The sequence below is a fragment of the Anaerovibrio lipolyticus genome (genome assembly GCF_021531495.1).
Taxonomy (GTDB): domain Bacteria; phylum Bacillota; class Negativicutes; order Selenomonadales; family Selenomonadaceae; genus Anaerovibrio.
In genome coordinates this window covers 230,686-338,836 of sequence record NZ_JADYTY010000001.1, presented here as the reverse complement: position 1 = coordinate 338,836, position 108,151 = coordinate 230,686, and the positions used below count along the sequence as shown (strand labels likewise).

The window sequence follows — 108,151 nt, the reverse complement described above, 5'->3', positions numbered from 1 at the left end:
ACGCTTATTGCAAGCTAATTGAGAAATTTATCTTTTGAAATATACAGTTTTCAAGGAGCCGTGAGGATTTTCTGTGTGGGAAGTTTGAGTATTTTTATTTTACCATAAAAGGATTTCTTTTGTATTTGCTTGTTGGGTGAATATAAAATTAAAATATATAGATATTTGGTCTATTTTGCCGCACAGTGGTACAAGGTGTGGTAGGCAGAACGAAATTTTTTGGCTGTATATAATACAACATGCTATAATAATAATTAAGATTATTTTTGAGGTGATGTAATGATTACAGGTGAGTTGAAAAACAAAATAGATAAAATTTGGGAAACCTTTTGGACTGGTGGCATTACCAATCCATTGGATGTTATTGAGCAGTTTACTTATCTTATGTTTATCAAGCAACTGGATGAGGTGGAAACTCGTCGTGAAGCTGATGCTATGATTTTGGGCTTTGAGCCAGATAGAATTTTTTCAGAAGATGAACAGGAATATCGCTGGAGCAGATTCAAGAATCTGGGGGATGCTGATATAGTATATAAGCTGATTCAGGAAAAGGTATTTCCGTTTATCAAGGGACTTCATAGCGATAAGGATTCCGCTTATGCCAGGTATATGGGGGATGCTATCTTCAAAATTCCTACGCCGGGACTGCTTAGCAAAATTATTGATGGTATAGATGGGTTGAATATTCAGGAAGCTGCCGAGGGAGGAGATAGCAAGGGAGATTTGTATGAGTACCTTCTCTCCAAGGTGGCTACTGCAGGTACAAATGGACAGTTCCGTACGCCAAGGCATATTATCAAAATGATGGTGGAAATGGTTAAGCCAAATCCAAGTGATACTATTATAGATCCGGCTATGGGTTCTGCCGGATTCCTGTGTGAGGCTCAGTTGTATTTACGGGAGCACCATAAGGACATGCTGTTGGATGCTGAGCTGCGGAATCATTTTAACAATGAGATGTTCTATGGCAATGATATGGATACTACCATGCTCCGTATTGGTGCCATGAATATGATGCTTCATGGGGTAGAAAACCCAAATATTAGTTATAGAGATAGCCTTTCTGAACAAAATTCAGATGAGGAAAAGTATTCCTTGGTTTTGGCTAATCCTCCTTTTAAGGGGAGCTTAGATGCAGAAAGCGTATCTGCTAGCCTGCTAAAGGTCACTAAAACCAAGAAAACGGAGCTTCTTTTCCTAGCTTTGTTTTTGCGTATTTTGCAGAAAGGCGGCAGGGCAGCAGTTATCGTACCAGATGGCGTATTGTTTGGCAGCAGCAAGGCTCATAAGCAGATTAGGCAGGAACTGGTGGACAATAACAAATTGCAGGCAGTAATATCTATGCCAAGCGGTGTGTTCAAGCCTTATGCTGGTGTATCTACTGCAATTTTGTTCTTTACAAAAACTGGTGCTGGTGGTACAGACAAGGTATGGTTTTATGATATGAAGGCAGATGGCCTTAGTCTTGATGATAAAAGACAGGCTGTGGAGGCAAATGATATACCTGATATTATTAGCCGATATGAAAATCTATCTGCTGAGGAAAATCGTCAACGGACAGAGCAAAGCTTTATGGTTCCTGTGGAAGAAATTCGGGACAATGGCTATGATTTGTCTATTAATAAATATAAGGAAATTGTCTACGAAAAAGTGGAATATGAACCAACATCTGTGATTTTGGGAAAAATTAATGCTTTGGAGGCAGAGATTCAGCAGGAATTGGCTGAACTGCAGAAAATGCTGAAGGAATAAAAGCTTTGTTGGTATAGTTTGATGTTGGTTGGAGGATGCTGGTACAAAGGGAGTTTGTATCAGTATGCAAAAAAGAATAGTTACCGTATTGAATGAAATGTCAGAATATCTTTCTTTGACACAGATGAAGAAGCTACAGGAAGTAATGCTTAGGGAGCTGGGCGGCAACAGGCCTGATATTGAGAATTTGTCAAATGAAGATTATTTGACAAAATTTTTGGAGGCAAAGAGGGTTGAGGGCTGTTCAGGTCGAACTATAAAATATTATCAAGCTACAGTGGAGCATTTGCTAAAGGATATGGCCAAGTTTTCTATTCGCAAAATGACCACAGAGGATATTCGGACATATCTTATGGAATATCAAAAAATTAATGGCTGTAGTAATGTGACAATCGACAATGTTCGTCGCAATCTATCTAGTTTCTTTAATTGGCTGGAGGAAGAGGACTATATATTGAAAAGTCCTATGCGACGGATTCACAAAATACGCACGAAAAAGGCTGTCAAAACCACTATATCTGACGAGAGTATGGAAAAATTGCGGGATGGTTGTGACAATCTTCGGGATTTGGCTATGATAGACTTTCTGTATGCTACTGGGATTCGCGTAGGAGAGCTGGTAAATCTGAATATTGATGATGTGGATTTTGATGGTCGGGAGTGTGTGGTATATGGTAAGGGAGACAAGGAGAGGAGAGTTTATTTTGATGCCAAGGCCAAGGTGCATCTAAAAAAATATTTGAAATCTCGCAAAGATGGTAATAATGCTTTGTTTGTAACTCTGGATGCGCCATATGATAGGCTAAAAATTAGCGGGGTGGAAATAAGGTTGCGGCAAATGGGGCGCAAATTGAATTTGGATAGAATCCATCCTCATAAATTTAGACGAACTATGGCTACCAGAGCTATTGATAAGGGGATGCCTATTGAACAGGTGCAGAAAATATTGGGACATTCTCAGATTGATACTACGATGCAATATGCTATGGTTAATCAAAGTAATGTTAAGGCTGCCCATAGAAGGTTTATGGCTTAGAATTGTTCTTTTAATACAGCCTGCGGTCATAACGACTTTTGCTTTGTCGGTTAAATGCCCCTGCCTGATGATGTATTCTAACGCACTAATACCGCTTATCGCTGAGCCAATTCACATAGGCCGTAATGATAGAGAGTGCAACTGGGGCCACTTTTGCTGCGCAAAAGCGGGAAGCCTCCTAACGCAAAAGTGTCATGCCCCTCCGGCTGTTGACGAATCATATTGCCTTATCGGTATATATGACCAGAAATACGACCTTGCAAATCTGTCAATTCGGATTTGCGAGGAAAATGCATATGAATTACATTATGTTGAAAGATATATGTGCTATTAATATGGGACAGTCACCAGATTCCAATAGTTATAACGATGAAGGATATGGACTTCCTTTTTTTCAAGGAAATGCCGATTTTGGAGAACGATATCCCATAGCTAAAAAATGGTGCTCAGCTCCACAAAAAATAGCAAAGCCAGAAGATATCCTCATTTCTGTTAGAGCACCGATTGGTGCAGTGAATTACGCGAAAGAAAAATGTTGCATAGGACGAGGTTTAGCTGCAATTACACTAGATAAATCAAAGGTTTCAAAAGAATTTATATTTTGGCTTTTGAAGAGCAAAAATCAGGAACTAAATAATAAAGGAGTGGGAAGTACATTTAAATCAATAGGGCGAAAAGTATTAGAAGAAACATTGGTGCCAGACCTAACAAAGGAAAAGCAGATGCGATATTCTGAGATTTTAGAAAAATTATATTTTATCATTCAATCTCGAATGCTACAGCAAAAGGAATTGGATGAGTTAGTAAAAGCCCGATTTGTCGAGATGTTTGGTGATCCTGTTATTAATTCAAAGAATCTAGAGACAAAAGAACTTAAAAATGTGATGACATTGAAAGCTGGTGACTTTACAGCTGCATCTGATATTTTAGATGAACCATCAGAATCTAATCCATATCCTTGTTATGGTGGAAATGGGGTTAGAGGGTATGTTGCGGAATATAACCAAGAGGGCGAATATTCTCTTATAGGTAGGCAAGGGGCATTAAGTGGGAATGTGCAATATGTGAATGGAAAGTTTAAGAATACTGAACATGCTTTATTAGTTACGCCCTTGGTGGAAATAAACAGTATTTGGTTGAATCAATTACTGTTAAATCTTGATTTGAAAAGATATCAGACAGGTGCGGCACAGCCAGGTATATCTGTTAAAAATTTGCAAGAGATACCGATTGTTTGTGTTTCTATTGACGAACAGAATCAATTTGCAGATTTTGTAAGGCAAATCGCTAAATCAAAATTGCAAGTGTATCAAAACATTGTGATAAATCATAGGGTTGCATAGAAAAAGCAGAATGATTCGGCAACAGCCGGAGGGGCATAACACTTTTGCATCGGGAGACTCTTGCTTTTGCGCAGCAAAAGTGGCCCCGACAGCACTCTTTATCATTACGGCCACTGTGAATTGGCTCAGCGACAAGCGGTATTACTGCGTAAGACTAAGCCATCAGGAAGGGCCATTAAGTCGGACAGAGCAAAAGTCGTTATGACCGTAGGCTGTATCGCGAAAAATATGATGTTCTTTATCAAGCATAAAATATAGATATAGGTATTGTTAAATTATAGAATGTAGGTTAGTATTTTAGTATAGAAAAAATTCGGATTTGTGGGGAGAAAAAATATGAAGGTAAAGCTTGAGGATGTTTGTAAGAGAATATATGCAGGTGGAGATGTACCAAAGAATAGATTTTCTGAGAGTAAAACAAAAAAATATTCAGTCCCTATATATGCGAATGCAGAAAAAAATAATGGATTATATGGATATACCGATTTAGCTAAAGAAGATGAACTGAGTATCACCATTGCAGCTAGGGGAACTATAGGATTTGTAGCTATACGAACTGAGCCTTTTTTGCCAGTAGTTCGCTTGATTACGCTTGTTCCAAATTTATCAAAGATTTCTGCACGTTATTTGTATTATGTTCTTAGAAATTTAAAACCTAAATGCAGTGGTACATCAATACCACAACTTACAGTACCTGATATAAAGAAAAATGGCATTAAATTGTATGCCATATCGAAGCAAGAAGAAATGGCAGATCAATTAGAAATATTAGATAACATTATTAAAATTCGCAGTCAAGAAATAAAAAAGCTGGAAGATCTTATCAAAGCCCGATTTATCGAGGTGTTTGGCGAATCAGATAAAAACACAAAACAATTTCCTGTAAGAAAACTTAATGAAATATCTTCTTATTGGAATGGTCTAACATACAAGCCTGTTGATACAGTAGAAGATGGTAACGGAACTCTAGTGTTACGGTCTAGTAATATCCAAAACGGTGTATTAGCATTTGATGATAATGTATATGTGAGTTGCGATATTAAAGAAAAGTTGCTGGTTCAGGATAATGATATTTTGATGTGTTCAAGGAATGGTAGTGCAGCTCTTGTAGGTAAAACAGCATTAATAAAAGGGCTTGTAGAACCTACAACTTTTGGCGCTTTTATGATGATTATACGAAGTGAGTATTATTCATATCTAAAAACATATTTTGAAATGCCATTTTTTAGAAGTCAGATATCTACAGGGACTTCAACGATTAACCAGATAACTGGGAAAATGTTAAATGAAATATCACTTCCCGTTCCTGATATTGGCACAGTTAAGGTGTTTGAGGAGTTTGTTAATCGGATCGCTAAATCAAAATCTGTTATAGAAAAGAGCCTAAAAGAATTGGAAACCTTGCAGGCCTCTCTGATGCAGAAGTATTTTTCCTAAGGGGTGTGGTAATATGTTTGGTATATCTACCTCACAATGGAAAATAATCTTCCGTATTTTTCAGGAATATCAGAATGGTATTCAATGGATTAAGCTCTTTGGTTCCAGGGCGCGGGGGGATGCCAAGAAAACTTCCGATGTTGACTTGGCAGTATTGGGCACAGAAGGTGCCATTAGAAAATTAGCAATTGCCTTGGAGGATAGCAATGTACCCTATACCTTTGATGTAATTGACTACGAGCGGCAGGTTAATGAAAATTTGCAAAAAGCCATTGACAATGAGGGAAAATTGCTTTTTGCAACAGCAGGAGGAAAGTATTCCATGACAATAGCACAGCTACAGATGAAATGGGAGGACTATCACAAGGCTATGAAACGACTGCGGATAGCTGCCAATAGCCAAGCAGATGCAGATGGTCTTTATCTGGATGCCACGATTCAGCGCTTTGAATTTTGTTTTGAATTAGCTTGGAAGCTGATGAAGGCCATGCTGGATTATGAAGGCATTGAGGCTAGTAGTCCCCGCAGTTCTATTCGTGAGGGGTGGAAGCAAGCCATGATTGACAGTGCTGAGGATTGGCTGCAAATGCAGGAGCAACGCAATCTTTCCTCCCACACCTATAATGAAAGTACAGCACAGGATATATACGAGAAAATTTGCAGTAAATACATTGGTTTATTAACAGCCTTTGAGCAGGAAGCCGCTGAGAGAATAAATCCCCATAGCTAACGGGGAATAGGCTGGAGAGATGGAGTGGTACAGATGGCATCTAATTTTGCCTATTTGTTGGATAAAAAGGGATATTCGGAATTTGCTCAGGCAGCCGTGGAGGCAGAAAAGGCACTGGCTATTTCGCCTGCCAGCGTGGCTATTCACGCTCGCAAGGCCTTGGAGCTGGGAGTTAAATTTATTTATTCTGTGGAGCCAAGCCTGACTATTCCCTACAAGGATAATCTATCAGCCTTAATACACAATTATTGCTTCAAGGATATGATAGGACTGAATTTATTCCACCTTATCAAATTTATTGTGCGACTGGGAAATGTGGCGGTACATTCAGGTAGTCCGGTACAGGCAGAGGATGCCATTTTGTCTCTCCGTAATCTCCATAGCTTTTGTGATTGGATTGATTATTCCTATTCTGAGGATTATCAGCAGGTAGAATTTGATGTAAATATTTTGCCTAAGCCAGCTTCGGAAAGTCAAAATAAACAACAGTTACAAAAAATGGCCGATGCTTTGGACAAGAAGTCTCAATCTCTGGAGGAACTAAAAAAATTAAATGAGGCCTTAATGAATCAGCTGCAGGAGTTAAAGCAAGTCAATATCCAGCAGAGGGTTTTTCAGGTGGACGAAATCAGCGAGGCAGAAACCAGAAATCGCTATATAGATTTGGCCTTGATGGAGGCTGGCTGGCGGATTGCTGGTGCTCAGGTAAAGCTTCCTAATTGCTATACCGAGGTGCCGGTGGCAGGAATGCCTAATAATAGCGGCAATGGCTATGTGGATTATGTGCTTTATGGTCAAGACCAGATGCCTTTGGCGGTGGTGGAGGCCAAGAAAACATCTGTAGATGCTATGGCAGGTAGTTATCAGGCCAAGCTTTATGCAGATTGCCTAGGGAAGCAGTATGGTCGTAGACCTTTGATTTTTACCACCAATGGTTTTGAGATTTTTTATACAAATGATTTTCGACAGGAAGCAAGACGGCAGATTTCTGGTTTTTTGACTCAGGATGAACTGCAGCTAGAAATGGAACGCCGGAGAACTAGAAAGCCTCTATACCATATTGAAATTGATGGAAATATTACCAATCGTCCTTACCAGAAAGAAGCGGTTATTACTGCTTGTGAAGAAATAGAAAACCATCATCGCAAGCTGTTGATTGTACAGGCTACCGGTACAGGGAAAACTCGCGTCAGCATTAGCTTGGTGGATGTATTGCTAAAGCATAATTATGTGAAGAACATTTTGTTTTTGGCAGATAGAACAGCATTAGTAAGGCAGGCCATGAGAAACTATGTGGATTTGCTGCCAAATCTTACCTGCTGTAATTTGACAGAAAACAAGGAGGATCCTCAGCAGTGTAGAATGATTTTTTCTACCTATCCTACCATTATGAATGCCATAGATAGCAATCGGCTAAAGGATGGTAGACGGTTGTTTACGCCAGGGCATTTTGACCTGATTATATTGGATGAGGCTCATCGCTCTGTTTACAACAAATATCAGGATATTTTTCAATATTTTGATGGTATGCTGTTGGGGCTTACGGCTACTCCAAAAAGCGAGATTGACAAGGATACCTATGGCGTATTTGATTTGGAAAAGGGCAATCCTACCTTTGCCTATGAATTGGAGCAGGCGGTAGAGGAAGGTTATTTGGTAAATTATACAACCTTGGAATATAAGGATGCCATTATGGAAAATGGTGTTCATTATGATGAGCTGTCAGAGGAGGATAAAAAGCATTTTGAGGACACCTTTGCTGAAGATCCTACGATAAGTGTTACTAAAAAGGTGCCTAATACGGCGGTTAATAAATGGCTCTTTAATCAGGATACCATTGACAATATGCTAAAGGAATTGATGGATAAGGGACTAAAGGTGTCAGGAGGAGATGTTCTTGGCAAAACCATCATCTTTGCCCGCAGCAGCCTCCATGCCAAAGCTATAGTGGAACGGTTTAATAAGCTGTTTCCTGAATATGGGGGGAATTTATCAAGCAGATTGATTACAGTATCAAATATGCTGATGTGCTATTGGATGATTTTGGTACAAGGGATAAATATCCGCAAATTGCTGTATCTGTGGATATGTTGGATACAGGTATTGATGTGCCAGAAATCCTTAATCTGGTATTTTATAAAAAGGTAAAGAGCTATGCCAAATTCTGGCAGATGATTGGCCGGGGGACTCGGTTGTGCAAGAATCTGTTGGGGAAAGGGCAGGATAAAGATAAGTTCCTGATTCTGGATTTTTGTGGGAATTTTGACTATTTCCGTGTTAATACCAATGGTCAGGATAATGGTAAACAGGTCGGCTTGACAGAAAGAATTTTTAACACCCAGGTGGAGATTTGCAGATGTTTGCAGGCTGGAGAATATAATCAGCAAAAGGAGTATGTTGATTTCCGGCAGAATTTGGTAGAAATGCTGTGTCACGAGGTAATTTGTCTGAACGATGATAGCTTCCGTGTTAAACTGCGTAGAAAATATGTGGATATTTATCGGCAGATAGAAAACTGGCAGGATTTGGACACCAGTAAAATTGCTGATATAAAACAAAATATTGCTCCCATTGTTCCTGTGACAGACAAGGATGAGCTGGCAAGGCGTTTTGATTATACTATGTACAGTATTATATTAGGCACTTTGAATCAGACTAATATCAATAGGTTTGCTGTTATGGTAACTACCAGTTGCCAAAAGCTGGCAGGAAAATATACAATTCCACAGGTTGCAGCTCAGCGACAGCTTATTGATAGGATAATTCAGGATGGGTATTGGGCTGAGGCAGATATTTTTGCTTTTGATCAAGCCAGAGAGGCACTACGGGAGTTAATGCAGTTCTTGGATAGTGAGATTCAGTCTATTTATTATACTCATTTTGATGATGAGCTGGTGAATATTAGTGTAGGAGAGCCTTTGGGTGGCGGTTTTGGACTGAAGCCCTATAGGGAAAGAGTAAAGAGCTATCTCCATGAACACGAGGATACCTTGGCGGTGTATAAGCTGCGGAATAATAAGCAGATGACTACCACTGATTTGGCAGTGCTGGAGAAAATTTTGTGGCAGGATTTGGGTTCCAAGGAGGATTATGTTAAGACCTATGGGGAGAAGCCGGTAGGGATGCTGGTGAGAGAGCTGCTGGGTATGGATCAGCAGGCTGTAAATGAGGCCTTTAGTGAATTTATTACGGATAGCAGCTTGAACAGCAGGCAGATTGATTTTGTTAAAATGATTATTAGCTATATTGTGAAAAATGGCAATATAGTAGATGTAAAATCCACTTTTAGTCAACAGCCTTTTACAGAATTTGCTGGAGGTATAGGCAATTTGTTTAGGGATAATATGTTAGTGGTGCAAAGAATTATGGGAAAGGTATCTGATATTAGAAAAAATTCCCAGGAAATTATCTAAAGATGAAGAAGCTTTGATTTACCTTGTATATTTCTTGAGAATATGATGATTATTAATTGCATATATCCACAAGGAAATATGGACATTTGGTCTATTTTGATGTACAATAGTACAAAATTGACAATATAGGAGAGTTGCAATATGAGATCAGATGTTGTAAAAAAAGGCGCTACTAGATGTGCTCATCGTTCTTTGTTTAATGCTATGGGATTTGGCCCTGAGGATTTGCAGAAGCCGTTGATTGGTATCTGTAATTCCTTCAACGAGGTTATTCCTGGTCATATACATTTGAGAGAGATTACTGAGGCGGCTAAGTTAGGTGTTGCTGCTGCTGGTGGTACTCCTATGGAGTTCCCTGCTATTGGTGTTTGTGATGGTATTGCTATGGGCCATACCGGCATGAAGTTTTCTTTGGCCAGCCGTGAGCTGATTGCAGATTCCATTGAGGCTGTAGCTACTGCTACTGGCTTTGATGCTTTGGTGCTTATTCCAAACTGCGATAAGGTTGTACCAGGTATGCTGATGGCTGCTGCCCGTCTGAACATTCCATGTGTGGTTGTCAGCGGCGGCCCTATGCTGCCAGGCCGTTATCAGGGACATGATATCAGCGTTAGCCAGTCCTTTGAGGCTGCTGGTGAATTTGCTGCTGGCAAGATTACCGAGGCTGATATGACCTCCATTGAGGCTGCTGCCTGCCCTGGCTGCGGCTCCTGCGCTGGTCTCTTTACTGCCAACACCATGAACTGCCTGACTGAGGCTCTGGGTATGGGCCTGCCTGGCAATGGTACTATACCGGCTGCTTATACTGGTGCTCGTCGTCAGCTGGCTAAGCGGGCTGGTCATGTAGTTATGGAGCTTTTGAAGAAGGATATTAAGCCAAGAGATATTCTTACGGAAAAGGCCTTTGAGAATGCCATTACTGTAGATATGGGTATTGGCGGCTCTACCAACACTGTTCTTCATCTGACTGCTATTGCTCATGAGGCTGGTATTGAGCTGCCAGCAGCTAGATTTGATGAAATCAGCCGTAAGACTCCTTATATTGCTAAGCTGAGTCCTGCTGGCACTCACCACATGATTGATTTGAATGAGGCCGGTGGTATCAATGCTATTATGAAGGAGTTGTCCAAGAAGGGCGTTATTCATACTGATGCTATGACTGTTGTAGGCACTGTGGCTGAGAAGATTGCCAATGCCAAGATCCTCCGTCCTGATGTTATCAAGACTGTGGAGGAGCCTTATCGCAAGGAAGGTGGATTGGCTATTCTCTCCGGTAATCTGTGCCCTGAGAATGCAGTTGTCAAGGCGTCTGCTGTGGCTGAGGATATGCTGGTATACACTGGCAAGGCAAAGTGCTTTAGCTCTGAGGAGTCTGCTGTTAATGCTATCATGGATGGCAAGATTGTTGAGGGTGATGTGGTAGTTATTCGCTATGAGGGACCAAAGGGTGGCCCAGGTATGCAGGAAATGCTGAATCCTACTGCAGTTATTTCTGGCCGTGGTTTGAAGGTTGCTCTGATTACCGATGGTCGCTTCTCCGGTGCCAGCCGTGGTGCCTGCATTGGCCATATTTCTCCAGAGGCTATGGCCGGCGGCCCTATTGCCTTTATTGAGGACGGGGACCTGATTGATATTGATATTCCAAATCGTAAGCTGGAGCTGCGGGTTAGCGATGAGGAGCTGGCCAAGAGAAAGGCTGCCTGGGTAAAGCCTGAGCCAAAGATTAAGACTGGCTATCTGTCCCGTTATGCCAAGCTGACTACTTCTGCTTCCCGTGGTGCTGTAGTTACTGCTGACTAAGGAGTCTGTCTATGCATATTGTATTGATAGAGCCGGAGATACCGGGAAATACTGGTAATATTGCCAGATTGTGTGCTGCTACAGGTATTGAACTGCATCTGGTAAAGCCACTGGGGTTTTCCATTGATGATAAGCACCTCAAGAGGGCAGGCTTGGACTATTGGCATTTGGTGAAGGTTCATGTTCATGAGAATTTTGCTGAGGTACAGGAGAAGTATCAGGGGCACAAATTCCATTTTTGCAGTACCAAGGCACCAAGAGCCCATTCTGAGACTACTTTCGGTATGGATGATTTGCTGGTATTTGGCAAGGAAACTGCTGGTATTCCAGAGGATATTTTGAAAGCAAATTGGGAGGACTGCATCCGCATTCCTATGATTGAGGGCGCCCGCTCTCTCAATCTGTCCAATTCTGCGGCTATTGTAGCCTATGAGGCTATGCGGCAGTTGGATTATGCTAACCTGCAACAGGTTGGTCCCGGCACAAGAACTTGATATAAACATAAATTTGAATTGATTTATAGGAGGAATTGTTTTGAGTAAGGTATTTATTACAGGTCACAAGAACCCTGATACTGATTCTATTTGTTCCGCATTGAGCTATGCTGCTTTGAAGCAGGCTCAGGGTGTAGAGGCTGTTGCTGTACGTCTGGGCGAGGTAGGCAAGGAAGCTCAGTATGCCTTGGATTATTTCCAGGTAGAGGCTCCTGAGCTGATTGCCTCCGTAGAGGAGAAGCAGGCTGTTATGCTGGTAGACCACAATGAGCCAGCTCAGTCTGTTGATGGTTTGGACAAGGCAGAGCTTCTGGAGATTGTGGATCATCATCGTCTGGGTGGCCTGAACACTGCTAATCCTATTTTTGTTCATATTGAGCCAGTAGGCTGTACTGCTACTATTATTACCAAGATGTTTGACTGCCAGAAGGTAGAGCTGCCAAAGAAAATTGCTGGTCTTTTGCTGTCTGCTATTGTATCTGATACTGTTCTCTTCAAGTCTCCAACCTGCACTGAGCAGGACAAGGCTGCTGCTGAGAAGCTGGCTGTTATTGCTGGTGTAAATCTGAAGGAATATGGTATGGCTATGCTGAAGGCTGGCGCTGACCTGGGAGATTTGACTCCTGCTCAGATTGCCAAGACTGATTCCAAGCCTTTCTCCTTTGGTAAGTACAAGGCTATTGTGGCTCAGATTTCTGTTATGGATACTGCTGATATTCTGGCCAAGAAGGCTGAGCTGGTTGCTGCTATGCAGGAGCTGTGCCAGAATGAGGGCTATGATATGTCCCTGCTGATGGTTACTGATATTATGGAGGAGTCCACTGAACTGGTATTTGTAGGTGAGCCAAAGCAGTTGATTGCTGATGCTTTCGGCAAGGATGCCAGCGGTGATTCCATCTATCTGCCTGGGGTTATGTCCCGTAAGAAGCAGATTGTACCTCAGCTGACTGAGGCTGCAGCAAAGCTGTAAATAGTATTATTCAAGGGCTGCTGATGTATGACAGTAAAACACATCGGCAGCTCTTTTTGAGTTTGTGGGGGAATGAGTCTTGGATATTTTTTCTGGTTTGAATCCGGCCCAGCAGGAAGCGGTGGCCTGTCTGGAAGGCCCTTTGCTGATTATGGCTGGAGCTGGCTCTGGCAAGACAAGGGTACTGACACATCGTATTGCCAATCTTTTGGAGCATGGAGCAGCTCCCTATAGCATTTTGGCTATTACCTTTACCAACAAAGCAGCGGCAGAAATGCGGGAACGTGTGGAGAATATGATTGGTCCTATGGCCAAGGATATCTGGCTTAGCACCTTCCATTCCTTTTGTGCCCGCTTTTTGCGCCGGGAAATCGAAAGCACCGGTATGTACAAGAGCAATTTTGTTATTTATGATTCCGGGGATTCTCAGACCGTAGTAAAGAAGGTTATTCGGGAGCTGAATCTGGACGAAAAGCAGTATAATCCCGGTGGTATCCGCAATGCTATTTCTAATGCCAAGAATCAAATGCTGGGGCCTATGGCCTTTGAGGCTCAGGCTAGTGATTTTTATCAAAAAAAGGTGGCCGAGGTTTACAAGGGGTATCAGAAGCTGCTGAGGGAGAACAATGCTCTGGATTTTGATGATCTGCTGTTGGTAACGGTTTCCTTGTTATCTGAAAATGAGGAAATCCGCAGTCGGTATCAGCGTCGCTTCCGTTATATTCTGGTGGATGAGTATCAGGATACCAATGGGGCTCAGTATCAGCTGACAACTTTGTTGGCTGGGGGCTATCGCAATCTTTGCGTAGTAGGTGATGCGGATCAGTCCATCTATGGTTGGCGTGGTGCTGATATTAGCAATATTATGGATTTTGAGCAGGATTATCCTGATGCCAAAACCATTATGCTGGAACAGAATTATCGCTCTACCAAAACCATTTTGGCGGCGGCTAATGCAGTTATCGAAAATAACACTCATCGTAAAAAGAAGAATCTCTGGACAGATAATGTGCAGGGAGATAAAATCACTACCTATATGGCCAGTGATGAGCGGGATGAGGCTAGATTTATTACGGAGAGCATCAGCAAGCAGCATGATATCTACAAAACCTCCTATGGTGATATAGCTATTCTCTATAGAACCAATGCCCAGTCCCGTGTGCTGGAGGATGCCTTTATGCGGGTAGGTCTGCCTTATACAATGGTGGGGGGATTGAAATTCTACGACCGTCTGGAAATCAAGGATATTACTGCCTACCTCCGGGTGCTGTACAATCCTATGGATTCGGTGAGCCTCATGCGGATTATCAATGTGCCTAAGAGAGGCTTGGGCCAGAGTACCATTGAAAAGCTAATGGTCTATGGTGTGGAAAACAATCTCAGCCTTTTTGAGGTAATTGCCAATGAGGAGCTTTTGGAGCAGGTGCCTGGCTTAACCGCCCGGAGCAAAAATCCTTTGAAGAAATTTGCGGAGCTTTTGTTTACGCTTATGGAGCGCATGGACAAGCTGGCTGTTTCGGATCTGATTCAGGAGGTTATGGATACTACAGGCTATCTTGAAGCCTTGAAAAATGACAAGGCGGAGAAAAAGCTGGAAAATGAATCCCGAATTGAAAACCTGCAGGAGTTTGTAGGAGTAGCCAAGGATTTTGAGAAGGAAGAGGAGGAAGAACCAAATCTGGAGAACTTCCTTAGCAAAATGGCTTTGCTGTCAGATATTGATAATTCTGATTTGGAGGAGGAGAGGGTTACTCTCATGACGCTTCACTCTGCCAAAGGTTTGGAGTTCCCTGTGGTATTTATGACTGGTATGGAGGAGGGAATGTTCCCTCACAGCCGTACCCTGATGGAGCCAGAGGAGCTGGAGGAGGAGCGCCGTACCTGTTATGTAGGTATTACCAGAGCTCAGCGCAAGCTGTATATGACCTATGCTTCCATACGCACCATCTTTGGTCGCACTGAGGCTCATGAGCCATCCCGCTTCCTGTATGAGTTCCCAGAGGAGCTAAAGGAGGAGCTGGCTTTCCGTCGCAAAAGAGAGGACAGCTTTATTGGCTTTGGCGGTAACTATGATGGCTGGGGCAGTATTGGCGGTGGCGGTATTGGCAGAAACATGAGGCCTAATATGTCTACAGCTAGGCCGACTCCTAAAGGACAGCCTATGTCTGGCTTAGAGGCTCTTAATGCCCTGCGCAGTGCCAACCCATCCTTGGCAGGCTCTGTGAAAATGGGCACCAAGAGTCTGAATCGGCCGGATATGTCTATTCAGTGGAAGGTGGGAGATAAGGCTTCCCATTCCAAATGGGGCACTGGCACTGTGGTGAAGGTGGCAGGCAGCGGTGAGGAAACGGAAATTCAGATTAATTTCCCAGGTATTGGCCTAAAAAAGCTGATGCAGAGATATGCGCCTCTAAAAAAGGTGTAATTGGAGGATAAAGATGGACATAAAAGAGGTAAAAAAGGAGCTGAATCGGCTCCGGAAGGAAATCCGTCATCATAACAATTGCTATTACAATAATGATGAGCCGGAAATCTCTGATTATGAATATGACCAGCTTATGTTACAACTGAAAAAGCTGGAAGCAGATTATCCTGAGCTGGTTACCAAAAATTCCCCTACCCAGATGGTAGGGGGCAATGCCCGTCGTGAGGCTGGTGTGCTGGTGGCTCATGATGTGCCTATGCTTTCCCTGCAGGATGTTTTTTCGCGTCAGGAGGTAGAGGAGTTTGTGACCTCGGCCATAGAACAGTTGGATAATCCGGAGTTTGTGGTAGAGGAAAAAATTGATGGTCTGTCCTTAGCTTTGCGTTATCGGGATGGTATTCTTGTTCAGGCTATTACCAGAGGTGATGGCATTATTCAGGGTGAGGATGTTACAGATAATGCCAAGGTTATTAAGGATATTAAGGAAAAGCTTAAGGAGCCATTGCCTTATTTTGAAATTCGGGGCGAGGTTTATATGAGTCGGGAGGCCTTTGCCAAGGTTAATGCTCGTCAGGAGCTGTTGGGGCTGAAGCAGTTTGCCAATCCTCGGAACTGCGCGGCAGGAACCCTGCGGCAGCTGAATAGCAAGGTGGTTAAGGACCGGCAGTTGTCCATGTTTGTCTTTAACCTGCAAAGGGTTGAGGGCAGGGAGTTTGCCAGTCATACTGAGGCCTATGAATTTATGAAGAAGCAGGGCATCAAGGTAATTCACAATTATCAGGTGTGCCACACTGCCAGCGAGGTTATGGGGGCTATTGACAGGATTGGCGCTTCCAGAGGAGAACTGCCCTATGATATTGATGGAGCAGTGGTAAAGCTGAATAGCTTTGCTCAACGGCAGGCTTTGGGTGAAACCTCCAAGGTGCCTAGATGGGCGGTGGCCTACAAATACCCTCCTGAAGAAAAGGAAACCAAATTGCTGAATATTGAGCTGTCTGTGGGCCGTACTGGGCGGATTACCCCAACGGCGGTATTTGAGCCTGTACAGCTTTGCGGTACCAAGGTAGAGAGAGCAACCCTCCACAATCAGGATTTTATTGATGGCTTGGATATTCGCATTGGTGATACTATCAAGGTATTCAAATCTGGAGAGATTATTCCCAAGGTGCGGTCTGTGTGCCATGAAAAGCGTCCTGTAGGCACAGTGCCTTTCCTGATAGGTGATACCTGTCCTGTCTGTGGTCACAAGGCAGTGCGGGAGGTAGATACAGCAGATATCAAATGTACCAATCCTTCCTGTCCTGCTCAGCTGGAAAATCATATTATTAATTTTGTCAGCAGGGATGCTATGGATATCAAGGGTATGGGAGAACAGAATATTCATGCCTTGATTGAAGGAGAATATATTCACGATATTGCGGATATCTTTAACCTTGCGGTGCACCGGGATGAATTGATTGCCAAGGGTGTTATTGGCAAGGAAAAGAATACCGACAAGCTGTTGGCGGCTATCGAAAAGGCTAAGGAAAATGAGCCACAGCGTCTGGTAACTGGCTTGGGCATTGCTGGTATAGGCAAGGCAGCAGCCAGAGAGCTGATGCTTCACTATGGCTCTATAGATGCCTTGGCAGAGGCTGATGTGGAAAGTATTCAGCAGGTGCGGGATATTGGCAGTATTGGCAGTCAGGCTATCTATGAATATTTCCGGGATGATGTGAATAGGGATATTCTTAGAAGATTGAGGGAATATGGTGTTAATATGGAGCTGCAGGATACTGGTATTGTGGATGATGTCCTGGCAGGTAAAACAGTGGTGGTAACCGGCACCTTGCCAACTCTGAGCCGTAATGATGCCAAGAATATGATTGAGGCTCATGGTGGCAAGGCGGCAGGCTCTGTGTCCAAAAAGACGGATTATGTTCTGGCGGGAGAGGCGGCAGGCAGTAAGCTGGTCAAGGCTCAGGAGCTGGGCATCACCATAATTGACGAGGCTGAATTTTTACAGCTGATTGGCGCCAATTGAATCTAAGGCTGGCAGGCTATAAAGGCATAGTCTGTTAATACAGGAAGGAAGTAGTAAAAATGAGCAAAATACTGGTAATGCATGGTCCAAATCTGAATATGCTGGGTACCAGAGAACCAGAGATTTATGGCAGTACGACTTTGCAGGATATTAACGAAATGCTGGCTCAGCAGGCGGCGGAGCAGGGCGTGGAGACAGAATTTTATCAGTCCAATTATGAGGGCGGTCTGATAGATATGATTCAGCAGGCCCCGGCCAAGGGAGTGGATTTTATCATTCTCAATGCGGGAGCCTTTACTCATTACAGTATTGCTCTGCGGGATGCCATTGCTTCTGTTAATGTACCAGTTATTGAGGTGCATATTTCCAATGTACATACCCGGGAGGAGTTCCGCCACAAATCTGTGATTGCCCCTGTGGTTATGGGGCAGATTTTGGGCTTTGGTACAGACAGCTATAGTGCAGCTATGTATGTAGCCATGAAGAAAATCAAGGCACAGAGGTAAATGCTATGGATATGTATAAAAATCGTTTGAATCACCTGAGAGAATTTTTGCGGGACAAAGGCTTGGATGGAGTTGTTATTAGCAAGCTGGAAAATCTTCATTATTTTAGCGGTTTTACCGGGGATGATTCCATGCTGGTTATCGGCATGAATAGCGCCCAGCTTATAACGGATTTCCGCTATATTGAGCAGGCGGAAAAGGAATCCCCGGATTTTCAGATTCGCAAGCAGGAAAAGGGCTTACTCCGGCGGGTAGGTGAGCTGATCAATGAGGAAGGCTTGCAAAAGGTTGGTTTTGAGGGCAGTAATCTGTGCTTTGATTGGCATGGCAAAATTGCCCAGCTTTTGCATGACGCGGATTTCACTACCTCTGTAAGTCTGGATTCTCTGCGCCAAATAAAGTCTGCTGAGGAGCTGGCCTGCATTCGCAAGGCTATGGCCATAGGGGATGAAGCCTTTGCTTATATCCTTACCTACATCCGGCCAGGTATTAGTGAAAATGATGTGGCAGCAGCCTTGGAAAATGTAATGAGAGCCAAGGGCTCCCAGTGTCCATCCTTTACCACCATTGTAGCTTCCGGCAAAAGAGGCAGTCTCCCTCACGGAACTGCTACAGAAAAGTTGATAAATTTTGGAGAATTTGTTACAATGGACTATGGTGCTGTATATAGGGGCTATCATTCTGATATGACTCGTACCATTTGTGTAGGTTCTCCTGATGAAAAACAGAGAAAAATATACAATCTGGTTCTGCAGGGACAAAAGCTGGGGGTAAGCCTGGTAAAGCCTGGAGCATCTGGCAAGTCTGTAGACGCTGCAGTTCGTCAGCTGTTCAGGGAGGCTGGCTATGATAAGTATTTTGGTCATGGTCTGGGCCACAGTGTTGGTCTGGAAATCCATGAGGAGCCAAGACTTTCACCAGCTAGTACCTGTGAAGCGTTGGAAGAAAATATGCTGGTTACAGTTGAGCCTGGCATCTATATTCCTGATTGGGGTGGTGTCCGCATTGAGGATACAGTTGCTGTTACCCCGGATGGCTGTGAGATTCTTACTCATAGCAATAAGGAATTAATTGAACTATGTATTTGATACATAGAAATTAAATTGTAAATTATTTTTTGGAGGTTTTTATTTATGATTACAAGTACCGATTTCCGCACTGGCCTGACTATTGAGATTGATGGTGGCGTTTGGCAGGTTGTTGAATTCCAGCACGTAAAGCCAGGTAAGGGTGCAGCTTTTGTTCGTACCAAGATTAAGAATGTTGAGACTGGCGCTGTAGTAGAGCGTACTTTCAACCCTAACGAGAAGATGCCTGCTGCACATCTGGAGACTGCCCGCATGGCATTCCTCTATGAGGCTGATGGCATGTACACTTTCATGGATAATGAGACTTATGAGCAGACTGAGCTGAACAAGGAGCAGCTGGGTGATGCTCTGAACTACCTGAAGGAGAATATGGAAGTTGCTATTCAGTCCTTCAAGGGCCGTGTTATCGGTATTACCCTGCCAAACTCTGTAGATTTGACTGTTACTGAGTGTGAGCCAGGTGTTAAGGGCAACACTGCTACTGGTGCTACCAAGATGGCTACCTTGGAGACTGGCTATGCAGTACGCGTTCCTCTGTTCATCAACGAGGGAGATGTACTGAGAATTGATACTCGTACCGGCAACTACATTGAGCGTGCCTAATCTGGAACATTGATAAATTAATACTGCACAAAAAGGGAGACTGTTTTTGGGGCAGTGTCCCTTTTTTTTATACAATTTTGCAAAAAAACTTGTATAAAGTCTATATGTTTGGTAAAATAATATATGAAGGATTGCATAAGCAGTCCCTGTAGTGGGCAAATATACATGGTTTCCCAATGGAGATGGATATATGTGTATTAAACCCTGGTTAAAATTGCAAGGGAGGTTTTTCTATGGCAAACGAAAACATTAAACTTGATGAGGGCATTGGTTCTGTACGTATTGCTGATGAAGTTGTTAGCATTATTGCAGGTATGGCTGCTACTGAGGTAGATGGCATTGCAGGCATGAGCGGCGGCTTGGTAGGCGGTATTGCCGAGATTCTTGGGAAAAAGAATCTGGCCAAGGGCGTCAAGGTAGAGGTTGGTGAAACCGAAGCTGCGGTGGATTTGTATATCATCGTTAAGTTTGGCGTGCGGATTCCTGATGTGGCTTTGAATGTTCAGGAGAAGGTTAAGAATGCCATTGAATCCATGACTGGCCTCTCTGTTGTAGAGGTTAACGTTCATGTTCAGGGTGTGGGCTTCCCTGAAACCGAGGCCAAAGAGGAAGAAGTTCGTGTGCGTTAAGCAAAAGGGTGCAGTATAATGGGGATTTTTAACAGAGGCCTGTTATTTATCTATACCCTGTTAGTTGGAGCTTTTTGTGCAGGCATAGTGACCCTATGCCTGCATGTTGTTCCTGACAGGGTGCTTTTGAATGAATACGAATATTTTGTCAATCAGTGGCAGACAGCAGCGGCAGCAGGAGTAGGTATCCTGCTGAGTTTACATTTGCTTTTGTGCAGCTTTGACCGCAGTAACAAACAGGTTAATGCCAAGGATCTTTTGCTGATTAACGGCGGAACAGGACAGATTAGTGTTAGTCTGGCTGCTATCCGCAATATGGCAGAGTCTATGGCTATGAAGATTCGTGGCGTACAGCAGGCCAAGGTCAAGAGCAGAGTGGAGCATCGCAAGGAGCAGGGAGATTTTTTGAAGCTGGAACTTTCCTTGGAGGTTAGTCAGGAGCGGAATATCCCGGAGCTTAGCGACGAGCTGCGGCAGCAGCTTGCCAAATATCTGGTAGAGGTTGCTGGCATTGATGATGTTGATATAAAGATTTCAGTGCAAAGCATTGCCAGTGGCGTTACTGTGAAGAAGCGCCGGATTAAGTAACAGGCGGTGATTTGAGTGTTAAAGGATAGCATTGCAGCCTTTGGCCAGCATTTATGGGAAAGGCATCCCGGCAAATGTGTCTGCGGTACAGCAGGAATATTGCTGGGAATATGTATTCTGATATTTGGGTTTTGGAATATGCTCTTCATTTTTTTTATGGGGGCAGTGGGCCTTTTTGTAGGTATGAATGTGGATCGGGAAGGAAATACCTGGCAGAATATTAAGGATTGTATTCCCCGGGATATTCATCGATTGAGATAGTTTTATAGATTTGAGAAAGAGGAATAATATATATGAGTAGACGACAGGCTCGTGAATTGGCTTTACAGGCCTTGTTTCAGTTGGATTTTAATTCGGATGCAGAGACAATAGCCAGCCGTGAGGCCCAGGAAAAGGCTATTGAGGCAGCAGTTGCTGAGCTGGAGAATGGGAATATAACTGCCAGAGATAGAGGCTTCATTGAAAAGCTGGTTTTTGGCACCATGACTTTCCGTGAGGATATTGATGCCATGATTAACGGTGCTGCCAAGGATTGGAAGGTATCCCGCATGGCTGGTGTGGATCGTAATATTGCCCGTATGGCGGTTTATGAGCTGAAATTTGATGAGGAAAAGACTGATGTGGGTGTAGTTGTCAATGAGGCTATAGAGCTGGCCAAGAAGTATGGCACTGATGACTCCAGCCGCTTTATTAATGGTGTTTTGGCTGGTGTAAATAGCAAGGGCTGAAAAAGCTGGGGAGAAGGCAGGTGACAATGTGTCTAAGGTTGTAGCTGTGGGAGAGCTGACCAGATATTTGGCTAATTTAATATCTGGGGACAGGGCTCTGCGGAATTTGGCCGTTAAGGGCGAAATATCTAATTTTAAGCAATATGCTTCGGGACATTGTTACTTTAACCTTAAGGATGCCCAGGGGATTATTCCTTGTGTCATGTTTAGAAGCAGTGCTTCCCGACTGCGCTTTAGGCCGGAGGATGGCATGGCGGTAATAGCTGCTGGCTCTGTTAATGTCTACGTAGAGGGCGGTCGTTATCAGCTTTATGTAAATAATATGCTGCCTGATGGGGTGGGAGATCTGGCTATGGCCTTTGAACAGCTTAAGGCCAGATTGTCTCAAGAGGGCTTGTTTGACCAGGAGCACAAAAAGCCACTGCCAATCTATCCTGCTACTATAGGTATTGTAACATCTTCCTCAGGAGCGGTTCTGCGAGATATTTATCGCGTTTCCAAGAGGCGCTTTCCCGGTATTCGCTTGGTGCTAAAGCCGGTACAGGTTCAGGGCGCCGGAGCAGCGGAGCAGATTGCTCAGGCGGTGGATTTTTTTAATGCTCATTATCCGGTGGATGTATTAATCGTAGGCCGAGGCGGTGGCTCCTTGGAGGATTTGTGGGCCTTCAATGAAGAAGTAGTGGTAAGAGCCATATATAATTCTGCGATTCCAGTTATATCTGCCGTTGGTCATGAAACGGATTTTACCTTGGCAGATTTTGTGGCAGATGAAAGAGCGGCTACTCCATCTCAGGCTGCGGAAATGGCCGTAAGGGATGGCCAGGAGATAGCGGCTCAGCTTCTAAGTCTGCAAACCAGACTTAGGAATAGTGCTGTCCAGCAGCTGGATATTCGTCGCAAGGGTATTGAGCATCTCTTAACCCGGCCTGTGATGGAAAATCCCCATCTGATGCTGGAACAGCGTATGGAGAGGCTGGATAATCTAGCAGCTAGACTGGGCCAAAGCGGCAGCCAGCAGTTAAAACAGCAGGTACAGCATTTGACACATTTAATGGACAAGTTGGAATTGATGAATCCTATGAATACTCTAAGGCGGGGCTATGGCATGGTGCGGAGCAGGGACAACCGGGTTATTGCCACCATACAGGAAGTTCAGGCGGGAGATAGGATTCAGGTAGAGCTGCAGGACGGTATTATTCATGCTCAGGCTGTAGCATTGGAGGAGGTATAATATGCCAAGAAAGAAGCAGGCTTCCTTTGAGGAGAATCTTCAGGAGCTGGAAAATATTGTTATTCGTCTGGAAAAGGGCCAGTCGCCCTTGGCGGATATTGTGGCGGATTATACCAAGGGTATGGAATTGTCTGCCAAATGTATGGATGCCTTGAAGCAGGCAGAAAAGAAAATGGATATTGTGCTGCAGGAATCCTCTAAGGGAGAGATTGTGGAAAAGCAGCTAATCATAGAGGGGGAGCAGTAATGGATAAAAAGCAGTGGAATGAGCGTATCAAGCTGGTTGAGGAAGCTTTGGTAAAGGAGCTGGGCAAGGATAAGGCACTGGTGCCTGAGCTGGCAGCTTCTATGGAATACAGCCTTACTGCTGGAGGCAAGAGATTGCGTCCTATTCTATTAATGGCGGCAGCAGATGCTGTAGGAGCCAAGGGAACTGATTTTGTTCAGGCTGCCTGTGGTATAGAGATGATTCATACCTATTCCTTGATTCATGATGATTTGCCAGCTATGGATAACGATGATTATCGTCGTGGCAAGCTGACCAACCATAAGGTTTATGGTGAGGCCATGGCCATTTTGGCGGGGGATGCCCTGCTGACACAGGCTTTTGAGGTTATCCTTCGTCAGCCCCATGTATCTGCGGAGCTTTTGCTGCAGGTTGTGAAGGAAATGAGTATTGCTGCCGGCCCTAATGGCATGGTAGGGGGACAGGTTATTGATATGCTGTCCGAAGGAAAACGAATTTCCATGGAGGAACTGCGGAAAATGCATATGGGCAAAACAGGTGCATTGTTCAGAGCGGCTATCCGCAGTGGTGCTATTATGGCTCAGGCTGACGAGAAGCAGCTGGAGGCCTTGACTACCTATGCTGATTGCTTTGGTTTGGCGTTCCAGATTACCGATGATATTTTGGATGTGGTAGGGGATGAAGCTGTTATTGGCAAGCCGGTAGGCAGTGATGAGCGCAATGACAAGTCTACCTATGTAACCCTGACCTCCTTGGAGGAGGCTCGTCGTCTGGCTGCTGATACTGTGGCTCAGGCAGTGGAGGCCTTGGAAGTATTTGGGGACAAGGCATCTTTCCTGAAAGAGCTGGTAGAGATGCTTTTGGAGCGTAATAAATAAAAAAGGGGAGAGCTTTTTGGAGCAGATACTGGATGGGATAAAGTGTCCCGGAGATATACAAAGATTGTCTCTGTCCCAGCTAAAGAATCTGTCAGGTGAGCTGCGACGGATGATTATAGATACCTGTGCCGATAATGGGGGGCATTTGGCACCAAGTCTGGGAACAGTGGATTTGACACTGGCATTGTACAGTGTATTTAACCCTCAACAGGATAAGATTATCTGGGATGTGGGGCATCAAGCCTATTCCCATAAGATATTGACTGGTCGTAAGGATAGATTTCATACCCTGCGCCAGCTTCATGGTATAACTGGTTTTCCTAAGCGGAAGGAATCCGATTGTGATGCTTTTGGTGTTGGTCATGCCAGCACCTCTATTTCTGCTGCCGTAGGTATGTCCATTGTCAGGGATCTGGAAGGCAAGGACTACAATGTTATTGCCATTATTGGGGATGGGGCTTTAACTGGCGGTGAGGCCTATGAGGGACTTAATTCTGCTGGTGCTTCTGGTCGTCGTCTGGTGGTAATCCTTAATGACAACGAGATGTCCATAGACAAAAATGTAGGGGCCCTGTCAGAATACCTATCCAGAATCAAGCTGGCTCCTCAGTATGCCAAGGCGAAAAAGGATATTGAGGGATTTTTGCGGAATATCCCTCGCATAGGGGAGACTGTTTTCAAAACAGCAGAATGCCTGAAGGATGGCGTGAAAGCAGCTATCAGCTCTGGCAGCTGGTTTGAGGAATTGGGTTTTAACTATATTGGGCCTTTGGATGGTCATAATATTCAGGCTATGCAGGATGTTTTCCGCCAGCTTCCCCAGGTGGAGGGACCGGTGCTGGTTCATGTCCGCACTCATAAGGGTAAGGGCTATTTGCCAGCTGAGGAAAATCCTAATAAATTTCATGGTATCAGCCGATTCAACAAGGCTAATGGCCAGGTAATTAAAAAGCAGGATGCTCCGCCATCCTATACGGATATATTTAGCCAGACCATGATCGAGCTGGGCTGGCAGAACCATGATATTGTGGCGATTACGGCGGCAATGCCTTCAGGAACAGGTTTAAAGGCCTTTGCCCAGCAGTTCCCAGAAAGGTTTTTTGATGTGGGTATTGCTGAAGAAAATGCAGTAACCATGGCAGCTGGGATGGCTGCAGCAGGCGCCCATCCTATGGTGGCCCTGTATTCTACCTTTGCTCAGAGAGCCTATGATCAGGTGGTTCATGATATTTGCCTGCAGGAGCTGCCAGTAACCCTGTGTCTGGACAGAGCAGGTCTGGTAGGAGCAGATGGGCCTACCCATCATGGGGTATTTGATTATTCCTATTTGCGGCATATACCTCATATGGTGATTATGGCTCCTAAGGATGAAAACGAGCTGCGGCATATGCTGTATACAGCCTCTCAATATGAGGGGCCATCGGCAGTGCGTTATCCAAGAGGCAGTGCTACTGGTACTCCTTTGGAGGAAGAGCTGGAGAAGCTGCCTATTGGCAAGGGAGAAATCCTTTCTGGAGATGGCAGCGGGGTAGTGCTGTTGGCTGTGGGAAGTATGGTGCTAAAGGCCGTGCAGGCAGCAGAGATCCTTAATATGGCTAATATCAAAACCACTGTAGTAAATATGCGGTTTGTTAAGCCATTGGATAGGGAGCTGTTGGAGCAGGTTTTGGCCAAGAAACCAAAGCTGTTGGTAACTCTGGAGGAAAATGCTTTGGCAGGTGGTTTTGGTTCTGCTGTGCTGGAGTATTTGGCAGATACTAATCATATGCTGCCTACTCTGCGTTTTGGTATTCCAGATGAATTTGTGGAACAGGGTTCCTGCCCTGAGCTTTTGGAGCTGTGTGGTTTGTTGCCACAGCAGCTGGCAGATAGAATTGTAGAAAAAATTGGTGGTATAGATTGATGGCTAAGGAAAGACTGGATGTGCTGCTGGTCAAGAGAAATCTTGTCCAGAGCAGAGAGCGGGCAAAAACCACCATCATGGCTGGTTTGGTGCTGGTGGATGGTCAGAAAATAGATAAGGCAGGCACTATGGTTAAGCCGGAGGCAGAGATTCGCCTTTTGGGTAATGACCTGCCTTATGTAAGCCGAGGCGGCCTGAAGCTGGAAAAGGCCATTAAGGAATTTGGTGTATCCCTGCAAGGCAAGGTGGCAGCAGATATTGGAGCCTCTACAGGGGGATTTACTGACTGTATGTTGCAAAATGGTGCTATCAAGGTTTTCGCCATTGATGTAGGCTATGGACAGCTGGCCTGGAGTCTTCGTACTGATGAACGGGTGGTTAATATGGAGCGCACCAATGTGCGCAATGTTACCCCTGAACAATTGGGCCAGCCAGTGGATTTGGCATCCATAGATGTGGCATTTATTTCTTTGGAGAAGGTATTGCCAGCGGTGAAGGCTATGCTGCAGCCTGCTGGTGAAATTGTAGCTTTGATTAAGCCTCAGTTTGAGGCTGGCCGGGAAAAGGTTGGCAAAAAGGGCGTTGTAAGGGATGCCAAGGTACATGAGGAGGTTATTTTCCGGATTGTATCACTGGTGCGCCAGATGGAGCTGGTGCCTAAGGCCTTGACCTTTTCACCTGTGAAAGGCCCTGAGGGCAATATTGAGTATCTAATCTGGCTAAGCAAGGATGCTGCCGCGGTAGATGGTGTTACCGATGAGTTAGTATTGTCTACAGTGCAGGCAGCTCATGGAGCATTGGATAAATGAAAACAATAGCTGTTTTTCCAAATACAGAAAAAATAGAATCTGCTGGCGTGTTAGAGCGTATTAAGGATTTTTTTGCTGATAAGGATGTTCGGCTGGTTATGCTGAGGGAGCCAGCAGAAAAATTTGGCTATCCGGAACTGGCAGTTAAAAATAAGGATATCCAGAATGCGGATATTGGTTTAAGCATAGGGGGGGACGGCACTCTGTTAGGAGTCTGCCGTCAGCTTTATGCCAAGGATATTCCCTGCTGTGGTATTAATATTGGCAATGTGGGTTTTTTGGCGGATATTGAGGTGCCAGAGCTGGAAAGCAGGCTGCAAAAACTGCTGGATAATCAGTACTATATAGAAGAACGCACGGTTATTTCCAGCGCTCAGTATAGTCGTGGGGAAAAGAAATTTTTGGGACATGCCCTGAACGATATTGTTATTGGCAAGGGTGGTGTGTCCAGAATGCTGCATCTAGGTGTTAGCGTGAATGGCTGCCGCATGACGGATTATAAGGCAGATGGAGTTATTGTTTCCACGGCAACAGGCTCCACAGCTTATTCCTTATCTGCTGGTGGTCCGGTAATCAATCCTGCCGTGAAGGCACTGCTGATTACGCCTATCTGTCCTCATACTTTGGAGGTGCGTCCTATGGTTATCTCCGATGAGGACTATGTACGGATACATATTGCTGCTGTACATCAGGATATTCAGATTACTCTGGATGGGCAGGAGAGCTATCCCTTGATGCCAGGGGATGAGATAACTGTTCGCAAAGCAAAAAATGCCGCCAAAATTATTAAGTTTGAGGATCGAAATTATTATTACACCTTGAAGAATAAATTGTGGCGCAGCTTATGATTAGAGGATAGTAAGATTATATAAAAGAATGTAAATGAGCCGTAAGGCAAAATGTGGTTTGACGGGGTGAGAGCAGTGAAAAATTACCGACAAGCAAAAATCAAGGCGATTGTAGAGGCCCAGAGCATTGAAACGCAGGAGGAGCTGGCAGCTATTCTGCGGGAACAGAAAATAGATGTTACCCAGGCTACTGTATCCAGAGATATTAAGGAGCTGCATTTGGTAAAGGTGCCATATGGACGGGGCAAATACAGATATGCTTTTCCAAAAGATTTGCAAAGAGCTCATTCTGAGGTGAAGATGAAGAAAATTTTTCAGGATGTGGTAACCCATATAGAGTCCAGTGGCAATTTGATTGTTATAAAGACTCATCCTGGTGCAGGTGGGACAGTGGCTTTTGCCTTGGATAATGCTCATTGGCCAGAACTGATTGGCACTGTGGCAGGAGATGATACAATTTTGGTAATCGTAAAGCAGGGTGTGTCTGCCCAGGATGTGGCTGAGCATATGAGAAATATGATTACCAGCGAGTGAGCCAGAGTAGGGGACTTTTATGCTTAATACATTGACTGTTTGGAATTTTGCTCTGCTGGAGCATGTCCAGATTGAATTTGATAAGGGATTGAATATTCTTACGGGTGAAACAGGCGCTGGTAAATCCATTCTTATAGATGCTTTGGGGGCTATGCTGGGCCGAAGGCTGACTACGGATATGATTCGCACCGGTTGTGAATGGATGCGGGTGGAGGCTGTTTTTAGCTTGGAACAGCAGCCGGCAGTAAAGGAATATCTTCATCAGCAATTGATAAATACTGATGGGGATGAGCTGATTATTACCCGACAGATAACCGCTGCTGGCCGAGGCAGTATTCTCATTAATGGCAGTCATACTACCTTGGCTGTTTTGAAAAAGCTGGGAACGCTGCTGGTGGATATTCATGGTCAGAATGAAAACCTGTCTCTGTTAAAGCAGGAGAATCAGCTGGATTTGGTGGATGGCAGTAACCAGGAGCTGATGAAGGCTTTAGGGGAATATAAAAAGCGTTATGCCGCTTATCGGGAGGCTAATCAGGCTTTGGAGGACAAGCAGGCGGCTTGTCAGGATTATGCTCAGCGTCAGGATATGCTGCGGTGGCAGCTGCAGGAAATTGAATCTGCCCAACTGCAGGAGGGTGAGGACGAGGAGCTGCAGCGCCGTATTGACAAAATGACTAATGGGGAGAAGATTTCCCGTTATGGCAGTAATGCCTGTCAGCTTTTATATGGCGGCGGTGCTAATGGCATTGGGGTAGTCAGCGGTCTGGAGGAGGCTGTGGAAAGCCTGCGAGGACTGAATCGTTTTGATGATTCTCTGGAGGGAGTTATTGAAATCCTTAGTGAGGCAACCGTGCAGATTAAGGAAGCTGGCTATGAGGTAAGGGATTATATGGATTCCTTGGAATTTGATCCTCGCCTTTTGGATCAGCTCCAAAGCCGTATGGATGTTATAGATAAGCTGCGGAAGAAATATGGTGCTGATGTTAAGGCTGTGCTGGCTCATGGGGAAAAATGCCGTCAGGAATTGGACAGCATTGAAAACTACGATGAAGATATAGCTCAGTTGCAACAGGAGCTGGAGGAGAAAAAGCAGACTGCCGCCCAGAGGGCAAAGGAAATTTCTGCTTTGCGCCAAACTGTAGCAGGTAAATTGTCTCAGGGGATAGAAAAGCATTTGCAGGCCTTGGGCATGGCCAATGCCAGATTCCAGATACAGGTGGAGTCAGGTCAGGAATTGTCTGCCAATGGCTGTGACAAACTGGCTATTCTCTTCTCAGCTAATCCGGGGCAGGAGCCTCGTTCCATCCAAAAGGTGGCCTCTGGTGGCGAGCTTTCCCGTATTGCCTTGGCTATCAAGACTGTTACGGCCAATAGAGATGGTTCACCAGCCAGCATGGTATTTGATGAAATAGATACTGGTATTGGTGGTCGAACCGCCCAGATGGTGGCAGAGAGGATTGCTATGGTGGCTGCTCATCGTCAGGTATTGTGTATTACCCATCTGCCACAGATTGCCTGTATGGCAGATACCCATTTATATATTAGCAAGCATGTTATTGACAATCAGACCTCAACCGTTATTCATCCTCTAACCACTGGGGAGCGGGTTAATGAAATTGCCAGAATGGCCTCTGGAGCCAATGTGTCATCGGCATCTTTGGATAATGCCAGAGAAATGATTGCCTATGCAGGTGTTAAGAAAGAGGAGTACAAGAAAAATGGATGAAGATTTGATTGAAAAAAAGTTAAGTAGTGAGGATATTTTTGATGGTACTTTGCTGCATGTAAAGAGAGATTATGTGGAGCTGCCTAATGGCAATAAATCTGTGCGGGAGTGGATAAAGCATCCCGGCGCAGCTGCTGTTTTGCCGGTACTGCCAGATGGCCGGATGATTTTTGTCCGTCAATATCGTTACCCTATTCAGCAGGTAACCTTGGAAATTCCAGCAGGCAAGCTGGATGCTGTGGACGAGGAGCCTTTGGTGTGCGCTAAGCGGGAGCTTTCTGAGGAAACCGGCTATGAGGCAGATAAGTATCATTTCCTCACTAAGTTGGCTACAACGGTAGGTTTTTCCAATGAGTTTATCTATGTTTATGCAGCAGATGGTTTGACCCCGGGCAAGCAGCATACTGATGAGGATGAATTTATCAATGTGGTATTGCTGACTATGGATGAGGCTATGGCAAAGGTAAAATCTGGAGAGATTTGTGATGCCAAGTCTATAGTTGCGATTTTGCTTTATAGAGAGCTGCAGAAATAAGCAGAAATCCAGACTGTGTCCAGCGGTATATGGGTGGTCTGGAAATGACAGGAGGATTTTATGTTTGATTTTAGCCTAACAGGGCTTATAGCCGGTCTGCCGGGCTTGGTAATTGCTTTGGTAATACATGAATATGCCCATGCTAAGGCAGCAGATGTTATGGGCGATTTTACCCCTAGAATGACAGGGAGGCTTACCTTGAATCCAATGGCTCATATAGATCCCATCGGATTGATTATGTTGTTGGTAGTCCGCTTTGGCTGGGCCAAGCCTGTAATGATCAATGCCAGAAATTTCCGTAATTGGCGACAGGGGGAGCTGCTGGTAGCAGTGGCAGGCCCAGTGGCTAATCTGATTGTGGCCTTTATTTCCTTGCTGGCCATGGCGGTACTGTTTAAGCTGGGGATGTTTTCTGAGGGAGTACGGCTGGTATTGTCCATGATGGTACTGTTTAATATTAACTTTGCTATTTTCAATATGCTGCCATTGCCACCTTTGGATGGTTCCAAAGTATTGATGGTGCTGCTGCCGGGTAGGCTGGCCTATAAGCTGATGTCCTTGGAGCGGTACAGTTTTATAATTTTAATATTTTTGATGATGACACCGTTTTTGACCATGATTTTGATACCATTGCAGAGACTGGTGTTAAGTGTATTTAATCTTATTATAGGGGTTATAATTTAAAAATGGCTAGTCTGAGAACTTTATCATTGGTATAAAGGAAGTTATAGCAGACTACAGATGGGGAGGATTTTCGCAAGATGAAAAAGATTATTTTAACAGGTGACAGACCAACAGGCAAGCTTCATATGGGACATTATGTAGGTTCTTTGAAGCGGAGAGTTGAGCTGCAGAACTCCGGCGAGTTTGATGATATTTATATCATGATTGCTGATGCCCAGGCTTTGACGGATAATTTTGACAATCCAGAGAAGGTTCGTCAGAACATTATCGAGGTAGCTTTGGACTATCTTTCTGTAGGACTGGACCCAGCAAAATCTACCCTGTTTATTCAGTCTATGGTGCCACAGCTGACAGAGCTGAGCTTCTACTACATGAATTTGGTTACTGTTTCCCGTGTTCAGCGTAATCCTACCGTAAAATCTGAGATTCAGATGCGTGGCTTTGGTGGCAGTATTCCAGTAGGTTTCTTCTGCTATCCTATCAGTCAGGCGGCAGATATTACTGCCTTTAAGGCTACTCTTGTGCCAGTAGGTGAGGATCAGCTGCCTATGCTGGAGCAGACCAAGGAGATTGTACGCAGCTTTAACCGTATTTACAATACTGATGCCTTGGTGGAGCCTGATATTATGCTGCCAGACAATGATATTTGTCGTCGTTTGCCAGGTACGGATGGCAAGGCCAAGATGAGTAAGTCTTTGGGCAATTGTATTTATCTTTCTGATGATGAAAAGACTGTTCAGCAGAAGATTATGAATATGTATACAGATCCTACTCATATCAAGATATCTGATCCAGGTCATCTGGAGGGCAATACTGTATTTACTTATTTGGATGCTTTCAGCAAGCCAGAGGATTTTGCCAAGTATCTGCCAGAGTACAAGAATCTGGATGAGTTGAAGGAGCATTATACCCGTGGCGGTTTGGGGGATGTAAAGATTAAGCGTTTCCTGAACAGCATTGTTCAGGCAGAGCTGGAGCCTATTCGTGCCCGTCGTCGTGAGTACGAGAAGGATATTGCTGCTGTATATGATATTCTCAAGGCTGGCAGTGACAAGGCTAGAGAGGTGGCTGAGGCAACTCTGCAGGATGTTAAGAATGCTATGCAGATTAACTATTTTGCTGATAAGGATTTGATTGAGGCTCAGGCTGCCAAGTATAGGGGCTAAATAGAAAAATGGAACAGTATTCCATCAATCTGGAGTGTTTTCAGGGGCCTATGGAGCTCCTGATGCACCTGATTGACAAGAATAAAATAGATATTTATGATATCCCCATTGCTTCTCTTACGGAGCAGTATATAGAGTATCTGGATAGGTATCGCAGTTTTAATATTGAGATAACCAGTGAATTTATTATTATGGCGGCTACTTTGGTGCAGATAAAATCCCGTATGCTGCTGCCTCGGCCTCCTAAGTCCCAGGAGGATGAGGAGGAGGCAGATCCTCGTCAGGAGTTGATTGAAAGAATCCTGGAGTATAAGAGATTCAAGGAAGTCAGCAATGTTATGGAGGAAATGCAGCAGGTTCAGGGACGGTGTCTCACCAGAGAGCCTATGGATATACCGGTTAGGCATTTGGCTCCTAGACAGTTGTCCCTCCATGAGCTGGTGGAGGCCTTTGCCAATGTTATTGCCGTAAGGCAGGAGCTGAAGCTGCCGCCAGTATTGGTGTCCCATGAGGAATATACCATTGAGGAAAAAATGGAGGAGTTGATTTCCAGGTTGCATCAGCAGGGAGGCAAAATGAACTTTTTTGCTGTCTTTAGCGGTCATAGCCGCAGTGAGCTGATTGCTACCTTTTTGGCGGTGCTGGAACTGATAAAGCTGAAAACTATTTCTGTTTATCAGCAGAATCAGTATGGGGAAATAGAGATTGCGGTTCATGTAGAAGATAAAGCCTCTGCACATGGAGAGGCGGAGCCAGAGGAAGTCATGAAGAGGGAGGTACAGCATGGATAGGCTGGTGGGAGCTTTGGAGGCAGTGCTTTTTGCTAGTGGCGAGCCTGTAAGTCACGGAGCCTTGCTGGAAATTCTTCAAATTGATGGTCCAAGGCTGGAGCAGCTGCTGGATAATTATCGTCAGGAGCTGTTGGAGCGTCACAGCGGATTGCAGCTGCAGCAGATAGCTGGTGGCTGGCAATTGGCTACCAATATGGATTATTATGACTATGTACAGCGCTTGGGGGAGGAGCGGGACAAGCATTTGTCTCAGGCAGCTATGGAAACCCTATCGATTGTTGCTTTTAAACAGCCTATTACCAAACAGGAAATAGAGCATATTCGGGGGGTCCGCATTGAGAAGATTATGTCCCGGCTTTTGGAAATGGAGCTTATTAGAGAGCTGGGCCGTAAGGATACCATTGGCCGACCGATTCTCTATGGTACAACAGATACCTTTCTGCAGTGTTTCGGCCTGAAAGATTTGGGGGATTTGCCGGAGCTGCCGGCACCGGATACCAACTCTCTCACTCAGGAGCAGATGATATTGTTTCAGGAACAGTCAGAATGATGGTGAGGTTATGGCAGGATTTCCTAGAAGAATAAGCAAAAAATGGATTCTTTTCATTTTGCTGTTGGTCTTGGCGGGAGGTATTGTAGCTCTGCTGAACCATCAGGAGGAAATGGCTAGAATCAGATTGGAAAGGGAAAGACAGGAGTTTTTCCAGCGTCGTGAGGATAGTTATAATGAGGGCCTGCAGATTTTGACGGAAATGGATTTTCAATATCCAGATAAGGAGAAAGCCATGCAGGCTTCCCTTGATTTTGTTAATTTTGCCCGGGATATTGCTGACTATGAGGAGCATCAGGATTGGTCCTATCAGGTAAAGAGGGAGCATCCTCATGGCAGGGTACTGTATAATACGGCAGCTGCTTTGGGAGAACTGGCAAAGGTGCAAGGATATTATCCCAAATTTGACAGATTTCAGTGTCTGGAACGAGGGCTAATGTCTGATAGCTATCTGCTTAGGTTCTATGTGGAGTCTATACCAGCCGACTATAATGGTCCTTTGGCAGAGAAAATACTGGCCTTTCGTCAGGAGGTTATGGATTATTACACCAGTGTGGTGTTGCCAAAGAAGAATAAACCAGTGGTGGTAAAGCCAGTACCTTATAAGGAGCCGGAAGGCCCGGGGTATTATGATAAGGACGGTTATTGGCAAACCAAAAACTATGACGAAGATGACTATATAGATGATTATGACCATGATGGCTATCTGGATGAGGTCTATGAGGATAATGCAGGAGATGGCTATCATCACAAGGAGCGGTCTTCTGGGATTCCCCGTCATAGTGGGGGCGGTACCCGGCGGTGGAGAGATTAGACAGGAAAGGTTGTGACTGAAATGTTTAGATTATGTTATCGTGTAATGGCATATGCCTTTGTTTTTGTGTTGTTTGTAGGGATGGCATTGCTGCCAGCCAGCAGGGCTTTGGCGGCTTGGCCTTCTACAGATTTTGGCAGTCAGCAGTATAGAATCCATATTCACAAGCTGCCTCATACCTTGGAGTTGTTTGAGAAGGGAAATGATCAGCCTATAAGGGTATATCCTATTGCCACAGCTATGAATTCTGGTGACAAGGAGCGTCCGGGGGATCATCGTACACCTATTAGCTGGGGATATATGGAGTATTCCATCCCAGGGGCAGGGAACTGGGTTCCTTCTGCTACTATTCCTTTTGTGGTAGAGGATGTTTATTATGCTGGCAATTGGACCCATGACTTTGGGGATGGCAATGGAGAAATTGCTGGCGCCTATGGTCCTTGGTTTATCTCTCTCAACACAGGCTGGGATGGTATAGGCATTCACGGCACCCATGATCCTAACAGCATTGGCACCAATGCTTCCGAGGGTTGTATCCGTATGTACAATCAGGATGTGGCAGAGCTAAAGGAAATCATCTGTCAGTATAATGGTGGTATCGGGGTTAATGTGGTAATTACCGAGGATTAAAATTTTATATGCTTTAAAGCTATCATCTTTCTAGAAGGGTGATAGCTTTTTTATACAATTTTGTTATTGGCATAGCATTATGTTATTTATAAATATGGGAAACACCTTTAAGGATATTATAACGTATAAACATAGAATCTATAGCAATAACAAATAATGTAATAATTTGTCTAATGATAGGATAAAGTAATTGACAATAATACATTATAGCTGTAAAATATAGTTAATTTCATAGTTAAGGACAGGTGTCTGTGTATCAGACTTAATAGAGAATCCGGTATAAGCCGGAACGGTCCCGCCACTGTAAGGAAGAGCGAAGCACAATTATGTCACTGGGGAAGCATCCCTGGGAAGGCGTGTGGAGCGATGAGGCCAAGTCAGGAGAACTGCCTGTTTTATCGTCACCGTTAGCAATATTTGGTTGTACAAATTAGTCGGCTCTTTATTGCTTGGACCTGCGAGCGATGGGTAGGGGATGGATTTAAACGCAATCCGTCTGCACATTCTGGCAGATGGATTTTTTAGTTGAAGGAGGTTGTTGTATGAGTGAAGGAGAAATGGATCTTCAGGCCATTCTGAAAAAAGCAGAACAGCAGACTGTTTTTCCTGATGTTCCTTTGGATGAGTTTGCGCCGCCTACCTACGAAGAGTGGAAGGATGCCTGTATCGCCTTGTTAAAGGGAGCACCCTTTGACAAGAAGATGTACACTAAGACTTATGAGGGGATTACCTTTTCCCCTATGTATTTCAGGGCCACCACAGAAGATATTCTGCCTAAGGATTCCTTTCCAGGTATGGATGATTTTCTGCGGGGAGCATCTCCTAGTGGTTATATCAAGGCCCCTTGGGGTATTGCTCAGTCCTGTGATTTGACCATGCCTCAGGAGAATAACAAGCTGTTGATTCATGAGCAGGAAAAGGGTTCCACGGTTTATAATATCCGCTTGGACAAGGCTACTCTGGCCTGTCAGGATGCCAATGAGGCAGATAAGCCTGGCGAGGAAGGCTGCAGTGTAAGTACTCTGGATGATATGCATACCTTGCTTTCTGATTTGAAGCTGGATAAATATCCTTTGCATATTTACACAGGTGCCTCTGCTCTGCCCACGCTTTCTCTGGTTATGGCAGCAGTTCAGTCCTCTGGTATCAAGCCGGAAACATTAAAGGGTGTTATCGGGGGAAATCCTGTTATTGAGCTGGTGGAAAAGGGGAAGAATGTAGAGAATCTCTCCAGTCTTTACGACGAGGCCTATGCTGCTGCTAAATGGTGTCAGCAGAATGCTCCAGAGGTGAAAACCTGCTTGATTCGCAGTGATGTTTTCAGTCGTGGCGGTGCCAATGATGTACAGGAAATCGCGTATTGTCTTGCTGTAGCCACCGATTATATGCGGGCCATGATGGAAAGAGGCATGACGGCAGATGAAGCTGCCCAGCAGATAATGTTTGTCTTTTCTATGGGTGCAAACTTCTTTATGCAGATTGCCAAGCTGAGAGCTGTTCGTCCTATCTGGGCTCAGATTGTGGAGGCTTTTGGGGGCAGTCAGGATGCTCAGCGGATTCATGTTCACGGCAAGCCAGCTCTGTTTTTCAAGACCAAATATGATCCATATGTAAATATGCTGCGGAACACTTCGGAAATGTTTTCTGGAGTAGTTGGTGGGGTAGAGTCCTTTGAAAATGCCACCTTTGATGAGCCTATTCGCAAGGGTGATGAATTCTCCCGCCGTATTGCCAGAAATGTTCAGATTATGCTGCAGGAGGAGTTTGGTCTTTTACAGCCTATAGATCCTGCGGGTGGTTCCTGGGCGGTGGAAAGCCTGACCAAGGAAATCAAGGAAAAAATCTGGGCTGAGTTCCAAGTTGTTGAGGGCAAGGGTGGTATTGTACCAGCTTTGGAGGAGAAATATCCTCAGCAGCAGATCGCAGACATTTTGGCTCAGCGGTTCAAGAAGTTGGAATTGCGTCGTGATCGCATTGTAGGCAGCAATATGTATCCTAATATGACTGAGAAACGGTTAGATGCAAGACCTGAGGATTTTGCAGCTAACAAAAAGGTGCGCAGTCAGGCTATTGCTGATTATGAAGCTGATATGGACAAGGATTTCCAGCAGCAGGTATTGCAGAAGATTGGCAAAGAGGGCTGTATGGTTTGTCAGGCTATAGATGCCTTTAAGGCTGGTGCTACCCTAGCTATGGTGCGTCAGGCATTGAATAATAACACTGCCAGCGAAGTAGTGGAGTCCATTGCTCCTCACCGTTGGAGTGAGCGCTATGAGGCTCTACGCATGATTACCGAGGACTATAAGGCAGCTCATAATGATAATGTGAAAATCTTCCTAGCCAATATGGGGCCGATTCCTCAGCACAAGGCTAGAGCAGACTTTACCACAGGCTTCCTGCAGGTAGGTGCTTTCCAGGTTATGGGCAACAATGGCTTCCAGACCGTAGAGGAAGCAGCTCAGGCAGCTGGTGAATCCGGAGCAGATGCAGTGGTTATCTGTTCTACAGATGCTACCTATCCGGAAATTGTGCCTGCCTTGGCACCAAAACTTCATGAGGTATTGCCAAAGGCTATTGTATTCCTAGCTGGTGCGGCACCGGCTGATTTGACAGAAACCTACAAGGAAGCAGGAATTGATGAATACATCAATGTTCGTGCCAACTGCTACGCTATCCTGCAGCTTTTGCAGAAGAGGAAGGGGATGATTGAGTAATGGCTGCTTTTCCTGATTTTAGCAATATGAATTTGAAGGATGTTCCCGGCCACAGCTCACAGGATTGGCAAAAGCTGTTTGAATCTGCAGCAGGTGCTGGTTTTGATGCGCTGACAGGCAAAACCATGGAGCATATTCCTATCAAGCCTATATATAACCACGATGAATATGACCATATGAATCATTTGGACTTTGCCAGCGGTATTCCACCTTGTCTCCGTGGCCCATATTCTACCATGTACGTATTCCGTCCTTGGACAGTTCGTCAGTATGCAGGTTTCTCCACCGCAGAGGAATCCAATGCTTTCTATCGTCGCAATCTAGCTGCTGGTCAGAAAGGCCTGTCCATTGCCTTTGACTTGCCAACACATAGAGGCTATGACTCAGATAATCCTCGTGTACTGGGTGATGTAGGTAAGGCTGGCGTTGCTATTGACTCCATTCTGGATATGCGTATTCTGTTCAGCGGTATTCCCTTGGATCAGATGTCTGTATCTATGACCATGAACGGTGCGGTACTGCCTATTCTGGCTTTCTATATTCTTTCCGGTGAGGAGCAGGGTGTAGACAAAAAGGTTATGGCTGGTACCATTCAGAACGATATTCTCAAGGAATTCATGGTGCGTAATACTTATATTTACCCACCAGAAATGTCCATGCGTATTATCGGTGATATTTTTGAATATACCACCAAATATATGCCTAAGTTCAACAGTATTTCCATTTCCGGCTATCATATGCAGGAGGCTGGTGCTACAGCTGATATTGAGCTGGGCTACACTTTGGCTGATGGTTTGGAGTATATCCGTACCGGTATCAAAGCTGGTCTGCCTGTAGATGCCTTTGCTAAGCGTTTGTCCTTCTTCTGGGCTATTGGCAAAAACTACTTTATGGAGGTTGCCAAGATGAGGGCGGCCCGTGTGCTGTGGGCCAAGATTGTAAAATCCTTTGGGGCTCAGGATAATAAATCCATGGCTCTCCGTACTCACTGTCAGACCTCTGGCTGGTCCCTGACAGCTCAGGATCCATTTAACAATGTATCCAGAACTCTAATGGAAGCTATGGGTGCCGCCCTGGGACATACCCAGTCCTTGCATACCAACGCCTTGGATGAGGCTATTGCCTTGCCTACTGATTTCTCTGCCCGTATTGCGCGTAATACCCAGCTGTACATTCAGGATGAAACCAGTGTGTGCAAGATTATTGATCCTTGGGGCGGTTCCTATTATGTGGAGGCTCTTACCAATGAGATTATCCGCAGGGCTTGGGCTCATATTCAGGAGGTTGAGGCTCTGGGCGGTATGGCTAAGGCTATTTCCAGCGGTTTGCCTAAGATGCGTATTGAGGAAGCAGCAGCCCGCCGTCAGGCTCAGATTGACTCCGGCAATGAGTCTATTATCGGCCTGAATAAATATCGTTTGGATAAAGAGGATCCTCTGGAGATTCTGGCTATTGATAACACTGCTGTACGTCAGGCTCAGATTGAGCGCTTGGAAAAGCTGAGAGCAGAGCGTAATGATGATGATGTACGCCGCTGCCTGGAGGGCATTACCAAGGCCGCTGAGTCCAGAGATAACGGCAATCTGTTGGAGGCTGCGGTAGATGCAGCTAGAGCCCATGCTTCTCTGGGTGAGATTTCTGATGCAGTGGAGAAGGTTTCCGGCCGTTTCCAGGCTGTTATCCATACTATTTCTGGTGTTTATTCCTCAGAGTTTACTGACAAGACGGAGCTGGAGAAGGCTCGGGAAATGGCAGATGAATTTGAGGAGCTGACTGGTCGTCGGCCTCGTATTTTCGTAGCCAAGATGGGACAGGATGGCCATGATAGAGGACAGAAGGTTATCGCTTCTTCCTTTGCGGATATGGGCTGGGATGTTGATGTAGGCCCATTATTCCAGACTCCAGAGGAAACTGCTCAGGATGCAGTAGATAATGATGTTCACATGGTAGGTTTCAGCTCATTGGCTGCTGGTCACAATACATTACTGCCGCAGTTGGTAGAGGAGCTGGCAAAACTGGGCCGTGAGGATATTATGGTCTGCATTGGAGGGGTTATTCCAGTACAGGATTATGACTTCCTGTACAAGAGCGGCGCTGTGGCTATCTTTGCTCCTGGTACCAATATTCCAGAGGCAGGTATCAAGCTGCTGACCTTGTTGATTCAGCGTGCCAAGGACGAAATGGCAGAGGAAGATTAAAGGCAAGGAGTGTGAGTTATGGCTGAATATACAACATCAAAGCCCAGCTGGGTTCCAGAGGAGCCTAATGAGAAGTTTGCCTGTAGTGTTATGGGAGGCATTGAGGGCATCAAGGATACCACTGTAGGCAATATTAATCCCATGCTGACCAGTGGCAAGATGAAGCCTAAGCGGCGCCTTATCATGTCAGAGGATGAATATGTAAATGGCGTTTTGAAAGGGGACCGCATGGTGCTGTCCAGAGCCATAACTCTTATTGAAAGCAACAGCTCTAAGCATTTTGCCAAGGCTCAGCGGGTTTTGCAGAGACTGCTGCCTCACACCGGCAAGGCATTGCGCATAGGAATAACTGGCGTGCCAGGTGCAGGCAAGAGTACAATTATAGAGGTTTTTGGCAATATGCTTTGTGATGCTGGACACAGAGTGGCTGTGCTTTCTGTAGATCCTACCAGTTCTGTGACTAAGGGGTCTATTCTGGGAGATAAAACCAGAATGGGTACTCTTTCCCGTAGGAAGGAGGCCTTTATCCGGCCTTCCCCTGCTGGAGGGACTCTGGGCGGTGTGGCCCGGAAGAGCCGGGAAACCATGTTGATGTGTGAAGCGGCAGGATATGATATTATCTTAATAGAAACCGTTGGTGTAGGTCAGTCAGAAACCACGGTCAGGTCTATGGTAGATTTCTTTATGCTGGTGGTACTGACTGGTGCGGGGGATGATTTGCAGGGCATCAAAAAGGGTATTATGGAGTTGGCAGATGCCATTGTTATTAATAAGGCAGATGGAGATAATCTTCTCAAGGCCAAGGTGGCAAGAGGCGAATATGAACGGATGATAGAATATATTCGCCCGGCCACTCCAGGTTGGCCAACCCATGCCTATATGTGCTCAGCCTATACCAAATTCGGTTTACCAGAACTATGGAAGGTGATTCAGGCCTTCAAAGAGATGACTACAGATAGCGGTGTGTTTAAGAAACGGCGGCAGCATCAGTTGCTGGAGTGGATGAACAGCATGATTGATGAGCATCTCCACAGTCTTTTCTTTGAGGATCCTGTGATTACCGGCAGGATGCCAGAGGTAAAGGAGGCTGTGCTGAAAGGGATTGTTTCGCCAACTCAGGCGGTAAAGGAGTTGGTAGGGATGTTTGATATAGAAAGAGCTGCCTACCGAAGCCGGGACTTCCTGCGTATGGAGGATAAGAAAATCAAATAAGAAAGAAATTCCGTCATTACTGATGCTGCCCCTGAGGTAATGGCGGAATTTTTTTTGCCCAGGTATTGTAAACCAAAAGAATGCTTGTGTTATATGCTGATTTGTGGTATTATGTTTTGGTGTACTATGGTTAAGAATGGGAAAGCTGTGCTCTTGCATGGTATTCCCAACACAAATATTATTCAGGAGGTCATTTGACACAATGGAAGTTAATGTAAAGGAATTGGAAAACTCTCAGGTAGAATTGGAAATTACTGTACCAGCTGCTGAGCTGGATAAGGCTTATGAGGCTGCATACAAGAAGGTTGCTGCCAAGGTTAACATCCCTGGCTTCCGCAAGGGCAAGGCTCCTAAGAAGATTGTTGAGCGTACTGTAGGTCAGGAGTACATTCTGGACGAGGCTGTTGAGGCTATTGCTCCAAAGAAGTTCTTCGAGGCTATTAAGGAGAAGGAGATTGATATCGTAACTCGTCCTGAGTTCGATGTTACCACCAAGGAGCTGGGCAAGGATCTGGTGTTCAAGGTTACTGCTACCAAGAAGCCAGAGGTTAAGCTGGGCGACTACAAGGGTTTGAAGGTTGATGTTAAGAAGGACGAGGTTGATGACGAGGCTGTACAGCTTCAGCTGACTCGTATGCTGGACCGTCAGGCTGATATGGTTGAGGCTGAGGAAGGCGCTGCTGTTGCAAAGGATGATTTCATCACTTTGGATTTCAAGGGCTTTGTTGATGGTGAGGCTTTTGCTGGCGGCGAGGGCAAGGATTATCCTCTGCAGATCGGTTCCAACAGCTTTATCCCAGGCTTTGAGGATCAGCTGGTAGGTGCCAAGGTTGGCGAGGAAATGGATGTAAACGTAACCTTCCCAGAGGAGTATCATGCTGAGGAGCTGAAGGGCAAGCCAGCAGTATTCAAGTGCACTGTAAAGAGCATCAAGAGAAAGGTTCTGCCTGAGCTGAATGATGATTTCGCTAAGAAGGCAAGCACCTTCCAGACTCTGGATGAGCTGAAGGCTGATATCCGTTCCAACCTGGAGAAGTCTGCTGAGAGCAAGTTCGAGGCTGAGAAGCGTGAGGCTGTAATCAAGCAGGCTACTGAGAATGCTGAGGTAGAGATTCCAGAGGTTATGATTGAGAACCGCGTAAATGTTATGATTCAGGAGCTGGCTCTCCGTCTGGAGCAGCAGGGCATGAAGCTGGAGATGTATCTCCAGTATGCAAATACTGATATTAACAAGCTGCGTGAGACTTATAAGGATACCGCTGCTATCAACGTAAAGACCGACTTGGTTCTAGAGGCTGTTGCTAAGGCTGAGGGTATCAAGGTTGAGGCTGAGGAGCTGGATGCAGAGGTTGAGTCCATGGCTAAGGCTTATGGTGCTACCGCTGCCGAGGTAAAGAAGATTATTACCCAGCAGGGCCGTACTGTAGATTTGGTGGAGACTGTTCTCCGTCGCAAGACTGCTCAGATGATTCTGGACAGCGTTGCTGAGTAATTAACGCCTATATTGCTGGTTGGTCAGCGATTATTATGAGGTGATTTTCATGAGTTATGTTCCTATGGTTGTGGAACAGTCCGGTCAGGGAGAGCGTGCCTATGATATTTACTCCCGTTTGTTGAAGGATAGAATTATCTTCCTTAGCGGCGAGGTAGAGGACAATATGGCCAATACCATTGTGGCTCAGATGCTTTTCCTGGAAGCGGAAGATCCTGACAAGGATATTTATTTATATATCAATAGCCCCGGCGGTGTAGTAACCGCCGGCATGGCTATCTATGATACCATGCAGTACATCAAGCCTGATGTATCTACTATCTGTATCGGACAGGCTGCCAGCATGGGTTCCCTGCTGCTTACCGCAGGTGCCAAGGGTAAGCGTTTTGCTCTGCCAAATGCTAGAATTATGATTCATCAGCCATTGGGCGGTGCTAGAGGCCAGTCCACCGATGTACAGATTCAGGCCAAGGAGCTGCTGAGGATTCGTCAGATGTTGAATGAGATTTTGTCTCAGCGCACTGGTAAGTCTATGGAGCAGATTGAGGCTGATACAGAGCGTGATAATTTTATGAGTGCTGCAGAGGCTGTGGAATACGGTTTGGTAGATAAGGTTATCGTCAGAGAGGCAGACACCCAGGAAGATGATAGCAAATAACAGGAGGTAGTAGCATGAGCGTAGATCATCAGGACGGGCTTGTCTGCTCCTTTTGTGGCAAATCTGAGGATATGGTACGGAAGCTGGTAGCAGGCCCAGGGGTTTGCATCTGTGATGAGTGCATTGATATTTGCAATTCCATCATAGAGGGTGAACTGAATGATCAGGAGAACAAAGAAGATGTTCTTCAGGGACTGCCAAAGCCAAAGGAAATCAAGGCATCTCTTGACCAGTATGTTATTGGTCAGGAGGAGGCTAAGAAGTCTCTGGCGGTAGCAGTTTACAACCATTATAAGCGTATCAGGGCAGAGGTGAAGCCCCATCAAGTAAAGGATGTGGAGTTGCAAAAATCCAATATTCTGATGCTGGGACCTACCGGTAGCGGTAAAACCCTGCTGGCCCAGACCTTGGCCCGGATACTGAATGTGCCTTTTGCTGTAGCTGATGCTACCACTCTTACAGAAGCAGGCTATGTAGGCGAGGATGTGGAAAACGTTCTTTTGAAGCTGATACAGGCTGCGGATTACAATATAGAAAGAGCCCAACAGGGAATTATCTATATTGACGAGATTGACAAGATTGCTCGCAAGGGTGAGAATACATCCATTACCAGAGATGTTTCTGGAGAGGGTGTGCAGCAGGCATTGCTGAAGATTTTGGAGGGCACTGTGGCATCAGTACCACCTCAGGGTGGTCGGAAGCATCCACATCAGGAGCTTTTGCAGATTGATACCACTAACATCCTGTTTATCTGTGGTGGTGCCTTTGCCGGTATTGACAAGGTTATTAACAAGCGTATCGGTAAAAAGAGCATGGGCTTTGGAGCGGAAATTCACTCCAAGCAGCAGTTGGATATTGGTCAGCTGTTGCAGAAGCTGGTACCAGATGATTTGATGAAGAGCGGTTTGATACCGGAATTTATCGGACGTCTGCCAGTTGTTGTAACCCTTGCTCCTTTGGATGAAGCTGCTTTGGTAGAGATTTTGACCAAGCCAAAGAACGCTTTGGTTAAGCAGTATCAGCACTTGCTGTCTTTGGATGGCGTGGAGCTGGATTTTGATAAGGAGGCTCTGGGAGCTATTGCTCAGGAGGCTCTCAAACGGAAAACCGGTGCAAGAGGACTCCGCTCTATTATTGAAAAAATAATGAAGAATGTCATGTACGAAATTCCATCTATGGAGGGTGTTAATACCTGCCATGTAACTAAGGATGTTGTACAGAAGGGCATGGAGCCTGAATTGTCCTATGGGGGACAGCAGCGGGAGGCATCTGCCTGATTACATCAGGTAAAATATGAGAAAGATATAGGCGTTGCCTCCGGGTGGCGTCTATATTTATATATACCTATAACTTCTACGGAGGTGAATTTTATGAGTGAAAATGAAATTTTGCGAACATTACCGATTCTTCCTTTGCGGGGGATGGTGGTATTTCCATATATGATGGTACATCTGGATGCTGGTAGAGATCCGTCTATTTCTGCTCTGGAAAAGGCCATGTTGCAGGAGGAGCATCATGTATTTTTGCTGGCACAGCGGGATGCAGATGTGGAGGGACCTGAGATAAAGGATCTTTACAATGTAGGTACTGTGGCAGAGATTAAGCATTTGGTAAAGCTGCCTGACGGTGCAGTACGAGTACTGGTAGAGGGACTTCATAGAGGTCAGATTGTTGAGGTTAATCAGGAGGAAAGCCAGTTTATAGAGGCTCAGATTCGTGAATACGAAGATCCAATTGTCAAAACCACCGAAATGGAGGCTTTGGTAAGGGTTGTGGTTCATGAATTTGAGCAGTGGGTAAAGTCCAGCCAGAAGATACCGGCGGAGGCTATGGTGTCAGTGTCTATTATTGAGGATGCTGGTCGTTTGGCAGATATGATTGCTGGTCATATCAACCTAAAGCTGGAGGATAGACAGCGGATTCTGGAGGCCATAGATGTTAAAGCTCGTTTGGAATGCCTCTACGGCTTTATCAAGCGGGAGCGGGATATTCTGGAAATAGAGCGTAAGATAGGCAGCCGGGTTCGGAAGCAGATAGAAAAAGTTCAGAAGGAATATTATCTGCGGGAAAAAGTAAAGGCCATTCACAAGGAGCTGGGAGATCAGAACGGTATTCAGGGTGATATTGAGGATTTCCAGCAGCGCATGAAGGATGGAAAATATCCTGACTATGTGGTGAAAGCTGTAGATAAGGAGCTAAAGCGGCTGGAGCGCTCTCAGAGCGCCTCTCAGGAGGCTGCAGTTATCAGCACCTATGTGGATAACCTTTTGAGCCTGCCTTGGGAAATTGAGTCCAAGGACATTAATGATATTAAGAGTGCTCAGCAGGTTCTAAACAAGGATCACTATGGTCTGGAGAAAGTAAAGGAGCGTATTCTGGAGTATTTGGCTGTGCGTCAGCTGACAGAGGGACAGAATGCACCTATTCTATGTTTGGTAGGTCCGCCGGGAGTAGGTAAAACCTCTTTGGCTGGTTCTGTGGCTAGAGCTTTGGGACGGAAATTTGCCAGAGCTTCTCTAGGTGGTGTACGGGATGAGGCGGAAATTCGCGGTCATCGTCGTACCTATGTAGGAGCTATGCCGGGCCGCATCTTGGAAGCTCTTAAGAAAACCGGTACCTGCAATCCTGTTTTCCTCCTGGATGAGGTGGACAAGATGGGCAGTGATTACAAGGGAGATCCTACCTCTGCTCTGTTGGAGGTGCTGGATCCAGCTCAGAATAATACCTTTAGTGATCACTATATTGAATTGCCTTTTGATTTGTCAAAGGTACTGTGGATTGTGACCGCTAATGATTTAGGCGGGATTCCAAGACCATTGTTGGACCGTATGGAGGTCATCACCCTTTCCAGTTATACCCAGCAGGAAAAGCTGGAGATCGCCAAGCGGTATCTTCTGCCTAGACAGCGCAGCAAAAATGGTTTGTCTGGCAAGCAGATACGTCTGGGGGCTGGTGTCCTGCAGCAGCTTATTGATGAATATACCAGAGAGTCTGGCGTTCGTGAGCTGGAGCGGGTAATTGGCCATCTTTGCCGTAAGGCAGCCAGAAAGATTGTAGAGGGAGAAGAGGAGTCTGTTTATGTCAGCACCAAGAACCTTACAGATATTCTAGGCAAGGCAAAATTCCCTCACAAGAAATCTCTGCGAAAGCCAGAGGTTGGATTGTGCACTGGCATGGCCTGGACTCAGGTAGGAGGGGATATTCTTCCTACAGAGGTAAATATTTTCCCAGGCAAAGGACAGTTGATTCTAACTGGCAAGCTTGGGGATGTAATGAAGGAATCTGCTCAGGCAGCCCTTTCCTATATTCGCAGTCGTCAGAGCCAACTGGGCTTGAAAGAGGATTTCTACGAGAAGCAGGATATCCATGTACATTTTCCTGAGGGAGCAGTACCAAAGGATGGTCCATCTGCTGGTATAACTATGGCTACGGCTATGGTATCCGGCCTAACCGGCCGAAAGGTTCGCAGTGATGTGGCTATGACAGGTGAGATTACCATTCGAGGTAATGTACTGCCTATTGGAGGCCTTAAGGAGAAGGTATTGGCTGCTTATCGGGAGGGTATAAAGACCATTATTCTGCCTATGGAAAATAAGCGGGATATTGAGGATATTCCAGAGAATGTCCGAGAAAAGCTGGAGTTTGTGCCGGTGGAGCAAATGGATCAGGTATTGACAAAGGCTCTATTGCCAGCAGGAAAGGAGTAAAATGGGAGAACTGACGAAGGATGCCTCTCAGGAGGTTATTATTACTCAGGGCACCTATTTGGCTTCTGCGGTGTGCAAGGAGCAGTATCCAGAGGTTCCCAGGAAAGAAATAGTCTTTATTGGCCGCTCCAATGTGGGGAAGTCCTCCTTGATAAACTCCCTTACCAGAGTAAAGAATCTGGCTCGTGTTTCCAGTCAGCCTGGTAAAACCCAGACCATTAACTTCTACGAAATAGGAGCAAAACTGCCCCAGGTGGAGGAGCGACAGGATTTTTATCTGGTGGATCTGCCTGGCTATGGCTATGCCAAGACTGGGGCAAAGCGACGCAAAATCTGGAGCAAGTTTATTAATGAATATCTTCTGTCCTCCCCTAGGATTCAATTTGTCTGTCAGCTGATAGATGTCAGACATGAGCCTATGGCTTCTGATGTGGAAATGTTCCGCTGGCTAGTGGAGAACAATCTGCCAGTATTGGTAATAGCCACCAAGGCTGATAAGATTGGCAAGAATACTGTAGCCAAGAATGTAGCAGCTATTAAGCGGGGCTTAGGGATTCCAGATTTGGATGTGCTGCCCTATTCGTCCTTGAAAAATCAAGGACGACAGGAGCTTTTGCAAGTTATTGCTGATTGCTTAGGGGAAGCTGAGGAATAAGGTGCATGATGAAGCTAACAAAGTTGGATAAAGAAATTTTGAATCTGCTGCAGGGAAACTTGCAGTTGGAGCCAAGGCCCTTTCAGCTTATAGGGAAGCAGTTGGGCCTTAGTGAGGAGCAGGTTATCAGCCGTCTCCAGCAGCTGAAGGCAGGAGGTTATATTCGCAAGATAGGAGCCTTCTTCAATTCGGATAAGCTGGGCTATCAGGGAACCTTGGTGGCTCTGCGGGTAAAGCCTGAGCTTATGGAGGAAACCGCCATCTTTATCAATCAGTTTCCGGGGATTACCCATAATTATCAACGGGAAGGGCGGTATAATCTCTGGTTTACTTTGATTACCCCTAATGAAAGATTAAGACAGGATATTCTGACTCAGATACGGCAGCTGCCGGGAGTAGAGGATGCCATGGATTTAAGTGCCCGTCGCAAATACAAAATTAATGTGCAGTTTAATCTGCGTTAGGTTTTGGCCCTATGGCAAAGGCTTGGGGATAGTAATAAATAATATTCTGAAATAGAGGTAGAAGATGGAAATAACAGAGCTGGATAAAAAAATCGTCAGAGCCATGCAGGACGAACTGCCTCTGGTGGCAGAGCCCTTTAAGCTGATTGCTGAGGAAATCGACAGTACAGAGGAGGAAGTCTTGGCCAGGCTGAGGCTTATGAAGGAGGATGGTGCCCTGCGCAAGATGGGGGCTGTGCTCAGACATAGAGAGGTAGGCTTTAGAGCCAATGCCTTGGGTGTCTGGGTGGTGCCGGAGGAACGGATGGATCAGGTGGCTGAGATAATGTGCAGCCATATGGCCGTAACCCATTGCTATGATAGAAATGTCATGCCAGATTGGCCCTATAATTTCTATACCATGATACATGGCACCAGCCGGGAGGACTGTCAGCAAATTGCTCAGGATTTGGCCAAGGAAACTGGTATCAGCCAGTATGAGCTGTTATATACTGGCCGGGAATGGAAAAAAACATCCATGAAATACTTTGTATAAATTTCCACAGCAAAAAAGACTCATGAAATGCCGTATAGGGCATCCCATGAGTCTTTTTTAATTCTTAAATAAATCCTTATGCATATTAATAACTTCCCCTATAACCATTTTGCCACGAATATCAGCATGTAAGCCATCATTGGCCCACTCTGGTGCCATAATGGTATGGGTGCTGTCATAAAAATAAGGCTCCAAATCAATATAGTATTCTTGCTGGCGAATATAACGATTAATTTTCTCCAGTTTGTTGCGCCAATTAGGATCTGTTGGCGTGTGGAAGGCCAGCATGATATTATCAGGATTGATAGGAGGCAAGGTCATAAGAATAGGCCGAATATCATTGTCCTGACATTTTTTTACAATCTGCTTTAGATCATTGATAACCATCTGACCGGTGATATGGGTAGCTCTCAGACTGTTGGAGCCAGTCATAATCAAGAGATTTTTAGGCCTTAGCGGCAGGACATCCCTATCGAATCTGGCCAAGGTAGTGGTGGAGGTATCTCCGCTGCGACCTAGATTGATACAGGGTTCATCCATATAGGTGGTGTAGCTGTACTCCAGACTGGCTGGGGAAAAGGAAACTGCACCGCCACCGTGGGTAATACTGTCTCCAAAGGCAGCCACTAAAGGCCGCGTGATATGATTTGGCACCTGAAAGCTATCGGTGTCGGAATAAACCCCTACTGTATTGCCATTGGCATCCAGCCCTCGAACCCGCCAATAGTAGGTGCCGGCATAATATCTGGCATATTCATCATAGCAGCTAAAGGCGTTGGTCACAGTTTTGGCCCAATAGCGGTCTGGGGTAGGGTCAGTATTGTTTTCCTGAGTAGGTGGCTTGGTTAAAAGCTCCACCTCGTAGCGTTCAGCCCCCAGCATAGGAATCCATGTAAACACTGGATATATAGGCTGGCTAAAATCAGGCATTCTATCAAATTTGTTCAATACAGGCTTATTGGGAACAGCCTTGTGGCCATCCATGTAGATAGGTTCTGCCGTGGAATAAACTCCCAGAGGCTCGTGACGCAGGTTTAGGGCACGAACCCGCCAGTACACAACTGGCAAATTACGGTAGGGTGTTAAATCAATCTGTAGACCATTGGTAAATACCTGTCTGGTGCCATAGAGATGATTTGTTGTAGAAAAGCTCTGGGTGTTTTCCGTATCTGGTGGTCCAGATAAAAGCTCCAGCTCATAGAGCACCCCATCAGGAATACTGTGCCAAATAAGAAATGGCTTTAAGCTGGCAGGCTTATCGGCAGGATATTTGGTAATGGGAACTGGACGAATTGGCTCCCGGTAATTCCCATTGGGAATCAAGGTTTCATCATCAGAAACCTTGCCAAAGATGCCATAGGCCGTAATCCTGTAATAGGCAGGAATAGCTGTAGGAGGTACCACATAGGTATCGTTCATGGTATAGGCTGAGGCAACCTTGTGGTATTCAGGTTCTCCTTCCACCAGACCTGTAGTTTTGTAATAAGTATCTACCTGATAAAAGCAGGGATAGGGATAACGGCTCCAGGATAGCAGTGTATCTCCATTTTCTTCTGTAAAGCTAGCAGAAACACGGTAATTCTTCAGGCCCAGCAGGTCAGTTTTTTCCGTGAGAAATATGCATAATATAGTAAAACAGCAAATAATAGTTAAAAATGAGAAAAAACAAATAAAAAGTTTTCGCATAAATACAAACTCCAGTAAAATAATTACTTATTATTATACATTAATTTGTCAGGTGTAACAATAATACCTTTTACAAATGTATGAAATATTAGTATAATTATTGGTACTGACACAACTTTTTTGCAGGTGTGTATTAGTGAATTATTATGAAATTATAGATAAGGAAATGATGATATGTCGTTAAATCAGGATTTTATTAGAGAAGCCAGTGCTTTGCTAGGGCAGGAGCAGTTTTTCGTTAGTGAGCCTATGAGCAAGCATACCACCTTTAATATTGGCGGGCCGGCAGATTATTTGCTCTTCCCTGCTAATATGGAGCAGCTTTCCCAGATATTTGTGCTGTTAAAGAATTATGATATTCCTCATACTATTTTAGGCAATGGCTCCAATGTACTGGTGCTGGATAAGGGAATCCGTGGGGCTGTTATCAAGATGCACGCTCCTATGAGCTACAAGCGCTGTGAGGGAAATAGAATTATTGCAGGGGCAGGTGCCTATTTAAAGCATGTATCCCAGTTTGCGGCGGAAAATGGGCTGACAGGCATGGAATTTGCCTGTGGCATACCAGGCAGTCTTGGTGGAGCAGTATTTATGAATGCGGGTGCCTACGATGGTGATATGTCAGGTATTGTGGTGCAGGTCAAGACTGTTACCCACAATGGCAAGATTCTTACCTACGAGAAGGATGAACTGGATTTTGGTTACCGTCACAGTGTTTTCCAGCATAATGGACAGGCAATTTGCGAGATTACTTTGGAGCTGGCTTCGGGAGACAAGGAAGCTATTCAGGCCAAGATAGATGATTTTACCCAGCGGCGGGAAAGCAAGCAGCCTTTGGAAATGCCAAGCGCAGGCAGTACCTTCAAGCGTCCTCAGGGATATTTTGCTGGCACCCTTATTGACGAAACTGGCCTGAAGGGCTTGCAGGTAGGTGGGGCGCAGATTTCCACCAAGCATGCAGGCTTTGTGGTAAATTCTGGCAATGCTACAGCAGCAGATGTATTGAAACTTATTAAAGAGGTGCAGGATAGGGTTTATGCCAAAAATGGCGTGAAGCTTTTCCCAGAGGTTAGAATCATCGGCGAGCAATAAGCAAAGATTAAAAGGGGGCATGAAGGTGGCCAAGGAGATAGAGCGTAAGTTTCTCATTAAAAGGGAGCTGTGGCAGCCTCAAAGTCCAGGGATGGAGATTCGTCAGGGCTATCTTTCTCTAGATCCTGAGCGGACGGTACGGGTGCGTACTAAAGGTGCTAAGGGATATCTTACCATAAAGGGAAAAAATCAGGGCATATCCCGTACAGAGCTGGAATATGAAATTCCCTATGAGGAAGCCAGTCAAATGTTAGAGGAATTGTGTCTCCATCCTTTGGTGGAAAAGACTCGTTATCTGGAGCAGCATGGACAGCAGCTTTGGGAGATAGATATATTTGCTGGAGATAATGAAGGGCTGGCTGTGGCAGAGGCAGAGCTTCCCTCAGAGGATACGGCTCTGGCTTTGCCTATTTGGATTGACCGGGAGGTTTCTGGGGAAGCTAGGTATTACAATTCCAGCCTGATAAAGCTACCTTACAAAAATTGGTAGGACAATGTTAGAGTTGTTACACTTTTATTGGAGTGTAAATATAAAAGTTTTATATATGTGGAATAATGTAATTTCCTAGTGGAAAAAAACTCAAAAATAGGGTTTTGTGGATTAATAAAAGACGAAAATCCAATCAGAAAATACAAGGTGTAATATTTCTTTACAGAAAAGGTTGACAAATTGCTAGGAATGAGTGATAATAGACAAAGCTCAACGAAAACTTGTTAGACAAAATTCTTGAGCAGATGGTATAGGAGGGATTTTCTTGAAGCACGTATTGTCTGTTCTGGTAAAAAATAGGACCGGCGTTTTGGTTCGAGTAGCTAGTATGTTTTCGCGTCGGGAGTTCAATATCGACAGCTTGGCTGTAGGTATTACAGAATCTCCTGAGTTCTCTCGTATCACCTTGGTGGTACATGGAGATGAGTATCTGGTGGATCAGATGATGAAGCAGCTGGAAAAGCTGCCGGAGGTGGAAGCTGTCCAGCGTTTGGATGACGGAAGCTCTGTTTATCGTGGTATGACCATGATAAAGGTTAAGGCTGATGATACCAACAGATTAGATGTGTTAAAAATGGCTGAGCTCTTTAGAGCTAGAGTCATTGATGTGCAGCCCACTACCTTGATTTTTGAGGTTACTGGTGATGACGACAAGGTAACGGCTTTTACCCGCCTCTTGAAGCCATACGGTATTTTGGAAATCATTCGAACCGGTCTTATTGGACTGGAGCGGGGGGAGCACACCATACAAGAACATTGTGAGGAGAGAGATTACTATGGCAAAAACTTATTATGATCAGGATGCAAATTGGAGCCTCATGAACGGGAAGACCGTTGCCATTATTGGTTATGGCAGCCAGGGACATGCCCATGCACTGAACCTGAAGGAAAGCGGTGCTAATGTTATTGTTGGCCTGTATGAGGGTTCCAAGTCCAAGAAGGTTGCAGAAGAGCACGGTCTGAAGGTTTGCAATGTAGCTGAGGCTGTAAAGCAGGCTGATATTACCATGGTTCTGATTCCTGATGAGAAGCAGTCCGATGTATACAAGGCTGAGATTAAGCCAAATCTGAAGTCTGGCAGCGCTCTGGCTTTTGCTCATGGTTTCAATATTCATTATCAGCAGATTATACCTCCTGCTGATGTAGATGTATTCATGGTAGCACCAAAGGGACCTGGTCATCTGGTACGTCGTACCTACACTGAGGGTTCCGGTGTTCCTGCAGTATTCGCTGTTTATCAGGATGCTAGCGGTCAGTGCTTTGATCTGGCTTTGGCTTATGCTAAGGGTGTTGGTGCAACTCGTTCCGGCGTTCTCCAGACTACCTTCCGTGATGAGACTGAAGAGGATCTCTTCGGTGAGCAGGCTGTACTGTGCGGCGGCGTTTGCCAGCTGATGCAGACTGGTTTCGAGGTTCTGGTTGAGGCTGGTTATCCACCTGAGATGGCATATTTCGAGTGCTTCCATGAGATGAAGCTCATCGTTGACCTGTGCTATGAGGGCGGCTTCACCAAGATGCGTAAGTCTATTTCCGATACTGCAGAGTATGGCGACTACATGGTTGGTCCTCGTATTATTACCGAGGAAACCAAGAAGGAAATGAAGAAGGTTCTGAAGGAAATTCAGGATGGTACTTTTGCTCGCAACTGGCTGTTGGAGAACCGTTCCGCTGGCCGTGCAAACTTCCTGATGCAGCGTCGTCTCCATGCAGAGCATCCAATCGAGAAGGTTGGCGCAGAACTGCGTAACATGATGCCTTGGCTGAAGAATGGTGCAGACCTTTCCAAGGACTAATCCAAGCAAATTAAACTAGAAATTTAGCGAATAGGCTTATGCTATAGTGGCATAAGCCTATTTGTAGCATAATGACGAGGTGTATGTAATGGGAATGAATATGACAGAAAAAATCCTGGCCAAGCATGCTGGTTTGGATTCTGTAACTGCTGGACAGCTTATTTTCTGCCAGCTGGATATGGTATTAGCCAATGATGTAACTGCTCCTCCTGCTATCAAGGAGTTTGAGAAAATCGGTCGTCCAGTATTTGATAATACTAAGATTGCGCTGGTGCCAGATCATTTTACTCCTAACAAGGATATTAAGGCAGCAGGTCTGGCCAAGACTGTGCGGGAATTTGCCAAGAAGCATCAGATTAAGAATTACTTTGAAATTGGCCGGGTAGGTATCGAGCATGTTATTTTGCCAGAAAAGGGTATTGTAGGCCCTGGTATGCTTACCATAGGTGCAGATTCCCATACCTGTACCTATGGCGCAGTTAACGGTTTTTCTACTGGTGTTGGTTCCACTGACCTAGGGGTGGCTATGGCTACTGGTCAGGCTTGGTTCAAGGTGCCAAAGGCTATCAAGGTTGTACTTACTGGCAAAAAGCCAAAGTACATCTGTGGTAAGGATGTCATTCTGACTCTGATTGGCATGATTGGCGTAGATGGTGCACTCTACAAGGCAATTGAATTTGCTGGTGAGGGTGTAGCTGAGCTGACTATGACAGACCGTCTTACAATAAGCAATATGGCCATTGAGGCCGGTGGCAAGAATGGTATTTTCCCATTTGATGAAATTACCAAGGAATATGTAGAGGGCAGAGTGCAGCAGCCATATGAGGCTGTAGCTCCTGATGAGGATGCCAGCTATGAAAAGGTAATCGAGATAGATCTTTCCAAGCTGACACCAGTGGTGGCTTTCCCACATCTGCCTGGCAACACTCATCCAGTGTCTGAGATTGACAAGATAAAGATAGATCAGGTGGTAATTGGTTCCTGTACCAATGGACGTCTGGAGGATCTCCGTCAGGCTGCAGAGGTGTTGAAGGGCCATAGTGTACATCCAGATGTACGCTGTATTGTAATTCCAGGTTCCCAGCAGGTTTATTTGGATGCTGTTCATGAGGGACTGGTAGATATCTTTATTAATGCTGGCGCAGCTGTCAGCACTCCAACCTGCGGACCATGTCTTGGTGCCCATATGGGTATTATGGCAGCAGGGGAGAAGGCTGTTTCCACCACCAATCGTAATTTCCGTGGCCGTATGGGCCATGTTGACTCCGAGGTATATCTGGCTGGCCCATATGTGGCAGCTGCCAGTGCAATTCTCGGTTATATCGCAGTTCCAGAGGAGGTAAATTAAGATGAGCTTAGAAGGAAAGGTTTGGCGCTACGGCGACAATATTGATACAGATGTAATTATTCCTGCCCGCTATCTGAACTCCTTTGATCCCAAGGATTTGGCTGCTCATTGCATGGAGGATAGCGATGAGCATCAGGAGGCTCCTTTTGCTGCCAATGTGGTAGAGGGGGATATTCTGGTAGGTGGCAAGAACTTTGGCTGTGGCTCCTCCCGCGAACATGCCCCTGTAGCTATCAAGGCTTCTGGTGTGCCTGTGGTAATTGCAGCAGATTTTGCCCGTATCTTCTACCGTAACGGCATTAATATCGGTTTGCCACTGCTGGAAATCGGCGATGATGTGGAGAAAATTCATCATGGAGACAAGCTGCGGGTGGATACTTCCACTGGTGTGATTGAGAATCTTACCACTGGTGATGTATTCCACGCTCAGCCATTGCCAGGCTTTGTACAGGATATTGCCAAGGCCGGCGGGTTGATTAATTATATCAAGGCCAAGGGCTGATTGAGTATAAAAATAATACCGACCTGATAAGGGACAAAATTCTCTTGCTCAGGTCGGTATTTTGTGTTTATTAGGGTTTAAACGTAGATATATTCTGCCATAACTGGCTGTAAATCATGATTTAGCAGGCTTTGATATACATCATCGACAGTGCGGGTGTCAGAGATTTCAAATTGTGCATCTCCTTTGTCCTTTGCTTCAGTGCAATGCTCACCAATGGCCGTGCTGACGCCGGCAGATATTTTGGTAGCAGCAATTTTTACCAGATTGTCTCGGACTCTGGCACATTCTCTGGTGGAAACCGTTATGCTGGCAAAGGGCATAAAGAGCCGATAGGCACAAACCACCTGCAGAAGCTGGGCTTCATGCACATCCATTGGATTGATTTTGTCGTTGTTGATAATCGGCCGCAAACGAGGGCAGGAAAAAGCAATTTCTGCCTGGGGATATTTTTTTTGCAAATAATAGGCATGCATACCGGTAGCCAGAGCATCCTTGCGGAAATCATCTAGTCCCAGCAGAGCGGCAAAGCCTACACCTCTCATGCCACCCTTTAGCGCTCGTTCCTGAGCATAAAAGCGGTATGGGAAGATGCGCTTGTGACCTGCCAAATGGAGAGTTTCATATTTGTCGGCATGATAGGTTTCCTGAAAAACTGTTACATAATCAGCGCCGCATTGGTGAAGATAGGCATAATCCTCACTGTTCATAGGATAAACTTCCAAGCCAATAATTCGGAAATATTTCCTGGCTATCTTGCAGGCTTCTCCAATGTATTCCACTGTGGATTTTTGACGGCTTTCCCCAGTGAGAATCAGGATTTCCTGAAGTCCGCTTTGGGCAATGGCTGCCATTTCCTTGTCAATTTCCTCATAGGTAAGCTGGGCTCGACGAATGTGGTTGTAACGGTTAAAGCCACAGTAGATACAGAAGTTTTCACAGTAATTAGCAATATAGATAGGGGTAAAAAGACAAATTGAATTGCCAAAATGCTTTTCCTTTTCCACCTTGGCCTGCTGGGCAATTTCTTCCAAAAAAGGCAGAGCGGCTGGGGAAAGGAGGGCACGGAAATCCTCTGGTGTCTTACGGCTGTGCTGTAGAGCCCGTCGTACATCCTGAGCTGTATAGCTATCGTAATCATAGCTTTCCATATCCGCCACAACTCTGTCCAGCAAATCGCTGTCCAGCACCTCCATATCCGGCATATATTCCATATGGTTGCTGCGGTTTTCTTTGGCTAAAAAGGCTTTGGCCTCCTGGCTGATAATACTTTCATTAAGATGTTCATCCTTGCTCATATTCACTTCTCCTTAGTCCCGTAAGTATCCTGTCAGAGGGGAGGAGGCACTACCCTTGTCCTGAATCCGTCCCAGCTTTGCCTTGCAGGCTAGGTGACCTGCCTCAATAGCCAGCCTGAAGGCCTCTGCCATAGCTGGAATATCGCCAGCAGTGGCAATGGCGGTGTTGGCCATAATGGCCGCGGCACCCATTTCCATAGCTTCACAAGCCTGAGATGGTCTGCCAATGCCAGCATCTACAATAATTGGCAATTCAATTTCATCAATGAGAATCTGAATAAACTCCTTGGTGCACAGACCTTTGTTGGTGCCGATAGGAGCCCCTAAAGGCATAATGGCAGCTGCTCCTACATTGGTCAAGTCTCGAGCTACATTCAAATCAGGATACATATAGGGGAGGACAGTAAAGCCTTCCTTGGCAAGAATTTCCGTAGCCTTAATGGTTTCCTGATTATCAGGCAGGAGATATTTGCTATCCCGCATGATTTCGATTTTTACCAAATCGCTGTGACAAAGCTCTCTGGACAAGCGGGCAATCCGCACCGCCTCGTCGGCATTTCTGGCCCCAGAGGTGTTAGGTAAAAGGGTGATATGCTCAGGAATATAATCAAGAATATTGGCCATGCCGCCATCGTTAACTCGACGGAGAGCCAAAGTAATAATATCTGCCTGGGCATTTTCCACGGCAGCCTTAATCAGATTGAGGGAATATTTGCCGGAACCTAAAATAAAACGGGATTTGAATTCATGCTTGCCTAATTTCCAAGTCATTTTTCTGCCTCTTTTCCTAAATGTTCAATAATTAATTCTGCTACCATATTTGCCTCATGTCCTGCGCAAATTGCTACTCTTGGGGCCATGAGGGGCTGAGCTTCATTGCTGCTGATATTGTCCCCGCAAAGGTAAAATTTGGACATGATAGCCTTGGTTTGAATCAAATTGCTTTTGCCATAGCCTGCCATGCCATTGCCGGAAACAAGCCATTTATCTGGCAGCTGCTCCAAAACCGTATTTGCCAGCATAGCCTTGTTCTCTGGTACATCAAAGGCTTCGCAAATAATGTCAGCATCTGAAAATAGAGTAGCTACATTGCTGGCTGTGATTTTCAAACAATCTGTACTTACCCGAATATAGGGATTGATTTCCAGAATCTGTTTTTTTAGGGCCTCTGTTTTGTACTGGCCTAAGTGGTGGATAAAATAATGCTGTCTGTTAAGATTGGTTAAATCTACCCGGTCAAAATCCACCAGATGAAGCTGTCCTACACCTATGCGGGCTAGTCCAATAGCAATATTGGAGCCAAGGCCTCCCAGACCTGCAATGGCAATCTTGGCCTTCTGCAGTTTGTCCTGCAATGCCTTGCCATGACGCTGGCAGAGGGCAGCATAGATTTCCTCCTGTGATGGCACAGTATCAGCCTCCTCCTACAAAGGATACTATTTCCAGAGTATCCTCAGCTTTGATTTCCTGTTGTTCATAAGCACTTTTAGGTACAATTTGTCCATTTAGCTCTACTGCTACTCGGTCTGTTTTATGATTTTGCGCCTGTAGGAACTGTTGAATAGTGGTTTTTTCTGCCAAATCCACTATTTGACCGTTGATTTTGGCTTGAATCATTATTTTCACCTCCAAACAAAAAAGAGTCCACAAAAAAGTACACCCGCGGTGGTGCACCCCTTCATGAACTCCTGTTCAATCACTTGGTCAACTCTATAAAAATATTGAGAAATAAATACTAATATGTACTTATTTCATATTTCATAATAAGTGTAATGTTTTTTGCATATATTGTCAAGAAAGAGATTTTTTCTAGTGGAATATTGACACGTATATCGCAATATTGTGATATATAAAATAAGAGGTGAATGTTATGATAGAAAATAAGGATTTAAAAGAGTTACAGGATATGGCAGAGATGCTAAAGGCATTGGCTCATCCGGTTAGATTGTGTATTGCCAGAGGCTTGTGGCGTAATGGCAGCTGTAATGTAACCCATATGCAAAACTGCTTGGAGGCGCCTCAGTCTACTGTATCTCAGCATGTTGGCAAGCTGCGTCAGGCAGGTATTATTGAGGGACAGCGAAAGGGTTTGGAGATTACCTATAGCATTAAGGATAAGCGGATAGAGAAGCTGCTGTCCTGTTTGTTTGCAACAGAGGAAAAACAGGAGGAATAATATGGCGGTAAAACGAAAGGCGAGAAAAGTAGCGAGAGCGTGCCTGTAAGGGTATATGTCATGCCTCAGTAAAGAGTATATGTATGCCGTTATGCAAATAAGTCTTTGGCTCAATAAATCAGAATTTAACACAATATTATCCACAAATAGGCACTAGGTTCTATTTGGTATATATTTTGTCCCTTTTTTACTATATTAGCAGGAAATTACAAATAAATGGCGAATATGTTAAAAGTGTATAATTATATAGGCCGAAGGCATGTCGCTTTGGAGTCCGAATATGGTAACAATTTTAGCATGGAAGGATTTGTGCATATGGAGACAGCAGTAGATCAGCTGAAAAAGGGATTAACAGCTGCTTTTATAGATAAAGGTGTATATTCAGGGGAATCATATAGACCACAACTGATATTGAATAATCATAAACTTGGCCAGAAGGTACTAACCTCACTGGAAACGGAGCTTAATAATTGTGATGAATTTTTCATTAGCGTAGCCTTTATTACCATGAGCGGTATTATCCCTTTGTTGCAAACCATGCAAGAACTGGAAGCTGATGGGGTAAAAGGCAAAATTATCACCACAGATTATCTTAGTTTTAGTGAACCAGCAGCCTTGGAAAAGCTAAACAGCTTTCGGAATATTGAACTGAAATTTTATTGTGCTGGGGATAGAGGCTTTCATACCAAGGGATATATTTTTCGCAGAGGTGAGGAATATAGAATTATTGTAGGCTCTGCCAATCTTACCAGCAATGCCCTTACACGTAATGAGGAATGGAATACCAAGCTGGTTTCTATGGAGCAGGGAGAATATACCGAAGGGATTATCAGGCGATTTCATGAGCTATGGCAGGATGAACACACCTTGCCCTATGCAGAAATAGCTGGCAAATACAAGGATTATTATATAGCTCAGAAATCCTTGCAACAGTATACTAATCTTGCAGGTGTTGCAGAAGCAAATAATGGCTATATTGCCAAGCTGCAGCCTAATCTTATGCAGCAGCAATTTGTAGATAATATGCAGCAGCTTCGTCAGCAAGGGGCCAATAGAGCCTTGCTTATATCCGCCACAGGTACAGGCAAAACCTATGCCTCGGCTTTTGCGGTGCGGGATTTTGCTCCTGAACATATGCTGTTTTTAGTGCACAGAGAGCAAATCGCCAAGCAGGCTATGAAAAGCTACACAAATGTATTGGGAGCCAGAGCCAAGGAGGAAATGGGCCTGTTATCTGGTAATTCCAAGGATGCCTTTAATAAAAAATATGTATTTGCTACCATGCAAACCATGAGCAAAACAGACATCTTATTAAAATTTGGCCCCAATGCCTTTGATTTCATCGTCATTGATGAGGCTCATCATGGTGGCGCCAATAGCTATCAGAAGATTATTGACTATTTTCAGCCTAAAATGCTTTTGGGTATGACGGCAAGCCCAGATAGGTCTGATGGATTTGATATTTACAAGCTTTTTGATTACAATATTGCCTATGAGATTAGACTGCAACAGGCTTTGGAGGAAGATTTCCTGTGTCCTTTCCATTATTTTGGTATAACAGATGCCTATGTAAATGATGAAAAGCTAGAGACAGAGAAATGGCAGGATGCTATGTCTGTGTTGACAGATGAGGGCCGTGTAGACTTTGTTTTGGACAAAATCCGCTTTTATGGTTATTCCGGGCATAGGGTAAAGGGCCTGATTTTTTGCAGTAGAAATCAGGAAGCAAGTATTTTGGCAGAACTTTTCTGCCAACGCATTAATCCGGATACTGATAAACCCTATAGAGCAGTTAGTATTGCTGGCAGTAATAGTCAGGAGGAAAGGGCTGCTGTAGTAAGACGTTTGGTGGATGATAGTCTGCCAGAGGATGAGCAGTTGGATTATATTTTTTCTGTAGATATATTCAACGAAGGTGTAGATATTCCCGAAATAAATCAGGTAATTATGCTAAGGCCAACGGAAAGTCCCATTGTTTTTGTGCAGCAGCTAGGTCGTGGCCTGCGGAAATATCAGGATAAGGAATATGTGGTGGTCTTGGATTTTATTGGCAATTATAGCAAGAACTTTCTGATACCTATTGCCTTGTCAGGAGATAGAAGCTATAACAAGGATAATATTCGACGAGCCCTTATGGAGGGGAATAGGGTAATTCCTGGAGCCTCTACTATTCATTTTGACAAGATTGCTAAGCAGAGAATTTTTCAGTCTATAGATAACTCCAATATGGGGGAAATCAAGCTGATAAAGGAGAATTACCAGCGGCTGAGAAATAAACTGGGGCGGATACCGGCCTTAGCTGATTTTGATGCTTATGGAGAAATGGATGTGGCTTGTATTTTTCGGGGCAAGCTAGGTTCCTATCACAATTTTCTTGTTAAGTACGAAAAGGAATATACCATAAAGTTAAATGAGCAGGAGAGCAAATTTATAGAATTTGTTTCCTGCAAGTTTGCTGAGGGCAAGCGCCCCCATGAGCTGGAGCTTTTGTCTATTTTGTTGTCAGGCAAAAATAATCCTTTAAGGGAATTGGAGAAATGCTTGCAGGATAAATATGCTATTTCCTTTAAGCAGAATACCTTGGTAAACATGATAAATATTATGACAGGGAATTTTGCCACCGGAAGTTCCAAGGGGACCTTTGCTGATTGTGTGTTTTTAGCTAAGGCACAGGATAATTACGAGATTTCTGAGAGATTTGCCCAATGCCTGCAAAATCCAGAGTTTAAGAAGATGATTCAGGAGCTGGTGAAATTTGGCCTAAAGAGGTATAATGCATATTATATGCCGGAAAAAGCAGATAGAGGCTTTAAGCTGTATCAGAAATATGATTATGAGGATGTCTGCCGGATTTTGGAATGGTCTCAAAATGTGGTTCCCTTAAATATTGGTGGCTATAAATATGATTCTGACACCAATACCTATCCAGTATTTATCAATTATGATAAGGCAGAAGATATTAGTGATACCATTGCCTATCATGATAGATTCCAGAATAATGCTCAGTTGATTGCCATTTCCAAGGGTAAGAGAACTATGGCATCTGAGGATGTGCGTAGATTTTTGGAAGCTGAGAGAAATAATACTCCAGTGGACCTTTTTGTGCGAAAAAATAAGGATGATAAAGAGGCAAAAAGCTTCTATTATCTTGGTAGAATGACCGCAGGAAAGGGAGAGGATATTGTTATGGAATCCGGAAGTCAGGCGGTAGAAATTTTTTGGAATCTGGAAACTCCTGTTAGAGAAGATATATATGAATATATTACCAGCGAGGTGCTATAGTTGAAGAAAATTGAGGTTGTGGCAGGAATTGTCTGTCGAGAGAATAAGATATTGGCTACCCAGCGGGGCTATGGTGAGTTCAAGGATGGCTGGGAATTTCCCGGCGGCAAGCTGGAGGCAGGAGAGACAAGGGTAGATGCCCTGAAAAGAGAGCTGCGGGAAGAGCTGGATATGGAGGTTGTTGTAGGGGAATTGCTGGAAACAGTGGAATATGATTATCTGCAGTTTCATCTAACCATGCACTGTTACCTCTGTCAGCTAGCTAAGGAGAAGTTTGTTCTCAAGGAGCATGAAGCTGCAAGATGGCTGGGGAAAAATCAGCTGGATGAGGTAGCCTGGCTTCCTGCTGATGAAGGCATTGTAGAAAAATTAAAGTCCATATTGGCATAGATTTTAGCAGATATTGGATAGTAAAAAACAGCCTCTGACTATGGTTATCAGGGGCTGTTGTATTTTGCAGATATTTTATTTTTTTAGCTTTGTCTCATAGAGATTTTCAAAAAATTCGCAGGTATCCATAATGCAATCTGGGCAGGAGCGTAGAACTTTGCCAGTGCCAATGCCTTTCAACTCATGACAGATAACAGAGCCATTGCGTTTTTGGAAGTTTTCCAGAATTTCCTTATTAAGTCCATAGGTTTTGGCCTTAGTGGTAGGATTTTCCAAATCGCCGCTGCTGTTCAAAAGGCCTACCAGAGCCAAAGCGCCGCTAATGGCGCCACAGGTTCCCTGCATATTGCCTCCGCCCAGACCAAAACCCTCTGTGATTCTAAAAAGCTGTTCTGGCTTCATATCCACCAAATCAGCATAGGTAAGAGCCACAGACTGGGCACAGTTATAACCCTTGTTATGCATTTCTATAGCAATATTTTTTCTGCTTTCCATAATTTCCTCCTTGATACAAGCCAATTAAGGCAGGTGATAATCCTTCTGCCTTTGGCAAATAATACACATAGATATTATAGCATAATATGCCATAAGCTGGAAATATGGTATAATAGACATTGTATTGAATTGTGGATGTTGGTGGTGATAGTATGCATGATATATTGATGAGTTTTTGTCAGCTGGCTTTGGCCTGCGTGCTAGGCGGCATGATTGGTTATGAGCGCCAGTCCAGGCGCAAGGCGGCAGGTTTGCGGACGAACATTTTGGTGTGTCTTGGCTCCTGCCTGATTATGATGATGTCCTTTAGTATTTACAAATCCGTTGAGGGCTTGACCAATGCAGATCCTGCCCGCTTGGGTGCACAGGTAGTTAGTGGTATTGGTTTCCTGGGTGCTGGTGCCATTATGAAGGAAGGGCTTAGCATTACAGGACTAACTACAGCGGCCTGCCTGTGGGTGGTGGCTGGTGTAGGCTTGGCGGTAGGGGCAGGCTTCTACGTGGAAGCTATTATGACCACTGTTTTGGTAGTGGTAACAGTAGGTACCCTAAGTCATTGGGAGCTAAAATGGTCGGCTAGAGCCAACATCCTTAGAGTGTGTATATATTCAGAGAATATTCCTGAGCAGCTGTCGATTATTAGCAGCTGTCTGGAAGAAATGGGGGTTGACATTAAATCCGTCAAAATCCGGGAGGAATATGATAAGAATAGCCGGGAACAATGCATTATGCTGGTAATGGAGCTGACCTTGATTAATAGTGATCATATAAAAAATATTTGCATTACCAATGGCCTTCAATCTTTGCGGGGTATTAAGGGTGTAGAAGTTCGTTAAGAGAAAGGAAGCTTGGAACTATGTTTGATAAAAATCACTTAATGGGAAATATTCATTTAAAGGCTGAGGCCACTGAGGATTTTGTACAGCGGATACAAAGAGAGCAGCCTGAGTTGGCAGAGGCTGTGGCTAAATTAAAGGAACTATTGCCAGAGGAGGTTTATCAGAGAGCCTTTAGCAATATCCAGACCTTTAACCGAAGAGGAGATAATCTTCTCATTGTTAGTGGAGGTATTTTACAGAGAAGCTTTTTGGAGCGGGATTGTATTCCTGCCCTGAAAGAAGCCCTGGGAGTAAAAAGAGTGCAGATTATAGGCTGAAATAGAAAATGCCGTTCTGGTAATCCAGAACGGCATTTTCTATTTTTGCTTTATCTACTTGACGGATAGCAGTTCACAACAGTCTTTAATTTTAGATTGTCAACCTATTGGAAGGCAGTTTTTTGCTTTCATATAGATTGTGATCTGCTATTTCGTACAGTTCATCAAAGGTCTTGCCAGATTTGCCGTCATAGAGCACAGCACCAACGCTGACAGTAACTTTTCTATCTTTCAGCTGAGGTATATGGATGGAATCCAAAATAGTGAAGAATTTGTTTACCACTGATGATAGCTGCAGTTTGCAATTGCAGTCAGTCAGGTAAAAGGCAAATTCATCACCTCCCAGTCGCAGGACAATATTTTCTGCCCCCATTGCTTCCGTTAGGCTATGAGCTACCATAATCAATACTTTGTCGCCAATACCATGACCATAGTTATCATTGATGCCCTTGAAGTCATCACAGTCCAAAATGCCAAAAGCACCGGATTGGTTGGCATTCAGCTGAGAAATAATCTTCCTTTCGCCAGTGGCTCGATTCAGAATTCCTGTTAGGCCATCAGTTTCAGCCACCTTGCGCAAATGATTTTGCAGAACCTTTTCCTCTTCAATAATCTCATTTACATAAAGAACATGGGTTGGTTGACTACTCTGATTGTACTGGGCAGGAACCAGATAGCTGCGCATCCAGCCAAGACTTTCAGATTCATATTCCATAGTAATATACGGCTTATCCTGTAGTCGATAGGAGAGGGAATCAATATGCATAAAGTCTTCCAGAAGCTTTTGATACTTTGGCTTGACCTCAGAATGAATGTATACATCCATAGAATCCGTCATTTGACGGCTGCTGATAAAGATACTCTGCATAACAGGATTGCTTTTAATCTCAGTAAATTTGCGCTGGTTAATATCAATATAATAGCAGCTGCTAAAGATGGATTGCAGTCCTTGTACAATGCTGTTAAACTCCATCAGCTCCATATAAGCTGTTTCCAGGGACTGATGCTTTAATTCCAGCTCTGCCTGCTGTTCCTCCAAAAGAGCAGAGGCTTGCTGAGCTTCCTCCTGAGCCTGTAGGAGAAGCCGCTGGTTTTCATATTCCTTTTTGCGAATGTTGGTAATATCAGTGCCAATAGCAGTCATTACAACATGACAATCCTCTGGGTTTACAGCCATGAGAGCTGTAATACGATGATAGGTGTCAGTTTTGGTATGATGAAATTCAATTTCGCAGTTTGTAATGCCATGATAAAAATCATTTAAAAGGGTATCACAATTCCAATTATAATTATGTCTGCCGTTGTAACTGATAAACTCTAGTCCTAACAAATCCTTGGCGCGCTGGATGAAAGTATCGTATTTGCAAGGAATAGGAATCTGCTCTTCTTCAAGAAGCTTTAAATAACCATTGCTGACAAAATCATCTACAATCATGCCATCGGTTAAATCCACATGGTAAATATAGTCAGCAAAGTGCCGCAGTGTTCCCTCCACAGCCTCCAAACGATGGCTGGCAGAGTATGCTTTATCTGCTAATTTCTGGCTGTTCAGAGCCTGCCGGGTAACATCAGTAACTACGGCAATAACTACATTATGTCCATCACTAAGAACTACATTTTTGTAAGAAATATTTACATAATAAATTTTGCCGTCAGCATGAGTGATGGAGCACTCTACCTCCTCAGTAGCACCGGCACCAGCCATAACTGGCATCTCGCTAATAGGTGGAGTATCATCCATAAGATGAATCTTGTCTCTAAGATCCTGCAAGGTTAGTTTGGGAAACTCATCCTCAGTAAGCTCATAAAGAGACAAGGCAATATCATTCATATATAAGAGGGCAAAGGTTTTGCAATCATAAACAATTAACCCTGCCTGCTGCATTTGCAACATTTCATGATACATACTGTTTTGAGCCAAAGCATTTTGCAAATCGTCTGCCAGCTCAAAAAGAGAATCTCTGCTTTCCAACAGTTCCTTGTTGAGATTAGCCAATTCTTGATTTTGGATCAACAGCTCTCGATTGCGCTGTTCGATAGCCAGATTTTGTTTATCATTTTTAATTTGTAAATGACAAATAAGATCATATCTAGCTTGATCAGCGGCATGCTCTACAGTAATATCTCGACCAGAAATTACAGCATGATGAGGAAGTCCCTCTAAGGTATCTATCAAGGTGACAGATATTCTAAACCATCTTTTGGCATTTTCACTGTATAAAGGAACCTCTAAGGAAAATTCAGTTTCATGGCGATTCAAATGATTACGAATGTACTCAGGAGACAGCTTAAGTCGCAATATTGCTTGGTAGCTAGCAGGAATAAACCTCGCAATAAACCGTTCAATAGCTACACTGTAAGATCCTTCTGTTGGAAGTGACGGAGGCATTTTGTCAGCCTTGCGAACCGTATGAAACCAATCATGCTGTACATCCACATAAAAAGCAGCCACAGCCGAATGAAAAAGAGCTTTGACTGTAGCCTCTACATATTTATTAAAGTTTTCCGCTTCATTCCCTCTATTCACAATATTACTCCTAAAAGCCTTGTATCTGTTAAACATAAACGCGATACATCCCCCTTTGCATGAGTTTTACAAAAACGATATAAAATCATGCAACATATCACTTTGTTTCTGTAACAAAATAAGCCTTATCTCGTTGTAAATCTCACTAACTATTGATTGTATCATATAACTGTAAAGTATGCAAGACATAGGTTTAAAGTGAATAGGTAAAAACTCCTATTATTTGCAAATTATATAGAAATATTACAATTTAGTCAATTAAAATGTTATAATAGAAGAAACTAAAAGATAAAAAGATATATAAAAGGGATTTGGAGAGATATCTTATGGAAATTCAAATGGATGCATTGACAGGCATGCCACAGCAGAGGGGCTATCTTGACCTGGTAGATGATTGTCTGGGGAAGCACCCTCAGGAAAGCTTTTGTATGCTTACTACGGATATAGAGCACTTTAGCTATTTTAATAAGTGGTATGGCCGTTCAGATGGTGATAGACTTTTGTCGGATATAGCCAGTTTTTTGAAAAGATTAGCCAATGAAGAGGAAATGATAATCGGCTACATGGGAGCAGATAGATTTTCAGCATTTTTCAAAATCAATCCTAATTTAACAGAGAGAATACGCCAGGGGATAATTAGTATTCTCCAGAAAGTCAAGGATAATGAGGTGTTTCGGCCAATTTTTGGCGGTTTCGTTTGCCGCCCAGAAATGCGGGTCAAGTCCATAGATTTGTTTGATTATACTATTAATGCTATCCAGCAGGCCGTAGGCAATCTTAAAAGCTCTATTTTTTGGTTTGATGAGGACATGGCTCGACAGCTTATGGAAGAAATGGAGCTGATGCCAAAGGTTACCTATGGTATGGAAAATGGCCAATTTACCTTCTTCCTTCAGCCTAAATGCCAGTTGCGTGATGGCCGTATTGTGGGGGCAGAGGTTTTGATGCGCTGGATAAGCTCCACAGGTGAGGTTATAAGCCCGGACCGTTTTATACCAGCCCTGGAAAAGAATGGCTATATTATTCAGCTGGATAAATATATTTGGGAGAAAACCTGCCAGGTGTTGAGAAGATGGCTGGATCAGGGGCGTAGGGTGCTGCCTGTTTCTGTGAATATTTCCCGGGTGGATATACGGGAAATGGATGTGGTGGCAGTATTTGACAGATTGCTGAAGGAATATAGGATACCTGTCAATTATTTGGAGGTAGAAATTACCGAAAGCGCCTATGTGGAAAACGAGGCCATTATCAAGGAAGCAGAGCGAGGCCTACGGGAATTGGGTTTGAAGATTCTTATTGACGATTTTGGCAGTGGCTATTCTTCCCTGAATATGCTGAAAGATATTCAGGCAGATATATTGAAGCTGGATATGCAATTCCTGAATATGGATGAAAATAATTTTGACAAGGGGAGAAATATTGTCAGCTCTGTGATAGCTATGGCCAATCAAATAGATTTGCCAGTTATTGCGGAAGGAGTGGAGAATCTGGAGCAAAGTGAAATGCTTTCTGCTCTTGGCTGCAGTTTTGCTCAGGGTTATTATTTCTATCGGCCTATGTCAATCAACCAATATGAGATTTTGCTGGAAGATGAAAACAACGTAGCTATGCCCAATATAGTTAATCGTAAATCCGGCTCCGCTTACCTGCGGGATTTGGCCCAGTATTTTGCCGTGGTGGCCGAGGTAAATCCTTTCACAGGGGAATATCATTTTATCCATCATGATGCATCCTTCAAATTTGCTACCAATTTAAGACCAGATACTATTTCTGAATATATAGACAGCTGTGTGCAGAAGGGCAACGTACATCCAGATGATGTGCCAGGCTATGTGCGCCGGACAGGTTTGGAATTTATTCGTGAGAGATTGTTGAGCAGAAGTCTTAGGATTTTGTATGATGTGCGTTTCAAGAAGAATGGTGTGTACAAATGGTATACCTTTGAATGCCAGCAGCCTAAGAATTTCTCTATGGAGGAGCCTTGGGTGCTGTTTACCTGGAAGCTGGCCCATACAGATGCTTCCGACAAGATTGATGCTGTGACCTTGATGCATCGTACCTTTAGAGCTGTTCTTAAGGTAAATATGAGAACTGGTGCCTTTGATATAATGCACAAGCATCCAGATGCTCCGTCGGAATTATATCGTTATTCCAAAAATATTATGGATTTTTTCCAAAAGGCTATCAATGAATATGTTCATCCAGAGGATAGGGTGAAATATACCTGGTTTGTGAAGCCGGAACGAATTGTGAGATACTTTCAGGAAAACGAAGCTCCTTTGCGGCTAAAGATACGTTGTCGTCACCATGACAGGTGGATTTGCACGGTGGCGGAGATTTATCGAAGCATTGAATATTCAACCATAAAGCCTGTGGTTTTGGTAACCTTGTTAGACTGCCGTACAGATAGTTATTTTCAAGAGCATTAAGTAATATATCCCCTAAATGTAAAATTATACTTTACAAATGTCTTTCAATATAATATACTTTCGTAAGTCGTTTACAGGTAATCCTGTTTGGAGTTGCAGAAGCCTTTTCTAGGAGGATTCTGCAGGCACAGGTAATCATATTGGTCAGATAGGTGTGAATTTTAATGAAGAGAGAGGATTTGGGGCAGCTTCGTCAGTCCAAGGGGTATAGCATGAATATGATGGCAGAATTTCTAGGTGGGACTCTGGAGGAATACGCAGAGTTGGAATTTGGTTTGCGGCAGCCTACTTCCCAAGAAGTTTTGGTTTTGTCATCTGTATTTACGACTGTAAATAAATCTATTGCAATTTAATATACTTGCTGTTATAATAGTCGTTGCAACCCCATGTTGTGGCGGCTGTTTTTTTTAGACAGACGGATGGCCACCACCGAGGAACGCATGCTTATTGAGAGTATGTGTGCCAATCTCTGCATTGCCTATTAAGGGATAGGGAGATAATGCAAAAACTGGACGCAATAGAGTTGGTATGAGGACATACGGCACTGTTTGCGTCCTTTTTTTGCAATTAATCCCAATATCTGTGCAAATCTATTGCAAAATTAGTGATATTGTTGTAAAATGTAGAGTACGCAAAAAATGATATTTTATCCGAGAGGAGTTTTTACATGCTGGATATTAATGATACCAAAATTAAATACGAGGATAACTCGGAGAATAAGAATCATGCAACCTGTACCTGTGAGCCATTGGATCGTGGTTATGGCACTACTATTGGCAGCAGCTTGAAGCGGATTCTGCTGTCCTCTATTCAGGGTGCTGCTGTAGTGGCAGTTCGCTTTAATGGCGCGGATTCCATGGAGGATCAGCTTGAGGGCGTAAAGGACAGCATACAGGATATTGTTCTTCGTCTCCGTGAACTGAGCATTAAGCCTGTAGAGGCTCCGATCAAGGCTGTTGTTAATGTAGAAGCTGGGGCTGAGGATACTCAGGTTACTGTGGCTGATATCACCTGTGAGGATCAGGAGCAGGAACTGGAGATTCTGGAGCCTGAAACCTGCTTGGCTACCGTTAAGGCCGGTGGTAAGCTGGAGATGGAGCTCTATATTGAGAGTGGCTATGGCTATGTTTCTGCTGAGAAGAATATTTCTGCACCAGAGGGAACAATTGCATTGGATTGTGTATATTCTCCTCTGCGCCGTGTAGAGTACAAGGTACAGAATACTCGTGTAGGTAATACTACTGATTATGATAAATTGATTGTTGAACTGGAAACTGATGGTACTATCAGCGCAGCAGATGCTTTGAGAGAGTCTGCCAGCCTGATGATTGATTCCCTGATTCCTATGTGGGAATTGGCTGATACTGAGATTGAGGAGCCAAATCCAGAACTGAACAATGTGATTTATCAGACTGGCAATGAGGATGATGAAGCAGCAGATGCCAGCGGCAGAGCCGATGTTTTGGATCGTCCTATTGAGGATTTGGAGCTGAATGTGCGTCCTGCTAACTGCATGAAGCGGGCAGGTATTGTTACCATTGGAGATTTGATTCAGAAAACTGATGAGGAAGTTAAGACTCTCCGTAATCTTGGTTCCAAGTCCTTTGATGAGATTGTTGATAAGCTGGCTGAGCGTGGCTTGAAGCTGAAGAAGGCTGAGTAAATACCTCTGCGAGAGAAGGTTAAAAGATGCATATAGCCTGCCTGGACACAGAGTCCACAAGTACAGGAAGATACAATGAAATACTGGAGCTGGCCATTTACAGTGCCAGAGGTGAGCTGGTGCTTAATAGCCTTTATAAGCCAAAGAGGAATAGGCGTTGGCCTCATTCTGAGAAAGTACATGGTATTAGCCCGGATATGGTACAGGACAAGCCGCATTTTCAGGATTGCCTGCGCAAGATTCAGAAAATCTTTGATCGATGTCAGATGATATTAGGTTTTGCTCTAGATAATGATGTTCGCATTCTGGAGCAGTCTGGCATTAAGGGCCTTACACCAGAGCGTTGTCTGGATGTGCGGGAGCTTTTCTGGGGCGTGTATCGTGATGAACTCCAAATGGATTTTTATCATGTACCTAGCCTGATAAAATGTGCAGAGTTTTGTGGTTATGTATGGGAGGAAGGCTCGGCTCATTCGGCAGCAGCAGATGCCAAGGCTACTCTTTACTGCTACGAAGTTTTAATGCGCAAGTTTATCACTCTGTATAATTTGTGTCCTCTTTCTGAGGAACAGGCTCGCCTTACGGATGAGCAGATTTATGCAGGCTGGGAATATCTCCACAAGATGGTGGCAGAAGAAATGCATCGTCGCATGGTAGAAAAGGCTAAGGGGTGGCTTTATCTTATAGATACACCAGAGGGGACACTGATGGTGGCTCGCCGCAAGCCTTATAATACTCATCGGCATGAGGAGGCAAGGGAAAGCAATAGTCAGGATGATCATCAATCCCAAGGTGAGCCTTCTGCTCAGCAGATGGCTAATGGTGGAAGCTCTGGCCACGGTCATGTAGTGGCAGAGATTCAGTTGGCTGATTTTTCCAAGGGGTATGAGGAATTGTTTGAGCATTTCCGTTCCCGCCAACTGCCTCACAGCAATGGAGAGAAGTATTATTATAATTTGAAACCTGAGGATATAGACTATTTCAACAGTTATAGTAACGTTTTTGAAGGTTGATGTAGAATATTTCTTCTGTGATTTAGAAAAAGTTTGACAATTTGATTTTATAGTGCTATCATAGCATTACAAAATATTTATACTCTGAAATCCTGCCTTTGTGGCAGTCGATTTCCCTTTACAGGGGGATGTAAAGGTTTCGACGGGGGTGGCTGGAGTATGGATAGCGAGCCGGGGGGTCACCTAGCCCCGTTAGTAAGGTGAAAACGCTTTAAATATAAAAGCAAACGAAAACTACGCTTTAGCAGCTTGATGCTAACCCCTGTATTCTTAGCTCCCGCCTGAGAGTATAAGGGGCCAATTGCGGGATACCTGATGTCTGACTCCTGGAGGACTGAAGGGGAAATTTTTCCAGGATGGAATGGACGGCGGTTGTCTGTGTCTGCCTAGATTCGAGATTTAAACATTGACTGCGCTCGGAGAAGTCTATATGACAACGCTTTCGGACAGGAGTTCGATTCTCCTCATCTCCACCAGTAATAAACGCGAAAATGGAAAATATCGTGTTTTATATAGATAGCCTGATTGGTTTTTGTAACCGGTCAGGCTATTTTCGTGTTAATAGAGGTGATAGTTTTTTGTTAGGAAGATTTTTGTCAATAAGTGGTTTTTCTGATATAATATAGAATGGATGTTTAAAACGAAAAGATGTGGGTGAGAGAATTGCAAAAAAAACGAACTGTGAGCTCTAAGGGCCGTGGTACAAATAATAAAAGAAAAACTGTTGTTAAAGGAGCAGGGACAGCTGCTCCAGAGGTGAAGAAGGATCATTCCCTGCGGAACTATGAGCTGATGGGCATAGTGATGGCAGCTGTGGGTATTATCTGTCTTTGTGGTATTGTAGGCTTGAATGTAGGCTTTGTAGGCCTTAAGGCGGCCAAGTTCCTGCAGTATTTCTTTGGTATAGGAGCCATGCCGGCTGCTGCAGTATTTTTAGGGCTGGGTGGTTATTATATTATGAAGCATACCAAGCTCCATTGGAATACCCGTATGGTAGGAGGAATTTTATTTTATACCTGTGGCTTGGGAATGTATCATCACTGGGTGGTTAAGGAAGGTGCTGAGATTCTGCCAGAAAGTCTGGTGGATGGAGGCGGATTGCTGGGAGGCATCCTTACGCTGATTCTTCATAAGGTAGTAGGTACTGATGGCACACCGGTGCTGCTGGGAGCAGGACTTCTAGGTAGTGCTCTGGTGGTAACTACCTGGTCCTTAGCTAAGGGAATCCTTACCACCAAGGAAAAGGCAGAGCAGGGGGCACAGGTGGCCAAAAAGGCTACGGTGGTGGCTTACGATAAAACCCTTGAAGTAGGAACTAAGGCCAAGGAGCAGGTACAGGAATATGTGCAGGAGCATGTTCAGGAATATGTGCAAGAGCAGGTACAGAGTGTAGGTGAAAAACTGCAAAAACTAAAAGGAAGGGAGTTCCTTAGTCGTTATGAGGAGGAATCTGCCTTTTTGAATCGGGAACTATCAGAGACGCAGAAAGACGATTCTCTGCCAGGAAGCAGGGCAGCAGAGAAGTCAGGTAAATTGGCTCAGATGCCAAATAAGATTGTTCAGAAGCCGAAGGCTACAGGGAATAATCTGGTGGATGCCAATCCAGTGGCAGCCAATTTCTTTGGGGCAGAATTTGCCAGTGATGTGGAGCCGGAAGATCAGGTGCCAAGTCTGGCTAGTCAGCTGGGGATTTCGGAGGAAGAGCTTCATCCAGAGCGGGAACAGTCGGAAGCTTCTAATTTAGAGAAAGATTCTGCTGTGGACAATGCTTCTGTTGACAGTTCACGCCATGATGCTATTAAGTTTTTTGATGATATTGTGGAATTGGATTTGTCAGCTCCTATTGGTCAAGAGAAAACAGAAGCCGTAGAGGCAGAGCCAGAGTTTGATACTACAGTAGAGGATACTACAGTGGAGAATGCTACAGATGAGGATTTAGATTGGGACAGTCTACAGCTGCAGCAGCCGGAAGATGATATTGAAGCTGAGGCATACGACTATGGCCTAGATGATATGGATATTAGCTATAGTCAGGAGAGCGTGGATATAACAGAGAATGTGCCAGATGATAGTGGGGAAATTGAGGAGCCAGCAGTTCAGGAACTTCCCAAGCCAGCAGTCAGCACGTCTGTGGCTAACCCTGTTAGTAATACTGCCAGCGCTGCTGCTGCGGGCAATTTGTCCAAGACTTCCATAGAGATTCAGCCTCCACCTCCGCCGTATATTCTGCCATCTCTTCATCTTTTATCCAAAAAAGTGAAGGTAATGAGTGAAACTCTGAATCAGGAAATTGCAGCCAATGCCCGTATTCTGGGTGAAACCTTGGCCAATTTCAAGGTGAAGGCTTCTATTCTCAATGCCTGTCATGGCCCTGCTGTTACTCGTTACGAGGTAAAGCCTGCTCCTGGTGTTAAGGTAAGCAAGATTACGGGGCTGGCTGATGATATTGCTTTGAATATGGCGGCCTCGGCAGTGCGTATTGAGCAGATTCCAGGCAAGGCAGCTATTGGTATTGAGGTGCCAAATCAGGAACTGGAAAGCGTTCAGCTGCGAGAGGTGCTGGAAAATCCAGCCTTTGCTGCGGCCAAATCTCGTTTGACAGTTGGTTTGGGCAAGGATATTAGCGGTCAGGCTATTTTTGCAGATTTGGCCAAAATGCCTCATCTCTTAGTGGCTGGTGCTACTGGTTCTGGTAAATCTGTATGTATTAATACCCTTATTACCAGTATTCTGTTCAAGGCCAAGCCTACAGAAGTCAAATTCATTCTTATAGATCCTAAGATGGTAGAGCTGTCTGTGTACAATGATATTCCTCATTTGATGGTTCCTGTGGTAACAGATGCCAAAAAAGCTGCCTCAGTATTGAACTGGGCTGTACAGGAAATGGAAAAGCGTTATGGACTGATTGCTCAGGCTGGGGTGCGCAACATGGATGGCTACAATAAGCAGTTTGAGGAGGAAACTGAGAAGAAACTGCCTTCCATCGTAATTATTATTGATGAGTTGGCTGATTTAATGATGGTGGCTCCCCATGATGTGGAAGATGCTATCTGCCGTATTGCCCAAAAGGCTAGAGCTGCCGGTATTTATTTGGTGTTGGCTACTCAGCGGCCATCTGTTAATGTTATTACAGGTGTTATCAAGGCCAATATTCCTTCTCGTATTTCCTTTGCTGTTACCTCTCAGATTGATTCCCGTACTATATTGGATGCATCTGGTGCAGAAAAGCTGTTGGGCAAGGGTGATATGCTGTTCAAGCCACAGGAAGCCAACAAGGCTACCCGTATTCAGGGTGCCTTTGTTAGTGATAAAGAGGTGGAGCTGTTGGTAGAATATATTAAGAGCCAGGGACACAAGGTTGAGGCCAATCAGGAGATTATTGATTTTACCAACAAGGCTGCTGAGGCGGAAAATGAGCCAGAGGAAGATAAGCCAGCCAAGACTAATATGGATAGTCTTTTGCGGGAGGCTGTGGAGCTGGTTATGTCCAGCAACAATGCCTCTGCTTCCAGCTTCCAGCGTCGTTATCATATTGGTTATAGCCGGGCTGGCAGACTGCTGGACACGATGGAACAGCTGGGTATTGTGGGCCCGCCTCAGGGCAGTAAGCCAAGGGATATATTGGTAACAGAGGCACAGGCCTTTGAGATTATGGATAATTATGAAAGTCAATAAAATTTGGCTATGCTGGGAAATGGTATGAGCGCAAAGAATTGAAGAACTGCAGGAGGGAGTAAGGCAATGGAAACAAAAGGTTTGATTATGGTTCATACCGGTGATGGCAAAGGAAAAACTACGGCGGCTCTAGGCTTGGCTCTTAGAGCATGGGGTAGTGGCCTAAGGGTTATGATTTTGCAATTTATCAAGGGTGGCTGGAAATATGGTGAACTGGAAGCTATTGCCAAGTTGGGAGAAATCAATGGCAGGATTGAGATTCGTCCGATGGGTTTGGGGCTGATGTCCAAAAGCGAGGCAGAGAAACAACAGCATATTGAGGCTGCCCACAAGGCCATGCTGGAGGCAGAGAAGATTATTACATCTGGCGAATATGATTTGGTGATTCTGGATGAAATAAATTATGCTGTCAAATTTGGTTTGATTGAAATTGATGATGTATTGGACTTGCTAGATAAGAAGCCGGCTCAGGAGCATATATTGCTAACAGGCCGGGATGCCCATCCTCAATTGATAGACAGAGCGGATTTGGTAACAGAAATGAAGCTGATTAAGCATCCATTCCAGAAGGGAATCAAGGCTCAGCGGGGCATAGAGTTCTAAGGCAATTGTATATTATCGTCTTGTCACAACTATTGTATATGTGATAGAATAACAAAAAAACACGCTGTTGATTTTGTAAGTAAAAATCAGTAGCGTGTTTTTGTTGCACTGTGTAGTTGAAGCACTACTATTTATTCATAATGGCATCAATAGATTTGATGCAGGCATTGCGGAAGCCCTGTTCTTCCAGAGCGGTGACACCTCGAATGGTAGTACCAGCAGGGGAGCAGACATTGTCCTTTAGCTGACCAGGATGCTGGCCGGAAACCAACTGCAGTTTGGCAGAACCAAGGATCATCTGAGAAATAAGAACGTAGGCATCCTGGCGCTGAAGACCGTATTTCACAGCAGCGTCTCCGTAGGCTTCAATCATGAGATCTACAAAGGCAGGGCCGCAACCGGTTACAGTGCCACCGATTCCCATTAATCTAGAAGGCAGCTCCTTTACCAGGCCAACAGAGCGGAACAACTCCACAATCTGCTGATGCTCCTCTGAAGTAAGGGTGTTTTCCTCCTCAAAAAGCAGGACGCCTTCCCCTACCATAGCAGGAGTATTTGGCATAATGAATTGCAATCTGGTGTTGGTAGTGATAAACTGACGATACTTGGCAATATCCCAGCCTGCGGCAATAGAAATCAGTGCCTTGTCCTCTAGAGCCTTACCTAGTTCATTGATAACGGCTTCAATCTGATAAGGCTTGCAGGCCATGACCAGTGTATCAACACTCCGTGCCAAGTCCTTCAAGGTTGCTACTGGCGTAAAGCCAATAGTTTCAGCATTTTTCAGCAATTTTTCTTGATGGGGGGCATAGGCATAAACATTTTCCTTGGCAATAGCTTTGGCATTGATGAAGCCCATAGCCAGGGCCTGGGCCATGTTGCCCATACCGATAAATCCCAGTTTTTTCATATAAGCGGAACCCACTGTATTTACTTCCTGTCAAGGGATAAGCACAGCGATTCCTTCGCTCCTTTCAAGAGTAAGGTGGGTTGATGTAGCAAAATACGATTGTATTTGCCCAAGGGATATTATAACATAGTTGGAAATTTTTTTCGAGGTGTGAATAATGGCAAAGAGTAAAAATATTGATATGCTTCACGGTTCCCTGTGGGACAAAATGGTGATTTTTGCCCTGCCGCTGGCTTTGACAGGTATGCTGCAGCAACTGTACAATGCAGCTGATGTGGCGGTGCTAGGAAAGTTTGTGGGGACTACGGCAATGGCTGCTGTAGGCAATAATATTGCCATTATTGGCATTATCGTGAATTTGTTTTTGGGATTATCCCTTGGCGGCAATGTAATCATTGCCAGATTTATTGGTGCCAAGCAAAGAGAGCGGGCTCAGGCGGCCTTGCATACAGCCTTTGTCTTGGCTTTGATTATTGGCTTTTCTATGGCAATTATTGGCCAAATTGCAGCAGGAGCTATTATCGAATGGCTGCAGGTTCCCTCTGAGGTAGAGGAGATGGCAGAAACCTATCTTCGAGTATATCTTTTGGGTATGCCTCTCTTGGCCCTGTATAATTTTCAGTCGGCCATTTTTAGAGCTCAGGGAGATACGAGAACGCCCTTGATGGCTCTCATGGTGTCCAGTATGTCCAATGTGATTATGGATTTGCTTTTTGTTCAGCTAGGCTTAGGAGTGGCTGGCGTAGCCTTAGCTACGGATTTATCCAATGGTATTAGTTCTGGTATTTTATGTTGGAAGCTGCTTCATGCCAAAGAGGGACTTCGGTTGCAGCTAAGCAAGTTGCGTCCAGAAAGGGTGCTGTTGAAAAATATTATTAAAATAGGTTTGCCAGCAGGCATTCAGGGCATGGTTTTCTCTGTATCCAATATTTTGATTCAGGCAGCTATTAACAGTCTGGGACCAGATGCTATGGCAGCCTCGGCAGCAGCCTTTACCATTGAAATCAACGTTTATTGCTTCTTAAATGCTTTTGCTCAGGCCACTACCACCTTTGTTAGTCAAAACTACGGCGCGGGGAATATGGCTAGATGCCTGATGGTAACCAAACGGGGGATGATGCTGGCTCTCGGCTCTACTATGGGCATGGCGGTTCTGGTGCTGCTGTTGTCCCAGCAGCTTTTGGGATTCTTCAATCCAGATGCAAATGTTATAGCCCTGGGTACTGTTCGGTTATGGTATATTGTGGCACCAGAATTTTTGCAGGTATTTATTGATGTATTTTCGGGCGCTCTGCGAGGCTATGGCTATTCACTAGGGCCTGCCATATTGACTTTGGTGGGAATTTGTGGCGTGCGGATAATTTGGCTGTATAGCGTATTTGCGGTATATTCTACCTATGATGTACTTATGGCCTGTTATTCCATTAGCTGGCTGGTAACGGGAGCTATGATTGTAGGGATGTATATCCACTATAGAGGAAAAATCCTTGGAGCTAATGCTAAATAAAATCAAAAAGCAGACAAAATACTACAGCAAACTACAATAAATTCCTACAAAGTTTCTTGCTTTTTGGGAGGAAATATAATAACATAAAATACGAATGAGTGTGTCAATCAACAGACTGAAATTGCTCAATTGTTATCGCTGATTATTTCTGTTGATGTGAAAGGATAAATTATGCTGGATTTTGAAAAGCTTGACAATCTGTATACCAAGGCCTTTGCCATGCGTAAGAAAAAGCATTGGTTAAACCTGCCTTGGGATTTTTTGATAGGAATAAAGACCAAACATCATGGTATGTGGTATGGACTGCCTGTTATAAATACTGAAGATGATGCTATTGGCTTTGCTATTTACGACAAGGCATATGGCTTGCCTGTGGTTCGCTATATGTTGGATGAAGGATTGATGGATAATAGTTCGGATTATGAATGCGAAAGTTTTTTGAATCAGCAGAATGTTTATTATTTTACCTTTGTAAACAAATCTGAGTTGAGGCATTGGAAAGAAGCAGAGTGGATTCAGGATTATTGTGATAAGCATGGACTGAAATGCCGTGGCAGAAGATGTTATCCACTCTTTCATCATCTTGAGCCAGGTTTTTATACCAGAGATTTGAATAGTGTGGAGGAAATATCCGCCTGTGAAACCTTTGTGAAAGCTCTGGATGAGCTGGATAGAAGGCTGGAGGCAGGGGAATTGCTGCCACAGCAGGGACACTACGGTAAAAAAATAAAAGAAAAGATAACTCTTCCTGTATTGCTGGAGCAGGCTAATGGCAGCTGGCAGCTAGGCAAGGAAAATCTACCTCCTGCTGGCACTTTGAACTGGCCTCGTTTGCTGCCTAATGATTTTGATACTGTCCGCATGAAACGATTCCCTAAAAATGGCAGTATTTGGCAGTTGGAAAAATTCACACACGAGATGAATAGGATGACCTACAATGTTGGCGGCCAGGTAGAAGAATTGCTTCGAGAGGGTGCCGGTATATATGTAGATGCTCTGATTATCTATGATGAATCTATGGGCCATATTATGTTTATGGACAATTTCTTCATGCGGGTTGAAGGTCAAAATGCCATTATGAGCTTTATGACAGAGGCTATGGAGAAGGATGGCCGTCCTATGAAGATTGTGGTGGGCTCCGAGGAATCCTACGAATTTATGAAAGTGTTCTGTCAAAAGCTGGATATTCAATTAGTATTGGATGAAGTACCACAGCTGGTAACCATGAGAGCAAATGTGCTGGCAGGCCGTAATCCTGTAGAGAATTTCGATGATGAGGAATGGGAACCTACGGATCCTAGAGCAGATTGGGGCTGCAGCAGCGGTTATATGCCGGATGTAGAGGACAAGGCGGCAAAAAAACATAAAGGCAAAAAAGCAAAGCAGAATAGTAGCATGATTAAAAATGACAAGGACATGAACAAGCTGCTTATGCTTATTGGAGATTTTTTGCATGCGCAGCTTTCTGCCACTACAAATGAAAAACAAAAGGCAGAGAAAAAACTCAATGCCTTTTTGGATAAATGTACCAAAGCTCACTATTTGACCAAGATGGATGAAAACATGCTGGAGGTTCTCTTGAATCTGGCTATGACATCTCCTATGGACAGTAAGCTGTTCCGTAGCATTGTAGGTGAATACCAGCGACGATTAGGAACAGGCACAGCAGGTTTTTTGGCTATTGTCAGTGATGAGGATGTTTAAAATTTTTATTTATTAAGGACCTATGGCCTTGCAATTTTTCACATAATTTTATTTCCAGCTAATTTGTTAGGGCTTGGTACTAGGAATTTTTGTGTGGCTATGGTAAAATAGAATTGATTTTTAATTCACAAGGTTATATTGTTGATATTCTACGAAGGGAAAGTGATTAAAACATGAAGGTATCTATCATTATGGGCAGCGACTCCGACTGGCCTATTCTGAAGCCTGCTTATGAACTTTTAAAGAAATTCGACATTGAGGCAGAGGTTATTGTAGCTTCCGCTCATCGCACTCCTGCCAGAGTAAAGGAAATTGTTACCACTGCTCCTGAGCGTGGTGTATGCGCCTTTATTTCTGCTGCTGGGGCAGCTGCCCATCTGGGAGGCGTTATTGCCAGCTACACAACTCTGCCTGTTATAGGTGTACCTATTAATGCAACCGCACTCAACGGCATGGATGCCCTGCTGAGCACTGTACAGATGCCTTCAGGGATTCCTGTAGCTACTATGGCTATCAATGGTGCCAAGAATGCGGCTATTTTTGTTGTAGAGATGTTTGCTATCTCCAATCCTGAGCTGGCTCAGAAGTTGAAGGACTATCGCCAGAACATGGTTGAGGAGGTAGAAAAGAAGGCAGCCCGTGTAGAGCAGCAGCTGGGTTGACCAACATATTGCCGCATATCAAGGCTCCCCATATGTGGGAGAGCTGTGTCAATGTTAGGAGAAATAGAACAACAATGTATAGTGTAGAAGTTGAAGGCAGCAAGTGGAAAGAGGAATGTGGCGTTTATGGCGTATATTCCCATGAAATGGATGTTTCCGGCATGACCTATTTGGGCTTGTATTCCCTGCAGCATCGTGGTCAGGAAAGTGCAGGTATTGCCATTACTGATGGCGCCTGGATGGATGTTACTCGGGGCATGGGCTTGGTAAATGAGGTTTTCCGTCATCAGGTTCCTCATATGGACAACCAGTATATTGCTATTGGCCATGTTCGTTATTCCACTACCGGCTCCAGCATGCTGGCTAATACCCAGCCACTTATGGTTAACTACTCTGGCGGCAAGATTAGTCTGGCTCATAATGGTAATCTGACTAATGCTACCGAGATTCGTCGGGAGCTGGAGGATGCAGGTACTATTTTCCAGACTACTATTGACTCCGAGGTTTTTGTGAATCTGATTGCCAGATCCCGCAAGGCCACTGTGGAGGAGAAGGTGATGGAGAGCCTGAACAAGATTCAGGGTGCTTACTGTCTCACCATTATGACTGAGAATAAGCTGATTGGTGCTAGAGATCCACAGGGTTTCCGTCCTTTGTGTCTGGGCAAAATCGGCGATGATACATGGATTCTTTCTTCTGAGAGCTGCGGTTTGGACGTAGTTGGAGCAGAATTTGTGCGGGATATTGAGCCAGGTGAGATGGTGGTTATTGACGAGAATGGTGTCAAGAGCTATCATTTTGCAGATGCCAAGCTTTCCATGTGCGTATTCGAGTATATTTACTTTGCTCGTCCCGATTCTGTACTGGATGGACTTAGTGTACATGAAGCTCGCTTTGAGATGGGCCGGGTGTTGGCTAGGGAAACTAACTACAAGGCAGATATTGTTATCTCTGTACCAGATTCTGGTAATACTGCTGCTTCCGGTTATGCCTACGAATCTGGCATTCCATATGTAGAGGGCTTGATGAAGAACCGCTATATTGGCCGTACCTTTATTCAGCCTACCCAAAAGAAGCGTGATACTGCTGTGAAGCTTAAGCTGAATGCTATTGCTTCTGCCGTTCGGGGCAAATCAGTAGTTATGGTGGATGATTCTATTGTACGTGGTACCACCAGTGGCAAGATTGTTCGTATGCTTCGCAATGCTGGTGCCAAAGAGGTACATATGTGCATTAGCTCTCCTCCTATTGTTTATCCATGCTACTATGGTATTGATACCTCCGTCCGCAAGGAGCTGATTGCAGCCACCAAGAGCGTGGAGGAGATTTGTGAGTACATCGGGGCTGACTCCCTGCACTTCCTGTCCCTGGAGGGCTTGAAGCACTGCATGGGCAAGCTGGGGCCTGATCATATGTGTTATGCCTGCTTCAACGGCGGTTATCCGGTAGAGCAGAAGACCGCTTCTCCTGCCGAGCATGACAAATATGTATTTGAACAGCGTAAGAAGTCTTAATATACAGGAGGAAAAGGATTAGATGGAAAAGAAACTTACTTATAGAGATGCTGGCGTAGATATTGATGCAGGAAATCTGTCTGTAAAGCTGATTAAGGACAGCGTAAAGGCAACCTATCGTCCAGAGGTATTGGGTGATCTGGGTGGCTTTGGCGGCCTTTTTGCCATGAGCACTAAGTACAAGGAGCCTGTATTGGTTTCTGGTACTGACGGTGTAGGCACCAAGCTGCGTCTGGCTTTTATTCTGGACAAGCATGATACCATTGGTCAGGATGCTGTTGCTATGTGTGTTAATGACATTCTGGTACAGGGTGCTGAGCCTTTGTTCTTCCTGGATTATCTGGCTGTAGGCAAGCTGGAGCCTGAGCAGGTAGCAGATGTAGTAAAGGGTGTAGCCAACGCCTGCAAGGAGTCCGGCTGTGCACTTATCGGCGGTGAGACTGCTGAGATGGCTGGCTTCTATGCTGAGGGAGAATATGATATTGCTGGTTTTGCTGTTGGTGCTGTGGAGAAGTCCAAGATTATCACCAGTGAAAAGGTAAAGGCTGGAGATGTTATTCTGGGCCTGCCTTCCTCCGGTGTTCATTCCAATGGCTACTCTCTGGTTCGTAAAATTGTCTTTGATGTAAAGGGCTTCAAGGGTGATGAGTACATTGACGAGCTGGGCAAGACCATTGGTGAGGAACTTTTGACTCCAACCCGTCTCTATCCAAAATCCTGCCTGCCTCTTATTGAGAAATTCGATATTCACGGTATGGTTCATGTAACTGGTGGCGGTTATTATGAGAATATTCCTCGTGCCTTGCCAGAGGATATGGGCGCAGAGATTGATGCTACCAGCTGGCCTGTTCCACCTATCTTCAATTTGTTGAAGGAATGGGGCAATGTAGACTGGCATGAAATGTATCGTACCTTTAACATGGGTATCGGTATGATTATCATTGCTTCTGCTGACGAGGCAGAGAAGATTAAGGCTGATCTGCAGGCTCGCAGCGAAGCTGTATACGAAATCGGCAAGGTTACTCAGGGCAGTCATGAAGTAATTGTTAAGGGCGGCGTATTCGATGAGTAACCATATTTTAGGTATTCTTTGCTCTGGCCGAGGTTCCAATATGCAGTCCATTATGGCTGCTATTGAGTCTGGTCAGATTAAGGCAGAAATCGGCATTGTGCTAACAGACAAGCCAGAAGCTAGAGCTTTGCAGGTTGCCAGCGAGGCAGGCATCAAAAGTGTTTGTGTTAATCGCAAGGCCTGCAGCACTCAGCAGGAGTTTGAGGAAAAGCTGGTGGCTGAACTAAAGGCTGCCAATGTTACTTTGGTAGTTTTAGCTGGCTTTATGCGCATACTCAGTCCATATTTTGTGGAGGCGTATCGCCATCGCATTTTGAATATCCATCCATCCCTGCTGCCATCCTTTGGCGGGGCTCATGCGCATCGTGATGTGTTGGCCTATGGTACCAAGGTATCTGGCTGTACAATTCATTTTGTGGATGAGGGTATGGATCATGGTCCTATTATCCTGCAGGACACTGTACCTGTACTGGATGATGATACTGAGGATACTCTGGCTGCCAGAGTTCTGACCAAGGAGCATATTCTCTATCCAAAGGCTATAGAGCTTTTCGTTGATGGTCGTCTGGAACTTATAGATGATCGTCATGTCCGTATCAAACCATAAACAGGCTCAGGGAATTATTTGGCCCTAGGGCTTAAATAATGCTTTGACCAATGAGAAAAGGAGATAGACTACTATGAAAATCAAACGTGCATTAATTAGTGTATCCGACAAAACCGGTGTTGTTGAGCTGGCCAAGAAGCTCCATGCTGCAGGTGTGGAAATCGTTTCCACCGGTGGTACCATGAAGGCTATTAAGGAAGCAGGTATTCCTGTAACCTATGTTAGTGATGTAACTGGCTTCCCTGAAATTATGGATGGCCGTGTTAAGACCTTGAATCCATACATTCATGGCGGTATTCTGGCAGTTCGTGATAACCCTGCCCATGTAAAGGCTATGCAGGAGCACAAGATTACTCCTATTGATATGGTAGTAGTTAATCTCTATCCTTTCAAGGAGACTATTTCCAAGGCTGATGTTACTTTGGCCGAGGCTATTGAGAATATTGATATCGGCGGCCCTGCTATGATTCGTGCTGCTGCTAAGAACTTCAAGTACGTTACTGTTGTTACCAACCCTGCTCGCTACGACGAGGTTGCTGAGTGTGTAGCCAAGGATGGCTGCGTAGGTGGAATGCTGCGTATGCAGCTGGCTCAGGAGGCTTTCCAGCACACTGCAGAGTATGATGATTGCATTCAGAACTATCTCATGGAACAGGTGAACAAATAATGAATATACTGGTAATTGGTAGTGGTGCCCGTGAGCACACATTGGTATGGAAGCTGGCTCAGAGTGCCAAGGCAGACAAGATTTATGCAGTACCGGGCAACCCTGGTATGGCTCAGCTGGCAGAGTGCATTGATGGTATTTCCATTACAGATAATGATGCTCTGGTTAAGCTGGCTCAGGAGAAGAATGTAGAGCTGGCTGTAGTAGGCCCAGAGGTGCCATTGACTAATGGTGCTGTAGATGCCTTTAATGCAGCAGGTATCAAGGCTTTTGGCCCTGTACAGGCAGCAGCAGAGATTGAGGGCTCCAAGTCCTTTTCCAAGAATCTCATGAAGAAGTACAATATCCCTACTGCCAAGTACGAGGTATTTACTGAGGCTGAGGCAGCCAAGGAGTATATCCGTCAGGAAGGTGCTCCTATCGTTATCAAGGCTGATGGCTTGGCTGCAGGCAAGGGTGTTATTGTAGCCATGACTCTGGAGGAGGCTCTGGGGGCTATTGATGAAATCATGGGCGATCAGGCCTTTGGTGCTGCTGGCAGCCGTGTGGTTGTTGAGGAGTTTATGGTAGGCGAGGAAGTTTCCGTTCTTTGCTTTACAGATGGCAAGACCATCGTGCCTATGGTTCCTTCTCAGGATCACAAGCGTGTTTATGATCACGACAAGGGACCTAATACCGGCGGTATGGGTGCCTATGCTCCAGCTCCTGTTGGTACTCCAGAGCTTTTGGCTCAGGTTCAGAAGGAAGTTCTGGATCCTACTATCAAGGCTATGGAGCAGGAAGGACGTCTGTACAAGGGATGTCTCTATGCAGGCTTGATGGTTACTGAGGCTGGCCCTCGCGTAGTAGAGTTCAATGCTCGCTTCGGTGATCCAGAGACTCAGGTTGTTCTGCCTCTGCTGGAAAGTGATTTGGTAGATGTTATGCTGGCATGTATTGATGGCAAGCTGGCCGAAACTGAGGTAAAGTGGAGCGACGGTGCAGCGGTATGTATTGTTATGGCTGCTGGCGGTTATCCAAAGTCCTACAACAAGGGCGATGAAATTGTAGGTATTGATGCCTCCGAGGCTGATGGCTGTACTGTGTTCCAAGCAGGCACCAGTGCCAAGGATGGCCATATCTATACCAATGGAGGCCGCGTGCTGGGTGTAGTAGCCAAGGCTGATGGCATTCAGGAGGCTGTTGACAAGGCTTATGCCGGAGTTGACAAGATTTCCTTTAAGGATGCTCATTTCCGTCATGATATTGCTCATTGGGCATTGGAAAGACTTAATAAGTAAATATTTTTGTATGCAGCGGTGCATATTTTTAGCTGATTGCTGAATATGCACCGTTTTATTGTCTAATATTTGGACATTATATTGACAAAATTGGACATATGTTATATTATTGAACTGATTAAATTTACTTAAGTGAAATTTTTCATGTTTGAATGGGGCGTTTGTTAATTATTATTTGATTGTAAAAAACAATTTACACAAGGGAAAATGAAAAAGAGAGGGACTTGGGAAATGGCAAGAAGAAAAACTTATGCCAGCGAGGATGGCAATATTCAGAAGCTGGTGGGAAATCACGACCATGCATCAGCCGTAAGAGCAAGAATTATCAATAGCGCAAAATGCCTGTTGGCGGAGGAAGGATATAGCAAGACTACCATTCGTAAGATTGTGGAGCATTCCGGCATTCTGACTGGCAGTATTTACTATTTCTTCAAAAACAAGGAAGATATTTTCCACGCTATTCTGTTGGAGCTGATGCGGGATTGTATTCGTCGTATCAATTTGAGATTCCAAAATGAATCGCCTCTATTTATTTATGCTGCAGTTTGTCAGGTAGAGTTGAAGGTACTGGCGGATAATCAGATAGTACGGGATAGTTATAAGAAGGGTTACGATTCTATTATTATCTTTGAGGGTATGATTGCCCAGTTCCATGAGATGGCCAGAAACCTCTTTAACGGCACCAAATACGAAAGAAGTGACGAGGAATATTACGAAAACACCCTGATGATTAAGGGTGCTATGCATGCTTGTTTAACAGAAATGTCCTTCCGTCGGCCTATTTCCTTGCCAAGATCCAGAGAACGGCTAATTCGTATGGCCTGTGAGATGTTTGGCACCAAGAAGGAAGCCGCAGAGATTGCCAGCAAAATTCGCGAATATGGCAGCATCTGGGAGGATATTGGGGTGGAATTGGTAGAGAAGCCTATCTCTTCCCTGCCATGTGAATATGAGTTTTAAAAGTTGACAAACTAAAAAAGACTTCTAGGAAACGATGGTCCTAGAGGTCTTTTTATTACATTAAATGACTATGTTCGTTGATATCTTCAATAACATGGCGAATTACCACCATAAAAGGAACGGCCAAAAACATACCAGCAGCTCCCAGCAGCTCCCCGCCTAAAATGATGGAGAGAATAATGGCCACAGGATGTAGATTCAGGGAGCGGCCTACAATGGCTGGATAGACAACATTATGGTTTATCTGAGTCATAACTAGGTAAAAGATAGCTGTCTGAATGGCCAATTCAGGATCATAAATAGCGGTCATAAGGATACCGAAGCAGGAGGCTACAGTAGGGCCCAGCACCGGCACAAACTCACTAATGGCAGAAGCCACAGCAAATACAGAGGCAAAGGGCAGATCCATAATGGTGAAATAGCCATAAACAATAAAGCCGGTGAGAACACAGATGGCCAGCTGACTACGGACATATAGCCGCAGGGACAGCAGGATTCTATCAATCAGCAGAGAAATCCGCTTTACATCCTTGGCTGGGAAAAGTCTAGCCACAAATTTTTTGATTTTATCTCCATCCATAAGCATGTAGAAAGATAAAAAGATAATAATGATAAAATCAATAAATTTGTTGAAAACAGAAAAGGCAATTAGCAGGGAAGAACGGATAGCATCTGTGATAAAATTAGATGCTTCCGCCCAGGCCTCGTTCAATCCAGTTTTGAAAATACCGCTTTCTGTCCAGCCATGCATATTTTGAATATTGCTGGCCAGCCGTGGCAGTTCATTGGTAAATTCCGACAGGGTAGGAATAAAGGTGCTGGAAACAATGGCTACAAGTCCCAGTAACAATCCCAAGAAACCAGCTAAGCCAAGGAAGGCGGCTAGCCCCCGGGGCAGTTTCAGAGCCATTTTGTCTACCAAATCCAGAAGTAACAGTGTCAAAAGCACAGATAGGAAAAAGACAAAGGCGAAAGATGGCATATACCAGAAAGCTGCCAGCAGGCAGATAATGGCAACACCCACAATTATAGATGTTTTATGGCGATTCCACATATGTATATCAACTCACTTTTATTTTTTCATATTCAGGGTAGAGCATTCCGACTTTCCAAGGAAATTATTTCCGCAGCTTGTTGAAGCGGTCGGCCAGCTCTTGAGCAGATAAATCTCCCTCTGCCGGAGTCATAATAGCCTGATCCTCAACATATACTATGCCATTTACCACATGAGCTTCTGGAATATTTCTGGTGCCTCGTTTGTAATAACGAGCCAGATTGCCGGCTACAAAATAAGAACGCTCAGCACCGCTCATGGAACTAATAGAAGCAGGAGTTACAAACTCCTTACCATGAATTTTAACCACTCCATCTGCTACGGTAACAACCCCATTAGAGTATTCGGAGATTTTCTTAGCATAGGAATCTCGGCGCTGTTCATGGGTTGGATGGTCAGATGGACTAAACATATCGCCTACGAAATTTCCCTTGTTAGAGCCATATTCCTCTATAACCTTTTGCCATACAGCAGCAGTGGCACCAATATTATAATTCGTATGAGTCATATACTCAAAGGCCAGGTTGTCAGCTTCCCACTCTAAAGGCTTGGAAATATGAACCTTGTCAATGTAGTTGGCCACTACACCGGCACCTAAAGCGGCACCATAGCCACCGCCAGCAGCCACTGCTGTAGCCAGCAAATCTACAGGAATACTTTTCTGATAGCCCTTCAGTACATGATTCTTCTGACCGTGGCCCATTTCATGGCCTAGTACTACGGCAATTTCATCATCAGTGGTCAGCAGAGAAAAAATACCTGTGTTAATGGTCATATTGTGTCCCAGAGAGCAGGCTGCATTAAAGCTGGTATCTGGATTAATATAGTAATTATAAGGCATATCATTGATGGATGGATCTACCTGAGCAATGGCTTGGGAAAGATTGGCCATAATCCGGTCTACCCGCTGGTTCAACCCAGGATCTGTATTAACACCTTGCTGCTCCTTCATGGACTGAAAGAGAGCCTGACGACCTTCCTCGGTATTGTTCATGGCCTTTAACTGTTCATTTTGAGCAGACATCTGAATGCCAGCAGCAATAACGGAGCCTAATACGCTGGCATCTGCCTGAGAGGGCAGGGCTGCTGTTATAGGCATACCTACAGCCATACAGGTTACTAACAACTTAGTTAGATTCTTTTTCATGTTCAACATACTAAAACCTCCATAAGATTCTATTCCATAGGCTTGATATTATTATATTAATACATGAAGAACGATTAGGCAAATTAAAATACCATTAGAATGTTCTTTTGAGTAGTATTGCTTAGGATTTGTGAAAATATGCAGGTAAATTTACAAGGAAGCTAGACTTTGAAAAGCGAGATTGCTATATTGATTAAATTTGGTTATAATATTTGGTATATATCTGAAAATAAAAATGTATGGCGAAAGGAGCTTGCAATATGGATAAGCTTTTGAATAAATATGCAGAGTTGGTGGTAAGAACTGGTGTAAACCTCCAGCCACAGCAGCTATTGGTAATAAATTCCCCTATTGAATGCAGTGATTTTGCCCGTCGGGTGGCAGAGGCTGCCTTTGAGGCCGGAGCTAAAGATGTAAAGGTAATCTGGTCAGATGAACGATTGGCACGGATTCGCCTGGATAAAGCAGAGGCAGAGGTTTTTGATGAATTTCCTGCCTGGCGCCGGGATATGTTTATGGATTTCAAGGCTAAGGGAGCAGCAGTAATTTCCATTCACGCCTCAGATCCTACTATTTTTCAGAATGTAGATACAGACAAGCTGACCAGAAGTCAGCGGGCTGCCGGGGTGGCACTTTTGGAATATCGTCAGGCCATGATGAATAATGAGCTGAGATGGTGTGTGGTATCCATTCCTACAGAAAGCTGGGCTGCCAAGGTATTTGCCCAAGAGGATGGCAAATCAGCTGTGGCCAAGCTGTGGCAAGAGATTTTTGCTACTGTACGCATTGATGAGGAGCATAATCCAGTGGAGGCTTGGCAGCATCACATTGCTTTTCTGCAGCGGGCCTGCAAATTTATGAATGAACAGAAATTTACTGCTTTGAAATACAGCAATAGCTTAGGAACCAAGCTGACTGTAGGCTTGCCAGAGGGACATATCTGGGCTGGTGGTGCGGAAATTGCTGGTGATGGGGTAGAATTTGTGGCCAATATGCCAACGGAGGAAATTTATACCCTGCCAGATAGGAATAGGGTAGATGGATTGGTTTACGCCTCCAAGCCTTTGAATTATAATGGCAATTTAATAGAAGGTATATGTCTGGAGCTGAAGAAGGGCAAGGTTGTTAAGGCTTCTGCCACCAAGGGTCAGGAGGTGTTGGAGCAGTTGCTGGCTATGGATGAAGGGGCCAGCCATTTGGGAGAGGCGGCCTTGGTTCCTTATAATTCTCCTATTTCCAACAGCGGGATTCTTTTCTACAACACCCTTTTTGATGAAAACGCGGCTTGCCATTTGGCCTTGGGCAAGGCTTATCCTACCTGTATTCAGGGAGGAGAAAAAATGAATAGCGTGGAGCTGGCTCAGCATGGCGTAAATGATTCCTTGATACATGAGGATTTTATGATTGGTACCAAGGATATGGAGATAGATGGGGTTAAGGCTGATGGCACTCTGGTTTCAGTTTTCCGTCAGGGAAATTTTGTTAGCTTTGACTAATTAAGATTTGGAGATGTGTGATTTGCTAAAGGGATATTTTGAATTAAAGGTGTTTAAGGCGGCCTGGCCCATTATTTTTGGCTACATTCCTCTGGGCATGGCCTGTGGGATATTAGCCCAAAAGGTGGGCTTTGACTGGTTCCAGATGCTGATGATGGCGGTTTTCCTTTTTGCTGGCAGTGGTCAGTTTATTGCCTTGGCCATGATTGGCAGCGGCAGTACCATTATGCCAGTAGTGCTGACAGTATGTATTGTAAATCTGCGGCATCTTTTATATGCTTTGATTCTCAATCAGTATTTGTCCAAGGAAAGCCGCCTCTACAAGGCCTTTTTTGCCCAAGAAATTGTGGATGAAAGTTTTGCGGTGAATCAAAATCAATTTGCACTAGATGCAGAATGGAATGGCAAAAATGCTCTGGGCGTAAATATTATTGGTCATAGCTCATGGATATTGGCTAATCTAGCGGGACTTTATCTTGGTAATAGCATTTATATTGATACGGCTTTGGTAAGCTATGCCCTGATTGCCATGTTCATCGGTTTATGGTCCTTTCATTTTCTCAATGCCCGTCTGGTGTTGACAGGTATTCTGGGTGGGTTTTTGGCTTTGCTTTTGTCCTACTGGTTAACCAATATGCTGAATGTGGTAGTGGCTACGGTGATAGCAGCAGCTTTGGCAGCCTTTTATGAAATGCGTATGGGGAGATGAGGATAATGAGCTATAGTGATACTTTGCTGTGTATTTTTGGATTGTTTGTTGTTTCTTATATTCCTAGAATCCTGCCCTTTGCTCTGCTGGGGAACCGGGAGCTGCCTAGGGGCTTTCGGCTGTGGCTTCAATATGTGCCTACAGCGGTTTTTGGTGCTTTGATTTTTACCTCTATTTTTGGAACTGGTGTAGATGGTTTTCGCTTCAGCTGGGAGAACAAGGAGCTGCTGGCTTCTATCATAGTATTGCCAGTAGCAGCGGCTACTCGTTCCTTGCCTTATAGCATTATCAGTGGTTTGCTAGCTTATGGAGCTGCACAATATATGCTGGGATAAAATTTTGTTAAGAGGTAAAATAAATGAAGCTTAATTCTAAAATATTGGTTGGCTTGGTTCTACTTATGTGGCTGGTTAGCGAATTTGGCCCAGAGGAAGCCTCTGGAGCTGCCAGTATCTGTGGCATTGGTGTAGCAGTGATTGCTCTGGTACGGCTTTTGCAGGAGCAGAAGAAAAATAAATAACCATTAGAGAACGAAATATAGTATAATAAAAAGGTATGTAATTTGTAATCCTATAGAAACAGGTGGTGTAGCTAAATGTTGGTGGAATCAGGTTCCATTGTGACAAATGACATTTTGTCTGATGATGTAAGATGTATGGTGATTCAGGTGCCATCTATTGCTGCTGAGGCTGAGCCTGGGCAGTTTGTTATGGTGAAAAATGAAAATGGCGGTACTTTTCTGCGGCGGCCTTTTGGTATAGCTGATGTGGATAGAGAACAGGGCCGTATTCTGCTGATTTATCGTGTGGCCGGCAAGGGGACTCAGGAACTGGCCGGCTTGGAGCCTACTATGGAACTTAGCGTAGAGGGGCCTCTAGGCGGTGGTTTCCGCTTTGAGTCAGATGGCCTGGAGGCAGGGGGACGCACCCTGTTGATTGGCGGTGGTGTAGGTGTAGCCCCTATGATTTATACGGCTCGTCGTTTGGCTGAACTTGAGCCTGCCAACAAGCCTGTTTTCCTGCTGGGCATTCGCAATGAGGGAGAACTTTTCTGGCAGGATTATCTGAAGGATTTTACAGAGGAAATCATCGTAACCACCAATGATGGCTCTGCTGGTATCAAGGGATTTGCCATTGATGCTATGCCGGAGATTCTCAGTCGTTACGATATTCGTCATATCAAAATCTGCGGCCCTACCATTATGATGGAGGGATTGGCCAAGTTGGCTATGGAGCAGGGCATTGAATGCCAGGTTTCCTTGGAAAAGCGCATGGCTTGCGGTGTTGGCGTCTGCTTGGGCTGTACCTTTGAGGGAATGATTAGTGGCAAGAGATGGAAGATTTGCCATGATGGCCCTGTATTCCCTGCGGAGGAGGTTTTTGAGAAATGAATTTTGAAAGACTGGCGACGGATTTTGCCGGAATAAAGATGAAAACTCCTGTCATGGGAGCATCCGGCACTTTTGGCTTTGGCATAGAATATAAGGATTTTCTGAATCTGGGTGATGTGGGGGCGATTATCAGCAAGGGTTTGACGCCCCTGCCCCGGTCCGGCAACAATGGGGTGCGGGTGGCAGAAACCCCTGGCGGCATGCTGAACTGTATCGGCCTGGAAAATCCCGGCATAGATGTTTTTTTGCGGGATATTCTGCCAAAGGTGAGGCAGGAAGCCCCTGATACGGCATTTATTGCCAACTTTTCCGCCGGTACGGTGGAGGACTACGGCATGATGGCGGCCAAGCTGGATGTGGACGGTGTGGATGGCGTGGAGGTGAATATCTCCTGTCCGAATGTCAAGGAAGGCGGTATTGTCTTTGGCACTGACCCGCGGGCAGCGGCAGCTGTTACCGAGGCTGTGAAGAAAAATACGAAGAAGCCTGTGATTGTGAAGCTGTCCCCAAACGTGACGGATATCACCGTCATGGCGAAGGCCGTGGAGGAGGCTGGTGCAGACGCCATCGCCCTGATTAATACCCTGACGGGCATGGTGATTGATATTCGCACGCGGCGGCCGCTGCTGGGCAATATTACAGGCGGGCTTTCCGGCCCGGCTGTGAAGCCAATTGCTGTCCGCATGGTATGGCAGGTGGCTCAGGCGGTGAAGATTCCTATTCTCGGACTGGGTGGCATTACCTGCGGCGAGGATGCGGTGGAATTTTTGCTGGCAGGTGCCAGTGCCGTGGCTGTGGGTGCAGAGAATTTCGTGCATCCTGATGCTGTGGTGCGGGTTGCAGAGGATATCGACGCCTATCTGGAGGCAGTGGGGCTGAAGCATGTTTCTGAGCTGGTGGGGCAGGTCAGGATTTGATGCAAAAGCACTCTATATGGAGTCTGTTGTAAAAAATACTTTCAATTTTGCAACATTTTGACTGGAAAAAGAGGTTTTTCCTGTTTTGTGGCGAATATTAGCATACAGGAAAATAATTATTGAGGCTAGGAGGTATAGAGAGATGTTTTTGTTTGGCTCAAGTAATGATAATAAAAAAGCTGCAGGCCGCGGTGAGGATTGTGCGCAGATGAAACGGGATGTGGAAAACCTGGACAGGTTTCTGCAGAAGGCGATTGATGGTGACTATACGGCGTCAATGCCTCGTGTAGAGTCTGCCGAGCTGCAGCGGCTGGGCAAAAAGATTGAGGCATTTTTGCAGAAGCAGCGAGGTGATCTGCGCTCCATGCTGATGAAGCTGAACGAATCGGTATATGATTCCACGGAGGTGTCCGAGGCGCTTAATGCCATTGTTACTGAGAATACCCATGTTTCTGCCAGGATTGATGAGATGCACAAGGTAGTGGAGTCACTGGCCAACGAGATTATGGGGCTGGCGGGAACTGCCACGGAGACATCCGACCAGACCAGAAAGGGCATGGAGGCCATGCGCAATACCGAGAGCAGTATTGATACTGTTGCACGGGAGACTGCGGCGGCAGAGGAAAGCCTGCAGAGCATGCATGGCAGTGTAATCCAGCTGCAGAAGGATACAGGCAATATCAACAATCTGGTGGAAACGGTACGGGGCATCGCTGACCAGACCAACCTTTTGGCGCTGAACGCCTCTATAGAGGCAGCCCGCGCCGGTGAGCATGGCCGGGGCTTTGCGGTGGTTGCCGAGGAGGTAAGGAAGCTGGCGGAGCAGTCCAAGCTGTCCGTAAGTGAAATCAATGAGCATTTGTCCAGCATCAAGGGAACCTCCAAGGATATTACTGATGAATTTACCCAGATGGATTCCGCCTTCAAGAATAATACGACGGCTGTAAAGGAAGCCACATCCCACACCCAGAAGCTGACAGGTGTCTTTGACGGCATTGACAATGCTGTGAATATCCTGGCGCCTTTGGCTGAGGAGCAGTCGGCAGCTTTCCAGGAGATGACCGCCTCCCTGCGTACTACCATGGATGATGTTCATAGGCAGAACGATTCTACCAAAAACTGCAACCGCTTTGTGTATGAGGCCTTGAAGGCATCCAGCCAGATGCGCACCGCCCTGGCCGGTCTGGATCTGGATATTACGGACAAGGAAAATGTGGAGCTGGCTAAGACGGATCACCTGCTGTGGCGGGCACGCATCAGCCAGATGCTGTGGGGCAATATTGACCTGGATGCATCCAATGTCCGCGACCATACTACCTGCCGCCTTGGTAAGTGGTACGCCTCCAAGGGCAAGGAGCTGTTTGGCAACCTGCCGGAGTTCCGGCAGCTAGAGAAGGATCACGCCAGATTCCACTCCTGCTGTGCGGAGGCCATTGATGCCTATCATGCTAACAAGCAGCGGCAGCTGGATGAGCTGATGGATGAGTTGTCTGCTCTTTCCTCTACTGTTATAGGCAGTCTGGAGAAATTGAAAAACGAGCTGTAGGCATTTACGGGCTTGTGCTTTCAAAGTAGCGGCATGACGGTGCCGGTACGGAGATTATTCCGTTTCCGGCTCCGTCGTGTCGCTTTTTGTGTGTGGTGTGCAGGGGGCTGCATTAGCTGCTGCACGCCGCTTTGCAGGATATTTTGCCAGGCCTGGGCGGGTATGCTGATTTTTTGCTTGTCAGGACAGGATTTTTGTGGTATATGTAAGAAGTTAAATAATTTTTCAGGAGGAAGGATTTTGGCTGATTTTAGAGAAGAAATCCGGAAGCGTCGCACCTTTGCGATTATTTCTCATCCGGATGCAGGTAAGACTACCTTGACGGAGAAGCTGCTGCTTTACGGTGGCGCCATTCATCTGGCTGGTTCTATCAAGTCGAGAAAAACCCAGCATCATGCTGTGTCTGACTGGATGGAGATAGAGAAGCAGCGCGGTATTTCCGTTACCTCGTCTGTTTTGCAGTTTAATTATAATGGTTATTGCATCAATATCCTTGATACGCCGGGCCATCAGGACTTTTCTGAGGACACCTACCGCACCCTGATGGCGGTGGACAGTGCTGTCATGATTATTGACGTGGCCAAGGGCGTGGAGGCGCAGACCAAGAAGCTGTTCAAGGTCTGCAAGCAGCGGGGCATTCCTATTTTTACCTTTGTTAACAAGCTGGACCGCTTTGGCAAAGCACCGCTGGATTTGATGGATGAGCTGGAAAATGTGCTGGGCATCCGCTCTTATCCCATGAACTGGCCTATTGGCACTGATGGCAACTATTTTGGGGTGTATGACAGGCAGAAGAAGCAGATAGAGCTTTTTGATGATGATACTTCCCACGGACAGAACGCCAGGGCATCTGTGACCGGATCTTTGGATGATGCCAGATTCGTAGAGATGCTGGGAGAGGAAGCTCATCAGACTCTGGTGGATGATATCGACCTTCTGGATACAGCTGGTGAAGAGTTTGATTTGGACAAGGTAGCTCGTGGTGAGCTGACTCCGATGTTCTTTGGCTCTGCCATGACAAACTTTGGTGTGCAGAATTTCTTGGAGGAATATCTCAAGCTGGCACCAGAGCCAGTAGGCAGAAATTCCAGCGCTGGTCTGATTGCTCCAGATGATGAAAAATTCTCCGCCTTTGTGTTCAAGATTCAGGCTAATATGAATCCTGCTCACCGTGATAGATTGGCCTTTATCCGCATCTGTTCCGGCAAATTTGAGCGAGGCATGAGTGTTTATCACAATCGCAGTGGCAAGCCTATTAAACTGGCTCAGCCACAGCAGTTCCTGGCTCAGGATAGACAGATTGTGGATGAAGCTTATCCAGGAGATATTGTGGGCCTATTTGATCCGGGAATCTTCGGTATTGGAGATACCCTTTGCGATCCATCCCACAAGTTTAGCTACGAGGATTTCCCTGTGTTCCCACCAGAGAAATTTGCCAGAGTACAGGCCAAGGACACCATGAAGCGAAAGCAGTTTGTCAAGGGTGTAGAGCAGCTGACTCAGGAGGGCGCTATTCAGCTATTCCAGCAGGCAGGTGCCGGCACTGAATCCTACATTGTAGGCACAGTAGGTACTTTGCAGTTTGAGGTGCTGGAATATCGTCTAAAGAACGAATATGGTGTAGATATTGTGATGAATATGCAGCCATATGAGGTAGCAAGATGGATGACCTATGCAGATGGCCGGGAGGTAACTCCAGCCAGCCTTCGCGGTGCAGACCGCGGCATGTTCGTCTACGACCGCCGCAACAACCCAGTATTGTTGGTAAATAACGAATGGGCCTTGGGCTGGATAACCGATAACAATCCAGACTTAGAGCTCCATGTAGTGCCTATAGACAAGGTCGAAGCATAAAATTATATACTGTAAGCTAATCCCTGCTAGCTGCAAATCCTACAGCTGGCAGGGATTTTGTGATATTACACCTACCGCAAATCTTCCGGAGCGGTCATGGGAAAATATACAAAGATATTAATTGGAGCCATATTGCTTTCCTTGGCTAATAAAATTCTTTTAGGTAATCTCATGTTTATTTCATTTGTGGAGATAGGATTGATAATATATGCTCTATATTGGATAAGCCATCTTTCTACGCTTGAAATCTTTTATACCAGCATGGGGAAATCATGGTATTTGGTTGGCCTATATCTGCACCTATTTGTTTGAATCTGTAGCTTATGGTTATGGTTTAAAATATTTATTTGTAAAATTTTAAGAAAAAATCTCATTTGCTATTGACAATGATTCTGATAAAGATTATCATATTTAAGTATTTTTGAGATTAGTTATCAATGTATTTTGAAATCATGTATCATTATCATTGGAGGTATTGGCTATGACATTGAAAGATGGCAAGACCGGTATGACTCTCCGCGTAGATAGCATTGGAGAATCCGGTCTCAAGGAAAGACTGATGACAATGGGTATGCTGCCAGGCACCAAAATTAAGGTGTTGCGTTCCGCCCCCCTGGGAGATCCTATTGCAATTGGACTGCGTTCTTACAATTTGGCTATTCGTCGTAAGGATGCAGAGCAGATTCAGGTAACAGCAATCTAATTGGGAAGGAGATTTTAGCAAATGAGTGGAAGTTTATCCGTAGCCCTTACTGGTAATCCCAATACTGGTAAGTCTACTATTTTTAATGAGCTGACTGGTGCCCGTCAGAAGATTGGTAACTGGCCTGGCGTAACTGTTGATAAAAAGGTAGGTTATGTTCGTCATAATGACAAGGATATTATGATTGTGGACCTGCCAGGTACATATAGTGTCAATGCCCGTTCCCCAGAGGAGAGAATCGTTATTGATTATCTTATGGAGAACCACACTGATTTGGTTGTAGATGTGGTGGATTCCTCTAACATTGAGAGAAATCTCTTCCTGACCTTACAACTGTTGGAAAAGGGCATTCCTTTGATTATTGACCTGAACATGCAGGATGAGGCCAAGAAGCGGGGCATCAAGATTGATGTCAAAAAGCTGGAGAATTTCTTGGGCTTCCCTGTACTACTTACAGTGGCTAGAGATGGCAGCAGCCTGAAGAATATGTTGAATGTCTTTACTTCTATTTCCATGGAAGGTTATGGCCCTAGTGAGAAGCTGCAGGCCCATATTGCTAAGGCCAAGGAGATTGAGTCCACTGTTACTGATGAAAAATCTCGTCAGGAGCAGCTGATTGAGCTGCGTTATGCCTTTATTGATGAGATTCTTAGAGAGTCTGTTACTTTCTCCCATGTAGGTACTACCACCTCTGAGAAGATTGACCATGTACTGGCTAACGGTATTCTGGCTATTCCAGCTTTCCTGCTGATTATGTATGCTGTTTTCCAGATTACCTTTGAATGGATTGGTCAGCCTATCGCAGACTTCGTAGATGAGCTGGTCAATGACCAGTTCCTAGGCTGGGCTTCTGAGACTCTGGCAGATGCCGGGGTAGCTGATTGGATGCAGTCCCTTGTTTGCGATGGCATTATCGGTGGCGTTGGTTCCGTTATTACCTTTGTACCACTGATTTTCATTCTGTTCTTCTGCTTGAGCTTCCTGGATGGAACTGGCTATATGGCTCGTGTAGCCTTCATTATGGATCCTATTATGCGTCGCTGTGGTTTGACTGGTAAGGGTGTTATGCCTTTGATGATGGGCTTTGGCTGTGGCGTTCCTTCCATTATGGGTGCTCGTGCCTTGGATACGGAAAAGGATCGTATGCTGTCCATTATGGCTGCTCCTTTCCTGACCTGTGGTGCTAAGCTGCCAATTATGGCCCTATTTGCTGCCATGTTCTTCCCTGATGATGCTGCTAATGTGGTATTTGCCATGTATGTAGTAGGTGTGGTTATGGCTATTGTTTCCACCAAGCTTTTGTCTCATACCACTTTCAAGGATGATAATTCCACTTTCCTGTTGGAACTGCCTCCATATCGTATGCCAGATATGAAAACTGTTCTGCTGGAAACCTGGGATAAGGGTAAGGGGTATCTGGTTAAGGCCGGTACTATTATCTTCCTGGGCTGTGTAATTCTCTGGTTCCTGTCTGCCTTTAATAGCGAGGGTATGGTTAAGGATCTTAACGACAGCTTCCTGGCCTCCATTGGTTCTGTGATTGGTTACCTCTTTGTTTTCCAGGGCTTTGGCAACTGGGAGGCTGGTGCAGCCGTACTTTCCGGTGTTCTGGCCAAGGAGTCTGTAGTATCTACCATTGGTATTCTCTATGGTATGCCTGATATTTCTGCTGAGGCAGAGGATGCAGTGGAGACTGCTGAGGTTATGCTGGGGACTGGTATGGGCAGTGCCTTTACACCATTGTCCGCCATTGCCTTTATGGTATTCTCCCAGCTGTATACCCCATGTGTAACTGCCCTGGGTACTATAAAGAAAGAAGCTGGTGGCTTCAAGTGGATGGTATTTGCTGCGGTTTATATGTTTGTGCTGGCCTGGGTTGTTTCCCTGCTGGTATATCAGATTGGCAGCCTGTTAGGCTTCTAAAATAATTAAGTCAGCATACTATTACAAGTGGTGCTTAGTTAAGTTATCTGATACAATAATAAGGATAGGAGGTCTATATAATGAATGCTCAGACTTTGGTTTTGTTAGTGATTATAGCTGTTTTGCTGGTTTTTGCTCTCCGTCATGTATATCACAATTTTGTAGAGGGCAAGCATGATTGCTGTGGCTGTGATGCCTGCAGTGGATATCATGACAAGGAAAAAAATACTGGGGCGGAAGAAGGCTCCTGTCCGTATTGCAGTGGTCACAAATAATTTAATCTACTAAATGGGGACTGTTTTCCTGGTGATTTCCTAATGCTAATATTCGAATCGAATTTGCATTAGGAAAAGCTAGAGAGACAGTCCTTTTCTATTGTCTGGAAATAGGCAAATTACCCTTGAAAATGGCATGGTTTTAGGCTATCATAGGTAATAGGAATAGCTGAAGTGTTATTAATACATATCAGCAATAAATGTATAGTATGGTGACGGTAATGAGGGAAAAAAAGTCATTAAAAAGTCTGGATAAATTAGTATCCAGCTTGGAATTTTTGAATTTCGAGCAAGGTAAAAAGCGCTGTATGAATGACGAGGAGTTTTATCTGGAGCTTGTAAAAGAGTTTGCAGAGGAAAGCAAGCTGAAAACCTTGCAGGAGAACTATCAACGGCAGGACTGGCCCCAATATAGGATGAATGTGCATACTATTAAGAGTTCGGCGGCCTATATAGGGGCAGAGGAGCTTTCCCAGCAGGCTAGGCTTTTGGAAAATGCTGCCAAGGAGGGCAATCAGGCATATCTTGTGGCGAAACATATTGAATTTACTCAATATTACCAAAAGGTATTGCAAGGAATTAAGGACTTTCTCGCTGAAATAGAGTCGGCAGGAGCATAAATTTAGAGCAGGGTTGGCGATATACATGGAAGAAAAGAAAATTTTGGTCGTGGATGATAGTGCCGTAAATCTCAAGCTGACAGGAAAAATCATTAAATCCCAGGAGGGATGGAAACCCATATTGGTACCATCTGGACAGCGGGCTTTGAAGTATTTGGAGGAAAATCAGGCAAATTTGATTCTCTTGGATGTGATGATGCCAGAGATGGATGGCTTCCAGCTATTGCAAATACTGCAGGGAGATGAAAGGCTGGCCAAGATTCCTGTGGTAATGCTGACAGGAGATGAGGAGGCAGAAACCAAGGAACAAGGCCGACAGGCAGGCATAAAAGCCATGCTCCACAAGCCTTTTGATATATCCCATCTGTTGAATACCATAACGAAATATATGGACTGAGGAAGAGGTCATGGATGATAATATACGGGAAGAGATTCGTCAGCTAAAACTGGAATTAAAAAAGGCCCATCGGGAGGTAAAGCGTCTCCATCGAGAGAACAATATCCTTTCTACCATGAACGAGCAGGCCAATAGATTCCGAGAGTTTAGTGAGGCCAAAAAAGGACGACAGGAATACTATACACGAATGTTTGTGGAGAATTCTCCTAATATTTCCATTATGTTGGATAGTCAGCTTAAGACACTTTTGGCTACAGAGCAATATTATCAGGTAGGCCGGTGTACCACTGAGGAAATTAATGACGGATTGCCTATTGCTACCGTCTTTCATGGTGTCATGGAATATCCTGAATGCAAGCATTTGGAGTCTGTGTGTCAGGTAGCTTTGACAGAGCAGCGGGAAATTCACTACATTGAGAAATTAAATGTGGAAAGGCAGGAATTGGTCTACGATGTCTATATTCATCCAGTAACAGGCATAGAGGAAGGGGAAAAATGCCTCATGCTGATTATGGTGAATATTACAGATATCATTTCTGCCAAGGAAAAAGCTGAAACTGCCGATAAAGCCAAAAGCAGCTTTTTGGCCAATATGTCTCATGAAATAAGAACCCCTATGAATGCTATTCATGGCATGGCGGAGTTTATTATTCGGGATACTACAGATATATTTGCCAGGGAAAATGCCATTCTCATAAAGAATGCATCTACCTCTCTTTTGACTATTATTAATGATATTTTGGATTTCTCCAAAATAGAGGCAGGCAAAATGGAATTGATAAATTCATCCTTCCAATTGGCTTCTCTTTTGGTAGATGTAGCTGCTATTATTCGCATTAAGCTAAAGGATAGCAAAGTCTCTTTTGTGTTACAGATTGATCCTGAAATGCCTCGTGGCCTGATTGGGGATGAAATCCGCATCAAGCAGATAATGGTAAATCTTTTGAATAATGCGGTGAAATTTACCCAGGATGGTACTATTACACTTCGTATGGGCTGCAGAAAGCTTGGGGATGACAATACGGTAAAGATATATGGCAGTGTGGCAGATACTGGCATTGGCATAAAACCCCAGGATTTGGGTAAGCTGTTTTCCAGCTTTCAGCAGGTAGATACCCGAAGAAACAGGTCTATTGAGGGTACTGGCTTAGGCCTGGCCATCAGCCGTCGCCTATGTGAGTCTATGGGCGGTACCCTAGGGGTAAAAAGTGTTTATGGCCAGGGCAGCGTATTTAGTTGGACTATGGTGAATCAGGTAGATGATTGGACTCCTATTGGCACCATAGGCAAGGGGGATATCCAAAATCAGGAAAAGCTTTTCCAATATACCTTTATTGCGGAAAAGGCCAAGGTGTTGGTGGTTGACGATAACAAGGTAAATCTCAAGGTGGCAGAGGGAATGCTGTCTCCTTATAGAATCCAGGTAGTAACTGTAGAAAGTGGTTATGAGGCTTTGGAACTGCTGAAACAGCAACATTTTGACATTGTCTTTATGGACCATATGATGCCTATTATGGACGGGGTAGAAACCTTGCAAAAGCTTAGATTACTGCCTAGCCATGAAAAGGACGTGGTGGTGGCTCTTACCGCCAATGCAGTAGCTGGTGTGCAGGATGAGTATCTCCAGCTAGGCTTTCAGGGATATTTGTCCAAGCCGCTAGGGGATAAGGAATTGGATGAATGTCTGCATAGTTTTCTGCCTTCGGATACCATTTATAAGCTGGATAAACCTTTTACCAGCAGAATGGATGAGGTAGATCGGGATATTCTTATGCAGGTTTACACTGAGGGACACAAAAAGATTAAACTGTTTATGGATCTGCTGGAGGCAGAGGATTGGTCAAGATATACCATTGAGGTACATGCGCTCAAATCTGTAGCAGCTCATATTGGCCAAAAGCAGTTGGCGGAAATGGCCAAGGCTCATGAAAAAGCAGGGAAATCAGGAGATTATCAGTATATTTATCGAAATTTTGACAGACTTTTAGCTCAGTATGGTGCCTTGTTGACCTATATTAGCGAAAAATTTGCCGAGGAACTTTTTCTGCCAAAGCAAGAACAGAACCTGTCTGCCATATCCTCGGAACAGTTATCAAAAAAAACTGTTCAATTGCAGGAAGCATTAGAGGATTATGATCTTGATAGATTGGAAGAATTGCTGCAGGAACTGCTGGGATGTCAGCTTGACAGCGCTAGACATAAGCTGTTGTCTCAAATGAAAGATGCCTGCGGCGAATTTGATTATGATACTCTGGAGAAACTTATGGCACAATGGCAAAATGCCAATAAATCATAATATTAGAGGTGAGAATTTTGAAATCAGTAGCATTATTTACTGAAGAAATAGATGATCTTGAAAGGGCTGTGGCAGAGCTGCAAAAGCAATGCCAGGGATTTGATTTTCAGCAGCATAGTGCAGGACTGCTTTTTGCCCATCCAGATACCGATTTGGAAGAATTAATGTCTTTGCTGACGGAGGCATTTGCCATACCTATTATAGGAGTTACTGCCTCCTTTATATTTACCATGGAAGGTGTAAAAAGAGAGGGTATTTCCCTGCATTTTTTCTCTGCTGATGATTGCCGCTTTGCTGTGGATAGTACAGGAGAACTGGAGCCTGAGCATGTAAAGGAGGCTATGGGCCAGGTTTATCATAACTTGGTTAATCAGCTAGGTGAAAAACCAAAGCTTCTTTTGACTTATGGCAATCCAAGCTTAGACATGGCGGGAGACGATTTTGTAGATACTCTGGATACCTTGTCTGAGGGGGTACCAGTATATGGCGCCATGGCATCAGATGATTTTGCTGTGGAGGACTGTCGTTTTGTGTGCAATGGTCATGTATTTCAATATGGTGCGGCAGTTATAGCTATCAGCGGTAACATCCAACCAGTTATGTCCAGTGGTTTTCATGTGGATACGGCTATTGATTACGAAGGCATTGTCACCCGTGCTGAAGGCAATCAGGTGTTAGAGCTGGATGGTGTGCCTTTCGTGGAGGCTTTGACTAAAGCTGGCGTGGTTTTTAATTTTGATAATGCTCAGGATTACCTCAATACTCCTTTCAAAATTTCCTTTGAAACTGAAGCCGGAGAGGAAATACAATGCCTGCGCCACCTTTTTTGTGTGGATAAGAAAAAAGGAACAGCCAAATTTTTTGGCAAAATACCTGTAGGAGCCAAGCTGCAGGTAGGGATTCTGGATGCAGAGGGGATTCATGACTCGGTGGCAAGTGTAGTCCATGATTGCCTAGAAGGTATTGCAAAGAATAATCCTCAAAGCTATCATACTCTGATGGTTACCTCCTGTGCCTCCAGACTTATGAGCTATACCAATGCTATACATGATGAAAGCATTGCCTATGTGGATAGGATACCAGATGGGATGGAGATGTCAGGCTTATATGCTTATGGCGAAGCCTGTCCTATAAAAACTAAAACTAGCAGCAAGGGAAGAAATGCTTTTCACAATACCACGTTTTCCTTGCTGGTAATGTAGCAATAGGGAGTGTTTGCAATATGGATTTTAGACAATTGGAGTATTTTTGTACTCTGAGCCGCCTAAAAAATTTTACCCGCACAGCAGAAGAACTGCATGTTTCCCAGCCTTCCGTTACCAAGGCTATCAAGTCCTTGGAAACGGAGTTGAAGCTGACCTTGATAGATAGGCGGCAAAAGCATGTTACCCTTACCAATGAGGGCAAGGCATTTCTGCTTCATGCGGAACAAATCATGAAATCAGTAGAGGATACCTACAGGGATATGGAACGCTTTCAGCTGGAAAAGCAGGGAACAGTACATTTTGGTATTCCTCCTATGGTAGAGGCCTATCTATTTCCAGATCTTTTCACCAGCTTCAAGGCTATGTACCCTGATATGAATCTGGATGTGCGGGAATATGGAGATTCTACAGAGGTAATGGAAAAGGCGGATTCCGGTGAGCTGGACTTCGGTATTATCTTTTCCAGCCGAGGTGATACTAAGGATAATCAGATGTTGATTATGACAGATAATATGAGTCTTTGTGTCAGCCCTGAGCTGCCCTTGGCCCGCAAGGAAAATATCAGTTTTGATGATTTGAAGAATGAACATTTTATCATGCAGCAATCTAATACCTATCAGCATCAGCATGTATATGAGCGGTGTGTGGAAAGGGGTTATATACCGGATATTCTTCTGTGTACCACTCAGCTGAAAACCATTAAACAGCTGGTGGGCAATAGACTGGGTATCTCCGTGCTGCCAGATTTTGTTACCAATGAGGAAACCATTTTTGTACGCCGACAGCTTACACCACCTCTCAAGGTTAATATCTGCCTTTACTGGGGACGGAATAAACAGCTCAGCGATATGGATAAGAGATTTTTGGATTTCATCAAGCACTATGTGGCTACTGAGGAATTCAAGAGCCATTTTACAAAAATATAGAAAAATAAAGAATGAAATGTATGACGTCGGAGCTCCGGCGTCATTTTGTTTTGAAATCCCTGCTTGACAAGGTAGTTCTTTTTTGGTATTATTTTTCAGGTTATATAAGCTCTTGATAAGGAAGGGCGTATCTACCAACTGCCGAGAACAGTTGTCTATGACCCGCTGGGTTGTAGTACACTTTTTAGGCGGTTTTTTTGTGTGTAAATTTAAATTACCCCTTTGCCACAAGTTTTGTAGTGTACATTTTAGTTGTAGGATAAGGAGTGTTGACATGAAATACGATGTTATTATTATTGGTGCAGGCCCTGGTGGTATTTTTTCTGCTTATGAGCTGATTAAGGGAAATAAGGATATTAAGGTGGCTGTATTTGAGGCTGGCCGTCCCTTGGAGCAAAGAAAATGTCCTATTGACGGCAAAAAAATCAAAAGCTGTATCAAATGTCCATCCTGCGCTATTATGAATGGCTTCGGGGGCGCAGGCGCTTTCTCTGATGGCAAATACAATATTACCAATGATTTTGGCGGTACTCTTTATGAGCATATTGGCAAAGAGGCTGCTCTGGAGCTGATGTATTATGTGGATGAAATCAATGTCAGCCACGGTGGCCAGGGAACTAAAATGTATTCTACTACAGGTACCAGCCTGAAAAAGACCTGTATGCAGAACAAGCTGAAGCTGCTGGATGCTTCTGTACGCCATCTGGGTACAGATAAAAACTATATTGTTTTGGAAAATATCTACAATGAACTGCGGGAGAGAGTGGATTTCTTCTTTATGACTCCTGTGGAAAAGCTGGAGACTTTGGCTAATGGCTATCGGGTAATTACTGCCAAGGACAGCTATGAATGTGATAAATGTATTGTTTCTGTAGGCCGCAGTGGCAGTAAGTGGATGGAAAAAATCTGTCAGGAGCTGGAAATTCCTACCATGTCCAACCGTGTGGATTTAGGGGTAAGAGTGGAGCTGCCGGCAGAGGTATTTTCCCATCTTACCGATGAGCTGTATGAAAGCAAGATTGTTTACAGAACGGAAAAATTTGAGGATAAGGTGCGTACCTTCTGCATGAATCCTTATGGCAGCGTGGTAAGCGAGAATACCAACGGCATTATTACCGTAAATGGTCATAGCTATGAGGATAAGGCTCTCCAGACAGGTAATACTAATTTTGCCCTGCTGGTATCCAAGCATTTCTCTGAACCTTTCAAGGATAGTAACGGCTACGGTGAAAGCATTGCCCGCCTTTCCAATATGCTAGGCGGTGGTGTGCTGGTACAACGCTTTGGTGATTTGGTGCGTGGTCGCCGCAGTACCCAGAAACGCATGGATGAAGGCTTTGTTACTCCAACTCTGGCAGCCGCACCTGGTGATTTAAGCTTGGTTCTGCCGAAGCGTATTCTGGATGGTATTATTGAGATGATTTATGCTCTGGATAAGATTGCTCCAGGCACAGCCAATGATGATACTTTGCTTTATGGTGTAGAAGTAAAATTCTACAATATGGAAGTAGAATTAGATGATAATCTTGAATGTCGTTACAAGGGACTGTACATTATTGGTGATGGCAGTGGTGTAACCCATTCTCTCTCTCATGCTTCTGCCAGTGGTGTCTTTGTGGCCAGAAAGATTCTTGCTGATATGTAAGTAAAATAAAATAGCCCTTTCTGACTTTTCCTGAATTATGTAGGGAGGAAAGCCGGAGAGGGCTATTTCTATCTAAACCAAGCTGCTAAAAAGAGCATCTACAATTTGGTGAATATCAGTGGAGGCAATGGAGGAATAATTTACTACAAAGGTATGCTCCGGAGCGGCCTGACGGTTTTGATAATAATGCTGTAGCGGCTGCAGCATTAATCCCTTTTGCCGCAGTCTAGCCTGCAAATCCCTATCTGATAGACTAGTATCGATTTGCAAGAGAAAATACAAGCCAGAGGATTGCTGGAGAATTTTAATCCGCTCATGGTCAGGGTGGCTGGTTAAAGCCTTTAGGAGCTGTTGACGAAGTTTTTTATAATTGTTCCGCATGCGGTTAATATGCCGCTCGAAATACCCCTGATTAATAAACTCTGCCAGAGTATATTGCTCAAAGGTGGATACAGTACAGCTAAGGTAGTTTAATTTGTTGTTAAATTCTTCCATTAAGGGCTTGGGCAGTACCATATAGCTGATACGAATGGTAGAGGCCAGACTCTTGGAGAAGGTATTCATATAAATAACCTTATTGCTCATATCTATGCTGAATAGGGAGGGGATAGGCCGACCTACCAAACGGAACTCTGTATCATAATCATCCTCAATAATATATCTAGGCCCAGCTGCCGCCCAGCCTAGCAGCTCATAGCGACGGCTAATGGGGGTAATAATACCTGTAGGAAAATGATGGGAAGGGCTGATATGAATAACATCACAGCTTACAGTGTTCAATGCTGTTACAGACATACCCTGCTGGTCAATAGGCAGGGCAATACAGCAAGCACCGTTGTCCCGATAGATGCGCCGCAGCTTTTGATACCCCGGATCCTCCACGCAATAAATCTTGTCCCGGCCAATAAGCTTAATCAATAGCTCGTAAAGGTATTCTGTACCGGCGCCAATAACAATCTGCTCTGGAGAAATATCCATACCTCGAAAATGGCGCAGAT

At 44.6% G+C, this 108,151-nt stretch carries 98 protein-coding genes, 1 other RNA gene and 2 riboswitches (1 of these 101 cut by a window edge); of the genes, 88 read left to right on the top strand and 11 right to left on the bottom strand.

Features of this window, described 5'->3' with window-relative positions; translation table 11 throughout:
* Positions 1-279: 279 nt before the first annotated feature.
* From I6E26_RS01550 to ahbB, 44 genes are all read left to right on the top strand, one after another.
* A complete protein-coding gene (locus I6E26_RS01550; RefSeq protein WP_235320065.1) occupies positions 280-1,752 on the top strand; it encodes a type I restriction-modification system subunit M in 1,473 nt (490 codons plus the stop codon).
* A gap of 64 nt (positions 1,753-1,816) precedes the next feature.
* Positions 1,817-2,788 carry a site-specific tyrosine recombinase/integron integrase gene (gene xerA / locus I6E26_RS01545; protein WP_235320064.1) on the top strand — a complete coding sequence of 324 codons (972 nt, stop codon included), beginning with the start codon at positions 1,817-1,819 and terminating at the stop codon, positions 2,786-2,788.
* Positions 2,789-3,084: 296 nt separating this feature from the next.
* Positions 3,085-4,131 carry a restriction endonuclease subunit S gene (locus I6E26_RS01540; protein ID WP_235320063.1) on the top strand — a complete coding sequence of 349 codons (1,047 nt, stop codon included), beginning with the start codon at positions 3,085-3,087 and terminating at the stop codon, positions 4,129-4,131.
* Positions 4,132-4,467: 336 nt separating this feature from the next.
* Entirely contained in the window at positions 4,468-5,568 is a 1,101-nt protein-coding gene (locus tag I6E26_RS01535; protein ID WP_235320062.1) for a restriction endonuclease subunit S, read from the top strand.
* 13 nt (positions 5,569-5,581) lie between these two features.
* Positions 5,582-6,298, top strand: a complete 717-nt coding sequence (locus I6E26_RS01530) for an HI0074 family nucleotidyltransferase substrate-binding subunit (RefSeq protein ID WP_235320061.1) — start codon at positions 5,582-5,584, stop codon at positions 6,296-6,298.
* 33 nt (positions 6,299-6,331) lie between these two features.
* The gene (locus I6E26_RS01525; protein WP_235320060.1) at positions 6,332-8,446 is read left to right on the top strand and encodes a DEAD/DEAH box helicase family protein; all 2,115 of its coding nucleotides are present in this window, start codon (positions 6,332-6,334) and stop codon (positions 8,444-8,446) included.
* Positions 8,386-9,711 carry a type I restriction-modification enzyme R subunit C-terminal domain-containing protein gene (locus tag I6E26_RS01520; RefSeq protein ID WP_235320059.1) on the top strand — a complete coding sequence of 442 codons (1,326 nt, stop codon included), beginning with the start codon at positions 8,386-8,388 and terminating at the stop codon, positions 9,709-9,711. The genes I6E26_RS01525 and I6E26_RS01520 overlap by 61 nt, the downstream gene beginning before the upstream one ends.
* Positions 9,712-9,852: 141 nt before the next feature.
* Positions 9,853-11,511 carry a dihydroxy-acid dehydratase gene (ilvD, locus tag I6E26_RS01515; RefSeq protein ID WP_235320058.1) on the top strand — a complete coding sequence of 553 codons (1,659 nt, stop codon included), beginning with the start codon at positions 9,853-9,855 and terminating at the stop codon, positions 11,509-11,511.
* Between the two features lie 11 nt (positions 11,512-11,522).
* Positions 11,523-12,005 (top strand): tRNA (uridine(34)/cytosine(34)/5-carboxymethylaminomethyluridine(34)-2'-O)-methyltransferase TrmL, encoded by a 483-nt coding sequence (trmL, locus tag I6E26_RS01510; RefSeq protein WP_235320057.1) that lies wholly within the window; start codon positions 11,523-11,525, stop codon positions 12,003-12,005.
* Between the two features lie 40 nt (positions 12,006-12,045).
* A complete protein-coding gene (locus tag I6E26_RS01505) occupies positions 12,046-12,975 on the top strand; it encodes a manganese-dependent inorganic pyrophosphatase (protein WP_235320056.1) in 930 nt (309 codons plus the stop codon).
* A gap of 79 nt (positions 12,976-13,054) precedes the next feature.
* Positions 13,055-15,400: a DNA helicase PcrA gene (gene pcrA, locus I6E26_RS01500; RefSeq protein ID WP_235320055.1), complete on the top strand. Its 2,346-nt coding sequence runs from the start codon at positions 13,055-13,057 to the stop codon at positions 15,398-15,400.
* 13 nt (positions 15,401-15,413) lie between these two features.
* A complete protein-coding gene (gene ligA, locus I6E26_RS01495; protein ID WP_235320054.1) occupies positions 15,414-17,423 on the top strand; it encodes an NAD-dependent DNA ligase LigA in 2,010 nt (669 codons plus the stop codon).
* Between the two features lie 59 nt (positions 17,424-17,482).
* Entirely contained in the window at positions 17,483-17,929 is a 447-nt protein-coding gene (gene aroQ / locus I6E26_RS01490) for a type II 3-dehydroquinate dehydratase (protein ID WP_235320053.1), read from the top strand.
* 11 nt (positions 17,930-17,940) lie between these two features.
* Positions 17,941-19,017 carry a M24 family metallopeptidase gene (locus I6E26_RS01485; RefSeq protein WP_419179894.1) on the top strand — a complete coding sequence of 359 codons (1,077 nt, stop codon included), beginning with the start codon at positions 17,941-17,943 and terminating at the stop codon, positions 19,015-19,017.
* A 45-nt stretch (positions 19,018-19,062) separates the two neighbouring features.
* Positions 19,063-19,620: an elongation factor P gene (gene efp, locus I6E26_RS01480; RefSeq protein ID WP_235320051.1), complete on the top strand. Its 558-nt coding sequence runs from the start codon at positions 19,063-19,065 to the stop codon at positions 19,618-19,620.
* Positions 19,621-19,853: 233 nt separating this feature from the next.
* Positions 19,854-20,249 (top strand): Asp23/Gls24 family envelope stress response protein, encoded by a 396-nt coding sequence (locus tag I6E26_RS01475; RefSeq protein WP_235320050.1) that lies wholly within the window; start codon positions 19,854-19,856, stop codon positions 20,247-20,249.
* Between the two features lie 18 nt (positions 20,250-20,267).
* Positions 20,268-20,837 (top strand): alkaline shock response membrane anchor protein AmaP, encoded by a 570-nt coding sequence (gene amaP, locus I6E26_RS01470; protein ID WP_235320049.1) that lies wholly within the window; start codon positions 20,268-20,270, stop codon positions 20,835-20,837.
* A 15-nt stretch (positions 20,838-20,852) separates the two neighbouring features.
* The gene (locus I6E26_RS01465; RefSeq protein WP_235320048.1) at positions 20,853-21,098 is read left to right on the top strand and encodes a DUF2273 domain-containing protein; all 246 of its coding nucleotides are present in this window, start codon (positions 20,853-20,855) and stop codon (positions 21,096-21,098) included.
* A 32-nt stretch (positions 21,099-21,130) separates the two neighbouring features.
* Positions 21,131-21,565 carry a transcription antitermination factor NusB gene (nusB, locus tag I6E26_RS01460; RefSeq protein WP_235320047.1) on the top strand — a complete coding sequence of 145 codons (435 nt, stop codon included), beginning with the start codon at positions 21,131-21,133 and terminating at the stop codon, positions 21,563-21,565.
* 28 nt (positions 21,566-21,593) lie between these two features.
* On the top strand, positions 21,594-22,796 hold the full coding sequence (gene xseA, locus I6E26_RS01455; RefSeq protein ID WP_235320046.1) for an exodeoxyribonuclease VII large subunit: 1,203 nt from the start codon (positions 21,594-21,596) through the stop codon (positions 22,794-22,796).
* Between the two features lies 1 nt (position 22,797).
* On the top strand, positions 22,798-23,043 hold the full coding sequence (xseB, locus tag I6E26_RS01450; protein WP_235320045.1) for an exodeoxyribonuclease VII small subunit: 246 nt from the start codon (positions 22,798-22,800) through the stop codon (positions 23,041-23,043).
* Entirely contained in the window at positions 23,043-23,921 is an 879-nt protein-coding gene (locus I6E26_RS01445; protein ID WP_235320044.1) for a polyprenyl synthetase family protein, read from the top strand. The genes xseB and I6E26_RS01445 overlap by 1 nt, the downstream gene beginning before the upstream one ends.
* A 16-nt stretch (positions 23,922-23,937) precedes the next feature.
* Positions 23,938-25,824 carry a 1-deoxy-D-xylulose-5-phosphate synthase gene (gene dxs / locus I6E26_RS01440; protein WP_235320043.1) on the top strand — a complete coding sequence of 629 codons (1,887 nt, stop codon included), beginning with the start codon at positions 23,938-23,940 and terminating at the stop codon, positions 25,822-25,824.
* Entirely contained in the window at positions 25,824-26,633 is an 810-nt protein-coding gene (locus I6E26_RS01435; protein ID WP_235320042.1) for a TlyA family RNA methyltransferase, read from the top strand. Before dxs ends, I6E26_RS01435 begins: the two co-directional genes overlap by 1 nt.
* On the top strand, positions 26,630-27,481 hold the full coding sequence (locus I6E26_RS01430; protein WP_235320041.1) for an NAD(+)/NADH kinase: 852 nt from the start codon (positions 26,630-26,632) through the stop codon (positions 27,479-27,481). Before I6E26_RS01435 ends, I6E26_RS01430 begins: the two co-directional genes overlap by 4 nt.
* A gap of 75 nt (positions 27,482-27,556) precedes the next feature.
* Complete coding sequence (argR, locus tag I6E26_RS01425; RefSeq protein WP_235320040.1) at positions 27,557-28,015, top strand: arginine repressor; 459 nt, start codon at positions 27,557-27,559, stop codon at positions 28,013-28,015.
* 19 nt (positions 28,016-28,034) lie between these two features.
* On the top strand, positions 28,035-29,744 hold the full coding sequence (recN, locus tag I6E26_RS01420; RefSeq protein WP_235320039.1) for a DNA repair protein RecN: 1,710 nt from the start codon (positions 28,035-28,037) through the stop codon (positions 29,742-29,744).
* Positions 29,737-30,279 (top strand): NUDIX domain-containing protein, encoded by a 543-nt coding sequence (locus I6E26_RS01415; protein WP_235320038.1) that lies wholly within the window; start codon positions 29,737-29,739, stop codon positions 30,277-30,279. The genes recN and I6E26_RS01415 overlap by 8 nt, the downstream gene beginning before the upstream one ends.
* 60 nt (positions 30,280-30,339) lie before the next feature.
* Positions 30,340-30,963, top strand: coding sequence for a site-2 protease family protein (locus I6E26_RS01410; RefSeq protein ID WP_235320037.1), 624 nt, complete (start codon positions 30,340-30,342; stop codon positions 30,961-30,963).
* A 77-nt stretch (positions 30,964-31,040) separates the two neighbouring features.
* Positions 31,041-32,129 carry a tryptophan--tRNA ligase gene (gene trpS / locus I6E26_RS01405; protein ID WP_235320036.1) on the top strand — a complete coding sequence of 363 codons (1,089 nt, stop codon included), beginning with the start codon at positions 31,041-31,043 and terminating at the stop codon, positions 32,127-32,129.
* A gap of 8 nt (positions 32,130-32,137) precedes the next feature.
* A complete protein-coding gene (locus tag I6E26_RS01400) occupies positions 32,138-32,920 on the top strand; it encodes a segregation and condensation protein A (protein WP_235320035.1) in 783 nt (260 codons plus the stop codon).
* Positions 32,913-33,470, top strand: a complete 558-nt coding sequence (scpB, locus tag I6E26_RS01395) for an SMC-Scp complex subunit ScpB (protein WP_235320034.1) — start codon at positions 32,913-32,915, stop codon at positions 33,468-33,470. Before I6E26_RS01400 ends, scpB begins: the two co-directional genes overlap by 8 nt.
* 10 nt (positions 33,471-33,480) lie before the next feature.
* Positions 33,481-34,284 (top strand): hypothetical protein, encoded by an 804-nt coding sequence (locus tag I6E26_RS01390; RefSeq protein WP_235320033.1) that lies wholly within the window; start codon positions 33,481-33,483, stop codon positions 34,282-34,284.
* 21 nt (positions 34,285-34,305) lie between these two features.
* Entirely contained in the window at positions 34,306-34,914 is a 609-nt protein-coding gene (locus tag I6E26_RS01385) for a L,D-transpeptidase (protein WP_235320032.1), read from the top strand.
* A 226-nt stretch (positions 34,915-35,140) separates the two neighbouring features.
* A riboswitch (cobalamin riboswitch) is annotated at positions 35,141-35,321 on the top strand.
* A 135-nt stretch (positions 35,322-35,456) separates the two neighbouring features.
* On the top strand, positions 35,457-37,628 hold the full coding sequence (locus tag I6E26_RS01380; RefSeq protein WP_235320031.1) for a methylmalonyl-CoA mutase family protein: 2,172 nt from the start codon (positions 35,457-35,459) through the stop codon (positions 37,626-37,628).
* Entirely contained in the window at positions 37,628-39,826 is a 2,199-nt protein-coding gene (scpA, locus tag I6E26_RS01375; RefSeq protein WP_235320030.1) for a methylmalonyl-CoA mutase, read from the top strand. The genes I6E26_RS01380 and scpA overlap by 1 nt, the downstream gene beginning before the upstream one ends.
* Positions 39,827-39,844: 18 nt before the next feature.
* Complete coding sequence (meaB, locus tag I6E26_RS01370) at positions 39,845-41,038, top strand: methylmalonyl Co-A mutase-associated GTPase MeaB (protein ID WP_235320029.1); 1,194 nt, start codon at positions 39,845-39,847, stop codon at positions 41,036-41,038.
* Between the two features lie 202 nt (positions 41,039-41,240).
* Positions 41,241-42,530 carry a trigger factor gene (gene tig, locus I6E26_RS01365; protein ID WP_235320028.1) on the top strand — a complete coding sequence of 430 codons (1,290 nt, stop codon included), beginning with the start codon at positions 41,241-41,243 and terminating at the stop codon, positions 42,528-42,530.
* Between the two features lie 49 nt (positions 42,531-42,579).
* Positions 42,580-43,188: an ATP-dependent Clp endopeptidase proteolytic subunit ClpP gene (clpP, locus tag I6E26_RS01360; protein WP_235320027.1), complete on the top strand. Its 609-nt coding sequence runs from the start codon at positions 42,580-42,582 to the stop codon at positions 43,186-43,188.
* A gap of 14 nt (positions 43,189-43,202) precedes the next feature.
* Positions 43,203-44,465: an ATP-dependent Clp protease ATP-binding subunit ClpX gene (gene clpX / locus I6E26_RS01355; RefSeq protein WP_235320026.1), complete on the top strand. Its 1,263-nt coding sequence runs from the start codon at positions 43,203-43,205 to the stop codon at positions 44,463-44,465.
* A gap of 93 nt (positions 44,466-44,558) precedes the next feature.
* Complete coding sequence (lon, locus tag I6E26_RS01350; protein ID WP_235320025.1) at positions 44,559-46,895, top strand: endopeptidase La; 2,337 nt, start codon at positions 44,559-44,561, stop codon at positions 46,893-46,895.
* A 1-nt stretch (position 46,896) separates the two neighbouring features.
* A complete protein-coding gene (gene yihA, locus I6E26_RS01345; RefSeq protein WP_235320024.1) occupies positions 46,897-47,550 on the top strand; it encodes a ribosome biogenesis GTP-binding protein YihA/YsxC in 654 nt (217 codons plus the stop codon).
* A gap of 5 nt (positions 47,551-47,555) precedes the next feature.
* Complete coding sequence (ahbA, locus tag I6E26_RS01340) at positions 47,556-48,014, top strand: siroheme decarboxylase subunit alpha (RefSeq protein WP_235320023.1); 459 nt, start codon at positions 47,556-47,558, stop codon at positions 48,012-48,014.
* 64 nt (positions 48,015-48,078) lie between these two features.
* Positions 48,079-48,549 carry a siroheme decarboxylase subunit beta gene (ahbB, locus tag I6E26_RS01335; protein ID WP_235320022.1) on the top strand — a complete coding sequence of 157 codons (471 nt, stop codon included), beginning with the start codon at positions 48,079-48,081 and terminating at the stop codon, positions 48,547-48,549.
* 57 nt (positions 48,550-48,606) lie between these two features.
* On the opposite strand, the gene I6E26_RS01330 is transcribed toward ahbB, so the two are convergent.
* Positions 48,607-50,235 (bottom strand): SGNH/GDSL hydrolase family protein, encoded by a 1,629-nt coding sequence (locus I6E26_RS01330; protein WP_235320021.1) that lies wholly within the window; start codon positions 50,233-50,235, stop codon positions 48,607-48,609.
* Positions 50,236-50,409: 174 nt separating this feature from the next.
* Between I6E26_RS01330 and murB the strand changes: the two genes are divergently transcribed.
* The 6 genes from murB (at position 50,410) to I6E26_RS01300 (ending at position 55,460) form a co-directional block, all read left to right on the top strand.
* A complete protein-coding gene (gene murB / locus I6E26_RS01325) occupies positions 50,410-51,327 on the top strand; it encodes a UDP-N-acetylmuramate dehydrogenase (protein ID WP_235320020.1) in 918 nt (305 codons plus the stop codon).
* 25 nt (positions 51,328-51,352) lie between these two features.
* Entirely contained in the window at positions 51,353-51,817 is a 465-nt protein-coding gene (locus I6E26_RS01320) for a CYTH domain-containing protein (RefSeq protein WP_235320019.1), read from the top strand.
* Positions 51,818-52,082: 265 nt separating this feature from the next.
* Complete coding sequence (gene ilvN, locus I6E26_RS01315) at positions 52,083-52,613, top strand: acetolactate synthase small subunit (protein WP_235320018.1); 531 nt, start codon at positions 52,083-52,085, stop codon at positions 52,611-52,613.
* A complete protein-coding gene (ilvC, locus tag I6E26_RS01310; RefSeq protein ID WP_235320017.1) occupies positions 52,594-53,610 on the top strand; it encodes a ketol-acid reductoisomerase in 1,017 nt (338 codons plus the stop codon). The genes ilvN and ilvC overlap by 20 nt, the downstream gene beginning before the upstream one ends.
* A gap of 88 nt (positions 53,611-53,698) precedes the next feature.
* A complete protein-coding gene (leuC, locus tag I6E26_RS01305; protein WP_235320016.1) occupies positions 53,699-54,958 on the top strand; it encodes a 3-isopropylmalate dehydratase large subunit in 1,260 nt (419 codons plus the stop codon).
* Position 54,959: 1 nt separating this feature from the next.
* A complete protein-coding gene (locus I6E26_RS01300) occupies positions 54,960-55,460 on the top strand; it encodes a 3-isopropylmalate dehydratase small subunit (RefSeq protein ID WP_235320015.1) in 501 nt (166 codons plus the stop codon).
* A 77-nt stretch (positions 55,461-55,537) separates the two neighbouring features.
* Here the strand turns inward: I6E26_RS01300 and thiH are convergent, their stop codons facing one another.
* The 4 genes from thiH to thiS are packed head-to-tail and all read right to left on the bottom strand — an operon-like array spanning position 55,538 to position 58,375.
* Complete coding sequence (gene thiH / locus I6E26_RS01295) at positions 55,538-56,758, bottom strand: 2-iminoacetate synthase ThiH (RefSeq protein WP_235320014.1); 1,221 nt, start codon at positions 56,756-56,758, stop codon at positions 55,538-55,540.
* A gap of 12 nt (positions 56,759-56,770) precedes the next feature.
* Positions 56,771-57,529, bottom strand: coding sequence for a thiazole synthase (locus tag I6E26_RS01290; protein WP_235320013.1), 759 nt, complete (start codon positions 57,527-57,529; stop codon positions 56,771-56,773).
* On the bottom strand, positions 57,526-58,167 hold the full coding sequence (gene thiF, locus I6E26_RS01285) for a sulfur carrier protein ThiS adenylyltransferase ThiF (RefSeq protein WP_235320012.1): 642 nt from the start codon (positions 58,165-58,167) through the stop codon (positions 57,526-57,528). The genes I6E26_RS01290 and thiF overlap by 4 nt, the downstream gene beginning before the upstream one ends.
* A 4-nt stretch (positions 58,168-58,171) precedes the next feature.
* A complete protein-coding gene (thiS, locus tag I6E26_RS01280; protein WP_235320011.1) occupies positions 58,172-58,375 on the bottom strand; it encodes a sulfur carrier protein ThiS in 204 nt (67 codons plus the stop codon).
* Positions 58,376-58,628: 253 nt separating this feature from the next.
* On the opposite strand from thiS, the gene I6E26_RS01275 reads away from it, so the two are divergent.
* The 3 genes from I6E26_RS01275 (at position 58,629) to mutT (ending at position 62,606) form a co-directional block, all read left to right on the top strand.
* Positions 58,629-58,934 carry an ArsR/SmtB family transcription factor gene (locus I6E26_RS01275; RefSeq protein WP_235320010.1) on the top strand — a complete coding sequence of 102 codons (306 nt, stop codon included), beginning with the start codon at positions 58,629-58,631 and terminating at the stop codon, positions 58,932-58,934.
* Positions 58,935-59,249: 315 nt separating this feature from the next.
* Positions 59,250-62,216: a DUF3427 domain-containing protein gene (locus I6E26_RS01270; protein WP_235320009.1), complete on the top strand. Its 2,967-nt coding sequence runs from the start codon at positions 59,250-59,252 to the stop codon at positions 62,214-62,216.
* Positions 62,217-62,606 carry an 8-oxo-dGTP diphosphatase MutT gene (mutT, locus tag I6E26_RS01265; RefSeq protein WP_235320008.1) on the top strand — a complete coding sequence of 130 codons (390 nt, stop codon included), beginning with the start codon at positions 62,217-62,219 and terminating at the stop codon, positions 62,604-62,606.
* A gap of 75 nt (positions 62,607-62,681) precedes the next feature.
* Here the strand turns inward: mutT and I6E26_RS01260 are convergent, their stop codons facing one another.
* A complete protein-coding gene (locus I6E26_RS01260; RefSeq protein ID WP_235320007.1) occupies positions 62,682-63,101 on the bottom strand; it encodes a C-GCAxxG-C-C family protein in 420 nt (139 codons plus the stop codon).
* Between the two features lie 152 nt (positions 63,102-63,253).
* Between I6E26_RS01260 and I6E26_RS01255 the strand changes: the two genes are divergently transcribed.
* Both I6E26_RS01255 and I6E26_RS01250 read left to right on the top strand, forming a co-directional pair.
* Positions 63,254-63,937: an MgtC/SapB family protein gene (locus I6E26_RS01255; protein WP_235320006.1), complete on the top strand. Its 684-nt coding sequence runs from the start codon at positions 63,254-63,256 to the stop codon at positions 63,935-63,937.
* Between the two features lie 20 nt (positions 63,938-63,957).
* The gene (locus tag I6E26_RS01250; protein ID WP_235320005.1) at positions 63,958-64,257 is read left to right on the top strand and encodes a hypothetical protein; all 300 of its coding nucleotides are present in this window, start codon (positions 63,958-63,960) and stop codon (positions 64,255-64,257) included.
* A 91-nt stretch (positions 64,258-64,348) separates the two neighbouring features.
* Here I6E26_RS01250 and I6E26_RS11295 read toward each other — a convergent pair whose 3' ends face one another.
* Entirely contained in the window at positions 64,349-66,784 is a 2,436-nt protein-coding gene (locus I6E26_RS11295) for a diguanylate cyclase domain-containing protein (RefSeq protein ID WP_235320004.1), read from the bottom strand.
* A 326-nt stretch (positions 66,785-67,110) separates the two neighbouring features.
* Here I6E26_RS11295 and I6E26_RS01240 point away from each other — a divergent pair, with 326 nt between their 5' ends.
* The 7 genes from I6E26_RS01240 (at position 67,111) to cobO (ending at position 76,167) form a co-directional block, all read left to right on the top strand.
* Positions 67,111-69,213, top strand: a complete 2,103-nt coding sequence (locus I6E26_RS01240) for a GGDEF domain-containing phosphodiesterase (RefSeq protein WP_235320003.1) — start codon at positions 67,111-67,113, stop codon at positions 69,211-69,213.
* Between the two features lie 164 nt (positions 69,214-69,377).
* Positions 69,378-69,566, top strand: coding sequence for a helix-turn-helix domain-containing protein (locus I6E26_RS01235; protein WP_235320002.1), 189 nt, complete (start codon positions 69,378-69,380; stop codon positions 69,564-69,566).
* A 314-nt stretch (positions 69,567-69,880) separates the two neighbouring features.
* Entirely contained in the window at positions 69,881-70,876 is a 996-nt protein-coding gene (locus I6E26_RS01230; RefSeq protein ID WP_235320001.1) for a DNA-directed RNA polymerase subunit alpha, read from the top strand.
* Positions 70,877-70,902: 26 nt separating this feature from the next.
* Positions 70,903-71,889, top strand: a complete 987-nt coding sequence (locus I6E26_RS01225; protein ID WP_235320000.1) for an exonuclease domain-containing protein — start codon at positions 70,903-70,905, stop codon at positions 71,887-71,889.
* A gap of 124 nt (positions 71,890-72,013) precedes the next feature.
* Positions 72,014-72,365, top strand: a transfer-messenger RNA (tmRNA) gene (ssrA, locus tag I6E26_RS01220).
* Positions 72,366-72,552: 187 nt separating this feature from the next.
* Positions 72,553-75,564 carry a DNA translocase FtsK gene (locus tag I6E26_RS01215; RefSeq protein WP_235319999.1) on the top strand — a complete coding sequence of 1,004 codons (3,012 nt, stop codon included), beginning with the start codon at positions 72,553-72,555 and terminating at the stop codon, positions 75,562-75,564.
* Between the two features lie 66 nt (positions 75,565-75,630).
* Positions 75,631-76,167 carry a cob(I)yrinic acid a,c-diamide adenosyltransferase gene (cobO, locus tag I6E26_RS01210; protein ID WP_235319998.1) on the top strand — a complete coding sequence of 179 codons (537 nt, stop codon included), beginning with the start codon at positions 75,631-75,633 and terminating at the stop codon, positions 76,165-76,167.
* A gap of 127 nt (positions 76,168-76,294) precedes the next feature.
* Here the strand turns inward: cobO and proC are convergent, their stop codons facing one another.
* On the bottom strand, positions 76,295-77,092 hold the full coding sequence (gene proC / locus I6E26_RS01205; RefSeq protein ID WP_235319997.1) for a pyrroline-5-carboxylate reductase: 798 nt from the start codon (positions 77,090-77,092) through the stop codon (positions 76,295-76,297).
* 142 nt (positions 77,093-77,234) lie between these two features.
* On the opposite strand from proC, the gene I6E26_RS01200 reads away from it, so the two are divergent.
* The 9 genes from I6E26_RS01200 (at position 77,235) to I6E26_RS01160 (ending at position 87,050) form a co-directional block, all read left to right on the top strand.
* Positions 77,235-78,584, top strand: coding sequence for an MATE family efflux transporter (locus tag I6E26_RS01200; RefSeq protein ID WP_235319996.1), 1,350 nt, complete (start codon positions 77,235-77,237; stop codon positions 78,582-78,584).
* Positions 78,585-78,755: 171 nt separating this feature from the next.
* Positions 78,756-80,288 (top strand): DUF6930 domain-containing protein, encoded by a 1,533-nt coding sequence (locus I6E26_RS01195; protein WP_235319995.1) that lies wholly within the window; start codon positions 78,756-78,758, stop codon positions 80,286-80,288.
* Positions 80,289-80,461: 173 nt separating this feature from the next.
* On the top strand, positions 80,462-80,950 hold the full coding sequence (gene purE / locus I6E26_RS01190) for a 5-(carboxyamino)imidazole ribonucleotide mutase (protein WP_235319994.1): 489 nt from the start codon (positions 80,462-80,464) through the stop codon (positions 80,948-80,950).
* Between the two features lie 74 nt (positions 80,951-81,024).
* A complete protein-coding gene (gene purF / locus I6E26_RS01185; protein WP_235319993.1) occupies positions 81,025-82,464 on the top strand; it encodes an amidophosphoribosyltransferase in 1,440 nt (479 codons plus the stop codon).
* 22 nt (positions 82,465-82,486) lie between these two features.
* Positions 82,487-83,536: a phosphoribosylformylglycinamidine cyclo-ligase gene (gene purM, locus I6E26_RS01180; protein WP_235319992.1), complete on the top strand. Its 1,050-nt coding sequence runs from the start codon at positions 82,487-82,489 to the stop codon at positions 83,534-83,536.
* Positions 83,529-84,143, top strand: a complete 615-nt coding sequence (gene purN / locus I6E26_RS01175; RefSeq protein ID WP_235319991.1) for a phosphoribosylglycinamide formyltransferase — start codon at positions 83,529-83,531, stop codon at positions 84,141-84,143. The genes purM and purN overlap by 8 nt, the downstream gene beginning before the upstream one ends.
* Before the next feature lie 73 nt (positions 84,144-84,216).
* Positions 84,217-84,810: an IMP cyclohydrolase gene (locus tag I6E26_RS01170; RefSeq protein ID WP_235319990.1), complete on the top strand. Its 594-nt coding sequence runs from the start codon at positions 84,217-84,219 to the stop codon at positions 84,808-84,810.
* The gene (gene purD, locus I6E26_RS01165) at positions 84,810-86,090 is read left to right on the top strand and encodes a phosphoribosylamine--glycine ligase (RefSeq protein ID WP_235319989.1); all 1,281 of its coding nucleotides are present in this window, start codon (positions 84,810-84,812) and stop codon (positions 86,088-86,090) included. Before I6E26_RS01170 ends, purD begins: the two co-directional genes overlap by 1 nt.
* Before the next feature lie 231 nt (positions 86,091-86,321).
* Entirely contained in the window at positions 86,322-87,050 is a 729-nt protein-coding gene (locus I6E26_RS01160) for a TetR/AcrR family transcriptional regulator (protein ID WP_235319988.1), read from the top strand.
* Positions 87,051-87,105: 55 nt separating this feature from the next.
* Here I6E26_RS01160 and I6E26_RS01155 read toward each other — a convergent pair whose 3' ends face one another.
* Together I6E26_RS01155 and I6E26_RS01150 are read right to left on the bottom strand one after the other, a co-directional pair.
* Positions 87,106-88,104, bottom strand: coding sequence for an AI-2E family transporter (locus I6E26_RS01155; RefSeq protein ID WP_235319987.1), 999 nt, complete (start codon positions 88,102-88,104; stop codon positions 87,106-87,108).
* A 64-nt stretch (positions 88,105-88,168) separates the two neighbouring features.
* Positions 88,169-89,260, bottom strand: coding sequence for a M48 family metallopeptidase (locus I6E26_RS01150; protein WP_235319986.1), 1,092 nt, complete (start codon positions 89,258-89,260; stop codon positions 88,169-88,171).
* A 251-nt stretch (positions 89,261-89,511) separates the two neighbouring features.
* On the opposite strand from I6E26_RS01150, the gene I6E26_RS01145 reads away from it, so the two are divergent.
* The 17 genes from I6E26_RS01145 (at position 89,512) to I6E26_RS01065 (ending at position 107,153) form a co-directional block, all read left to right on the top strand.
* Complete coding sequence (locus I6E26_RS01145) at positions 89,512-90,747, top strand: aminopeptidase (RefSeq protein ID WP_235319985.1); 1,236 nt, start codon at positions 89,512-89,514, stop codon at positions 90,745-90,747.
* 22 nt (positions 90,748-90,769) lie between these two features.
* A complete protein-coding gene (locus I6E26_RS01140; protein ID WP_235319984.1) occupies positions 90,770-91,456 on the top strand; it encodes an AzlC family ABC transporter permease in 687 nt (228 codons plus the stop codon).
* Positions 91,457-91,461: 5 nt separating this feature from the next.
* Positions 91,462-91,791 (top strand): AzlD domain-containing protein, encoded by a 330-nt coding sequence (locus tag I6E26_RS01135; RefSeq protein ID WP_235319983.1) that lies wholly within the window; start codon positions 91,462-91,464, stop codon positions 91,789-91,791.
* 23 nt (positions 91,792-91,814) lie between these two features.
* Positions 91,815-91,976 (top strand): hypothetical protein, encoded by a 162-nt coding sequence (locus I6E26_RS01130; protein WP_235319982.1) that lies wholly within the window; start codon positions 91,815-91,817, stop codon positions 91,974-91,976.
* Between the two features lie 75 nt (positions 91,977-92,051).
* A complete protein-coding gene (locus I6E26_RS01125) occupies positions 92,052-92,846 on the top strand; it encodes a dihydroorotate dehydrogenase electron transfer subunit (protein ID WP_235319981.1) in 795 nt (264 codons plus the stop codon).
* On the top strand, positions 92,843-93,763 hold the full coding sequence (locus I6E26_RS01120; RefSeq protein ID WP_235319980.1) for a dihydroorotate dehydrogenase: 921 nt from the start codon (positions 92,843-92,845) through the stop codon (positions 93,761-93,763). Before I6E26_RS01125 ends, I6E26_RS01120 begins: the two co-directional genes overlap by 4 nt.
* 142 nt (positions 93,764-93,905) lie before the next feature.
* Positions 93,906-95,309, top strand: a complete 1,404-nt coding sequence (locus I6E26_RS01115; RefSeq protein ID WP_235319979.1) for a methyl-accepting chemotaxis protein — start codon at positions 93,906-93,908, stop codon at positions 95,307-95,309.
* A 240-nt stretch (positions 95,310-95,549) separates the two neighbouring features.
* Positions 95,550-97,163, top strand: a complete 1,614-nt coding sequence (locus I6E26_RS01110) for a peptide chain release factor 3 (RefSeq protein ID WP_235319978.1) — start codon at positions 95,550-95,552, stop codon at positions 97,161-97,163.
* 481 nt (positions 97,164-97,644) lie between these two features.
* Entirely contained in the window at positions 97,645-97,866 is a 222-nt protein-coding gene (locus tag I6E26_RS01105) for a FeoA family protein (RefSeq protein ID WP_235319977.1), read from the top strand.
* Between the two features lie 21 nt (positions 97,867-97,887).
* Complete coding sequence (feoB, locus tag I6E26_RS01100; protein ID WP_235319976.1) at positions 97,888-99,789, top strand: ferrous iron transport protein B; 1,902 nt, start codon at positions 97,888-97,890, stop codon at positions 99,787-99,789.
* Positions 99,790-99,869: 80 nt separating this feature from the next.
* Complete coding sequence (locus I6E26_RS01095) at positions 99,870-100,064, top strand: FeoB-associated Cys-rich membrane protein (protein WP_235319975.1); 195 nt, start codon at positions 99,870-99,872, stop codon at positions 100,062-100,064.
* A 221-nt stretch (positions 100,065-100,285) separates the two neighbouring features.
* Positions 100,286-100,684, top strand: coding sequence for an Hpt domain-containing protein (locus tag I6E26_RS01090; protein ID WP_235319974.1), 399 nt, complete (start codon positions 100,286-100,288; stop codon positions 100,682-100,684).
* 25 nt (positions 100,685-100,709) lie between these two features.
* On the top strand, positions 100,710-101,081 hold the full coding sequence (locus tag I6E26_RS01085; RefSeq protein ID WP_235319973.1) for a response regulator: 372 nt from the start codon (positions 100,710-100,712) through the stop codon (positions 101,079-101,081).
* 10 nt (positions 101,082-101,091) lie between these two features.
* A complete protein-coding gene (locus I6E26_RS01080; RefSeq protein WP_235319972.1) occupies positions 101,092-103,377 on the top strand; it encodes an ATP-binding protein in 2,286 nt (761 codons plus the stop codon).
* 17 nt (positions 103,378-103,394) lie between these two features.
* The gene (locus I6E26_RS01075) at positions 103,395-104,579 is read left to right on the top strand and encodes an FIST N-terminal domain-containing protein (protein ID WP_235319971.1); all 1,185 of its coding nucleotides are present in this window, start codon (positions 103,395-103,397) and stop codon (positions 104,577-104,579) included.
* 20 nt (positions 104,580-104,599) lie between these two features.
* Complete coding sequence (locus tag I6E26_RS01070; RefSeq protein WP_235319970.1) at positions 104,600-105,508, top strand: LysR family transcriptional regulator; 909 nt, start codon at positions 104,600-104,602, stop codon at positions 105,506-105,508.
* An 80-nt stretch (positions 105,509-105,588) separates the two neighbouring features.
* Positions 105,589-105,686, top strand: a riboswitch (purine riboswitch).
* Positions 105,687-105,782: 96 nt separating this feature from the next.
* The gene (locus tag I6E26_RS01065; RefSeq protein WP_235319969.1) at positions 105,783-107,153 is read left to right on the top strand and encodes an NAD(P)/FAD-dependent oxidoreductase; all 1,371 of its coding nucleotides are present in this window, start codon (positions 105,783-105,785) and stop codon (positions 107,151-107,153) included.
* A 72-nt stretch (positions 107,154-107,225) separates the two neighbouring features.
* Here the strand turns inward: I6E26_RS01065 and pdxR are convergent, their stop codons facing one another.
* Positions 107,226-108,151, bottom strand: partial view of a MocR-like pyridoxine biosynthesis transcription factor PdxR gene (pdxR, locus tag I6E26_RS01060; protein WP_235319968.1) — the 3' portion only. Its footprint extends 559 nt past the window's final position; only the last 926 of its 1,485 coding nucleotides appear in the window; its start codon lies off the right edge, out of view — the gene reads right to left on this strand; the stop codon is at positions 107,226-107,228.

What these genes read in the sequence shown, in the direction of transcription:
- I6E26_RS01550 (WP_235320065.1), top strand. Translation starts at nt 280, where the DNA reads ATGATTACAGGTGAGTTGAAAAACAAAATAGATAAAATTTGGGAAACC.
- xerA (WP_235320064.1), top strand. Translation starts at nt 1,817, where the DNA reads ATGCAAAAAAGAATAGTTACCGTATTGAATGAAATGTCAGAATATCTT.
- I6E26_RS01540 (WP_235320063.1), top strand. Translation starts at nt 3,085, where the DNA reads ATGAATTACATTATGTTGAAAGATATATGTGCTATTAATATGGGACAG.
- I6E26_RS01535 (WP_235320062.1), top strand. Translation starts at nt 4,468, where the DNA reads ATGAAGGTAAAGCTTGAGGATGTTTGTAAGAGAATATATGCAGGTGGA.
- I6E26_RS01530 (WP_235320061.1), top strand. Translation starts at nt 5,582, where the DNA reads ATGTTTGGTATATCTACCTCACAATGGAAAATAATCTTCCGTATTTTT.
- I6E26_RS01525 (WP_235320060.1), top strand. Translation starts at nt 6,332, where the DNA reads ATGGCATCTAATTTTGCCTATTTGTTGGATAAAAAGGGATATTCGGAA.
- I6E26_RS01520 (WP_235320059.1), top strand. Translation starts at nt 8,386, where the DNA reads ATGTTGGATACAGGTATTGATGTGCCAGAAATCCTTAATCTGGTATTT.
- ilvD (WP_235320058.1), top strand. Translation starts at nt 9,853, where the DNA reads ATGAGATCAGATGTTGTAAAAAAAGGCGCTACTAGATGTGCTCATCGT.
- trmL (WP_235320057.1), top strand. Translation starts at nt 11,523, where the DNA reads ATGCATATTGTATTGATAGAGCCGGAGATACCGGGAAATACTGGTAAT.
- ligA (WP_235320054.1), top strand. Translation starts at nt 15,414, where the DNA reads ATGGACATAAAAGAGGTAAAAAAGGAGCTGAATCGGCTCCGGAAGGAA.
- aroQ (WP_235320053.1), top strand. Translation starts at nt 17,483, where the DNA reads ATGAGCAAAATACTGGTAATGCATGGTCCAAATCTGAATATGCTGGGT.
- I6E26_RS01485 (WP_419179894.1), top strand. Translation starts at nt 17,941, where the DNA reads ATGTATAAAAATCGTTTGAATCACCTGAGAGAATTTTTGCGGGACAAA.
- efp (WP_235320051.1), top strand. Translation starts at nt 19,063, where the DNA reads ATGATTACAAGTACCGATTTCCGCACTGGCCTGACTATTGAGATTGAT.
- I6E26_RS01475 (WP_235320050.1), top strand. Translation starts at nt 19,854, where the DNA reads ATGGCAAACGAAAACATTAAACTTGATGAGGGCATTGGTTCTGTACGT.
- amaP (WP_235320049.1), top strand. Translation starts at nt 20,268, where the DNA reads ATGGGGATTTTTAACAGAGGCCTGTTATTTATCTATACCCTGTTAGTT.
- nusB (WP_235320047.1), top strand. Translation starts at nt 21,131, where the DNA reads ATGAGTAGACGACAGGCTCGTGAATTGGCTTTACAGGCCTTGTTTCAG.
- xseB (WP_235320045.1), top strand. Translation starts at nt 22,798, where the DNA reads ATGCCAAGAAAGAAGCAGGCTTCCTTTGAGGAGAATCTTCAGGAGCTG.
- I6E26_RS01445 (WP_235320044.1), top strand. Translation starts at nt 23,043, where the DNA reads ATGGATAAAAAGCAGTGGAATGAGCGTATCAAGCTGGTTGAGGAAGCT.
- I6E26_RS01435 (WP_235320042.1), top strand. Translation starts at nt 25,824, where the DNA reads ATGGCTAAGGAAAGACTGGATGTGCTGCTGGTCAAGAGAAATCTTGTC.
- I6E26_RS01430 (WP_235320041.1), top strand. Translation starts at nt 26,630, where the DNA reads ATGAAAACAATAGCTGTTTTTCCAAATACAGAAAAAATAGAATCTGCT.
- recN (WP_235320039.1), top strand. Translation starts at nt 28,035, where the DNA reads ATGCTTAATACATTGACTGTTTGGAATTTTGCTCTGCTGGAGCATGTC.
- I6E26_RS01415 (WP_235320038.1), top strand. Translation starts at nt 29,737, where the DNA reads ATGGATGAAGATTTGATTGAAAAAAAGTTAAGTAGTGAGGATATTTTT.
- I6E26_RS01410 (WP_235320037.1), top strand. Translation starts at nt 30,340, where the DNA reads ATGTTTGATTTTAGCCTAACAGGGCTTATAGCCGGTCTGCCGGGCTTG.
- trpS (WP_235320036.1), top strand. Translation starts at nt 31,041, where the DNA reads ATGAAAAAGATTATTTTAACAGGTGACAGACCAACAGGCAAGCTTCAT.
- I6E26_RS01400 (WP_235320035.1), top strand. Translation starts at nt 32,138, where the DNA reads ATGGAACAGTATTCCATCAATCTGGAGTGTTTTCAGGGGCCTATGGAG.
- scpB (WP_235320034.1), top strand. Translation starts at nt 32,913, where the DNA reads ATGGATAGGCTGGTGGGAGCTTTGGAGGCAGTGCTTTTTGCTAGTGGC.
- I6E26_RS01390 (WP_235320033.1), top strand. Translation starts at nt 33,481, where the DNA reads ATGGCAGGATTTCCTAGAAGAATAAGCAAAAAATGGATTCTTTTCATT.
- I6E26_RS01385 (WP_235320032.1), top strand. Translation starts at nt 34,306, where the DNA reads ATGTTTAGATTATGTTATCGTGTAATGGCATATGCCTTTGTTTTTGTG.
- I6E26_RS01380 (WP_235320031.1), top strand. Translation starts at nt 35,457, where the DNA reads ATGAGTGAAGGAGAAATGGATCTTCAGGCCATTCTGAAAAAAGCAGAA.
- scpA (WP_235320030.1), top strand. Translation starts at nt 37,628, where the DNA reads ATGGCTGCTTTTCCTGATTTTAGCAATATGAATTTGAAGGATGTTCCC.
- meaB (WP_235320029.1), top strand. Translation starts at nt 39,845, where the DNA reads ATGGCTGAATATACAACATCAAAGCCCAGCTGGGTTCCAGAGGAGCCT.
- tig (WP_235320028.1), top strand. Translation starts at nt 41,241, where the DNA reads ATGGAAGTTAATGTAAAGGAATTGGAAAACTCTCAGGTAGAATTGGAA.
- clpP (WP_235320027.1), top strand. Translation starts at nt 42,580, where the DNA reads ATGAGTTATGTTCCTATGGTTGTGGAACAGTCCGGTCAGGGAGAGCGT.
- clpX (WP_235320026.1), top strand. Translation starts at nt 43,203, where the DNA reads ATGAGCGTAGATCATCAGGACGGGCTTGTCTGCTCCTTTTGTGGCAAA.
- lon (WP_235320025.1), top strand. Translation starts at nt 44,559, where the DNA reads ATGAGTGAAAATGAAATTTTGCGAACATTACCGATTCTTCCTTTGCGG.
- yihA (WP_235320024.1), top strand. Translation starts at nt 46,897, where the DNA reads ATGGGAGAACTGACGAAGGATGCCTCTCAGGAGGTTATTATTACTCAG.
- ahbA (WP_235320023.1), top strand. Translation starts at nt 47,556, where the DNA reads ATGATGAAGCTAACAAAGTTGGATAAAGAAATTTTGAATCTGCTGCAG.
- ahbB (WP_235320022.1), top strand. Translation starts at nt 48,079, where the DNA reads ATGGAAATAACAGAGCTGGATAAAAAAATCGTCAGAGCCATGCAGGAC.
- I6E26_RS01330 (WP_235320021.1), bottom strand. Translation starts at nt 50,235, where the DNA reads ATGCGAAAACTTTTTATTTGTTTTTTCTCATTTTTAACTATTATTTGC.
- murB (WP_235320020.1), top strand. Translation starts at nt 50,410, where the DNA reads ATGTCGTTAAATCAGGATTTTATTAGAGAAGCCAGTGCTTTGCTAGGG.
- ilvC (WP_235320017.1), top strand. Translation starts at nt 52,594, where the DNA reads ATGGCAAAAACTTATTATGATCAGGATGCAAATTGGAGCCTCATGAAC.
- leuC (WP_235320016.1), top strand. Translation starts at nt 53,699, where the DNA reads ATGGGAATGAATATGACAGAAAAAATCCTGGCCAAGCATGCTGGTTTG.
- I6E26_RS01300 (WP_235320015.1), top strand. Translation starts at nt 54,960, where the DNA reads ATGAGCTTAGAAGGAAAGGTTTGGCGCTACGGCGACAATATTGATACA.
- thiH (WP_235320014.1), bottom strand. Translation starts at nt 56,758, where the DNA reads ATGAGCAAGGATGAACATCTTAATGAAAGTATTATCAGCCAGGAGGCC.
- I6E26_RS01290 (WP_235320013.1), bottom strand. Translation starts at nt 57,529, where the DNA reads ATGACTTGGAAATTAGGCAAGCATGAATTCAAATCCCGTTTTATTTTA.
- thiS (WP_235320011.1), bottom strand. Translation starts at nt 58,375, where the DNA reads ATGATTCAAGCCAAAATCAACGGTCAAATAGTGGATTTGGCAGAAAAA.
- I6E26_RS01275 (WP_235320010.1), top strand. Translation starts at nt 58,629, where the DNA reads ATGATAGAAAATAAGGATTTAAAAGAGTTACAGGATATGGCAGAGATG.
- I6E26_RS01270 (WP_235320009.1), top strand. Translation starts at nt 59,250, where the DNA reads ATGGAGACAGCAGTAGATCAGCTGAAAAAGGGATTAACAGCTGCTTTT.
- I6E26_RS01260 (WP_235320007.1), bottom strand. Translation starts at nt 63,101, where the DNA reads ATGGAAAGCAGAAAAAATATTGCTATAGAAATGCATAACAAGGGTTAT.
- I6E26_RS01255 (WP_235320006.1), top strand. Translation starts at nt 63,254, where the DNA reads ATGCATGATATATTGATGAGTTTTTGTCAGCTGGCTTTGGCCTGCGTG.
- I6E26_RS01250 (WP_235320005.1), top strand. Translation starts at nt 63,958, where the DNA reads ATGTTTGATAAAAATCACTTAATGGGAAATATTCATTTAAAGGCTGAG.
- I6E26_RS01240 (WP_235320003.1), top strand. Translation starts at nt 67,111, where the DNA reads ATGGAAATTCAAATGGATGCATTGACAGGCATGCCACAGCAGAGGGGC.
- I6E26_RS01235 (WP_235320002.1), top strand. Translation starts at nt 69,378, where the DNA reads ATGAAGAGAGAGGATTTGGGGCAGCTTCGTCAGTCCAAGGGGTATAGC.
- I6E26_RS01230 (WP_235320001.1), top strand. Translation starts at nt 69,881, where the DNA reads ATGCTGGATATTAATGATACCAAAATTAAATACGAGGATAACTCGGAG.
- I6E26_RS01225 (WP_235320000.1), top strand. Translation starts at nt 70,903, where the DNA reads ATGCATATAGCCTGCCTGGACACAGAGTCCACAAGTACAGGAAGATAC.
- cobO (WP_235319998.1), top strand. Translation starts at nt 75,631, where the DNA reads ATGGAAACAAAAGGTTTGATTATGGTTCATACCGGTGATGGCAAAGGA.
- I6E26_RS01200 (WP_235319996.1), top strand. Translation starts at nt 77,235, where the DNA reads ATGGCAAAGAGTAAAAATATTGATATGCTTCACGGTTCCCTGTGGGAC.
- I6E26_RS01195 (WP_235319995.1), top strand. Translation starts at nt 78,756, where the DNA reads ATGCTGGATTTTGAAAAGCTTGACAATCTGTATACCAAGGCCTTTGCC.
- purE (WP_235319994.1), top strand. Translation starts at nt 80,462, where the DNA reads ATGAAGGTATCTATCATTATGGGCAGCGACTCCGACTGGCCTATTCTG.
- purF (WP_235319993.1), top strand. Translation starts at nt 81,025, where the DNA reads ATGTATAGTGTAGAAGTTGAAGGCAGCAAGTGGAAAGAGGAATGTGGC.
- purM (WP_235319992.1), top strand. Translation starts at nt 82,487, where the DNA reads ATGGAAAAGAAACTTACTTATAGAGATGCTGGCGTAGATATTGATGCA.
- purN (WP_235319991.1), top strand. Translation starts at nt 83,529, where the DNA reads ATGAGTAACCATATTTTAGGTATTCTTTGCTCTGGCCGAGGTTCCAAT.
- I6E26_RS01170 (WP_235319990.1), top strand. Translation starts at nt 84,217, where the DNA reads ATGAAAATCAAACGTGCATTAATTAGTGTATCCGACAAAACCGGTGTT.
- purD (WP_235319989.1), top strand. Translation starts at nt 84,810, where the DNA reads ATGAATATACTGGTAATTGGTAGTGGTGCCCGTGAGCACACATTGGTA.
- I6E26_RS01160 (WP_235319988.1), top strand. Translation starts at nt 86,322, where the DNA reads ATGGCAAGAAGAAAAACTTATGCCAGCGAGGATGGCAATATTCAGAAG.
- I6E26_RS01155 (WP_235319987.1), bottom strand. Translation starts at nt 88,104, where the DNA reads ATGTGGAATCGCCATAAAACATCTATAATTGTGGGTGTTGCCATTATC.
- I6E26_RS01150 (WP_235319986.1), bottom strand. Translation starts at nt 89,260, where the DNA reads ATGTTGAACATGAAAAAGAATCTAACTAAGTTGTTAGTAACCTGTATG.
- I6E26_RS01145 (WP_235319985.1), top strand. Translation starts at nt 89,512, where the DNA reads ATGGATAAGCTTTTGAATAAATATGCAGAGTTGGTGGTAAGAACTGGT.
- I6E26_RS01135 (WP_235319983.1), top strand. Translation starts at nt 91,462, where the DNA reads ATGAGCTATAGTGATACTTTGCTGTGTATTTTTGGATTGTTTGTTGTT.
- I6E26_RS01130 (WP_235319982.1), top strand. Translation starts at nt 91,815, where the DNA reads ATGAAGCTTAATTCTAAAATATTGGTTGGCTTGGTTCTACTTATGTGG.
- I6E26_RS01125 (WP_235319981.1), top strand. Translation starts at nt 92,052, where the DNA reads ATGTTGGTGGAATCAGGTTCCATTGTGACAAATGACATTTTGTCTGAT.
- I6E26_RS01120 (WP_235319980.1), top strand. Translation starts at nt 92,843, where the DNA reads ATGAATTTTGAAAGACTGGCGACGGATTTTGCCGGAATAAAGATGAAA.
- I6E26_RS01115 (WP_235319979.1), top strand. Translation starts at nt 93,906, where the DNA reads ATGTTTTTGTTTGGCTCAAGTAATGATAATAAAAAAGCTGCAGGCCGC.
- I6E26_RS01105 (WP_235319977.1), top strand. Translation starts at nt 97,645, where the DNA reads ATGACATTGAAAGATGGCAAGACCGGTATGACTCTCCGCGTAGATAGC.
- feoB (WP_235319976.1), top strand. Translation starts at nt 97,888, where the DNA reads ATGAGTGGAAGTTTATCCGTAGCCCTTACTGGTAATCCCAATACTGGT.
- I6E26_RS01095 (WP_235319975.1), top strand. Translation starts at nt 99,870, where the DNA reads ATGAATGCTCAGACTTTGGTTTTGTTAGTGATTATAGCTGTTTTGCTG.
- I6E26_RS01090 (WP_235319974.1), top strand. Translation starts at nt 100,286, where the DNA reads ATGAGGGAAAAAAAGTCATTAAAAAGTCTGGATAAATTAGTATCCAGC.
- I6E26_RS01085 (WP_235319973.1), top strand. Translation starts at nt 100,710, where the DNA reads ATGGAAGAAAAGAAAATTTTGGTCGTGGATGATAGTGCCGTAAATCTC.
- I6E26_RS01080 (WP_235319972.1), top strand. Translation starts at nt 101,092, where the DNA reads ATGGATGATAATATACGGGAAGAGATTCGTCAGCTAAAACTGGAATTA.
- I6E26_RS01070 (WP_235319970.1), top strand. Translation starts at nt 104,600, where the DNA reads ATGGATTTTAGACAATTGGAGTATTTTTGTACTCTGAGCCGCCTAAAA.
- I6E26_RS01065 (WP_235319969.1), top strand. Translation starts at nt 105,783, where the DNA reads ATGAAATACGATGTTATTATTATTGGTGCAGGCCCTGGTGGTATTTTT.